The sequence below is a fragment of the Streptomyces sp. NPDC031049 genome, assembly GCF_055571015.1.
In genome coordinates, this window is sequence record NZ_JBVIGC010000010.1 from 1 (window position 1) to 113,719 (window position 113,719).

The window sequence follows — 113,719 nt, forward strand, 5'->3', positions numbered from 1 at the left end:
TTTCAAAGGAACCTCGTCCTCCCGGATGGGAGAGACGGGGTATCAACATATCTGGCGTTGACTTTTGGCACGCTGTTGAGTTCTCAAGGAACGGAGGCTTCCTTCGTACTCACCCGAGAGACTCTCTCGCGGCTTTCCTCCGGGCGCTTCCCTTCGGTGTTTCCGACTCTATCAGGATTTCCAGGTCCTTCTGACCACCCTCCCGCAGGCATGCGGAAGGGGATCCGAAGAGTAGGATCCGATGAGTTGGATGCTGCCGGGCTGGGGCGCTTGCTCACGCCGCTCACCCCCGAGCAGGATCTACGACTGTACACGGGCCCTCGGAACCGGTGCAAATCGAGGGCGAGCGTGGTCTAGACCTCTTACCGGTACCATCGTGCGGAACCGGTACTTCCTATGACATACGCTGCTGCCCAACGTGCCGTCCGGGACAGGCAGTGGCGGCCCGTACGACTCTCCATCACTGGGAGGCTTCCCATGACCACCGTGACGTCCCCGCTCGCAGGACGCGCCATCGGACTGGCCGCCGTGCCCGATCCGGTCTTCTCCGGGGCCATGGTCGGCCCGGGCACCGCGATCGACCCTGTGCGTGAGCCCTCCGAGGCCGTCTCTCCCATTGACGGGGTCATCGTCTCGCTGCACCCGCACGCCTTCGTCGTGGTCGACGAGAACGGTCACGGTGTGCTGACGCACCTCGGGATCGACACCGTGCAGCTCAACGGCGAGGGGTTCGAGCTGCTCGTCAACAAGGGCGACACCGTCGTGCGCGGACAGGCCGTCGTGCGTTGGAGCCCGGCCGACGTCGAGGCGGCCGGAAAGTCCCCGGTCTGTCCCGTCGTCGCGCTCGAAGCCACCGCCGACGCGCTCTCCGAGCTGCGCGAGAGCGGTGACGTGAAGGCCGGCGAGAGTCTCTTTCTCTGGCAGTGAACGTCCTCTCTGTGACAGTGACGTCTTCTCTGTGACGTCGGTGCCGTCGTACGACGGCTGGCAGGACAACCATCGCGGCGGCGGGACCCGCCGCACTATCGGAGACGGGTGAGATGGAGACAACGCTGCGAGGCGTCGGCGTGAGCCACGGGGTGGCGATCGGCGAGGTTCGGCACATGGGGACGGCGGTGCTCGAGCCGCCGGCCAAGCAGATCCCTGCGGAGGAAGCGGAGCGCGAGCAGGGGCGTGCTCGCAAGGCCGTGGAGGCTGTGGCGGCCGACCTGATGGCGCGCGGCAACCTGGCGGGCGGCGAGGCCCAGGCCGTGCTCGAGGCCCAGGCCATGATGGCGCAGGACCCCGAGCTGATGGCGGACGTGGAGCGACGGATCGCCGTGGGCAGCACGGCCGAGCGCGCGGTGTACGACGCGTTCGCCGCGTACCGGGCCCTGCTGGCCGGTGCCGGGGAGTACCTCGCGGGCCGGGTCGCCGACCTCGACGACGTGCGGAACCGGATCGTCGCCCGGCTGCTCGGTGTGCCGATGCCGGGTGTTCCGGACAGCGACGAGCCGTACGTCCTCATCGCGCGTGACCTGGCGCCGGCCGACACCGCGCTGCTGGACCCGGCTCTCGTGCTCGGTTTCGTGACCGAGGAGGGCGGGCCGACCAGCCACAGCGCGATTCTGGCCCGGGCGCTCGGGGTGCCGGCCGTGGTGGCGCTGCCGGGCGCCGGTGAGCTGCCCGAGGGCACGATGATCGCCGTGGACGGCAGCACGGGCGAGATCTTCGTGAACCCGAGCGCGGAGCGGAAGGCCCGGCTGGAGGCGCAGGCCGCCGAGCGGAAGGCGGCGCTGGCCGCCGCGACCGGCCCGGGGGCGACCTCGGACGGGCACAAGGTGCCGCTGCTGGCCAACATCGGCGGGCCCGCGGACGTGGCCGCCGCCGTGGAGGCCGGTGCGGAGGGCGTGGGTCTGTTCCGTACCGAGTTCCTGTTCCTGGACGACGACAAGAACGCGCCGTCCGAGGAGAAGCAGGTCGCCGCCTACCGGCAGGTGCTGGAGGCGTTCCCCGAGGGCCGCGTCGTGGTCCGGGTCCTGGACGCGGGTGCGGACAAGCCGCTGGACTTCCTGACCCCCGCCGACGAGCCGAACCCGGCGCTCGGCGTGCGTGGGCTGCGGACGCTGCTCGACCACCCGGAGGTGCTGCGCACCCAGCTGTCGGCGCTGGCGAAGGCGTCGGAGGGGCTGCCGGTGTACCTCGAGGTGATGGCCCCGATGGTGGCGGACCGGGCCGATGCCAAGGCCTTCGCGGACGCCTGCCGGGCGGCGGGGCTGCGGGCGAAGTTCGGTGCGATGGTGGAGATTCCGTCGGCCGCGCTGCGGGCCCGCTCGGTGCTCCAGGAGGTCGAGTTCCTGTCGCTGGGCACGAACGACCTGGCGCAGTACACGTTCGCCGCGGACCGGCAGGTGGGTGCGGTGTCCCGGTTGCAGGACCCGTGGCAGCCCGCGCTGCTTGATCTGGTCGCGCTGTCCGCCGAGGCGGCGAAGGCGGAGGGCAAGAGCTGTGGCGTCTGCGGTGAGGCCGCGTCCGACCCACTGCTGGCGTGTGTGCTGACGGGTCTGGGTGTCACCTCCCTCTCGATGGGTGCGGCGTCGATCCCCTACGTGCGGGCGACGCTGGCGAAGTTCACGCTCGCGCAGTGCGAGCGGGCGGCGGCTGCCGCTCGGGCCGCGGACAGCGCCGAGGACGCGCGGAACGCGGCTCAGGCGGTGCTGTCCGGCGAGTAGCCGGACGGGGCCGCTGCCGGTCCGGTCCTGGAGGGGCGCTTCGCCCGCGGTTCGCGGGTGGGGCGCCCCTCCTGCGTTCAGTGCCCGTGCCCCGTATCCGGACGGTCGTCGCCGAGGTCGGGGGGCGTGCAGTAGTCCACGTGGGATTCCGGGGCGATGAGGTCGCCGGTGTCGACGTCGGTGCAGTAGGCGTCGAAGACCTCGCCGGCGGTGAGGGGTTCGAGGCCGTAGCCGCGCAGACGCCAGCCGTAGATGCGGTCGGTGGTGCCCGCGGTGCTGGTGCGCATGACGAGGCCGCCGGGGCTGTGGGTGGCCAGACCGAGGGCCAGGACGCTGGTGAACTCCAGGGCCTCGGCCTCGTCCAGGTCTGCGGTGGCGTCCCGGTCGTCGTCGGCGTGGAGGACGGAGACGAGCGGCTCCGGTGTGCCGGAGACGCTGCACACCAGGTGGCGGTTGCCGGGAGGTGCCGTGTCGAGGATGCGGGTCAGAAGGGCGGAGGCGCGGGTGAAGGCGGCGCGGCCGATGTCCTCGCCGCACAGGGCGCAGTTGCCGAGGCGGGCCAGGAGCGTGGTGGCGTACTCCCAGGTGGCCTGGCGGACGGCTTCGTCGATGAGGGTGGGGAGGAGGGCGGCCAGGGGCCGGCCGTCGTAGGGGACGGTGGGGCCGGTGGCGGCCAGTTCCGCGGTGAAGCGGGCGCGGCTGGAGGGGTTGTCGGGGTCGATGCCCGTGGCCGAGCAGTAAGCGGCGTACTCCTCGGGGTCGAAGAGGGCGATCGTGGTGTGGGTGCCCTGGGCGGCGCGGGTCCTCAGGAGCGCTTCCACCTGCCGCAGATAGGCCGGGTGGTCGTCGAAGGTGAAGCTGCGGTAGCGCCGCATGGCGCGGAAGTCGTGCTCGTCGGTGAGGAGGCCGAGGGTGCCGGCGATTTCGCGGCGCAGGACGCGTCGCATGGTCTGGTCGGTGTGCGCCATGTGTCTTTTCCCCCTGTGCGCGGTGATCGATGCTCACTCACAGTAATCGGCGGCACTGACAACGGCCCGGCCGACGGTGCGTCGGCCGGGCCGTGCGGGGCAGGTGGGTCAGGCGCGTTTGCGGGCGAGGTCCTCGTAGAAGTACAGGAGGTCGAGGTCGTCGATGGAGCCGGGGTTGACGGCCTTCTCCAGCGGGGTGCCCTGGAGGAGGCGTTTGACCGGGACCTCGATGCGCTTGCCGGTGAGGGTGTGCGGGACGCCGGGGACCTGGATGATCTCGTCGGGGACGTGGCGTGGTGAGAGCTGTTCGCGGATGGCCTGCTTGATGGCGGTCCTGAGGGTGTCGTCCAGGACGGCGCCGGGGACGAGGTGGACGAACAGGGGCATCCAGTAGCCGCCGTCGGGCTGTTCGACGCCGATGACGAGTGATTCCTTGATCTCGGGGAGCCGTTCGACGGCCTCGTAGATGTCGGCCGAGCCCATGCGGACGCCCTGGCGGTTCAGGGTGGAGTCGGAGCGGCCGTGGATGACGACGGAGCCGCGGGAGGTGACGGTGATCCAGTCGCCGTGCCGCCAGACGCCGGGGTAGGTGTCGAAGTAGCTGTCGTGGTAGCGGCTGCCGTCGGGGTCGTTCCAGAAGCGGATCGGCATCGACGGCATGGGGTTGGTGACGACCAGCTCGCCGACCTCGTCGGTCAGGGGCTTGCCGGCCGGGTCCCAGGACTGCAGGTCGGTGCCGAGGCAGGGGGCCTGGAGTTCGCCGATGTACACGGGGAGGGTGGGGACGGCCCCGGCGAAGCAGGAGCACACGTCCGTGCCGCCGCTGACGGAGGCGATCCACAGGTCGTCGCGGACCTCGTCGTGCAGCCAGCGGAAGCCGTCGGGCGGGAGCGGCGAGCCCGTGGTGGCGACGCACCGGACCCGGGAGAGGTCGAAGTCGCGGCCGGGGTGGACCTCGGCCTTGCGGCAGGCCATGACGTAGGCGGCGGAGGTGCCGAAGAGGGTGGCGCCGGTGCGCTCGGCGACGCGCCACTGCGCCGCGGTGTCGGGGTGGCCGGGGCTGCCGTCGTAGAGGACGATCGTGGTGCCGGTGAGCAGGCCGGAGACGAGGAAGTTCCACATCATCCAGCCGGTCGAGGTGTACCAGAAGAAGCGGTCCTCGGGGCCGAGGTCGCAGTGCAGGCCGAGCTGCTTGAGGTGTTCGACGAGGATGCCGCCCTGGGACTGGACGATCGCCTTGGGCAGGCCGGTGGTGCCGGAGGAGTAGAGCACCCACAGGGGGTGGTCGAAGGGGACCTGCTCGAAGACGGGATCTGTGTCGGAGGCCGTCAGCGTGTCCCAGTCGAGCGCGCCCTCGGGGGTGTCGGTGCCGAGGAGCGGGATGTGGACGACGGCGCGCAGGGTGGGCAGCTCGCGGCGGAGTTCGGCGACGGTGTCGCGGCGGTCGTGTTCCTTGCCGCCGTAGCGGTAGCCGTCGACGGTGAACAGGACGACGGGTTCGACCTGCTGGAAGCGGTCCAGGACGCTGCGGGCGCCGAAGTCGGGGGCGCAGGAGGTCCAGACGGCGCCGACGGCGGCGGTGGCGAGGAGGGCGGTCACGGCCTGCGGGATGTTCGGGAGGTAGCCGCTGACGCGGTCTCCGGGGCGTACGCCGAGGTTGCGCAGTTCCGCGGCGAGCGAGCCGACCTGGCGGTGCAGCTCGGCCCAGGTGACGGGGCTCGGTTCGTGGGTCTCGTCGACGTACAGCAGGGCCGGTTCGCCGGCGCGGGTGGCCGCCGCGCGCAGGGCGTGCTCGGCGTAGTTCAGGGTGGCGCCGGGGAACCACTGCGCGCCGGGCATGGCTCGTTCGCCGAGCACGCGCGTGTACGGGGCGGAGAAGCGGACGTCGAACCACTCGGTGACCGCTGCCCAGAAGGTGTCCAGGTCGTCGACGGACCAGCGGTGGAGCGCCGGGTATCCGCCGTCGGCGGGGGCGCCGTGGTGTTCGGCGGCCCAGGACTGGAAGGCGGTGATCCGGGCTCGCGCGATGCGGTGCGGATCCGGCTGCCAGAGCGGCTGGGGGTTCACGGTCGACATGGGCGGCTCCCGGACTGTGCGCGTCGTGTGCGTCCTCCGCGCACGGGCTGGGGTGTGCGCGTGACGCGGCTGACACGGACGATGCCATGTGATCGACTTGTACACCAGGGTGCACCGCACATAGTCCGTGTCGTGAAGATGTGGCCCCGGCACGGGTGAACGGCAGTTGAACGAGGCCCGCGCGGATGCTGGTCGGTGGCAGGCTGAGCTGCATGGACGGTCGTGACCTGGTGCGTTCGGTGAAGGCGGTCGGTTCGGTGGGGGCGTCGCAGGGGTTGCGTACCGTGCGGGCGGCGTGGCGTCGGCGGCGTGCCGATGCCGTGGCGCTGCCGGCGCGGGGGGCGGAGCGGGCCCGGGTGCCGGGGGCGGTCCGGGAGGTGGAGTACGGGCCCGGTGGGGGCGTCATCCGGTTCGACCGCTCCGCGCTGCGGGTGCTGGTCGCGGTGAACGGGGCCGTCTTCTGGGGGTGGGACGGTGCGGAACCGGAGCCGTCGTACGCGCTGGCGGGGCGGTGTCCGGAGCCGGACCCGCGGGCGGTGCTGGAGCCGGACAAGGAGGGCGGCTGGCGGGTGGTGGCCGAGCGGGTCACGGTGGCCGTCTCGCGGCACGGCGCGATCGAGGTGCGCACTCCGGGCGGGGTGACGCTGCGCCGGGATCTGCCGCCCCGCTGGTGGGCGCCGGCCGGGGGTGGTCCGGCGCGGTGGATGGTGCGCTCGGAGGTGGCGGCGGACGCGCGGTTCTTCGGGCTCGGGGGGCGGGCGTCGGGGCCGCGGCTGCGGGACGGCGCGTACCGGCTGTGGAACACCGATCCGGGGCGGGCCTTCGCTCCGGGCGACGATCCGCTGTACATCACGATGCCGGTGCAGATGGTGGTGGCCGACGCCGGAACGCACCTGGCGTTCCACGACAGCTCGTGGGACGGCACGGTGACGGTGCGGGAGGGTGAGGAGGGCGCCGGGTCGGGGCACGACCGGCCGGGGACGAGTGCGCTGCGGATGGACGGGGGGCCGCTGCGGTGCTGGGTGATGGTGGGCACTCCCGCGCGGGTGCTGCTTGCCTGGGTGTCGCTGACCGGGGCGCCGGCGCTGCCGCCCGCGTGGGCGCTGGGTCACCAGCACGCCCGGTGGGGGTTCGGCGGCGAGGAGGAGGTCCGGCGGATCGTCGCGGGCTACCAGGAGCGCGGGCTGCCGCTGGACGCCGTGCACCTGGACATCGACCACTACGACGCTCACCAGGTGTTCACGGTGGACGAGGAGCGGTTCCCGAAGCTGCCGCAGCTGGCCGAGGAGCTGCGGCGGGACGGGACGCGGCTGGTGTCGATCGTCGATCCGGCGGTGCCCGCCGTTCCCGGCAACGCGGTGTTCGACGGCGGGAGGGCCGAGGACGCGTTCGTGCGGGACGCGGCGGGGCGGGTGGTGCGCGGGGTGGTGTGGCCGGGGGACGCGGTCTTCCCGGATTTCACGCACGCGCGTGTGCGTGAGTGGTGGGGCGGGCTCTACGAGGAGCGGCTGGCGCGGGGGTTCGCGGGGTTCTGGCACGACATGAACGAGCCGACGTCGTTCGCCGCGTTCGGCGAGACGACGTTGCCGCGGTCGGCCCGGCACGCGCTGGAGGGACGCGGCGGCGACCATCGCGAGGCGCACAACGTGTACGCGCTGTGCATGGCCAGGGCGGGGTACGAGGGGCTGCGGAAACTGGTTCCGCAGGAGCGGCCGTTTCTGTTCTCGCGCTCGGGATGGGCGGGGATGCAGCGCTACGGCGGTACCTGGTCGGGGGACGTGGCCACGGGCTGGCCGGGGCTGCGGGCGTCGCTGGCGCTGGTGCTGGGCCTGGGGTTGTGCGGGGTGCCGTACTCGGGGCCGGACGTGGGGGGCTTCGACGGCAGTCCGTCGCCGGAGCTGTACCTGCGGTGGTTCCAGCTCGGCGCGTATCTGCCGCTGTTCCGCACGCACGCGAGTGAGCGGGCGGGGCGCCGGGAGCCGTGGGAGTTCGGTGAGGAGGTGCTGCGGCACGCGCGCGTGGCGCTGCTGGAGCGTCGCCGGCTGCTGCCGTACTTCGTGACGCTGGCGCACCTGGCGCGGCGGACCGGGGCGCCCTATGTGCGTCCGCTGTGGTGGTCGGCTCCGGAGGACCGGGCGCTGCGGGACTGCGAGGACGCGTTCCTGCTGGGTGACGCGCTGCTGGTGGCGCCGGTCCTGGGTCCCGGGGCGGACCGGCGGGCGGTGCAGCTGCCGCGGGGGCGGTGGTACGACACGGCGACGGGTGCGGCGTACCAGGGGCCGGGGCAGGTGCTGGTCGAGGCTCCCCTGTCGCGGATTCCGGTGTTCGCGCGCGCGGGCGCGGTGCTGCCGGTGCTCGGCACCGACGGTGGTGTGGAGCTGGAGGTGTGGGCGCCCGCCCGCGGGCGGACCGGGGGCGGGCTGGTGGTGCCGGACGGGGGCGACGGCTGGGAGGAGCCGCCGATCGAGCGGTACGTGGCCCGTTGGGCGGGCCGGCGGGTGGTGGTGGAGCGGGAGGACGCGGACGCGGCGAGCGAGCCGCCGTATCCGGTGCGGGTGCGGGGGGCGGCGGACACGGGGCCGGTCTAGCCGACGCAGGGCCGCCTTAGAGGTACCGGCCCTCGAACCAGGCCCGTACCGCGAGGGTGTGCAGGGGGAAGGCGAGTTCCATGGGCCGGCGCAGGAGGTGCCGGCCCTCGGTCTCGTCCGTGGCGGCCGGGGGCGGGAGGCTCTCGGCCGGCCGTTCGGGGAGCAGGCCGAACAGCAGCAGGTGCCCGTCGGGTGAGCTCATGGCGTCCACGAGCCGTACGTCGCGGGCCGCCGCGTCGATGCCCGTCTCCTCCTTCAGCTCGCGGACGACGGCCTTCCGCCAGTCCTCGCGGTTGTCGATGTAGCCGCCGGGCAGGGCCGTGCCGCCGCGCGCGGGGGCGATCGCCCGGGTGATGACGACCAGGGCGGTGCCCTGTGTGTCGTACGCGGGCTGGAGGGCCACCGCGACCGGCAGCGGGTTGCGGTAGGCGACGGTGCCGCATGCCGGGCAGGTGCGGGGCCAGCCGACGACGCCCGCTCCGTAGGGCGTGCCGCAGCTCGAACAGTGGCTGCCCGGCGCGGAGTCGGGGACTGGGGTTCGGGAATCGGACACGCGGCGGACTGTATCCGATCACCGGGTCGGTGGTGTCGTGCGATCACCGGCCCGTGGTGTCGTGCGATCACCGGCCCGGGGACGGCGACCGATCACCGGGTCAGCGACCTGGCGGACACCGGGAAGTCGAAGTAGGTGTCCGGGTACGGCTCGGGCTTGTAGGTGAAGTGCCACCATTCCTCGGGGAGGTTGACGAAACCGACGGCTTCCAGGGTGCTCTTGAGCAGCAGCCGGTTGGCGCGCTGTGCGCCCTGGATGCGCGGGTCGAGGGTGTGGGACAGGGTGTCGAAGCAGTCGAAGCCTGTTCCCATGTCGAGGGAGTTGTCGGGGAAGCGCTCGTCCTGGGGCGCGGTGCAGGGCACGAGGGCCTGGCCGGGGGTGTACGGGCGGGTGGGCTTCGCCGGGAGCCGGACGATGGTCAGGTCCACGGTGGAGCCGCGGCTGTGGCCGGACTTCTCGGCGATGTAACCGTCGGCGAACAGGCGGGTCTTGTCGACGTTCGGGTAGAACTCGGCCTTCATCGCCTGGTCGTCGAGGTCCTCGGCCCAGCGGACGAAGTGGTCGACGGCGCGCTGCGGCCGGTAGCAGTCGTACACCTTGAGGGAGTAGCCCTGGCGCAGCAGCCGGTGTTGGGCCGTGCGGAGGGCCTCGGCGGCGGGGCGGGTGAGGATGCACAGGGGCTGGCGGTAGCCGTCGATGCGTTCGCCCACGAAGTTGTGGCGGGTGGTGTAGCGCATCTCCTGGATGATCGTCGGGGCGAGGCGGCCGAGGGCCACGAAGTCCTCGGGTGCCCGGGGGTCGGTCTTCGCCTGGGCGGTGGCGGGGGCGGTGGTCACGGCGAGCAGGGCGGCGAGTGCGGTGACCAGTCCGCGGACCGCGATGGAGAGACGTGTCATGTCTCCTGCATCTATCAGGTGCGGGTGTTCCCGGGGAAGCGGGCGTGGCCGGTGTGGCAGGCCGGAGTGCCTACGTACCGTGATCGAGCGGGAATCCTGCGTGAACGTCGCGTGAACTGGGCCAGGGCGGGTCCCCGCGGCGCCATCATGCTCCCGTGCGCTCCTGGACGGATGATCTCCGCTTCGCCTTCCAACCGGTGGTCGGCCTGACGACCGGCGGGGTCGTCGCGCTGGAGATACTCGCCCGCCCGGAGACCGGCGACATCCTCGCCGAGGCGCGTCGCGACGCCGAACTCGACGGCAGGCTGGCGGTGTCGGCGGTCCGCGCGGCGGCGCGCAAGGAGACGCTGCTGCCGCTGCACCTGAACGTCTTCGCGGGCACCCTCGCCGACTCCGGCGGGCTCCCGTCGCTGCACGACGCGGTCCGCGAGGCGGGGCGGCTGCCCTGGGAGGTGACGCTGGACGTCTGCCCGCCCTACACCCACGTGCCGCAGCAGGCGCTGCTGGACGCGGTGGCCGCGCTGCGCGAGCAGGGCTTCAGGATCTGCGCGGACGGCGTCGGCGACGGGGACGCACCACTGCGGCTGCTGACGGACCTGGCGCCGGAACTGGTGAAGCTCGACGCGTCGCTGCTGGCGCGGCCGGCCGCCGTGCGGGCGATGCGGGCGCTGTGCGACGGGCTCGGGGCGTTGCTGGCCGTGGAGGGCGTGGAGACCGAGTCGCAGTGCGCGGCGGCGCGGTCGGCGGGGGCGCAGCTGGCGCAGGGCGAGCTGTTCGCGCCGCCGGCCCGGCTGCCCGCGGCGGACGTGTACGTTCCGCCCCGCTCCCCCGGCCCGGTTCCGGCGCCGCGGTCGGGGCCGACGGTACGGGAGTTCGTACGGCCGGCCGCTCTGTTGCCCGCGACGGCTTCCGCGGGTCAGGTGCGGGCGCTGCTGACCGGGGCGCCGGAGGTCTCCGGAGTGCTGCTCGTGGACCGGGCCGGGGTGCCGGTGCGGTCGGTGCACCGGTCCCGCTTCCTGCTGTCGATGTCCGGGCGGTACGGGCACGCGCTGTACGCCGACCGGCCCGCCGCGCGGCTCGGGGACCCGCCGCGGACGGTGGGCGTCGACGCGACGGCGTGGCAGGTGCTGGACGTGGTGGCGGTCGGCGGCCGGGAGCGGACCTCGGACGACGTCGCGGTGGTGGACGCCTACGGGCGCTGCGTGGGGGTCGTACGGCTGGCGGACCTGGTGCGGGCGCTGGCCGAGACGCGGGTGGAGGAGGCGGCGGGGCTCAACCCGCTGACCCGGCTGCCCGGTTCGGACGCGATCACCGCGGAGGTGGACCGGCGGATCGCGGACGGCCGCGGCTTCGCGCTGAGCTGGCTGGACGTCGATCACTTCAAACAGGTCAACGACGGGGCCGGGTTCGCCGCGGGCGACGAGCTGATCCGGGCGGTGGGGCGGGCGCTCCAGCAGGCGGCGGCGTCCGGGGATGCGCGGGTCGGGCACATCGGCGGTGACGACTTCCTGGTGTTCGCCGATCCCGAGGGGCTCGACGCGTTGGCCGCCGCCGTGCTGGACGCGCCCTGGTCGGCGGGCGGGCGGCCGGTGACGCTGTCCCTGGCTACGGTGGTGTGCGCGCCGGGGAGCGTCTCGGACCACCGGCAGGCCGCGGCCTGTCTGGCGCCGCTGAAGAAGGCCGCGAAGGCGTTGGCGGGGACGAGTTGGGTGCTCGGCCGGGCGGGGGTGCCGGGGCACGAGGTGCGGCGGGGGGCGGCGCGGACTCCGGCGCAGGCGTCCGCGGCGGCCGGCGGCTCGGCGTCCGGGGTCGGCTCGGGGTGGGGCTCGCGGTGAGCGGGACCGGCGTTCCCGGCCGCCCGTCCGGGGGTGCGCCGTCGCCGGAGGCGGTCCCCGCTTCGGGACGGGGCGTGGCGTAGGGCCTGGCCGTGCCGGGGCTGAGCTTCGGGGCGGGGGACGGCGTTGTGGTCGGGCCCCGGGCACCGGGGCAGGGAGCAGCGTTGTCGTTGGGCCCCGGGTGCCGGAGCAGGGAGCGGCGTCGTAGTCGGGAGCGGCGTCGGAGTCGGGCGCCGGGGTCGTGGGAAACGTTGCCGTCGGCGACCTTGACGGTGCCTGAGCGCGGGGGAACACTTCCGGTGTCAGTCGACATCGCCGTACATCTCGGTGCATTGCGGCACTGCGCCGCGCGGGCTCTCCCGTGTCACGGCACTCTCCCCCACGGGCGGTTCGGCTGCGACGGCACGCTCGTCACGGACGCCGGGCGGGGCGCGGCACCTCCCTGCCTCCGGTGGAAGTCGCCATGGGAAACGCACCCCGCACGTGGGCCTAGGAGCCGCCATGAGCAACGGAGACATCTTCGTCGGCGAGATCATCGGTACAGCGATCCTCATTCTGTTCGGCGCGGGCGTCTGCGCCGCCGTCACCCTCAGGTACAGCAAGGCCCGGGCCGCGGGATGGGTGGTGATCGCGTTCGGCTGGGGGCTCGGAGTGATGGCCGGCGCGTACACGGCCGCGCCGCTGTCCGGCGGACATCTCAACCCCGCGGTCACCCTCGGCATCGCCGTGGACACCGGTGAGTGGGGGCAGGTCTGGGTGTACGTGCTGGGCCAGATGGTCGGCGCCATGCTCGGTGCCGTCCTGTGCTACCTCACCTACTTCGCGCAGTTCCAGGCCAACGTGCGCAGGACGGGCACCACGGAGGGCACCGCGGAGGAACCGGTTCCGACGCTGGGCGTCTTCTCCACCGTCCCGGAGATCCGGAACCCGGTCGCCAACCTGGTCACGGAGATCATCGCCACCGTCGGGCTGGTGCTGCCGATCCTGGCCTTCGGTCTGACCGAGGGGCTCGGCGAGTCCGGGACCCTGGTGCTGGTCGTCGCCCTGCTGGTGGTCGGCATCGGCCTCTCCCTCGGCGGGCCGACCGGCTACGCCATCAACCCGGCGCGCGACCTCGGCCCGCGCATCGTGCACACCTTCCTGCCGATCCCGAACAAGGGCACCTCCGACTGGGGTTACGCCTGGGTCCCGGTCGTCGGGCCGCTGATCGGCGGCGGGCTCGCCGGCCTGATCTACAACGCGGCCTTCTGACCACGTCCACGCACACCAGTCCAAGGGGTAGCCATGACGGACCACGCAGCGAAGTACGTCGCCGCCATCGACCAGGGCACCACCTCCAGCCGCTGCATCATCTTCGACCACGACGGCGCGATGGTCGCCGTCGACCAGCGCGAGCACCGCCAGATCTTCCCCAAGCCCGGCTGGGTGGAGCACGACGCCACCGAGATCTGGTCCAAGGTGCAGGCCGTGGTCGCCGGTGCGCTCGCGAAGGCCGGGCTGCGGGCGGGCCAGCTCAGCGCGCTCGGCATCACCAACCAGCGCGAGACGACGGTCCTGTGGGACCGGGCGACCGGCAAGCCGGTGCACAACGCGATCGTCTGGCAGGACACCCGGACGGCGGCGCTCTGCCGCCAACTGGGCGGCAGCGACGGGCAGGACCGGTTCCGCGAGGCGACCGGGCTGCCGCTGGCCAGCTACTTCTCCGGGCCCAAGGCGGCCTGGCTGCTGGACAACGTGCCCGGCCTCCGGGACCGCGCCGAGCGCGGCGAGATCGCCTTCGGAACCATCGACTCCTGGCTCATCTGGAACCTCACCGGCGGCACCGACGGCGGACGGCACGTCACCGACGTGACCAACGCCGGGCGCACCATGCTGATGAACCTCCAGACCCTCCAGTGGGACCCGGCGATCCTGTCGGCGATGAACGTCCCCGAGGCCGTGCTGCCGGAGATCAGGTCCTCCGCCGAGGTCTACGGCACGGCCGTGGGCCAGCTCGCCGGAGTGCCCGTGGCCTCGGCTCTGGGCGACCAGCAGGCGGCGGTCTTCGGACAGGCCTGCTACGACGTGGGCTCGGCCAAGAACACGTACGGCACCGGCAGCTTCCTGCTGCTCAACACCGGGAACCGGCCGGTGGCGTCCAAGAACGGCCTGCTGACGACGATGGGCTACCGGATCGGTGACGAGGCTCCGGTGTACTGCCTGGAGGGGTCGATCGCCATCACGGGCGCCCTGGTGCAGTGGTTCCGCGACCAGCTCGGCATCATCCGTACCGCCGACGAGATCGAGCCGCTCGCGGCGAGCGTGGCGGACAACGGCGGCGCGTACGTCGTCCCCGCGTTCTCGGGGCTGTTCGCCCCCTACTGGCGGTCGGACGCGCGCGGCGTCGTCACCGGACTCACCCGGTACGTGACGAAGGCGCACCTCGCCCGCGCCGTGCTGGAGGCGACGAGCTGGCAGACGCGCGAAGTCGTGGACGCCATGTACCAGGACTCGGGGGTGCGGATCACGTCCCTGAAGGTGGACGGCGGCATGACGAAGAACCACCTGCTGATGCAGCACCAGGCGGACGTGCTCGGCGTGCCCGTGATCCGGCCGAAGGTGTCGGAGACGACGTGCCTGGGCGCGGCCTACGCCGCCGGGCTGGCCACGGGGGTGTGGAACGACCTCGACGAGCTGAAGGCGCACTGGCGGCGGGACGTCGAGTGGGTGCCCGCCATGGACGCCGCGGCGCGCGAGCGCGAGTACGCCAACTGGCGCCGGGCCGTGGAGAAGAGCTTCGGATGGGTGGTGGACGAGGAGGACTAGCCCGCGCGCGTGCCGGCGGTCCCGGACCGCGGCCCGTACCCCGGTCGGCGGGGGTGCGGGCCGTGTGCGTGCGGCAGGTGGCCGGAGGGGGCGGCGCGGCGGACGGGTCAGGTGGGGACGGCGCGGCGGTGCTCCGCGGCGTCCATCGCGTGCTGGACGACGCCGATGAGGATCTCCTTGACCGACTCGCGGTCGCGGGCGTCGCACATCAGCAGGGGTACGTCCGGGTCGAGGTCGAGGGCCTGCCGGACGGTCTCGGCCGGGTAACGGGCCGCGCCCTCGAAGCAGTTGACGCCGACGAGGAACGGGATGGCGCGGCGTTCGAAGTAGTCGACGGCGGCGAAGCAGTCCTCCAGCCGGCGGGTGTCGGCCAGGACGACGGCGCCCAGCGCGCCCTCGGACAGCTCGTCCCACATGAACCAGAACCGCTCCTGGCCGGGCGTGCCGAACAGGTAGAGCACCAGGTCCTCGCGGAGCGTGATGCGGCCGAAGTCCATGGCCACGGTGGTGGTGTGCTTGCCCTCGACCCCGCTGACGTCGTCGACCGGCCGCCCGGCCTCGGTGAGCAGTTCCTCGGTGCGCAGCGGCCGGATCTCGCTGACCGCGCCGACGAGGGTGGTCTTGCCCACCCCGAAGCCGCCGGCCACCAGGATCTTGAGCGTGACGGGCTCGACCGGGGGCTTGCCGCGCTGGGAGCGCCCGAAGATCATCGGTCTCTTCTCCTGCTTGCTGTTGGTTGGTGGTTCCCCCGTGCCCGCCGTCGGCGCGTCCCGGCGGTGCGTCGGCCCCGGTCGCTCACAGCGCCCGGAGGCCGTTGATCACGTCGCGCAGAATGCTCTCGTCCGGCAGTTCGGCCGGCGGGACGGGCCGGTTGACGTGGACCAGTTCCGCGTCGACCAGGTCGCCGACGAGCACCCGCACCACGCCGACCGGCAGGTCGAGTTCCGCGGCGAGTTCGGCGACCGACTGCGGGGTGTCGCGGCACAGCCCGACGATGTCGACGTGTTCCGGGGACAGCGAGGCGTCGGCCTCCGGATCGTCCGCCCCGGGCTCCGTGACGACCACCGCGATCAGGTCGAGACGGTGCTGGGCCGCACTGGTGGTGCGGCCCCGCGTCATGGCGTACGGGCGGACGACGGGGCCCGCCTCGTCGTCGAACCAGTGGTTTCTTCCCTGACCGTCTGGGCTCATGTCATCCCACTACCCGCCCGAGGGCAGATCGGTGCGCGGCGCGGTGCCCAGGTGCACACCGACCCGCTTGACGAGGAGGGTCATCTCGTAGGCGACCTGGCCGACGTCCGAGTCGGCGTCCGAGAGGACGGCGAGGCAGCTGCCGTCCCCGGCGGCGGTCACGAACAGGAACGCGTCGTCGAGTTCGACGACCGTCTGCCGGACATTGCCCGCCTCGAAGTGGCGGCCCACGCCCTTGGCGAGGCTGTGGAACCCGGAGGCGACGGCGGCCAGGTGCTCGCTGTCCTCCCGGGTCAGGTCCTTCGAGGCCCCCGTGGCCAGGCCGTCGCCGGAGAGGACGACGGCCTTGCGGATGCTCGCGACCCGGGCCACCAGGTCGTCGAGGAGCCAGTTGAGTTCCCCGTCGTTGCTCGCGGTGTGACCGGTCGCCTTCGGTGCGGTCATCGACCGTCCCCCTTAGTCGTTCCTTGTGGTGCGTGTGGTGCGTGTGGTCGAGGTGCGGAGCGTGTCCCCGGTTCCGTGTCGGATGCCGTGGTGCCGGGGGCGTCGTCCGTCGTGGCGTTCTCCCGGCGGCCCCGCTGCCAGCCCCGCTGGAGCGAGGCCATGCGGCTGCGCACCTCCTCGGCGTCGCGGTCGGCGAGGCCGGCCGGTTCCTCGCCGCCGCGCCCGCGCTCCGGTGCCCGCTTGAGCTGGGGGGCCAGGTTGGCCTGGCGCACGCGGCGGGGCAGGGGGCCGCTTCCGGTGCCCGTCGTGGGAGGACCGGGCTCGTCCGGTCCGGTGGGGTCGGCGGCCCCCGCGGGATCGGCGGGTCCGGTGGAGCCGGCGGGTCCGGTGGGGTCGGCGGGTCCGGTGGGGTCGGCCGTTGCGGTGGGATCGGACGGTCCGCTCGGCGCCGGCGGGGTCGGTCGGGTGCGCCTGGGGAGGGCCGGCAGCGCGTCCGGTGACTGTTCCGCGTCCCGCGAGGCGGCATCCGGTGACGCCGGACCCGTCCCGTCCGCCGACGACCGCTCCGCGGACTTCGCGCGGCGGTCCGCCGGGTGGTGCCGGTCGCGGTCGGCGACGGGACGCCCGTGCGAGCTGACCAGCTTGGGCGTACGGCGACGGGGCAGCGGCACCGGGGCGGCCGGATCGTCGGCGCCGCCGGGGCCGCCGAGGGTCTCCTCGCGCTCGTCGGGCGTCTGGTGGCGCGGTCCGCCCCGGCCCGCCGGCCGGCGATGGGTGGGGCCGCGGCGGGACGGCTCGCCCTCCGCCGGCGCGAGGGTGCGGCGCGGGTGGAACAGCCCGCCGTGTCCACCGTCCTCGTCCCTGAGCGCACCCGGGAGGTCGTCCAGGTCGTCCAACGCGTCCAGGTCCACCGGGGGTTCCAGTTCCACCGGCCCGTCGAGCACCGGGGCGGACAGTCCCGGAAGCTGTACGGGAACCTGCGCGAGGGCGGAGCCGCGGCTCTCCTCCCGCTCGTTGTCCCGCGGCCGCTGGGGGCGGTCGAGCCGGAACCCGACGCCGTTGGTGTCCGGGGCGTCCTCCGTGAGCAGCGCGTCCGGGATGAAGACGACCGCGGTGGTGCCGCCGTACGGGGAGGGCTGGAGCGAGACACGGACGTTCTGGCGCTGGGCGAGCCGGCTGACGACGAACAGGCCGAGCCGGTCGGTGTCGGAGAGCTCGAACTCCGGTGTCTCGGCGAGGCGCAGGTTCGCGTCCAGCAGGGCGTCGGCGGTCATGCCCAGGCCCCGGTCGTGGATCTCCAGGGTGAAGCCGTTGGCGACCCGCTCGCCCAGGACCTGGACGGCGGTGTGCGGCGGGGAGAACACCGTGGCGTTCTCCAGCAGTTCGGCCACGAGGTGGGTGAGGTCGGCGACGGCGGGCCCGGTGACGGCGAGCCGGGGCAGGCGGCGCACCTCGATCCGCTCGTAGTCCTCGACCTCGGCGACGGCGGCCCGCACCACGTCCATCAGCTGGACGGGCTTGCGCCACTGCCGGGAGGGCGCCGCGCCGGAGAGGATCACCAGGCCCTCGGCGTGCCGGCGCATACGGGTCGTCAGGTGGTCCAGGCGGAACAGGTCGGCGAGTTCCTCGGTGTCCTCGGTGCGGCGCTCCATGGTGTCGAGCAGCGTCAGCTGCTTGTGCAGGAGCACCTGGCTGCGGCGGGCGAGGTTGACGAAGACCTCGGAGACGCCGGAGCGGAGTTCGGCCTGTTTGACGGCTGCCTCGACGGCGGCGCGCTGGAGGGTGTTGAGCGCCTGCCCGACCTCGCCGATCTCGTTCTTGTCGTACTCCAGACGCGGCACCTCGGTCTCGACGTCGACCTGTTCGCCCGCCGAGAGACGGCGCATCACGCTGGGCAGGCGCACACCGGACGCCTCGTGCGCCTCCAGGCGGAGCTGGCGCAGGTCGCGGATGAGGCCGCGGCCGATGCGCACGGACAGGAACAGCGAGAGGAGCAGGGCGATCAGGCCGAGGACGCCGGCGACGACCGCCTTGGCGATGACGCCCACGGCGACCGGGCGGACGCGGTCCTGGTAGCGGTCGGCGGCCTGGTCGTCGAGGGTGGCGAGTTCGTCGAGGACGTCTCCGGCGGCGGTGTCCCAGCTCTTGGCGGTGACGCCGTCGGGGGTGCCCGCCCCGGAGGACACGGCGGCCTCCTCGGCCACGCGCAGCGGAGCGGAGGAGGCGTTCTTCCAGAAGCGCGCGTAGCGGCCGCGCTCGGACGCGGGCAGGGCCGGCAGGTTGATGTCGTACATCAGGGTGCGCTGCGCCGCGAGGTCGGAGACCTTCCGCACCTCGGCGGCGCTGAGCCGGCCCGTGACCAGGGCGGAGCCGAGCAGGGCGTCCTCGCGGGCGAGCAGTTCGCGCGCGCGGGAGAGGTTGACGAGGGCCCGGTACTGCTTGTCGAGGGCCACGTCGTCCACGACGTGGAGGCCGGCGAGCAGCACGTGGCAGGGGTCGATCAGGCGGTTGTACAGGGTGAGCGCCTGGGCCCGGTCGACGGTGCCGTCGTCGACGCTGCGGCGCAGGGACGCGATGCCGTCGAAGGCGTCCAGGACGGCGGCGAGACGTTCGTCCTCGCCGCGGTCGAGCGCGTCACGGACGTCGGCGTTCCCGGCGTTCCGGCGGATCTCGGCGACGGCCTCGTCGGTGGCGGCCCGGCTGCGCCCCAGGTTGGCCAGGCCGTCGGAGGCGCGCGGGTCGGCCAGGTGGACGAGGGTCTGGCGGCGCTCCTGCTGGAGGACGCGGACGGTGTCCTCCACGGGGTAGCCGACCTTCTCCACGACGGACGAGACGTCGACCATGCGGACGGCTTCGCGTCCGGTGAGCGCCGTGGCGAAGGCCCAGATCGCCGTCAGGGACAGCAGCGGCACGAGCAGCAGCGCCACGATCTTCCGGCGGATGGACTTCCCGCGAAAGCGCATGGCCTCCCCCAGCTCGCCCCCACCATCAGGGGGTACACATGTCCGTCAACAAACGGCGCGAGCCTACTACCGACGCGCGGGGAACTCGAAGACGTGTCCGGAGCCTGAACCTCCGTACAGGCCGTGCGGGGATGGGCAGTTGTCCGGCCATTGCGGGAGATTGCTCCCCGGGCCGGCGGGTGGTGGCGGTCCGGTCCGGCGCTCCGAAGCAATGCGGTTGGCCGGAATTATTCGCTTGTCCGGGGTACTTGGGAATCTTGAGGGCACGCCGTTCGTCCTTCATACGGGATTTGGAGGGGGAATCGCCCCCAGGAGCCGCATCTTGTATTCAGGCGGCGTAAAACAGCGCAAGCCGGGCAGCCACAGGGGAGCCGGTTCTCGGAACCGACGACGGTCGTCCGGCGGTGGGGAGGGACAGGTTGATGGGCACGGTGGAGCGGCGCGAGGCGCCCGGAGACGGCGGGACCGCTCGGCTGCGGAAGCGGCCGGACCCCGAAGCGCCGGAGCGCGAGGGGCCCGCGGGGTACCGGCCGTTGTGGACCGAGGAGCCGGCCCGTCGGCGCCGGTTGCCCGACCCCGTGCGCACGGCCGCCGTCCGCGCGGTCCTCATCGCCTCCCTGACACTGATCCAGGCCATGGTGGCGTTCCTGTGCACGATGGCCGGGTCCTGGCTGGCGTTCCCCATGGTGATCAGCAGTGTGGCCAGCACCGTGGTGGCGACCTGGGGCGTGCTGGACGTCTGGGTCACACGCCAGGTGTGGAACCAGCGGAACGGCGTGGTGTCGGTGCCCAGCAGCACCGCCCGCGCCCTGCGCCGGGAGCGGCGCCGCGCCCGGCGGCAGGCCCGGTCCGCCGAGCGCGGGCAGGACCGGATACGGCGCCGCGGCGGCACGGGACAGCTGTCGCACCCGTGAGAGTTGCCCCCGCCCGGAGGCCGGCGGCGCGGGGGCGGCCGAGTGGCCGGCGTGCGGTCGGGCGACGTAGCGGAAGCCAGGTCAGGACAAGTCGCGGAGGCCCGGCCGGGCCGGAGACCGCCGACCCGGGCGACGTCCCCGGCGGGGTCGCCGGGCGTCCGCCGCCTACGGGGCGCTGGGCGCCGGGCGCTTGAACATCCGTGTCGCCGTGATCTCGCTGTGCGCCGTCTCCCCCTCCCCGGCCGGGGCCTGCTTCGGCAGTCCCGGCCGCAGGTGCTCCTCCACGCTGATGTACTTCAGGCCCGCCCTCAGGTCGGCGTCGTTGCGCAACCGGATGACCAGCGGGAACTCGGCCAGTGCCGTGGTGTCGAACAGGCCGGTGGTGTAGAGCAGCTGCACACCGAGCGCGTCCGCGACGGCCCGCTGGAGCTCCAGCAGATAGGTGGCGTTGGCGCGGCCGATGGGGTTGTCGAGGAACAGCGTGCCGGCGTGCCGGTGCCGGTCGCGGCCCCGGTCGTTGCTGCGCAGCGCGGCCATCGTGCAGTACAGGGCGATGGCGGCGGTGAGCAGCTGGCCGCCGGAGAAGACGTCGCCCATCTGCCCCACGGGGACGCGCTCGGCACGCAGGACGGCGTCCGGCTTGAGGATCTCCACCGCGACGCCCTTGGGCTGGAGGGCCGCGGCGACACCGCGCAGCAGCAGGGACATGCCGTCGCGGCGCAGGTCGGAGTTCTTCTTGACGGCCGCGCGGGTCGCCTCGTCGATGACCTCGCCGAGCCGCTCGGTGAGCGTGGCCTGGTCCGGTTCGTCGAAGCGGATGCGCAGGAACTCCTGCCCGGACCACTCGCCGAGCCCCTCGGGGAGGCGGGAGAGCCGCTGGGCGGAACGGAGCGTGGCGAGGGCCGACTCGACCAGTCCGCGCAGCCGGTCGACGATCGAGTCCCGGTTGCGCTCCAGCTGGGCCAGCTCGTCGGTGAGGACGCGCAGCCGGGGCGCGAAGGCGTCCGCCCACTTGGCGGCGTGCTCGGGCAGCGCGGCGGCGGGCAGTTCGCGGATCTGCTGGCGGGCCGGGGTACGGACCTGCTCGTAGCGGCTGGAGTTGGCGTGCCGGACGAGGACGTCGCAGGCCTCGCGGACGGCGGCCTCGGCGGCGGACAGATCGGCGGCGCAGCCGCGCAGCGAGCGGCGGGCCTCGGCGGCGGAGTGCCGGGCCTCCTCCAGGCTGCCGGGGTAGGGCTCGGGCTCCTCGGGCTCCTCCTCGGCCGCCTGCTCCCGCAGCAGGTCGCGGAGCATGGCGGCGATCTCGTCGAAGCCGCCGGCCGCGTCCTCGGCGGCGCGGTGCGCGTCGAGGAGTCCGGCGTGCGCCTCGCGGGCCTGGGCGAGTTCCTCGGTGCGGGAGGCGAGTTCGGCGGTGGCGGTGCGCAGCAGGGCCTGGGCGTGCTCGGCGTCGCGGGGCAGGAGGTCCTCGGGCAGCTCGGTGTGGGCGTCACCGTCCTCGGGTGCGAGCCGTTCGGCCTCGCCGCGCAGCCGGCCGAGCTGCTCGCTCGCGCCGGTCATCCGGGTCTCCAACAGCTGTACCAGTTCCTCGGCGCGGGCGGCGGCGGCCTGCCGGGACGGCCCGTCGGAGCCGTCGGGGGACTGCAGGAGCTGTTCCGCGCGGGTGCGGACCTTGTTGCTGAGCCGGTCCAGCTCGGCGCGGGCCGCGCTCTCGTCGCTCTCCGCGCGGGCCTGCTCGGCCCGCAGGTCGGCGCCGACGCCGACCTTCTCGTACACCTGGGAGGCGGCCCGGTAGGCCTCGCGGAGTGCGGGCAGGGACGCCTTGGGGGGTTCGCTCCGGGCGCCGTCGCCGCTGCCGTCCTCCGGTACGTCGTCGGGGGCGCCGGCGATCTCGGAGCGCTCGGCGCGCAGCGCGCGGGCGGTGCGGCGGGCGTCGTCGGCGGCCCGCTGTGCGGCGCGCCGGTCCTCGTCGGCGGCGCGGGCCCGCTCCAGGCAGGCCTGAGCGCGGGCCTCGGCCTCGGCGGCCTCGTCGGTCAGTTCGCGGACCTTGGCCTGCCAGCCGGCGCGTTCGCGCAGGCGGAAGGCGAGGCCGGCCAGGGCGTCGGCGGCACGGCGGGCCCTCTGGGCGGCCTCCTGCCGTTCGTCGCGCACCCGGACGGCCTCGGCGGCGGCCTCCTCCACCTCCGCCCGCACCGTGCGGGCCTCGGCCAGCTCGGCCTCGGCCTCCTCAGCGAAGGCGCGGGCCTCCTCGGCGGCCCGGGCCAGCTCGGCGAGCCGGCCGGCCGGGCAGCCCGTGCGCCAGGAGGCGAGGCGGGCGGCCAGCTCACGGTCCTTGCCGAGCCGGGCGGCGAGCGTACGGATCTCCTCGTCCCGCTCGGCGGCCCGCGCGCGCAGCGCCTGCCGCTCCTCGTCGGCGGCGTGCTCGTCGTGCATGGCCGGGTTCGGCGGTACGAGGAAGACGGCGCCGTCGTCCGTGCCGGACGCCGGGGTCGGGGCGAGCAGCGCCGCGGCGGTGCCGACGGCGACGGCCGAGCGCGGGAGCAGGGCGGCGTCGCCGAGGGCCTCGCGGGCGCGGGCGTGCGAGTCGGGGTCGGTGATGATCACGCCGTCGACCAGTTCCGGCCGGGCGGCGAGCACGCGGGCGTGGTCGGCGGGGTCGACGGCCTGGGCGAGATAGCGCCAGCCGGGCAGCGCCGGGATGCCGTGCTCGCCGAGGAATTCGACGGTGGCCAGCACGTCGGGGCCGGGCGGCAGCAGGCCGCCGTCGCCGAGCGCGCCGAGGATGCGGGCGTCGTCGGCGGCGGCGGTGCGCAGGTCGAACAGCTGGCGTTCGGCCGAGGACACGGCGTCGTCCAGGAGCCGACGCAGCTCGTCGGCGATCCGGTCGAGTTCCTCGGCCGTGAGGCCGGGATCGCCGGTCCTCGGGGTGTCGCCGTCCTGGCGGGGCTGCGGGATGCCGGGGCGGGCGCCGGGGGCGAGACCGAGCAGCTCGCCGAGCCGCTCCTCGGCGGCCAGGGCCTCCGCGGTGCGGCGTTCGCCCTCGTGGGCGCGGGTCGCGGCGCCGGCCGCGTCCGCCGCGCGGGCCGCGGTCAGCTCGGCGCGGGTCTCGGCCGCCGCCGCCTCGCGGGCGTGCTCGGTGGCCCGGCGGGCCGCTTCGCGGGCGGTGTCCCAGGCCTCGACCGCGCTCTTCTCGGCGTCGCTGGCGGCCAGGGCGGCGCGGGCCGGGTCGGCGTCGGGTGCGCTGTCGTCGAGCCAGCCGGCGCGGACGGCCTCGGTGGTCTCCTGCTCGACCTCGGTGAGCCGCTGCCGCAGGTGGCCGGCCTCGCTGCGGGCGCGCTGCGCCTCGGTGGCGGCGGCGGTGGAGTCCCGGTAGGCGGTGTCGCTGACCTCTTGGAGTGCGGCGGACCGCTCCTCCTCCTCGTTTGCGTGGTTCTCGGCGCCCGCCGCCGCCGCGTGCAGGGCGCGGACGAGGTCGACGGCGGCCTTGGCGCGGGCGGCCAGCGCGGGGGCGGCGTCCCGCTCGGCCTCGCGGATCGCGGCGGACACGCGGGCGACGCGGTCGGCGGCGGCGCGGTGGCGCAGGACGGCCTCGGCGGCCTGCCAGGCGGAGTGCAGGGTGCGCGCGTCGGCCAGTTCGCGTTTCTGCGCGGCGGCCGATTTCTCGGCGGCGGCCAGTGCCAGGGAGGCGTGCCGGTAGGCGAGTTCGGCGGCGATGAGGGAGCTGCGCTCCCGGGCCGACTCGGCGTGCGTGACGGCGTAGGCGGCGGCGGTGACGCGCTGGGCCAGGTCGGCGGCGCGGGCCCGCTCCCGGACGCCGCGGGCGGTCAGTCTGCGGGCCAGGGTCCTGGTCCGGCGTTCGGCGCCGGTGTGGATGTCGCGGGCGCGGGCCCGGGCCTCGGTGGCCTCGACGATCCGGCCGAGCAGGTCCACGGAACCGGCGGTGAAGTCGCGTTCGGCGATCAGTTCCGCCCGCCGGCCCAGCTTGTTGCCGAAGCCGCTGACCAGGTCGGCGAGTCCGTCGGTGTCACGGGTGTCGGTGACGGCGCGCAGCAGCAGGTCGGTGAAGTCGGCGTCCTTCTTGACGGCGAACAGGCCGGCCGCCTCGCCCTCGTCGGCGTTCATCTCCCGCTGGTAGCGGAAGAGTTCGGGGTCGAGGCCGAGGTCGCCGAGGTGCTCGGTCCAGCGTTCGTGGATCTCCTCCCAGTGCACCTCCAGGTGCGGGTACGCCTTCCCGGCCTCGGTCAGCGCGTCCCGGAAGCCCTTCATGGTGCGTCGCCGTCCCTGCGCCCCGGAGGCGCCCTCGACGGGCGGGCGTACGGCGGTGGACTCGGCGACCGGCAGGTTGTCCAGGGTCAGTCCGGGGCCGGGCCGGAACGAGTACCAGGCCTCGGCGAACTTCCGCGGGTCGTTGGAGACCTGGCGTCCGCGCCACTCGCTGACCTTGCCGACGACGACGCACTCGCCGGTCTGCACGTGCTGCCACTCCAGCGCGACGTGTCCGCAGTCGTCGGCGAGCAGGAACTTGCGCAGGACACCGGAGCTGGCGCCGCCGAGGGTGTTGCGGTGGCCCGGCAGCATCACCGAGAAGATCAGCTTGAGCAGGACGGACTTGCCGCCGCCGTTCTCCAGGAAGAGCACGCCGGCCGGTGCGGGGCGGCGCGGCGGGCCGACGGGCTCCTCCTCGAAGAACTCCGCCTGCGTGGGCGCGGGGTCGGGCACGGGCTCGCCCACGCCGCGCAGGTCAAGCACGGTGTCGGCGTAGCGCGCACCGGCGGGCCCGATGGAGTAGAGGCGGACCCGGGACAGCTCGTACATGGCGGACTCTCGTAAGGCTTCGTCAGACGGGGGGATTCGGCGGGGCCGGGGACCGGCTCAGGAGGAGTGGAACGGCAGTCCGGCGTCGGCGACCAGTTCCAGGTCGTCGGTGTCCTCGGCGGGCAGCAGGGTCGCCGTGCCGTCGGTGACCGGGACGACGCCCAGTTCCAGCAGCTCGGCCATGGCGGCGCTGCCCGCCATGTCGCGCACCTGGAGCTGGTAGCGGGCGGTGGTGCGGTAGGTGCCGCCGTGGTCGTCGCCGGTGCGCTGGAGGAACCCGGAGTCGGTGAGGAACGCGAGGGCCTTGCCGACGATGCCGGTGGTCGAGCCGGGCAGGCGGCGGGCGTCCTTGGTGGCGCCGGTCGCGCTGCGTCTGGCCCAGATCCGCCAGGCGGCCTCCAGGCCCGGCGCGTCGGTGGCGGGGTCGGTGTTCTCGCCCTGCTCGGCGGCGCGCTCCTCCAGGCGGTGGCAGGCCTGGCGGACGAAGGCGTCGACGCCGTTGACCGTGACGCGGCCGATGTATCCGTCGTCGGCGAGGTCCTCGGGGCGCGGGAACGCCATCGCGGCGGCGGCGAGGTGGGCGAGGCCGTGCAGGAACCGGTCGCCGGAGTCGGCGGACGCGCGGCGCGCGTAGTCGCCCATCCGCACGGCGAAGACCGAGTCCTCGGCCGCGGCGACGGCCATGCCCGCGCGCGGCGACACCTCCAGGACGACCAGGCCCAGTCCGGCGGCCACGGCGTCGGCGAGGCGGGCGAACGGGGGGTTCTCGCGGTAGCGGCGCAGCAGGTCGGCGTACTCCTGGTCGCGGGCGGGCAGCAGCTTGGGCTGGAGGCCGAAGGCGACGAGCCGGGCCGCGTCGGCGGCGTCGGCGGGCGTGACGGCCGCGCCGGCCGGTACGGGATCGCCGGTCTCCGGTTCGCTCCGGTCGACGTGCTCGGTCACGGTCGGTGCTCCTTGGTGCGTGCGCGCTTGCTGAGGGTGCCGCGGGGGCGGTCGCCGGTGCCGGCGGGCCGACGGGCCCCGGGTTCGGGGCACCGGCGTGCGCCGGGCCCTGCGGGGCGGCGGCCGGGTTCGGTCTGCCGGCGCGGGCCGGGTCCGGCGGAGTGGCGTGCGCCGGGTTCGGTGGGCGGGCGTCGGATGGCGTCGCCGGCTGGGCGCTGTCCGGGGGTCATGCGGCCTCCGTCCGGTCGGCGGCCATGCCGGCCGCGTCCAGCAGGGCCGTGCCCACGATGAGGTCGGCGCCGCCGAACTCGGGGTCGTCCAGTTCGGTTCCGTCGTCGACGGCGAAGAGCAGCTTCTGCTCGCCCTGCCGGTAGGCGGTGCCGACCGGGGGGCTTGCCGCGTGGACGGCCAGCAGGGCGACGAGGTACGGCAGGTCGGGGTCCCGGCGGCGGGCCTCGGCCAGCAGCCCGGAGAGCCGGCGCGGCGCGTCGTGCGGCAGGTCGAGCAGTTCCATGGCGGCGGCCAGCTGCTCCTCGCTGAAGCGGCTGTCGTCCGGCGTGGCGATGAGGTCGGGCTCGGGCATCTCGGCCCCGAGGTGCTCGCGCTCCACGGGCGGCGTCAGCAAGATGTCGACCAGGTCGCCGACCCGGACGGACACCGGGGTGCGCAGTCCGGTGCCGTGGGCGAAGAAGGCGTCGGTGATCCGGAGCGCCTGCTCCACGGGCAGCGGCAGGACAGGCGCGACGAGGTGGCCGTAGAGGTCTATGCCGGCCCTGGCCAGGGGCGTGGCGAAGGCCTGGCGGTCCTGCTCGGCGCGGAAGAGCGGGCCGGCCTCCAGCAGCCGGGACTGGAGCTGGGTGTGCCGGCGGATGCAGTCCTTGACGATGTCGACGAGCTCGGCCGCGCGGCGCTTGTGCTCCGGGTCCTCGGACTCGTCGCGGGCCTTGCGGATGTTGGTGAGGATCGCGTTCTCGTGGCGGTACCGGTCGGCGACGTGGTCGAGGGCCTCGGCGATCATGTCGGGCACGGCGCTCAGCCAGTCGACCGCGCGGACGTTGCGCCGGGTGGCGTCGAGGGCTTTGCGGAGGGTCTCCGAGTACTGCACGGTGCGGTACCGGGCCTGCTCGGCGGCGAGCTGGGCGTCGGCGAGCCGGCCTCGGCTGATCAGCACCTCCAGCTTGACCTCGGCGGCGATCTGGGCGCTGGTGACGTCGGTGTCGAGGGCGCCGACGAGGACGTTGACCGCCTCGTCCGTCGTACGGAGGTAGACCGTGCCGCCGGGGCCGGGGACCTCCTCGATCAGCTTGAAGTCGTAGTCGCGGCGCACATAGGTGCCGTCCGGCCCGAACGTGCCGTACACCGCGCGGAAACCGCGGTCGACGCTGCCGACGTTGATCAGGTTCTCCAGGACCCAGCGGGCCACGCGCTCGTGCTCGGCGGCGGGCCTTCGCGGGGCCTGTGCGGCGATGCGCGGGATGAGGCGGGCCACGATCTGGTCGTGGTCGGCGCCCGTGTCGAAGTCCATGTTCAGCGTGACGAGGTCGATGGCGGCGAGGGCGACCTCCGCCATGCCGTACACCGAGTACTCGCCCGCGAGGTTGGCCTTGCGCGTGTCGAGGTCGTGCAGCGGCGCCGTGCAGGCGAGCGCGCGCAGCCGCCGCGCCAGCCCCTCGTCGGCGGCCGGGCCCATGGCAGGCCGCGGCCCCGCGCTGAGCTGGGGCGGAACGCTGTCCGTCGATGCAGGCGAAGTCACGGTGCACAGATTAGGTCCTAGGTCTGACAACGACCCAAACGACGCAGACGCCTCCCCCACCACGGACGCGAGCCCCTCGACGCGCCCGGCCCTCCCCGCGGACGCGAGCCCGTTTCCCGGGCCTGCCGCACCCCGCTCCCCGCAGCCTGCCGCACCCCGCTCCCCGCAGCCTGCCGCACCCCGCTCCCCGCGGCCTGCCGCACCCCGGCCCGGTGTCGGTCAGCTCTCCTCGCCGACCCGTCTCCGGTAGACCTCCACCACCCGCTCGAGCGAGTTCTCCAGGTACACCGCGAGCAGCCGCCCGGCCGTCTCCCGGTCCCCGGCCCGAAGGGCCGTGAGGATCTCGCGGTTGCGGGCGATGTACGGCTCGTGCAGGGCGCGCGGGTCGTCCACCACGTGGAAGGCGAGGCGGAGTTCGGCGAAGACGCTGCGCATCAGCTCGTCGGTGCGTTCGCTGCCGGCGAGGGCGACCAGCTCCCGGTGGAAGTGGATGTTGGCCGTCCCCACACCTTTCCAGTCGTCCTCGCCGGCCGCCCGGAGCCCCTCCTCGACGGCTCCGGCGAGTCCGTCCACGGCGTACGGCGGCTCGCCGAGGCCGCGGACGACCGCGCACTCGACCAGGGCGCGGGTGCGGTAGATGTCCTCGACGTCCTCGACCGTCAGGACCCGGACGAAGACGCCCCGGTTCAGCTCGTGGACGAGCAGCCGTTCGTGCGTGAGCAGCCGGAACGCCTCGCGGAGCGTGTTGCGGGAGACGCCGAGGGCGCCGCCGATGCTGTCCTCCGACAGCCGGGTGCCGGGCGGGAAGAAGCCCTCGGCGATGCGGCTCCTGAGGATGTCCGCGACGCGCTCCGCGGTGCTGGTGCGCCCCAGGAGGGCGCGGTCGTCGGCGAGTTGCGCCAGCTGCTCTGCCATGCCCGGAATTCAACCGCAGTCGTCAGAACGAAACAACATGGGTATTGAGGGATCGTTGAACGATCCTCTACGGTGCTCGACATGACGGCGGTTCTCCGTCCGCTCAGCGGCGGTTCTCCGTTCCCTCCGCGGCCGTTCTCCGACCGCTCCGCCGCCCGCACGTCCGACCGGCTCACTCCGCACGCACCCTCCGTCCTCCCACTGCGAGGTGCCCATGAGCTCGACCCCTCCACCGCAGGCCCTGGCCGAGGATCTCGGCCGCCCCGGCAAGGGTGAACCCACCGGCGACGACGGCGCGTTCGGCTGGCTGCGCGCGCTGGGACCGCGGGGCCGCCGTGCCTTCGGCGGCGCGTTCGGCGGCTACGCCCTCGACTCGTACGACTACTTCACGCTGCCGCTGAGCATGGTGGCGCTGGCCGCGTACTTCGGCCTGGACAGCGGCCAGACCGGTCTGCTGACCACCGTCACTCTGGTGGTCTCCGCGATCGGCGGCGCCCTCGCGGGCGTTCTCGCGGACCGCATCGGCCGGGTCAAGGCACTGCTGCTCACGGTGATCACGTACGCCGTGTTCACGGTGGCCTGCGGCTTCGCGCCCAACTACGAGACGCTGCTGGTGTTCCGGGCGTTGCAGGGCCTCGGCTTCGGCGGCGAGTGGGCGGTCGGCGCGATCCTGGTCGCCGAGTACGCGAGCGCCAGGCACCGGGGCCGCACGCTCGGCGCCGTCCAGAGCAGCTGGGCCGTGGGCTGGGCGCTGGCGGCGGTGGTCTACACGCTGGTCTTCTCGATGGCCGGCGACGACCTGGCCTGGCGGATCATGTTCTGGACCGGTGCGCTGCCCGCGCTGCTGGTGGTGTGGGTGCGGCGCAGCGTCCACGACGCCCCCGAGGCGGCCGCCGCCCGCGAGAAGAGCGCCGAGAAGGGCTCGTTCGCGGCGATCTTCCGGCCCGGTACGGGCACGCGGCCCGGACTGCTGCGCGTCACGCTGTTCGCCGTACTGCTGTCGACCGGTGTCCAGGGCGGCTACTACACCCTCGCCACGTGGGTGCCGACGTACCTGAAGACGGAGCGCGACCTGTCGGTGGTCGGCACCGGCGGCTATCTGACCTTCCTGATCTCCGGCGCCTTCATCGGCTACCTGACCGGCGGCCACCTCACCGACCGGCTGGGCCGCCGACGCAACATCTGGCTCTTCGCCCTGCTGTCGGGGATCTGCATCCTGGCGTACGCGAACATCCCCGCCGGCGCCAACTCACTGCTCCTGGTGCTGGGTTTCCCGCTCGGGTTCTGCATGTCGGCGATCTTCAGCGGCTTCGGCTCCTACCTGGCCGAGCTGTACCCGACCGCGGTGCGCGGCACCGGTCAGGGCTTCACGTACAACACCGGGCGCGCCATCGGCGCCGTCTTCCCCACGACGGTCGGGTTCCTGGCCGACGGCTGGGGCGTGGGCGGCGCGCTGGTCTTCGGCGCGGTCGGCTACGGCATCGCGGCCCTGGCTCTGCTGGGGCTGCCGGAGACCCGCGGGAGGGAACTGGCATGAACCACGAGCACGCCATGACCGAGGACCGTCCGATCGCCCTGGTCGACCAGCACGCGCACGCGTGGCGCCCGGCCGCGGCCCGCGCCCGCTTCCGGGCGGGCCTGACCGGCCCGACGGCGGGGGTCGCGGCGGGTCACACCCAGGCCAACCTGATCGCGGTGCCCGCCGACTGGGCGTACGACATGCTGCTGTTCTGCACGCGCAATCCCAAGCCCTGCCCGGTGCTCGACGTGACGGACGCCGGATCGTGGACCACGGCGCTGGCCGAGGGTGCGGACCTGCGCACCGACCTGCCGCGCTACCGGGTGTGGCGGGACGGTGAGCTGGTGGACGAGCCGACGGACGTGCGCGCCCACTGGCGGGACGACCTGGTGTCGTTCCTCATCGGGTGCAGCTTCACCTTCGAGTGGGCGCTGACCGCGGCGGGCGTGCCGATCCGCCACGTCGAGCAGGGCCGCAACGTCCCGATGTACGTGACCGGCCGGCAGTGCCGTCCGGCGGGGCGGCTGCACGGCCCGATGGTGGTGTCCATGCGCCCGGTGCCGCCCCGGCACCTGTCGACGGCGCTGCGCGAGACGGCTCTGCTGCCGGCGGTGCACGGCGGCCCCGTGCACTGCGGCGACCCCTCGGCGCTCGGCATCGCCGACCTGGCCCGGCCCGACTTCGGCGATCCGGTCGACGCCGAGCCGGACGACATCCCGGTGTTCTGGGCCTGCGGGGTCACTCCGCAGGCCGCGGTGATGGCCTCACGGCCGCCGTTCGCCCTCACGCACGCCCCGGGGCAGATGTTCGTCACCGACGCGCGCGACGAGCAGTACCGGGTGGTCTGACCCCTTGCGTGCGGCACCCGCCGGGCGAGTCCACCGCGAGCACGGACCGGAGACACTGGAGACATGACCCCGATCGATCTGAACGCCGATCTCGGCGAAGGCTTTGGCCGCTGGCGGCTCACCGACGACGCGGGCCTGCTGTCGGTCGTCACCAGCGCCAACGTGGCCTGCGGCTTCCACGCCGGGGACCCGGCCACGATGCGCAGGGTGTGCGAGCTGGCCACCGAGCGGGGGGTGACGGTCGGGGCCCAGGTCTCCTACCGGGACCTGGCCGGGTTCGGGCGGCGCGCGATGGAGGTGCCGCCCGCCGAGCTGGCGGCCGAGGTGGCCTACCAGATCGGCGCCCTGGACGTCTTCGCCCGCGCGGCCGGCACGCGCGTGGCGTACGTGAAACCGCACGGCGCGCTGTACAACCGGGTCGTGCACGACGCGGAGCAGGCGGCGGCGGTCGTCGAGGGCGTGCTCCTCGCGGGCGGTGCGCTGCCCGTGCTCGGGCTGCCGGGCTCACGGGTGCTGGAGCGGGCCGCCGGGGCCGGGCTCCCGGTGGTCACGGAGGCGTTCGCCGACCGGGCGTACACCGACCGGGGCACGCTCGTACCGCGCGGCGAGGAGGGCGCCGTGGTCGCCGACCCCGAGGCGGTGGTGGAACGCTCGGTCGGCCTGGCCCGCTCGGGCACGGTCACGGCCCGTTCGGGGGCGCGCATCGAGGTACGCGCGCGTTCCCTGTGCGTGCACGGTGACACGCCGGGCGCGGTGGAGCTGGCCCGCCGGGTCCGGCAGCGGCTGGAGGCGGCGGGGGTACGGGTGGAGGCCTTCGCATGAGGGTCCTGCCGGTCGGCGACGAAGCGCTGCTCGTCGAGGTGTCCTCGGGCGAGGAGGCGCAGGCCCTGCACGCGGAGCTGCTGCGCCGCCGCGCGGAGGGCTCGCTGACCGCGCGCGAGATCGTCCCGGCGGCCCGTACGATCCTCCTCGACGGTGTCTCCGACCGCGCCCGGCTGGCGTCCGAGCTGACCGCGGCCGACGTCCCGCCCGCTCCCCCGCCCTCGGGTGAGGTCGTGCGCCTCCCGGTCCGCTACGACGGGCCCGACCTGGCCGACGTCGCCGCGCACTGGGGTGTGCCCGAGCGGGAGGTGGCCCGCATCCACGCGGACACGGAGTTCCGGGTCGCCTTCTGCGGGTTCGCGCCGGGCTTCGGGTACCTGACCGGACTGCCGGAGCAGTGCCACGTGCCGCGCCGGGCCACGCCGCGGACGGCCGTCCCGGCCGGGTCGGTGGCCCTGGCGGGCCCGTACACCGGTGTCTACCCGCGCTCGTCGCCGGGCGGCTGGCAGCTGATCGGCAGCACGGACGCCGTGCTGTGGGACCACACGCGCGTACCGGCGGCGCTGCTGTCGCCGGGCACGCGCGTGCGGTTCGTTCCGGTGGGCCGTGACGGGCGGGAGAAGCCTCCGGGCCCCGACGGGCGGGAGGAGGCGCCATGAGCGACCGTGCGCTGGCCGTCGTCCGGGCGGGGGCCCTGACCACCGTGCAGGACCGGGGCCGGCCCGGCAACGCCCACCTGGGCGTGCCCCGCTCCGGCGCGCTCGACGGGCCCGCGGCGGCGCTGGCCAACCGTCTGGTCGGCAACCCGCCCGAGGCGGCGCTGCTGGAGACCACCCTCGACGGCTGCGCCCTGCGCCCCCGCTCGGCGGTCACCGCGGCGGTCGCCGGTGCGCCCTGCACGGTCACCGTGGACGGGCGCCCGGCTCCCTGGGGCGCGCCGGTCCGGGTCCCGGCGGGGGCGCTGCTGGAAGTCGGCCGGGCCGTCACCGGCGTGCGCTCCTACGTCGCCGTCTGCGGTGGCGTCGCCGTCGAGCCGGTGCTCGGCAGCCGCTCCACCGACCTGCTGTCCGGGCTCGGTCCGCCGCCCCTCACGGACGGCGCCGTGCTGCCCCTGGGGCGCCCGGGTGCCCCGCACCCGCGCGTGGACGCGGCCCCGCAGCCGGCGCCTCCGGCCGAACTGGTCCTGCGGGTGACGCCCGGCCCCCGGGAGGACTGGTTCACCTCCGAGGCACTACGGACGTTCACCACGCGCGCGTACCGGGTCTCGCCCGCGAGCAACCGGATCGGCCTGCGCATGGAGGGACCCGCCCTGGAGCGCTCGCGGGTGGGGGAACTGCCCAGCGAGGGCATGGTGCTCGGCGCCGTCCAGGTGCCGCCGGACGGCAGGCCGGTGGTGTTCCTGGCGGACCATCCGACCACCGGGGGCTACCCGGTGATCGGAGTGGTGCGCGGCGCCGACCTCCCGGCCGCGGCCCAGGCCGTGCCGGGCACGCCCGTGCGCTTCGTGGGCGTGCGCCGGCGCTGAGCGGGACGGCCGGTGCCACGCGTTCACGCGGCGTCCGCGGGCTCCGTCGCCGGCAGGGCGGCGAGCGCGGCGGAGACCGCGGCGGACGCGCGCAGGTCGAGCCGGGCGCTCGTGCCGCGCGCGCGGTGGCGCAGTTCGTCGGCGGCCAGCGTCAGCAGTTGCGGCAGCAGGTCGGTGCAGCGCCGGGCCACCCAGCCGGTGCCCGCGGTGGCCAGCCACCACAGCCCGGCCGCCCGGGTGGGCTCCGGGGACTCGGGCTCGGGCGAGGGCGCGGGGCCGGTGGCGAGGCCGCGCTCGGCGAGCAGGGCGTGGAACCGGGCGGCCAGCTGCCGGTGGCCGCGCTCCCCCGGGTGCAGCCGGTCCGCGCTCCACAGGGCGCGGTCGGTGACCCAGTCGCCGTCGCACGCGTGCAGGTGCACCGCCTCATAGCGGTCGGACAGCGCGTGGACCACGGTGTTGACCGCCCGCTGCCGCCGGGCCAGCGGGTGGCCCAGCGCGCCCGGCAGTCCGAGCATGGCGCCGGGGTCGGGCAGACAGGCCGTGAGCAGGACCGCGCCCTGCGCGTGGAGCGCCCCGTACACCCGGTCCAGGCGGGCGGCGACGGCGTGGATGTCGAAGGTGCACCGCAAGGTGTCGTTGACACCGACGATCACGGAGGCGAGATCGGGCCGCAGCGCCAGCGCGGCGGGCAGCTGCGTCTCCAGCACGTCCCGCGTCTGGGCCCCGCTGACGGCGAGATTGGCGAACCCGACGGGCCCCACCGGGCTCGCGGGCACCCGGGCCGCCCCGGCTGCCCCGGCCGCCCTCTCCTCCCTCGCCTCCACGGGGCCGGACGAACCCGCGTCCCCCGGACCAGTCGCCCCCGCCCCCACGCGGCCCGGTGCTTCCCAGGGCCCGGCCGCCAGTCCGGCGGCCAGGAGCGCCGCCCAGCCGCGCCAGACGTCTCCCACGCGGTCGCCCACGCCCTCGGTCAGCGAGTCGCCGAGTGCCACGAAGCGCGGCGGCCGTCTCATGCCACGCCCTCCGGTACGACGGGCCGGGGCCGCGGACGCGCCGGAGGCGTCGCGTCGTGGGCGTCGAGGAACGCCGTGACGGCCGTGTCCCAGCCGAAGCACTCGGCACGCGCGCGTGCCCTCTCCCGCCGGTCGCGTTCCGGGCGGTCGAGGAGCCGCTCCACGGCGTCCGCGAACGCCTCCCCGTGATCGGCGGCGACGGCCCCGGCGGCACCGATCACCTCGGGCAGCGCGGACGACGCACTGGCCACCACGGGCGTGCCGCACGCCATCGCCTCCAGCGCGGCGAGCCCGAAGGTCTCGGCGGGACCCGGCGCCAGGCACACGTCGGCGGACGCCTGCAACGCGCCCAGCGCGCCCCGGTCGGCGACGTGCCCGAGGAAGGCGACCGGCAGCCCCGCCTCCCGTGCCCGCTGTTCGAGCCGGGGGCGCAGCGGCCCGTCCCCGGCCACCACCAGGACCGCCCGCCGTCCGCGGCGTCGCAGTGCCCCAAGGGCGTCCAGCGCCGTCCCGGGACGCTTCTCCACCGACAGCCGGGAGCACATCACCAGCAGCGCGTCCTCCACGCGCGCGTGCCGTTCACGCACCGCCGGGTCCCGCAGCGCCGGGTGCCGCACCGTCAGATCGACGCCGAGCGGTGCCCGTACGACGTTGCGCGCGCCGATCCGTACGAACTCCCGCTCGGCGAACTCGGTCGTGCACACCACGCGCGCGTACGTGTGGGCGGTACGGGTGTTGAGGGCGTCGGCCGTGCGCCGGGCCGTCTTCTCGGGCAGGCCCCAGGTGCGCAGGACGCCGTCGGCGCTCTCGTGGGAGACCATCACGGCGGGGACCCTGGCCCGCCGGGCCCACTTGCCGGTCCAGCGCAGCGTCGTCCGGTCGGACACCTCCAGCCGGTCGGGGGCCAGGTCCTCCAGCAGGGCGGCCACGCGCCGCCGGTCGGTCAGGACGCGGTAGCCGCCGGTCCCGGGCAGCGGCGGTCCGGGGAGCGTGATCACCCGGCCCTGCTCCGTCTCGCGGTCGTCCGCGCGCTCGCCCGGCACGATCAGGACGGGCTCGTGACCGGCCTCCCGGTATCCCTTGCCCAGTTCGCGCAGCGCGGTGCGCAGTCCGCCCGAGGCGGGGGCGACGAAGTTGGCGAGCCGGACGATCCTGAGCGCGCTCATGCCGCCAGCACCGCCTTCCGTGCGGCGAGGACATCGGCGTAGTGGTCGATCAGCCGGTCGCCGACGGCCGTCCAGGTGCGCCCCTGGACGGCCGCCCGCCCGGCGGCGCCGCAGGCCGTGCGCAGTGCGGGGTCGGCGGCCAGCGCCCGCACCGCGTCCCGCAGGGCGTCCGCGTCGTCCGGCGGCACCAGCAGCCCGGTGCGGCCGTGGTCGACCAGGTCCAGCGGGCCGCCGGCGGCCGGGGCGACGACGGGCACACCGGCGGCCATGGCCTCCTGCACGGTCTGGCAGAACGTCTCGAAGGGGCCCGTGTGCGCGAAGACGTCCAGGGAGGCGAAGACGCGGGCCAGGTCCTCGCCGGTGCGGCGGCCCAGGAAGAGGGCGCCGGGCAGGGCCTGTTCCAGGTGCGGCCGGCTGGGCCCGTCGCCGACGACGACGACGCGCACACCGTCCAGTCCGCAGACCCCGGCCAGCAGCTCGACCCGCTTCTCCGGTGCGAGCCGCCCGACGTAGCCGACGATCAGCTCGCCGCGGGGGGCGAGTTCCCGGCGCAGCGCGGCGTCGCGCAGCTCGGGCCGGAAGCGGACGGTGTCCACGCCGCGCGGCCACAGTTCGACCCTGGGCACTCCGTGCGCCTCGAGGTCGCGCCGGGACGCGCTGGACGGGGCGAGGGTGAGGTCGGCGGCGGAGTGCACGGCACGGATGCGCCGCCAGGCCGCCGCCTCGCCCGCGCCCATGTAGGTGCGTGCGTATCCGGCGAGGTCGGTCTGGTAGACGGCCACGGCGGGCACGCCGAGCCGGGCCGCGGCGGCCATGCCGCGGACGCCGAGGACGAAGGGGCTGGCCAGGTGGACGATGTCGGCCCGGTGTTCGGTGATCGTGGCGGCGAGGCGCCGGCTGGGGAGGGCGACGCGGACCTGGGGGTAGCCGGGGAGCGGGAGGGAGGGGACGTGGACGACCGGGGCGCCGGGGACGAGCCGGCCCGGGTCGGGGTCGTCAGGGCGGTTGCCGGGCGCCGGTGCCGGGGCGACGACGACGGGAGTGTGACCGCGGTCGACGAGGTGCCGGGCGGTCTGGAGCGCGCAGTGGGCCACGCCGTTCACATCGGGGGGAAAGGATTCGGTCACGATGACGACACGCATACCGGTGTTGTCGCCGGGCTGGACGTGCTCGCGTCAACGTGGATCTTTCGCACCGAGGAACGGCCCATGAGCGTTGCGCTGTGCCCCCGGGCGGGCCGGCCCGCGTCCACACCGGGCTGATCCGCGGGTCATCCCCCGTTCACGCGGACCGGGCGCCCGGCCGCCCATGGCCACCCCCTCCTCACGTCCGGGGCCGTCGGCGGTCGTCCGACGCCTGCCGACCCCGTCGTCGCCGGCCACCTGCCGCCTCCCGTCGCCGGCCACCTGCCGCCTCCCGTCGCCGGCCGCCTGCCGACCCTGTCGCCGACCGCAATGCCGGCGCCGACGCTTCTCCGCCTCCCCGGCCGCACGCGCGTGTGCACCGGCCACCACCCGGAAGCGGTGGTCTTCTGCTGCCGCCCCTCTTGCCGGCCGCATCGGCGACGCTCGCCCCGACGACCCCACGCCCGCGAACCACCCGCCCCGCGGACCACCACCCGCCCCGCGGGCCGCCCGCCCGTCACACCGCCGGCGCGTCCGGCCCGATCCGGCTCCGTACGGCCGTCTGGACCTCGGCTTCCTCCGCGGGGTCGGCGGCGAGCCTGCGCAGGCGTTCGACGACGCGGTTGTCGCCGGTCTCGGCGTGCCGCGCGGCGAGTTCACGGGTGGACTCCTCGCAGTCCCACAGGCACTCGACGGCGAAGCCGGTGGCGAAGGAGGAATCGGTGGCGGCCAGTGCCCGGGCGGCACGGCCGCGCAGATGGGAGGAGGCGGTCTCCCGGTAGACGTGCCGCAGCACGGGCGCGGCGCAGGCGATGCCGAGCCGTCCGGCTCCGTCGACGAGGGTCCACAGGGTCGGGGCGTCCGGGCCGTCGCCGCGGACCGCCTCGCGCAGCGCGGCGAGGACGAGGTCCCGGTCGTGCACCCCGCCCCGGCAGGCGAGGACGCGTCCGGCGGCGGCGCCGAGCGCGTCGGGCCGGTGGACCCAGGCACGCGCCCGTTCGACCGCGGCGGTGGTGCGCATCCGTTCGAAGGCGTCGACGGCGGCCTCCACGACGACCGTCGAGCCGGTGGACACGGCGCCCTCGATCAGGTCGAGGGCGTCGGGATCGTGGCCGCCGGCGAGATAGCGCAGGGCGGTGCAGCGGGCGCCGTCGCCGCCCGACCTGGCGGCCTCGATGATCTCGGGCCGGTCGTCGGGTCCCGCGACGGCGGTGAGACATCGGGCGGCCGGCACATGGAGGGCGGCGCCGCGGTCCAGGCCCTGCTGGGCCCATTCGAAGACGGCCTGCACGCTCCAGCCGGGGCGCGGCCCGGTCGGGCTCAGCTGCCGCTGCCAGCGGTCGAAGCAGCCGGCCTCGTGGGCGGCACGCACCCGCGTGGCGATCGATTCGCGGGGGTCCTCGGCCCACAGCCGCCAGGGCCTCGGCTCGAAGGCGTCCCGGACGGCGGCGGCCAGCTCGGCCTCGCCCTCCGCGTCGCGGGGAAAGCGCGCCAGGACGGGCGCGGCGAGGGCGCGCAGTCCGGCGTCGTCGTCGCGCAGCGCCAGCTCGTCGAGGGCCCAGGCCCAGTTGCTGCCCTGGGCGGCGTACCGGCGCAGCAGTTCGAGGGCGTCGCGCCTGCCGTAGGAGGCCAGGTGGCCGAGAACGGCGAGGGCGAGCCCGGTGCGTGACTCCTCGGTGTCGAGGGCGTCCTCGGGGTCGAAGAGGTGCGCTTCGACGGCGTCCAGTTCACCGTCGAGGTCGAGGTACAGGCGGGCGTAGTAGAGGGAGCGGTTCTCCACCTGCCAGTCGTGGCGGGGGTCGCGCAGCACGCAGTGGTTGAGGGCGGCGAGCGCCTCCGCGCGGGGCGCGGTGAGCGCGTGCAGCGTGCCGTCGCCGCGGCCCCGCTGAAGCAGGCCGAGCAGGGTGCCGCTGGGCGCTATGACCGGATCGAACATGGGAAACACAGCCTCACATCAAGCGTCGACGCAACCGGGGAACGCGTTACCTGGCCGCGTGACAACACGTCGGAGCGCCCGCCGTCTCTTGCTTGCCGAAGACCATCTTCCTCTGCCTCTCGTCGGTGGCCCTTGCGGACCGCGTCACGGTCCGCGCGGTGCGGCAACACCTGCCCAGCCATCACGTCCGTGAACCACGTCGTCATGATGGCCCGGCGGTCACAGCTGCCGCGACCGATATTTCGGCGGCCTCGTACCGCCTCCCCCGTTTTCCGTGATTTCCCCGGTCAGAGCGCCGGGTTCACCCCGGCGTCGCCACTGGTCCGGCTGCGCGTCACTGCGCGCCGAACAGCTCCAGCAGCTCGGTCCGGCCGAACATCCGGGCCGTGTCGACCGCCGACGGGGTGCCGGCGGAGGGGTCGGCTCCGCCCTCCAGGAGGGCCTTGACGACCTCGGTCTCGCCCTTGAAGACGGCCCCGGCGAGCGGGGTCTGGCCCCGGTCGTTGATCCGGTCGGCCTCCGCGCCGCGGGCCAGCAGGGCGCGCACCGCGTCGGCGTGGCCGTGGTAGGCGGCGAGCATGACGAGGGAGTCGCCGCGGTCGTTGGTGAGGTCGGCCGGGACGCCGGCGTCGACGTACGCCACCAGCGCTTCGGTCTGCCCCTGCCGGGCCAGATCGAAGATCTTGGTCGCCAGCTCCACGACCTCGGGGTCGGGGGCATCAGTCATCGGCCGGACCGCCTCTCACTACGAACGTACGAACGTTGGGGAACCGTGTGCGCACGGCCGCGAGCGGTGCGGCCGTACGAGTGAATCGCCAGGGTACTGGCTCGTGCGGCACATGACCGGATGCGCCGGAGGTAAAGATCACCACAGACCCGGCCGGACGCAACCCCGCGATCCTGCCGACCTGCCGAGCACTGCGCCACGCGGGCGAAATGTACGAATTTTCACCCGCTTGCACCTTTTATCGTATGGATTCATCCTGTGATCCTGGAAGTACTCATGGTGACTGTCCCCGCGAACCAGGAGAACTCACATGATCCTCTCGATCTCAGGCGTGGTCCTGCTCGGCATCGTCGTCTTCATCTTCTTCCGCAAGGACGGACTGAAGGCCTCGCACGCCGTGGTGGCGATGCTGTTCGGCTTCTACCTGGCGAGCACGGCCATCGCACCGAGCATCAAGGCGGGCGGCGAGAGCCTGGCGAGCCTCCTCGGCGGAATCAAGTTCTGACCGACCCCTCTCCCGTACGCACTCCCAGGAGGCAGCAGTGGCCCGGCGCCCCCTCCCCCGCATTCTGAGCAACGGCGGCGCACAGCTCGCCCGGAGCCGGGAGCTGGCCAGGACGGCGGCCGACAGCGCCACCGACGTCCTCCAGCCGCTGATCACGATCGCGCGCGGCCTGCGCCGGCTGGCGTCGGCCGCGCGGCGCCGCTGGGCCGACACCCCCAAGGACCGGCGCGGCGCGCTGCTGTTCCTGGTGGCCTCGGTGGTCCTGGTCGTGGCGCTGATGCCGTACGGCCCGCTGCTCGCCGTCATCACCCTGATGGCGGCGGCGGCCTGGCAGGGCCGGGACGGCACCCCGCCCGCCCCCGAGGGGCCGGACGAGCCGCGCACCCAGCGCCTGTCCTCCCTGTACGAGGCGCTGGTGCCCTACTTCTCGATCCCCGAGGACCCCGACCCGCTCTACTCGCACGGCGGCGCCTGGGAGAAGGCGTTCCCGGCCTACGAGTTCGACGACACCGGCCGCTTCTCCCACCTGGTGATCCGCTACCCGGCGTACTTCACCGACGGCGAGCCCGAGGCGCGTGCCCGGATCGAGCACCTGCTCACGGCGAAGGCCGGCCGGGGCCGTGAGTACCACTACGCCTGGGACGAGGAGGCCAACCACCTCACGGTGACCGTCCTCGCACCGCTGCCCACCGACATCGCCGCCCAGCGCTTCGTCACCGCGCCGGGCGAGGCGGTCCTCGGGTTCACCGACCCCACGCGTGTGCAGCGTACGCTCCCGCTCACCCACGGCGAGGAGCAGCGGGACGTACCGCCGGTCGTCTGGCGCACCGGTGTCCGCTCCACCGAGCCCCACCTGCTGGTCCTGGGACAGCCGGGCACCGGCACCTCCACTCTGCTGCGCTCCCTGGCCCTCCAGGCCCTGCACCACGGCGGCGACCTGGTGATCGTCGACGGCGGCGGCACCGGCGAGTACGCCTGTCTGACCGGGCGCGACGGCGTCCTGGCCGTCGAGTGCGGCCTCGCCGGGGCGCTGGCCAGCCTGGAGTGGGCCGCACAGGAGACGGAGCGCCGGCTGATCTCCCTGAACCGGGCCCGCCAGGAGGGCCACCCGCCGCCGGACGACACCAAGCGGCCCCTGTGGGTCCTGCTGGACCGGCCCGGCGCCTTCGCGCACCTGGCCGCCGCCGAGGGCCGCCGGGACCCGCAGTCCCTGCTCCAGGTCCCGCTGCGGCACGGCCGGGCGGCGCACGTCACGGTGGTCGTGGCGGACCAGTTGGACGCGTTCGACACCCTCGGCGACGCCGTACGACAGCACACACGCGCGCGTGTCGTTCTCGGCCCCGCCACCACCGAGCAGCTGACGACCGTGCTGGGCGCTCCCCCGCACACCACGCCCGTCGACCAGGTCCCGCCCGGCCGCGGTTATGCCCGGCTGGGAACGGGGCCGGTCCACCGCATCCAGGTCCCGGCGACCCCGGACCCGTACGACGACGCGACGAGCGACGCCCACCGCAAGGCGGTCATGGCGCTGCTGCCGCCGCGCACCACCCCGGCCGACGGCGAGCACGTCCCGGAGGACGCGATGGGCGATCCGGCACCGGCCGACGGGGCGGACCCGGACCACCCCGGGCCGGAGCCGGTACCCGCCGGCGCGCTCACGGAGCCGGACGGGCAGGAGGCGCCGTCACCGGAACCGGCGCCCGCCTCCACCACCGACGCCGACTCCGCACCGAAGCGACCGGTCCCGGTCCTCACCAAGCCGGAGTCCCCGGCGAAGGAGCCGACACCGGTCCTCACCGAGCCGGAGCCCGCACCGGACGCGGAGGCAGCCCCCACCGACCCCGGCCCGGAGCCCGCGCCGAGGAAGCCGGTACCGGTCCTCACCAAGCCGGAGCCCGCGTCCAGGAAGCCGGTCCCGACACTCACGAAGCAGTGACCCGGACCGCCCCCGGCCCGGACTCCGTATAAGCGCAGGGACCGACGACGGCGCCCCCGCGACCCGCGGGGGCGCCACCCGTATGTCCGGGTCAGGCCACGAAAGCCCGGCTCAGGCCACGAAGGTCCGCGGCGCCTCCGACGGCCCCGCTCCCCCGTTCTCCACCAGCCGGGCCGCCGCCGCCAGCCGCACCGCCGCCTCCTCCGCGACCGCTCCGCCGACCGTGAACGGCAGCCGCACATACCCCTCGAAGGCACCGTCGACCCCGAACCGGGGCCCGGACGGCACCCGCACGCCCACGCGCTCCCCGGCCTCGGCGAGCCGGGAGCCCGACAGGCCTCCGCTGCGCACCCACAGGGTGAGCCCGCCGCGCGGCACCTCGAACTCCCAGGCGGGCAGCTCCCGGCGTACGGCGGCCACGAGCGCGTCCCGGTTCTCCCGGGCCTGGTCGCGCCGGACCTGCACGGCCTGCTCCCAGCCGCCGGTGCCGAACAGCCAGTTCACGGCGAGCTGCTCCAGCACCGGCGTGCCGAGGTCGGCGTACGCGCGCGCGGCGACCAGGCTGCGGATCACGTCGGGTGCGGCGCGCACCCAGCCGATGCGCATACCGGCCCAGAAGGCCTTGCTGGCGGAACCGACCGTGACGACCGTGGAGCCGGCCGGGTCGAAGGCGCACACCGGCCGCGGCATGCTGACGTCCTCGTCCAGCCACAGCTCGCTCATCGTCTCGTCGGCGACGAGCACGGTCCCCGCCGACCGGGCCGCGTCCACCAGCCGCCGCCGCTGGTCCTCGCCGGCGAGCGCGCCGGTCGGGTTGTGGAAGTCGGCGACGACATAGGCGAGGCGGGGCGCGGCCTCGCGCAGCACCTGGCGCCAGCGGTCCATGTCCCAGCCGGTCAGGCCCTCGGCCATGGCGACGGGCACCAGCCGGGCCCCGGCCTCCCGCATCAGCTGGAGGATGTTGGCGTACGACGGGGACTCGACGGCGATGCGCTCGCCGCGGCCCGCGAAGAGGTGGCAGATGGCGTCGATGGCGCCCATGGCCCCGGTCGTCACCATGATCTGCTCCGGCATGGTGGGGATGCCCCGCGCGGTGTAGCGGTCGGCGATCATCGCGCGCAGTGCGGGCAGCCCGGCCGGATAGTCGCCGTGGGTGTGCGCGTAGGGCGGCAGTTCCTCCAGGGCGCCCTGGACGGCCCGGGTCAGCCAGGGCTCGGGGGCGGGCAGCGCCGCGCAGCCCAGGTCGATCATCGAGCCGAGGGCCTCGGGCGGGAGCGGCTCCAGGCCCCGGGCCGGCAACGGGTTGCCCGCCGGAACGGCGGTCCAGCTGCCCGCCCCGCGCCGGGACTCCAGGAAGCCCTCGGTCCGCAGGGCCTCGTAGGCGGCGGCGACGGTGGTGCGGCTCACGGACAGGGCGAGCGCCAGCTCCCGCTCGGCGGGCAGCCGCGCGGCGACCGGCACCCGCCCCTCCAGCACCAGCAGCCGGATGCCGTCGGCGAGGGCCCGGTAGGCGGGCGGGCGCCGGGTGCCGGGGCCGGCCGGACGGTCCTGCTGGGAGCCGAGCAGCCGGGCCAGCTGCGCGGCCCCCACGGCAGAGGTCCACTGGGCCATCTGAATCAGTCCACCTTCCCCGGATTGGCCATGGATGGCGAGTCCTTCCACGCCACAGGGTGTCATGCATCAGGCCACTACCACCACAGGGGGGCACATGTTGTCCGAGGAGTCGAGCGAACGGCGTGGCACGGGGCATCTCCCCCGCCGACTGACCCAGCTCTACGGCGGTCTCGTGCTGTACGGCGCCAGCTCGGCGCTCCTGGTCCGCTCCGGGCTCGGTCTGGAGCCGTGGAACGTGCTGCACCAGGGCCTCGCGGAGCGGACGGGCCTGTCGATGGGGCTGGTCCTGACCCTCGTCGGTGCGGCGGTGCTGCTGCTGTGGGTTCCGCTGCGCCAGCGGCCCGGCCTCGGCACGGTGTCCAACGTCCTGGTGATCGGTGCGGCGATGGACGCGGCCCTGGCCGTGACGCCGGACGTCCACGGGCTGCCCACGCGCATCGCGCTGCTGGCCGCGGGGATCGTCCTCAACGGCGCGGCCACCGGCCTGTACATCGCGGCGCGGTTCGGCCCGGGTCCGCGGGACGGGCTGATGACGGGGCTGCACCAGCGCACGGGGCTGTCGGTGCGCCTGGTGCGTACGGCCATCGAGATCACGGTCGTGGCCACCGGGTTCGTCCTCGGCGGCACGGTCGGCGCCGGCACCCTGCTGTACGCGGTGAGCATCGGTCCGCTCGCCCAGGTGTTCCTGCGCGTGTTCGCCGTCCCCCCGGCACCGGGCGGCAGCACGGTGGTTGCCGCGGGGCAACCCCGGCGCGCGATACTGCGACGGTGACCACGCCGATACGCCACCCCTACCTGGACCATCCCGGCCCGATCGCCTTCGCTCACCGGGGCGGGGCCGCGGACGGCCTGGAGAACACACTCCGTCAGTTCCGGCGGGCGGTGGAGGCGGGCTACCGGTACATCGAGACCGACGTCCACGCCACGCGGGACGGCCGGCTCGTCGCCTTCCACGACGCGACACTGGACCGGATGACGGACGGCACGGGCCGCATCGCCGACCTGCGCTGGGCCGACGTGCGGCAGGCGCGGGTGGCGGGCGAGGAACCCGTTCCCCTGTTCGAGGAGCTGCTGGAGACCTTCCCCGAGGTCCGCTGGAACATCGACGTCAAGGCGGAACCGGCCCTGCTGCCCCTGCTGGAGCTGATCGAGCGCACCGACGCCTGGGACCGGATCTGCGTCGGCTCGTTCTCCGAGGCGCGCGTGGTCCGAGCCCAGCGGCTGGCCGGCCCCCGGCTCGCCACCTCCTACGGGACCCGGGGCGTGCTCAACCTGCGGCTGCGCTCCTGGGGTGTCCCGGCCGCGCTGCGCCGCTCGGCGGTGGCCGCGCAGGTGCCCGAGACGCAGTCGGGCATCCAGGTCGTGGACCACCGCTTCGTCCGCGCCGCCCACGCGCGCGGGCTCCAGGTGCACGTGTGGACCGTCAACGACGCGGACCGGATGCACCGGCTCCTGGACCTGGGCGTGGATGGCATCATGACCGATCACATCGACACACTGCGCAAGGTCATGGAGGACCGCGGCGTCTGGGTCTGACCCGGGCCGGGGACCGGGGCGACGCGCGTTCACGGGGAAGTGAGGGCACGGGTGGGCATCGACACCGTGCGGAAGGACGCGGGCGACGGATCCGCCGCCGAGCGCCGGCGCGAGCAACTCGGCTGGTACTTCTACGACTGGGCGTGCTCGGTCTACTCCACCAGCGTCCTCACCGTGTTCCTGGGCCCCTATCTGACCTCGGTCGCCGAGGCGGCGGCGGACGCGGACGGCTTCGTCCATCCGCTGGGCATACCGGTGCGCGCCGGGTCGTTCTTCGCGTACTCGGTCTCCCTGTCGGTGATCGTGGCCGTGCTGGCGATGCCGCTCGCGGGTGCCGCAGCCGACCGCTCGGGCCGCAAGAAGCCGCTGCTCGCGGCCGCCGCGTACACCGGGGCCGCCGCGACGACCGGCATGTTCTTCCTGGACGGCGACCGCTATCTGCTCGGCGGTGTGCTCCTGATCGTCGCGAACGCCGCGCAGTCGGTGGCGATGATGCTCTACAACTCGTACCTGCCGCAGATCGCCGGGCCGGAGGAGCGCGACGCGGTCTCGTCGCGGGGCTGGGCCTTCGGCTACGCGGCCGGCGCCCTGGTGCTGGTGATCAACCTGGTGCTGTACACGGGACACGACTCGTTCGGGCTGAGCGAGAGCGCCGCGGTCCGCATCTGCCTGGCCTCGGCCGGTCTGTGGTGGGGCGGCTTCGCGCTCGTACCGCTGCGCCGGCTGCGCGACCGCCGGGCCTCCGCCGCGGAGCCGGGCGCCCCCGGGCGTCAGGCGGCCCTGCCCGGCTGGCGGCAGCTCGCCGCGACCGTCCGCGACATGCGCCGCCACCCGCTGACGCTGGCCTTCCTGCTGGCGTACCTGGTCTACAACGACGGCATCCAGACGGTGATCTCTCAGGCCTCGGTGTACGGCTCCAAGGAGTTGGGCCTCGGGCAGTCGACGCTGATCGTGGCGGTGCTGCTGGTGCAGGTCCTCGCGGTGGCGGGCGCGCTGCTGCTCGGCAGGCTGGCCCGGCGCCACGGCGCCAAGCGCACGATCCTGGGTTCCCTGGTCGCCTGGACGGTGACGCTGGCGGCCGGGTACTTCCTGCCGGCCGGGGCGCCGGTGTGGTTCTTCGTGCTGGCGGCCGGGATCGGACTCGTCCTCGGCGGCAGCCAGGCGCTGTCCCGCTCGCTGTTCTCCCAGCTGGTGCCGCCGGGCAAGGAGGCCGAGTACTTCTCCGCGTACGAGCTGAGCGACCGCGGCATGAGCTGGCTGGGGCCGCTGCTGTTCGGGCTGACCTACCAGCTGACCGGGAGCTACCGGGACGCGATCATCTCGCTGGTGGCGTTCTTCGTGCTCGGTTTCCTCCTGCTCGCCCGGGTACCGGTACGGCGGGCGATCGCCGACGCGGGCAACCCCGTACCCGAAAGGATTTAGCACTCGGCACGAAAGGGCTGTAGTGTACGCGTTTGGCCTGCCAGGCGTACCGTTACTGCGCGTCAAAGGTGCCGAAACGCTGGGTGACATCTCCTAGCAGATGTGACAAACCGGACGCCTGTGGGTACTGCACTGGTTGACAAGGCTGCGGCTACGACGGCGACACATGACCCTGAACGGGACTCGGGACGGGAATCTTTACCGCCGACCGGACGTTGACCGGATGACGACGACAGCGACACCTGTCCTGTGGGCGACAAGCCCGGGAGGCACGATTCATGAGTGAGCGAGCTCTTCGCGGCACGCGCCTCGTGGTGACCAGCTACGAGACGGACCGCGGCATCGACCTGGCTCCGCGCCAGGCCGTGGAGTACGCATGCGAGAAGGGGCACCGATTCGAGATGCCCTTCTCGGTGGAGGCGGAGATCCCGCCGGAGTGGGAGTGCAAGGTCTGCGGGGCCCAGGCACTCCTGGTGGACGGCGACGGTCCGGAGGAGAAGAAGGCCAAGCCTGCGCGCACACACTGGGACATGCTGATGGAGCGGCGCACCCGTGAGGAGCTCGAAGAGGTCCTCGAGGAGCGGCTGGCCGTTCTGCGCTCCGGGGCGATGAACATCGCGGTCCATCCGCGGGACAGCCGCAAGAGTGCGTGAGCCCTGCGGGGCTCCGGCGCGTTTCAGCGCACCTGAGTGAATGACCGCGGGCGCCGTACATGACTGTACGGCGCCCGCGGTCTTTGCCGTGCCCCGCGGTCCGTGCCGTGGAGTGCGGTCTCTGCCATGCCCAGCGGTGCGTGCCATGGGGTCCGGCGTTCGCCGCGCGGTGCGGCGGCGATGCGCCCGAGCCGGCCGGGCCCCCGCCCGGCTCAGTGGGTCAGTGGCGGGCGCGGGTCGCGCGGGGTGTCGTCGGTGTGGTCGTCGCGGACGACCTCGCCCGGGACGACCTTGCCGTCGGGGCGGTGCATACGGGCCTGGCGGAAGGCGTCGCCCAGGGCGCCGGAGCCGGCCTCGCGGAGCTTGCGCTCGAAGGTGCGCTCGGCGCGGCGGCTCACCGCCTTCTGGACCGGCGGCAGCAGGAGCAGCAGCCCCAGGGCGTCCGAGATCAGCCCGGGGAGGATCAGCAGCAGGCCGCCCAGCATCGTCAGGCCGTTGCCCTCGCTGTTGGGCCGGGCCGCGTCCGGCATCACGCCCGCCTGCTGCTGTTGCAGCGTCTCGGTCAGGTTGCGGAAGGCCCGGCGCCCGGCCGCCTTGATGACCACGGAGCCCAGGACCAGCCCGGCCACGAGGAGCAGGAAGACCACGAAGCCGTTGGACGCCCCCGCGACCACCGTCAGCAGCCAGATCTCCAGCACGAGCCACGCGGCGACACCGAGCGGCAGGAACGTGCGCAGTCGCGAGCGCCGGGGCCGGGCCGGGTACCTGGGGGTCTGAGCGCCAGTCGTCATACTCCCCAGTGTGCCTGGCGCCGGCTCAGGGCGGGATAAGCGGGGATCAGGGATTGCGGTCGCGGTCGCGGATCTTGCCGACCCGCTCCCCCACGCCCCACACCGTGACCCGCCACAGCGCCTCGACCAGGATGTCCCGGCTCATCTTGGAGTCGCCCAGCTCCCGCTCCACGAAGGTGATGGGCACCTCGACGACGTGGTAGCCGGCCTTGACCGCGCGGCGGGCCAGGTCGACCTGGAAGCAGTAGCCCTGGGAGGCGACCTCGGTGAGGCCCAGGCCCTCCAGGGTCTCCCGGCGGAAGGCGCGGTAGCCGCCCGTGATGTCACGCAGCGGCAGGTCCAGGGCGAGGCGCGAGTACAGGCTGCCGCCGCGGGAGATGAACTCCCGGGACTTCGGCCAGTTCACCACCCGGCCGCCGGGCACCCAGCGGGAGCCGAGGACCAGATCGGCGCCCTTGAGGGCGGTCAGCAGCCGGGGCAGTTCCTCGGGCTGGTGGGAGCCGTCGGCGTCCATCTCGATCAGCACGCCGTAGTCCCGCTCCAGGCCCCAGCGGAAGCCGGCCAGGTAGGCGGCGCCCAGGCCCTCCTTGCCCTTGCGGTGCAGGACGTGGACGTGATCGTCCCCGGCGGCCAGTTCGTCGGCGAGCTTGCCGGTGCCGTCGGGGCTGTTGTCGTCGGCGACGAGCACATGGGCGTCGGGGACGGCCTCGCGCACCCGGCCGACGATCGCCTTGATGTTCTCCGCCTCGTTGTAGGTCGGGATGATCACCAGGGCCGTGCCGAGCGGACCGAACCGTCGTTCCCGGCCCGATGCCTCGCGCGTCCCGTCGCCGTCGTTCACTGCTGCCCCTTCACGTCCACCAGCGCAGAGAACCACCATAGTGGCCGCGGCCTGCGATGACGCGTCGGGACGTGCGAAAGGGAGTGTGATCCGGCGAGATCCGGGTAGGAATGCGGTCTTCGACACGCCGCAGCGCTGCGGATGGGGGCCCGGCGCCCTTCGGGCCGACCTGGGACCCGCTGGCTGCGGGTCGACCGAAAGCCGTTGTCTACTGAGCGCCCGGGCCCCACCCGGGTCACACCTCCCGACCGGCCGGAACGTTCCCTCGTAGCGGCGTGAGCGCTGAGCCTGGCTCCCAGTGGCGGTGCCCCGGTGCGGCACACCGTCCCTGACCCAGCGGCGCCGCGACGGTGCGCGGAGGTTCCCCGGTCGGGCGTCCGGTGGTGGACTCGGCCGAACCTATCGGCCTTCGGCCATCGCCTGTCAACAGCCGTGCGACCTGCGGCTTTTGCATCAAAGCGCTGGTCAGCGGGGAGGACGCCCAGGTGAGGCGACACAGCCACGGGCCAAAGATCGTCGCCCCGTCGGAGGTGTGGATCACTCGCCCGGCCGTACGAAGATCGTCCGTCCGCCCACGACGGTCCGCAGACAGACCGGCAGTTCCCTGCCGGGGCCGAGATCGGGCAGGCCGGGGGTGCCGGAGCGGGGGTCGGTGGACCAGCGGGCGACGCGGTCGTCCGGGGCCTGCACGACCAGTTCGCCGGTACGCCAGACGGCGTAGTCCGCGGGTGCGCCCGGCACCAGGACGCCGGCGTCGTCCCGGCCGACCGCCCGCCAGCCGCCGCGGGTGTGCGCGGTGAACGCGGCGCGCACGGAGATCCGGTGCTCCGGCGTGCGGTGGAAGGCGGCGGCGCGGACGGTGCCCCACGGGTCGAACGGGGTGACCGGGCTGTCCGAGCCGAAGGCGAGCGGGACGCCGGCCCGCAGCAGCGCGGCGTAGGGGTTGAGGGTGCGGGCGCGTTCGGCGCCCAGACGCCGGGCGTACATGCCCTCCGCACCGCCCCACAGGGCGTCGAAGGCCGGCTGCACGGAGGCGGTGAGGCCGAGGTCGGCGAAGGCGGCGACGGCGTCGGGGGTGAGCATCTCGGCGTGCTCGACGCGGTGGCGGGCGGCGCGGACGCGGGCGAGGCCGGCCTTGTCGGCGGCGGCCCGCACTCCCTCCACGACGGCGGTGACGGCGGCGTCCCCGATGGCGTGGAAGCCCGCCTGGAGGCCGGCCTCCGTGCAGGCCACGACGTGGGCGGCGACGTCGTCGGCGGTCAGGTAGGCGGTGCCGGTGTGGTCGGCGTCGGCGTAGGGCCGGTGCAGGCAGGCGGTGTGCGAGCCGAGGGCGCCGTCGACGAACAGGTCGCCTGCCGCGCCGATCGCGCCCAGTTCCCGGGCCCGTTCGACGTTCCGCTCGGCCCAGTAGCCGATGACGCGCGGACCGGGTTCGTCGGCGGCCAGCCGCAGCAGGCCGGTGAGGTCGTCCTCGGAGGAGATCTCCGGGCCCGCGCACTCGTGCAGGGTGCCGATGCCGAGGGAGGCGGCGTGCGCGCGGGCGGCGCGCTGCGCCTCGGTACGCTGGGCGGGGGTGACCGCGGCGAGCGCGGCGGCCCGCACGGCGTGGTGGGCGTCGGCGGTGAGCGGGCCGTCCACGGGGCCGAGGTCCGACGGGACCAGGTCGAGCAGGGCCGTGGTGACGACGGCCGAGTGGACGTCGATCCGGCTCAGGTACAGCGGCCGGCCGCCGGTGGCCTCGTCGAGTTCGGCGCGCGTGGGCGGGCGGCCGTCGGCCCAGCGGGCGGCGTCCCAGCCGTGGCCGAGCAGCACCCGGTCCTCCGGCCGGGCGGCGGCGAAGTCCCGTACCAGGGCGAGCGCGTCCTCGCGGGAGCCGGCGCCGGTCAGGTCCAGCCCGGTCAGGGCCAGACCGGTGGAGGTGGTGTGCACGTGGGCGTCGGTGAACGCGGGGGTGACCAGGGCGCCGCCCAGGTCGACGACCTCGTCCACGCCGTCCGCGAAGGCGTCGGCGGCGCCCTCGGAGCCGACCCAGGCGACCTGGCCGCGTTCGACGACCATGGCCGTCGCGAACGGGTCGGCGGGGCTGTGGACCTCTCCACGGCGCAGCAGGACGGTCTCGGGCGGGGCGGTGGACTCACTCATGGGGACCAGTCTCACCCCTGGGCCCGGTCGTCCCGCACGCAGGTCGCCCGAGAGCGGACGGGTCCCTCAGATCCGGGGCGGACGGGCCTCGTAGGGCGTGGACAGCACCACCGTGGTCCGGGTCGACACCCCGGCGAGGGAGCGCACCCGGGCCAGCAGCTCCTCCAGCTCGTGCGGTGTGGAGACGCGCACCTTGAGGATGTAGTTCTCGTCGCCCGCCACGCTGTGGCACGCCTCGATCTCGGGGACGCCCGCCAGGCGCTCCGCGATGTCGTCGGGGGCGCTGGGGTCGAACGGCTTCACCGAGATGAAGGCGGTCATCGGCAGCCCGACGGCCTCCGGGTCGACGACGGCGGCGTAGCCGCGGATGACGCCGCGCTGCTCCAGCCGGCGCACCCGCTGGTGCACGGCCGACGTGGACAGGCCCGTGGCCTTGCCCAGGTCGGTGTAGCTCATCCGCCCGTCCTTGACGAGCAGCTGCACGATCTGTCGGTCCAGCTCCTCCATGGCGCAAGAACCTACAGTGCGGTTGATCTCCCCGGATACCTCAAAGGCCCCGCACGACCCGTGGCGGGGCACCTGCGAGCGGCATGTGACGAACGCCACATCCCTCGAACGGCCTCCGTGATGTTCTCGTGATTACCGCCGATGGGCGAAGGGAAGTGCTTGCTGTGGTCGAGGCCGCAGCGCCTTCACGGCCCAGCCCGAGGGGGAGAGTCCCATGCAGAGTCTTAAGCGCCCTGGTCGTTCCGCAGCCAAGCGGCAGCAGCCGATCGTCGAACCCGAGCCGGAGGGCGTCGAACCCGACGCCCTCGACGACGAGGAACTCGACGCGTACGACACCTTCGAGATGTACCGGGTGATCTGCCCGGACTGCGCGCAGCCCATCGCCCTGCTGGCGGACGAGGAGGTCCTGCCGGAGCACGCGCTGTGCGCCTCTCCGTGGAACCCGTTCGGCCTCACGGTCTGCGCCGGCACCGGCCGCCGGGCCACGGACGCCCGTCCCGCGGACGAGTCCTTCAAGCCCCAGGAGCAGGACACGGCCCTGCTGTTGACGCTCCCTCAGGGGCTCGACTGGCGGACGCAGCCCTTCTCGCACGTCGGCGGCCCGGGCTCGCGCCCGATGCGCGTGCCGGTGATGCGGCGCGACGCCGCCTGAGCGACCGCCGTCCGGGCGGCACCGCCCATTTCGACGACGAGCAGAACCGCACCCTCCCGGCCCGCAGGCCGCCGTGGTGCGGTTCGGCGTGACGTCTGCGGCCGGCCGCGCGATCACGTCGTGCGGGACGCGCGCAGGTACCCCCGCGAACTCACGCTCGATTCCGCGCGCCGGTGACCTGCCCGCAGTCCGCCGCGTTGCCCTGGTATGACCCCCACGTACTCGGCGACCGGGCGTCGGCGGCGCGTGTTCGTCCCGGTGCCCGCGGGAGTGGCCCCCCTGGCGCCCCCGCAGCCTCCGGACCCGCCGATCTACCGCGAGATGATGCGGACCTGGGCCGATCGCGGCCGCACGCTGCCGGGCCGGCACGACCCCGAGTGGGTCCGGCTCGCGGCGCCCCCGCGCGGGCTCGACGACCTGTGCCTCCCCCGGGACACGCTGGACGACGCGTTCGGCACGCCCGGGGAGCCGCGCGGTGACGGCTTCGGCGGGGTCCGGGACCCGCGAGGTGACGGCTTCGGCGGGATCCGGGACCCGCGCGGTGACGGCCTCAGCGGGACTCGGGACCCGCGAGGTGACGGGCGATGACCATCCGCTGGATCTGATTGGTCCCCTCGACGATCTGGAGCACCTTGGCCTCGCGCATGTACCGCTCGGCCGGGAAGTCGGCGGTGTAGCCGTAGCCGCCGAGGACCTGCACCGCGTCGGTGGTGACCCGCATCGCGGCGTCGGTGCAGTGCAGCTTGGCCATGGCGGCCTGCTTGGCGAACGGCCGGCCCGCATCCCGCAGCCGGGCCGCCGCCAGGTACAGCGCCCGGCCGGCCTCGATCTGGGTGGCCATGTCGGCGAGCATGAAGCGCAGGCCCTGGAAGTCCGCGATCGGCCTGCCGAACTGCCGCCGCTCCGTGGCGTAGCCGACGGCCGCGTCCAGCGCGGCCTGGGCGACGCCGACCGCGCAGGCGGCGATGCCGAGCCGCCCGGAGTCCAGCGCGGACAGGGCGATCGCGAAGCCCTGGCCCTCGTCGCCGAGGCGGCGGGCGTCGGGAACCCGGACGCCGTCGAAGTGCACCTGGGCGGTGGGCGAGCCCTTCATGCCCATCTTCTTCTCGGGAGCCGCCGCGCTGAGCCCCTCGGCGTCGCCGGGGACCAGGAAGGCGCTGATCCCGCGGGCGCCCTCCCCGCCCGTGCGGGCCATGACGGTGTAGAAGTCGGCGACGCCGCCGTGCGTGATCCACGCCTTGGTGCCGGTGATCACCCAGTCGTCACCGTCGCGCACCGCCTTGGTGCGCAGGGAGGCGGCGTCCGATCCGGAGGCGGGCTCGGAGAGGCAGTAGGCGCCGAGCAGACCGCCGCCGAGAACCGCGGGCAGGTGCTCGACCTGCTGCTCCTTGGTGCCGTGGGCGGCGAGCGCGTAGGAGGCCAGGGTGTGCACGCTGACACCGAGGCCGACGGTGAGCCGGGCGGCGGCCAGCTCTTCCAGGACCTGGAGGTACACCTCGTAGGGCTGGTCGCCACCGCCGTACTCCGAGTCGTAGGGCAGTCCGAGCAGGCCGGACTCGGAGAGCAGGGTGAAGACCTCGCGCGGGAAGTGGCCGGCGTCCTCCTCCTCGGCCGCCCGGGGCGCGATCTCGCGCTGCGCGATGTCACGGACGAGCGAGATCAGATCCCGTGCCTCGTCCGTGGGCAATTGGCGGTCCACCGGCTGCGGGGCGCGGTCGGGCATGGCGACGCTCTCCTCCCTGTCGGGCGCATCGGCGGACGTGCGCCTTGGGTGGGCGGCTCCGCCGGGTCGTTCTGAGGCTTGGCCGAAGCCCGCACTTCCGGGTCGCGGAAGCTGCTGACCAGCGGCTGTGCGCTGTGAGTATGCCCGATCCGGGGCATCGAGTCACCAGTTAACGACCGCTTACTTCAGGAAACCTCGACGCGCTCTCCGGCGCCCGGAAGGGCCGTGCCGTGGGCCGGGTGGCCCAGCCCCACGACGGTGCCGGGAGGCGGGCCTCAGCCGTCCCGGCGGGCGGGCGCGGGGGCCGGGTGGGCGGGGTCCAGCTCCTCGACGGCGCGCAGGGCACCGCCCAGCGTCTTCACGAGCAGTCCGCACAGGGTCGCCCGGGGCAGCTCCGGACGGCCGATCCAGTCGAGGGTGGCGCCCTCCACGCTGCACACCCACGCCAGCAGCCCCGTGCGGGCCACCGGTGAGATGTCGCCGTGTCCGTACGCGCCCTCGGCGATGGCGGCGATGATCGCCTCGCGCACGCCGTCCCGGATGGCGTGCACCTCGGCGTCGAAGCCGACGCCGCCGCTGACGATCGTGCGGTACGCGGCCTGGTTCTGCTCGGCGTAGCGCAGATAGCGGTCGATGGTGCGGTGCACCCGCTCCGCCGGCGGCCGGTCCGGGCCGCCGGCGGCCGAGGTGAGCAGCTCGTCGACGGCGTCCTGGATGATCGCCAGGTAGTAGCCGCGCTTGGACCGGAAGTAGTAGTAGATGAGCCCCTTGGCGACGCGCGCCTGGCGGGCGATGTCGTCCATCGACAGCGCGTCGTAGGAGGTGTCCGCGAACAACCGGCGCCCGATCGCGATGAGTTCGGCGCGGCGCGCCAGCGAGCGCTCGGTACCGCGCGCCCGGGGGCGGACGGGCGGCGGGGGTTGCTGACTGATACGCAATTCGACCCTGGTCTCCTGCGGGCGGCGGGACATCCGCAGTATGGCAGGTCGTCCGGTGAGTCAGGTCACAGCAGCCCGAGCTGGGCCACGAGCATCGCGAGCACCACGACGAGAGCCCACCCGGCGACATGTTCGGCGATCTTCGGACCGTCGTCCCGGGGGCCGCCGGTACGGGCACGGACTGCGGTGGCGGTGTGTGCGCTCATGGATTCTCGCTGCTCTCGGACGGGCAGGGTGGACATCGGTCCGTCCACCCTGCCACCGAAATGAGCCGTTGCGGCGGAGATGTCCGTCACAGGCGACGGCTCAGCGCACGCCCACCGCGGCGAGCGCCTTGCGCTGGCGCGGGGTCGGGTGCGCCGGGAAGTACAGGTAGCAGACGCCGCCCGTGCCGGAGACGACCCTGCCGGAGGCGTTGTACCGCTTGGTCCGCAGCCAGATGTTCTCCCATTCGCGCCGCTTGTAGACGCGCCGCACCGCCTCGTTGCTGTCCGAGGCCGGGTCGTTGGCGATCACGTCGCCGTCCGCCGTGAAGCCGATCACGGTCATCAGATGGCCTGCGGTGCCGTACCCGGCCCCGGTCAGCTCCTCCTGGAGGAACGACTGGGAGGTGATGGCCGGGATGCCGGCCGCGATCAGCGTCTCCAGGTCGGTGAGCGAGCCGAGGCGGGTGACGACGCCCTGGAGGCCGTCGAAGGTGGCCGCGTAGGCGGCGTTGAAGGGCCAGTTGCCGCAGCCGGCGTACTGGTAGTCGTAGGTGTACCGGGCCGCGTGGCACACCTGCGGGTCGGCGTAGGACGGGTCCACCCAGGAGAGCTGCTCCTCGGTGAGCCGTCCACCCCAGTACTCGATGATCATCTGCGAGGAGGTGGGGCTGCACCAGGCCTCGCCGCCGTTGTCGTACTCGGGGTACTGGCCCTTGTGGATCTCCTGCGAGTAGCGGGGGACGATCAGCTCCCGGGCCAGGCCGGGGGTGGAGGCCGGGACGGTGAAACGGTCGGGGACGTCCGAGCCCATCGCACCGAGCCGCCAGACCGTGGGGGTGGCCCGGCTGCCGGGCCGGCGGTACAGGGTCAGGCGCAGCCGGTAGGCGGTCAGGCGCAGGCCGGTGGAGGCGTCGTCGATGGCGAAGGTGTCCGTCCAGACACTGCTCCTGCCGTCGCCCTGGTCGTCGACCGAGGTCCGCCGGATGTCCTGGTCGCCGGCGGCCCAGCGGCCCATCACGTACCAGGGTGTGGCCGTGCCGTCGGAGTACGTGCCCTTCAGCTCGACCTGGAGCCAGGTCCCGGCCGGTGTGTCGGCGTTCCAGGAGGCGATCACCTCCGTGGCGGGTACGGCGAGCCGGTGGACGGGCGAGGTCCAGGTCGCGTACGCCCACTCCTGCGTGCGGCCGGTGTGCGGGTCGGTGTAGTCCATCGTGCCCGCCGGGGTGCCGATCACGACGCCGGGCCGGCGGCCCGCGACGGCCCGGGTGCCCTGTGCGCCGCCGGCGCGCCAGTCGCGGAAGGAGGTCCAGGCCCGGTAGTCGACCTGGCGGTCACGGGCACGGTCGGCGTTCCCGTCGGCGGCCGTGCCGCCGGGGGCGGCGACGGCCGGGGCCGCGGTCCCCGCCATGGCGGCGACGGCCACGGCGGCCAGGACGGTTCTGCGGGACGGCTGTTCGGCTCTGCTCATGGGCGGAAGGCTCCCGGGTGTCCGAGTCGGGGCAGGTCCGTTGCACGGTGGTGCGCCAACTATGGCCGCAGGCGCCTGCTCCTGCCAGCACTTCAGCGCATGCCACGCCCGGCAATATTGGTGTGGTCCACTGAAGGAACCCGGGCCGCGACCCGGCCCACGGGCCCCGGCCCGCGGCCCGCCTCACAGGGGCGCCCGCCTCACGCCCCGGACGGAGTCGCGCCTCCCGGATAGAGTGCTGGGCGTCCGCCGTCCCCCCCTTCCGCACCAGGACCCGTGATCCGTCACCTCGCCTCCCGGCTCCGCCGGCTCCCCCCGTCCTGCGGCCCCGTCCGCCTCGTCGGCGTCGACGGGCACGCCGGCTCGGGGAAGTCCACCTTCGCCGGGCGGCTGGCCGGGGAACTGGGCGGTGCCCCGGTCCTGCGCCTGGACGACATCGCCAGCCACGCCGAGCTGTTCGACTGGACCGGCCGGCTGCTGGCGCAGGTGATCGAGCCGCTGAGCCGCGGCGAGAGCGCCCGCTACTCCTCCTACGACTGGCGGGCCCGCCGCTTCGGACCGCCCCGCCCGCTGCCGCCCGCCCCGGTGGTCCTGGTGGAGGGCGTCGGAGCGGGCCGCCGGGCACTGCGCCCGCACCTGGCCGCGCTGCTGTGGATGGAGCTGCCCGCCGAGGAGGCGTGGGCCCGCGGACGGGCGCGGGACGGGGAGGAGCAGCGGGAGTTCTGGAACCGGTGGGTACCGGCGGAGCGCGAGCACTTCGCGGACGATCCCTCGCGCCCCTTTGCCGATCTGCTGGTACTTCAGCGGGAGGAGTGGCCGGAGGGGTACGAGGTGCTGGAGGGACCCGCCGGGAGGCCCTTGGACCGGACCTGAAATTCACGGAGAGTGACGAGACGGCGGCGATGTGCCGACCTTGTGAAGATCTCCTCAGGCAACTTCCCGGAGTGCCTCAACTCCGCTTGACCCAAAGGCCGTACAGGTCTTACGTTCTCAATGTGCGGCCCATCGAGAGCCGCCGGCAGACGCGAAGCCCCCGGTTGTTCCCCCGTGATCGGGGGCTTCGTTCTGCCCACGTCACTTTTTCCGCCGCCGCGCGACGCCGATCGCTCACCCTCGGTCACCGGCCGCCTGCGCCTCGCCCGCCCCCGCCGTGCCGGACGGCCTCTCGCGGCCCCCTTCGGAGGGAACACCCCCGCAGGTACGATGCCCTCGGTGCGATCTACGGACGACTGCTGCGCGCACCTGCAACTCCGGGCTGTGGCACGACGGTTCGGCGGTTCGGCGTTCGGCCGGGACGGCCGGAGGGCGACGGCTCGGCGGCATACCGACGGGGGCACCGGTTTGTGGGGGACGTGATGGACTTCGGCACGCAGAGCCCGCCCGCCCCGGCCGATCTCGCCTGGCTGCGCGGCGTGGACGCCTACACCATGGGCTCCTATCCGCAGGCGGAGGAGGAGTTCCGGGCCGCGGTGCGCATCGATCCCGGGATGGCCGACGGCTGGCTCGGGCTGCACGCGCTGCGGGTGGACACGACGACCGCGCTGCTCAGGATGTTCCGGCACCGCGACCGGTTCGGCGAGCAGCGCGCCCGCCACCGTCGCACGCTCAACTCCTGGTACTGGCTGGGCTGGTGGGTGCAGCCCGAGCTGGAGAGCCCGCGCGACCTGCTCCTCGCCCACGCCTCGCACTGGCTGGACGGCCGCCACGTCCCGGAGCTGGACCGGGCCCTGGCCGGGCTGCCGCCCGTCGACACCGACCCGCAGGTCCGCTTTCTGCACGCGTGCCGCGCCTACCTCGTCAAGGACTGGGAGCAGCTGGTCCGGCACACCGACCCGCTGCTCGGCGATCCCATGCTGGGCATCGAGGCGGGGCTGTTCGGTGGCATGGCCCGGGTCCGGCTGGAGATGTACGGGCAGGCCGCGCCGCTGCTGTCGGCGGCGCTGATGCGGTGCCGCAGCGAGCAGCCGCAGCGCAAGGAGCTGCGCTACTGGCTGGCCCGGGCCCACGAGGGCACCGGCCGCAGCGCCGCCGCGCTGCCGCTGTACCGCGCCGTGCACCGGGTCGACCCCGGCTTCATGGACACCTCGGCCCGGCTCGCGGCGATCGCCGAGGGCGACGGGTACGACGACTCGGCCGACCTCACGGCGCTCACCCTGACGGGTGCCGGGCAGGACGGCGTGGACGGCACGCCGGACGGGCTCGACCCGCTGTTCGGCACCGAGGAGAGGGACCTGAAGCTGTCCTACCCCCAGCCGCCGGCCCCCGCCTCCCTGGTGTCGGTGACCGGACCGCCCGTGCGGGAGCGGACCGGGGGCCCGGAGCCGTCGCTGCCCACCGGCCCGACCGACCCGGCGTTATTGGAGGAGGCGCTCGCCGAGCTGGAGCGCATGGTGGGCCTGGAGCCGGTGAAGCGCCAGGTCAAGGCCTTGTCGGCGCAGCTGAACATGGCCCGGCTGCGGGCCGGGCAGGGGCTGCCGGTGCAGCCGCCCAAACGGCACTTCGTCTTCTCCGGCCCCTCCGGCACCGGCAAGACCACGGTGGCCCGCATCCTGGGCCGGGTCTTCTACGCGCTCGGGCTGCTGGGCGGGGACCACCTCGTGGAGGCGCAGCGGGCGGACCTGGTCGGCGAGTACCTCGGGCAGACCGCCGTGAAGGCGAACGAGCTGATCGACTCGGCGCTCGGCGGCGTGCTCTTCGTCGACGAGGCCTACTCCCTGTCGAACTCCGGGTACGGCAAGGGGGACGCGTACGGGGACGAGGCCCTCCAGGTGCTGCTGAAGCGGGCGGAGGACAACCGGGACCACCTGGTGGTGATCCTCGCCGGCTACCCGGAGGGCATGGACCGGCTGCTGGCCGCCAACCCCGGGCTGTCCTCCCGGTTCACCACGCGCGTCGACTTCCCCTCGTACCGGCCGCTGGAGCTGACGGCGATCGGTGAGGTGCTGGCCGCCGAGAACGGCGACGTGTGGGACGAGGAGGCCCTCGACGAGCTTCGGTCGATCGCCGGGCACGTGGTGGACCAGGGCTGGATCGACGAGCTGGGCAACGGGCGGTTCCTGCGGACGCTGTACGAGAAGAGCTGTGCCTACCGCGACCTGCGGTTGTCCGTGTATCCCGGGGAGCTGACGCGGGAGGACCTGGCGACGCTGCGGCTGCCGGACCTGATGCAGGCGTACGGGGAGGTCCTCTCGGGGCGCGGGCCGCAGGACCCGCCGGGGACGTGAGCGCCCCGGGCAGCCCCGGCGACACAGGCCGCCCCGACGACACAGGCCGCCCCGGCGGCACGGACCGCCCCGGCGACAGGGGCCGCCCGCGACCACCGCACCCTTCGGGGGTGGCCGCGGGCAGGGCGCGGGTCACGTCGCCAGCGTCACCTCCCCGACCTCCCGGTGGGCCGGGTCGCGCACCTCGCCCACCAGGAGTTCCAGCACGTCCTCCAGCGCCACCAGCCCCAGCACCTTCCCCGGGCCGTCCGCCACCTGGGCCAGGTGGGTGGCCGCCCGGCGCATCACGGTGAGCGCGTCGTCCAGCGGGAGGTCGGGGCGCAGGGTCGTCATGGGGCGCCAGTAGCGCTGGGGCACCGCCCGGTCCGGGTCCTCCAGATCCAGGACGTCCTTGACGTGCAGATAGCCCAGGAAGGCGTCGCCCGGCGCGGCGACCGGGAAGCGGGAGTAGCCCGTACGGGCGGTCAGCTCGACGATCTGGCCGGGGGTGACCGCGGGGCCGACCGTCACCAGCGACCGGCGGGGCAGCAGGACGTCGGCCACCGTGCGGGAGCCCAGCTCCAGGGCGTCGCCCAGCCGCTCCCGCTCCTCGGGGTCCAGCAGTCCGGCCTGGCCGGCGTCCTCGACCAGCCGGTTGAGCTGTTCGCTGGTGAAGACCGCCTCCACCTCGTCCTTGGGCTCGACGCGGAACAGCCGCAGGACGCCCCGGGCGCAGGCGCCGAGGGCGACGGTGAGCGGCCGGCACAGCCGGGCGAAGGCGACCAGGCCGGGGCTCAGCCAGAGCGCGGCCTTCTCCGGGGCGGCCATCGCCAGGTTCTTCGGGACCATCTCGCCGATGACGAGGTGGCAGAAGACGACGACGGCCAGAGCGATGACGTAGCCGAGCGGATGGATCACGCCGTGCGGCAGGTGCAGCCAGGTGAAGACCGGCTCCAGCAGCCGGGCGACCGTCGGCTCGGCCACCGCCCCGAGCGTCAGCGAGCAGACGGTGATGCCGAACTGGGCCGCCGCCATCATCTGCGGCAGGTGCTCCAGGCCGTACAGGACCCGGCGGGCGCGCGCGGTGCCCAGCGGTTCGATCTGGCTGCGGCGCACGGAGACGAGGGCGAACTCGGCGCCGACGAAGAAGCCGTTGGCGAGCACGAGCAGCGCCGCGAGCAGGAGCTGGAGGGCGCTCATCGGGCTCCCTCCGGCGCCGGCGCGGGTGCCGTGCGCACCAGCCGCACCCGCTCGGCGCGATAGCGGCCGACCCGGCGGACGGACAGCCGCCAGCCGGGCAGTTCGGCCCGGTCGCCGACGGCCGGGATGCGCCCGAGCAGATCGGCCACCAGACCGGCGACGGTCTCGTACGGCCCGTCGGGCACGTCGAGCCCGATGCGCCGCAGGGCGTCGACGCGGCAGCCGCCGTCGGCGTCCCACGTGGGCCGGCCGTCCTCCGGCGCGGCCGGGGCGAGGTCGGGGAGGTCGTGTCCGTCGTGCTCGTCACGGACCTCGCCGACGAGTTCTTCGACGATGTCCTCCAGGGTGACCACGCCGGCCGTGCCGCCGTACTCGTCGACGACCACGGCGATCGGCTGCTCGCTGCGCAGCCGGGCGAGCAGCGGTCGTACCGGCAGGGTCTCGGGCACCAGCAGCGCGGGCCGGGCGATCCGGCCGACCGGGGTGCGCAGCCGCTCGTGGGCGGGCACCGCCAGGGCGTCCTTGAGGTGGACCATGCCGGTGATCTCGTCGATCCGGTCCCGGTAGACGGGGAAGCGGGACAGGCCGGTGGCGCGGGTCAGGTTGACCACGTCCTCGGCGGTCGCGGACGCCTGGAGGGCGCCGACCTTCACCCGCGGGGTCATGACGTGCTGCGCGGTCAGCTCGCCGAGGGACAGGGTGCGGACGAAGAGGTCGGCGGTGTCCTGCTCCAGGGCGCCGGCCCGGGCGGAGTGCCGGGCCAGGGACACCAGTTCGCCGGGGGTGCGGGCGGAGGCCAGTTCCTCGGCCGGTTCCAGGCCGAGGGCGCGCACGAGCCGGTTGGCGACGGCGTTGAGCGCGGCGATCACCGGGCGGAACAGGCGGGCGAAGACGTACTGCGGGCCGGCCACGAAGCGGGCTACCTGGAGGGGCCGGGACACCGCCCAGTTCTTGGGCACCAGTTCGCCGATCACCATCTGCACGGCCGAGGCCAGCAGCATGCCGACGGCCACCGCGACGCCCGGGACCGCGCCTTCGGGGATGCCGGCCGCGGTGACCGGGCCGTCCAGCAGCCGGGCCAGCGCGGGCTGGGCGAGCATGCCGACGACCAGCGAGGTGAGGGTGATGCCGAGCTGGGTGCCGGAGAGCTGGAAGGACAGTTCCTTCAGAGCCTCGACGACCCGGCGGGCGCGGCGGTCGCCGTCCGCGGCGGCCCGCTCGGCGTCGGCGCGTTCCACGGTCACCAGGCCGAACTCGGCGGCGACGAAGAAGCCGTTGGCGAGGATCAGCAGGAAGGCGGCTGCCAGGAGCAGCAGGGGGAGGGTCATGATGCCGCCGCCTTCGCACCGGATCGGGCGGGGGCGGCGCAGGTACTGCAGGACGATCCGTCCATCGCCGGAGGGAGTCACTCCTCGGATAGCAGGAACCCCCGGCTCCGGGCGGAGCGGCAGGGGCGCAGCCGCGACGGCCGTGGCTGCGCACCCAGATTAAGGGCGAGCGGGCCGGCCGCGGCAGGGTGGACGGCCCCGATCGGCCCCCGGCGTTCCCCCGTCACGGTCCGAACGGAGCATCCGTCACGGTGGGGATCGGGCTCCCGTCACCGTCCGGGCCGGGCAATCGTGGCGGTCCGGGCCGGGCACCCGGCACCGTCCGGACCGGGCTTTCGTGACGGTCCGGACCTGGCTCCCAAGGCGGTCCGGGCAGGGTGCCCGATCAGCCCTGCCCCTGCTGGGGCCCCGCGGCGGAGCGGGCCTCGGCGAGGGCGCGCAGGGCCCGGGCGTCGGCGATGGCACGGGCCTTGGCGATGCCGGGCTGGATGCCCAGCGCGGGCAGGCTGGTGCCGTCGCTGAGGTCGAGGAAGACCCAGGGGTCGCCGGGCCGCAGGTTCACCCGGATGATCTCCGCCCACTCCAGCCGGCGCTTGCTGGTGAGGTTGACGACGGTCACCCCGGACTCCTCGGCGACGACCTTGGGCCGGGCCAGCAGGACCAGGACGGCGCCCAGCAGGAGGGCGGTCAGCACGAAGCTGAGCCGCTCCCCCGGTCCGAGCCGGTCCAGCAGCACCGCGACCGCCGTGATCGCGGCGAAGCAGGCGACGGCCGCCGTGTACAGGACGGCGCGGGTGCGGCCCGGCCGGAAGGTGACCGGGAGCGTGGGCAGGGCGGACGGGTCGGACATCGTCGCGGTCTCTCGAATCGTCATGCGCGGCTGTGCTCGTCCTGAACGGATCGCGCGCTCAGAGCCGGCAGGCGTGGATGGCCGTGGTCAGGATGGCGCGGGCACCGATCTGGTACAGGTCGTCCATGATCCGCTGGGCGTCCTTGGAGGGGACCATGGCGCGGACGGCGACCCAGCCCTCGTTGTGCAGCGGGGAGACGGTCGGGGACTCCAGACCGGGGGTGAGCGCCACGGCCTTCTCCAGCTGCTCGACGCGGCAGTCGTAGTCCATCATCACGTACGTCCGGGCCACCAGGACGCCCTGGAGGCGGCGCAGGAACTGCTGCACCTTGGCCTCTTCGGGGTCGGCGCCCGTACGGCGGATGACGACCGCCTCGGACTTCATGATCGGCTCGCCGAAGACCTCCAGGCCCGCGTTGCGCAGCGAGGTGCCGGTCTCCACGACGTCGGCGATGACCTCGGCGACGCCCAGCTCGATCGCGGTCTCCACGGCTCCGTCGAGGTGGACGACGGAGGCGTCGATGCCGTTGTCGGCCAGGTGCTTGGCGACGATGCCCTCGTAGGAGGTGGCCACCGTCCGGCCCTTGAGGTCCGCGACGCCGGTCGCCGTGCCCGGCTTGGCGGCGTAGCGGAAGGTGGAGCGGGCGAAGCCCAGCGGGAGGATCTCCTCGGCGTCGGCGCCGGAGTCGACCAGCAGGTCGCGGCCGGTGATGCCGATGTCGAGCATGCCGGAGGAGACGTAGATCGCGATGTCGCGGGGGCGGAGGTAGAAGAACTCGACCTCGTTGACCGGGTCGACGATGCGCAGTTCCTTGGACTCGCGGCGCTGCTGGTAGCCGGCCTCATGCAGCATCTCCGCCGCAGGGCCGGACAGTGAACCCTTGTTGGGGACGGCGATGCGCAGCATGAGGTCGGCTTCCTTTGTGTGAAGGGTGTTTCTACGGGCTGGTTCGGGACTGCGGCGGAGCGTGGTCCTACAGGTGGGCGTAGACGTCGTCGAGGCTGATCCCGCGGGCGACCATCATCACCTGGACGTGGTACAGCAGCTGCGAGATCTCCTCGGCGGCCGCCTCCTTGCCCTCGTACTCGGCGGCCATCCAGACCTCGGCGGCCTCCTCGACGACCTTCTTGCCGATGGCATGGACGCCCTTGTCCACCAGCTCGGCGGTGCGGGAGGTGGCGGGGTCGCCGTGGGCGGCCTTGTGCTGGAGCTCGGTGAACAGCTCCTCGAACGTCTTCTTGGACATGGTGGTCCTTACCCTACGCGCTCCGGCCGACTGCTCAGCGCCAGGGTTCGGATACTGAACGCAGGGTGGCCGCCGTGGCGACCGCCGCCGTCACCGCCTCGTGGCCCTTGTCCTCGCTGGAGCCCTCCAGGCCGGCCCGGTCCAGGGCCTGCTCCTCGGTGTCGCAGGTCAGGACGCCGAAGCCGACGGGCACGCCGGTGTCGACGGAGACCTGGGTGAGGCCCTGGGTGACGCCCTGGCACACGTAGTCGAAGTGGGGGGTGCCGCCGCGGATGACGACGCCGAGGGCGACGATCGCGTCGTAGCCCCGGCCGGCGAGGACCTTGGCGACGACGGGCAGCTCCCAGCTGCCGGGGACCCTGAGCAGGGTCGGCTCGTCGATACCGAGGTCGTGCAGGGCGCGCAGGGCGCCGTCCACCAGTCCGTCCATCACCTTCTCGTGCCACTGCGCCGCGATCACGGCGACCCTGAGGTCGCCCACATTGCGTACGGACAGTTCCGGTGCGCCCTTGCCGCTCACGTCTCTCCTCGTGTGCCTTGGTGTGCCTTGCTGGTGTGGCTCTACTGGTTGCCGCAGGTGGACACGGCGGTGGTGTCCAGCCAGGGCAGGTCGTGGCCCATCCGGTCGCGCTTGGTGCGCAGGTAGCGCAGGTTGTGCTCGCCGGCCTGGACGGGCATCGGCTCGCGCCTGACGACGTCGATGCCGTGCCGGGCGAGGGCCTCGGACTTCTCGGGGTTGTTGGTCATCAGCCGGACGGTGCGCACCCCGAGGTCGGTGAGGATCTGCGCGCCGGCGCCGTAGTCGCGGGCGTCGGCGGGCAGGCCCAGTTCCAGGTTGGCGTCCAGGGTGTCCCGGCCGCGCTCCTGGAGTTCGTAGGCGCGCAGCTTGGACATCAGGCCGATGCCGCGTCCCTCGTGTCCGCGCAGGTAGACGACCACGCCCCGGCCCTCGGACTGGATACGGGCGAGGGAGGCGTCCAGCTGGGGGCCGCAGTCGCAGCGCTGGGAGCCGAAGACGTCGCCGGTGAGGCACTCGGAGTGGACGCGGACCAGGACGTCCCGGCCGTCGCCGAGGTCGCCGTGGACGAGCGCGACGTGCTCGACGCCGTCGACGGTGGAGCGGTAGCCGTACGCCGTGAAGGTGCCGTGGGCGGTGGGCAGGTGGACCTCGGCCTCGCGGCGGACGGTCGGCTCGGCGCTGCGGCGGTAGGCGATCAGGTCCTCGATGGAGATGATCGTCAGGCCGTGCTTGCGGGCGAACGGGATCAGCTCGGGCAGCCGCAGCATGCGGCCGTCCTCCCCGGCGATCTCGACGATGGCGCCGGCCGGGCGCAGTCCGGCGAGGCGGGCGAGGTCGACGGCGGCCTCGGTGTGGCCGTTGCGGACGAGGACGCCGCCGGAGCGGGCGCGCAACGGGAAGATGTGGCCGGGGCGGACCAGGTCGGTGGGCTCGGCGGTGCCGCTCGCGAGCAGCTGGAGGGTGGTGGCGCGGTCGGAGGCCGAGATGCCGGTGGTCACGCCGTGCGCGGCGGAGGCGTCCACGGAGACGGTGAAGGCGGTCTTCATCGACTCGGTGTTGTCCTGGACCATCTGGGGCAGCTTCAGCCGGTCCAGTTCCTCGCCCTCCATGGGGGCGCAGATCAGGCCGCGGCACTCGGACATCATGAAGGCGACGATCTCCTCGGTCGCCTTCTCGGCGGCGATGACGAGGTCGCCCTCGTTCTCGCGGTTCTCGTCGTCGACGACCACGACCGGGCGGCCCGCGGCGATGTCGGCGATGGCCTGTTCGACGGGGTCGAGCGTGAGGTCCTCGACGCCGTCGGTGCTGTAGAGGATGGGGGCCGTGCTCATGCGGGGGCTCCTTCCAGGACGGGCTGCGCGGCCCGGCGGGAGCGCAGCCACCAGTCGCGCATGCCCCACAGGACGAGCGCGCCGTAGAGGATGTAGACGAAGCCGGAGAAGGCGAAGCCGTTGGCGAAGTTCAGGGGTACGCCGACCAGGTCGACGAGCAGCCAGGCGAACCAGAACTCGACCATGCCGCGCGCCTGGGCGTACATGGCGACGACGGTGCCGACGAAGATGTAGGCGTCCGGCCAGGGGTCCCAGGACAGCGTGGGGAAGGCGGTGAACAGACCGCCGACCGCGAGGGTGCCGAGGGCGGCGCCGCCGGCGAGGACGGCGCGCTCGCGCCAGGTGGCGAAGCGGACGGCGATGGAGCCGTCCTGCGCCTGCTGCCGGCCGCGGTTCCACTGCCAGAAGCCGTAGCCGGCGACCGCCATGACGACGATCTGCTTGCCCGCGCTGCCGGAGAGGTGGGCGGTGGCGAAGGCCGCGAAGAGGATGAGGCCGGAGACGAACTGGGCCGGCCAGGTCCAGATCGAGCGGCGCCAGCCGAGGGCGAGGGCCAGCAGACCGATCACGTTGCCGATCATGTCCGACCACTTGATGTGCTGGTCGAAGAGGGTGAACGCCTCGGAGTTCAGCCAGTTCACCGGGCGTCTCCCTCTCCGACGCGGTCGCCGAGCATCCGCTCGACGTATTTGGCGATGACGTCCGCCTCGAGGTTGACCGGGTCGCCGGGCTGCTTGATGCCGAGCGTGGTCAGGGCGAGCGTCGTCGGGATGAGGCTGACGGTGAAGAAGTCGGGGCCGGCGTCGACGACGGTGAGGCTGATGCCGTCGACGGTGATGGAGCCCTTCTCGACGACGTAGCGGGCGAGGGCGGCGGGCAGGGAGATCTTGACGATCTCCCAGTGCTCGGACGGCTTGCGCTCGAGGATCTCGCCGGTGCCGTCCACGTGGCCCTGCACGATGTGCCCGCCGAGCCGGGCGCCCACGGCGGTGGGCCGCTCGAGGTTGACGCGGGAGCCGACGGCGAGGGCGCCGAGGCTGGAGCGGTTCAGGGTCTCGGCCATCACGTCGGCGGTGAACTCGTCGCCCTCGTGGTCGACGACGGTGAGGCAGACGCCGTTGACGGCGATGGAGTCGCCGTGTTTCGCGCCCTCGGTGACGACAGGGCCGCGCAGGCGGAAGCGACAGGCGTCGTCGAGGGTCTCGACGGCGGTGACCTCGCCCAGCTCTTCGACGATTCCGGTGAACACTTCCCGGGTCCTCCTGCCTCTTCGGGCACGGACTCCGGGGCTGTCGATGACGACAGAAGGAGCGGGGAGGACTCACGGGGACGACGACGCCGGATGCCGGCCGTCCTGGGGGCTGCCCCATGGACGTACGGGTACGGCGGCGCGCACGTGTGCCCGCCCGCCGCGCACTGCCTCCCATCCGGACTTTAACCGTCGGTCCAGGAATTTCACCTGGTCAACCGGCCGCTGGAGGCGACCGGGTCGCGGACTGTAACCGCCGGTTCGGACTTTCACCGACCCCGGAGTGCGCTGCTTCTGGTACAGGGCCAGTGTGCCACGCCTGATCGACGCCCATACGGGTGAGCGGTGTGGAGTGGCTCACACTCCGTCCCGCGGGCTTCACAGCGTGTGTCCCGCCCCCGCCAACTCGCCCGGCTCCAGGCGGCCTTGCGATTGGTCCATACCTATTGACTCACTGGTCTAGTCCTCTCTAGGGTCTGCGCAACTTCCGTGGAGAGGAACCGACTGTGCCTTCCCCCTCGCGCCCCTCAGTCCTCCGAAGAGCCAGACCCGCCCTGTTCGCGGCGGCCGCGGCGGTGGCCGGCCTGGTGCTCGCCGGTCTCCCGGCGACCGTCTCGCACGCGGCCGACCAGGAGTCGTGCCGGCCGGACGGCCTGTACAAGACCCCCGGCGTCGACGTCCCCTACTGCTCGGTCTACGACTCGGCGGGCCGGGAGAAGATGGGCGCCGACCACCAGCGCCGGGTGATCGGCTACTTCACCGGCTGGCGCACCGGCAAGGACGGCAAGCCCGCCTACCTGGCCTCCGACATCCCGTGGGACAAGATCACCCACATCAACTACGCCTTCGCGCACGTCGACTCCGGCAACCGGCTCTCCGTCGGAAAGGAGAGCGCGGCCAATCCGGCGACCGGGATGACCTGGCCGGGGGTCCCCGGCGCCGAGATGGACCCGGGGCTGCCCTACAAGGGCCACTTCAACCTGCTGAACAAGTTCAAGAAGCAGTACCCGGACGTGAAGACGCTGATCTCGGTGGGCGGCTGGGCCGAGACGGGCGGCTACTTCGCCGAGGACGGCTCGCGCGTCGACTCGGGCGGCTTCTACTCGATGGCCACCAACGCCGACGGCTCGGTCAACCAGGCCGGCATCGACACCTTCGCGGACTCGGCGGTCGACTTCATCCGGAAGTACGGCTTCAACGGCGTCGACATCGACTACGAGTACCCGACCACCATGAAGGACGCGGGCAACCCGCTCGACTGGTCGATCGCCAACGGCCGCCGCGCCGGGCTGGTCAAGGGCTACGCGGCGCTGATGAAGACGCTGCGCGTGAAGCTGGACCGCGCGGGCGCCGCCGACGGCAGGCACTACCTGCTGACGGTGGCCGCCCCCTCCTCCGGCTATCTGCTGCGCGGCATGGAGACCTTCCAGGTCCAGAAGTACCTGGACTACGTCAACATCATGTCGTACGACCTGCACGGCGCCTGGAACGAGTACGTCGGCCCCAACGCCTCCCTCTTCGACGACGGCAAGGACGCCGAGCTGGCCGCCGCGGGCGTGTACACCACCTCCCAGTACGGCGGCATCGGCTATCTGAACACCGACTGGGCCTACCACTACTTCCGCGGTTCGATGCCGGCCGGCCGCATCAACATCGGCCTGCCCTACTACACGCGGGGCCACAAGAACGTCACCGGCGGCACCAACGGGCTCTGGGGCAGGGCTCCCTCCTCCACCTGCCCGGCCGGGTCCGGGCTGACCAAGTGCGGCGACGGCGCCACGGGCATCGACAACCTGTGGCACGACCTGGACACCGCCGGCAAGGAGTCGCCCGCGGGTTCGAACCCGATGTGGCACGCCAAGAACCTGGAGAAGGGCATCGTCGGCGACTACGTCACCGACTACGGCTTCCCGGCCGGCACCGAGCTGACCGGGACCTACCAGCGCCACTACGACGCCACCCTGGTCGCGCCCTGGCTGTGGAACGCCGAGAAGAAGGTGTTCCTGTCCACCGAGGACGAGCAGTCGGTGAAGGCCAAGGCGGACTACGTCGTCGACCGGGGCATCGGCGGCACGATGGTGTGGGAACTGGCCGGCGACTACGCCTGGGACGCGGCCGAGGGCCAGTACGGGCCGGGGTCGACGCTGACGACGGCGATGTACGAGAGGTTCAAGAACGCCTCCCCGTACGGCGCCACGCGCGCGACCATCGACATGCCCGCCGAGGCGCTCGACATCGACGTGGAGTTCGGGGAGTTCCCGCTCGGGGACTCCAACTACCCGATCAGCCCCAAGCTGAAGATCACGAACAACACGGGAACCACGCTGCCCGGCGGCTCGGAGTTCCGGTTCGACTACGCCACCTCCGCGCCCGGCAACGCCAAGGACCAGTCCGGCTGGGGAACGTCGGTGATCCGCAGCGACCACACCGGGAGCAACGTCGGCGGGCTGAAGGGCGACCACCACCGCGTCTCGCTGAAACTGCCCTCCTGGCAGTCGCTGGCGCCGGGCGCCTCCACCACCGTGGACTTCGTCTACTACCTGCCGGTGTCGACGCCGTCGAACTGGACGGTGACCTTCGGCGGGAAGACGTACGCCCTGAAGGGTGACCTGGCCCGGGGCACGACCGTGGTGGACCCGGGCACGGGCACCCCGACGCCCGATCCCACGCCCACCCCCACTCCGACGCCGACCCCGACGGACGGTCCCGGGGAGTGCGCCGCCCCGGCCTGGGCCGCGGGCACGGCGTACGGCGGCGGCAGCACCGTGTCCCACGAGGGGCACACCTGGAAGGCCAAGTGGTGGACGCGGGGCGAGGAGCCCGGCACCACCGGGGAATGGGGGGTCTGGCAGGACCTCGGCGCCTGCTGACCATCCGCACGAGACCGGCCCGGCGGCGGTGACGACGGCCCTTGCCCGCCGCCGGGCCTCCCAGCAGCCCTCGCCGGGTCCGGCGGAACAGGACAAGCTGGACTTCGTACGCCGTCGGCGCGGGCGGTCCGGACCTTCCCTCGCGGGTCATGTCACGTTCGGCACCCGCCGGTCCGTCCGAGCCGACGAGGGGCGTTCCGTCCGGGAGCGTCCGCCGTGACGAAGGGCTGAACAGCATGAGCACGATCCTGGTGACCGGCGGTACCGGAACCCTCGGCCGGCTCGTCGCCGAACGGCTGCGGGCGGACGGGCACGAAGTGCGGGTGCTCAGCCGGCACTCCCCGCCCCACGCGGTCGACCTCCGGGAGGGCGGGCCCGCGCTGGACACGGCGGTCGCCGGCGTGGACACGGTGGTGCACTGCGCCACCTCCCCGCGGGGCGACGAGCGGGCGGCCACGAACCTGATCGCGGCGGCACGGCGGGCCGGGGTGCGGCACCTGGTCTACATCTCGATCGTCGGGGTGGACCGGGTGCCGTTCGGCTATTACCGGACCAAGCACACCGTCGAGCGGCTCGTCGAGGAGTCGGGGCTGGGCTGGACCGTGCTGCGGGCGACGCAGTTCCACGATCTGCTGGCGTCGCTGTTCCGGGTGCTCGCCAAGCCGCCGGTCATGCTGTTGCCGGCCGGGGTGCGGGACCAGCCGGTGGAGGTGGCCGAGGTCGCGGACCGGCTCGCCGAGCTGGCGGCCGGTGAGCCCGCCGGGCGGGTGGCGGACATGGCCGGCCCCGAGGTGCGCACCCTGGAATCGCTGGCCCGCGCCCATCTGGCGGCGACGGGGCGCCGGCGGGCGGTGCTGAACGTGCCGCTCGCGGGCAAGACCTACCGGGCGTTCCGCTCCGGCGGCCACCTCGCGCCGCAGCGGGCGGTCGGCAAGGGGACCTTCGAGGAATACCTGACGCGCCGGCCCGGCGACCGGCCGGGGGAGGAGCGGCGTGGCTGAGCCGGCGGCACCCGCCCCTCGCGGGGGCTGAGGCGGCGCGGGTCCCGCCCCGGGGGTGGGCGGGGCTGAGGCGGTGGCTTGCCGGCGCGGGTCCCCTGCCGGGGGGCGCGTCCCCCCGGCGCGGGTCCCCTGCCGGGGGGACGGGCCTGAGGCACCGACGCGGGACTGTCATCCGGACCGCGCGGCAGCGAGCCGCGGCCGGTCGCGGTCGTGAGCCCGCGTCCGCGGCCGGTACGAGGCGCCGGCGCGGGCCGGTCACCCCGACCCCGCGGCAGCCAGCCGCGACCGGTCGTGAGCCCGCGTCCGCGGCCGGTACGAGGCGCCGGCGGCGAGCCCTGCCCCGCCGGGCCGTCGTGCCACGAGCCGGCGTCCCGTCACCACACCTGCGCCGCCGGTCACCCCGACCCCGCGGCAGCGAGCCACGGCCGGTCGTGAGCCCGCGTGCACGGCCGGGCGGCGCTATCCGGCCTGGTTGCGAGCCCAGCCCTGGTCCGGGCGTCCGGCCCTGTACGGGCATCCGGCCCCGTCCAGGCATCCGGCCCTCTCCGGGCGTCCGATCCTGGCCCGGGCGTCCAGTCCGGGCCCGCGCGCACTGGCCTGTTCCGCCCCGGTCCTGTTCCGCTCGCCCCGCCCTATCTCGCCGGCGGGGCGAAGAGTTCGTCCTGGGCCGTGTCCCGGGCCGTCAGCAGTGCTCCGCGCAGGACGGCGCCGCCGCCCAGGACGCCGGCCCGCACCTCGGTGGCGAGCGGGGACATCCGGGCGAGGCAGGCCTCCACGCGGCCCGCGAGCGCGTCGCCGCCCGCGAGGCCGACCTCGCCGGCCAGCACCACGCAGCCGGGGTCCAGCACCGAGACGACGGCCGCGGTCCCCAGGGCGACCCGGTCAGCGAGGGCGGCGACGAAGCGCTCGGCGGCCGGATCGGCGTCGAGGACCCGCACCGCCTCCCGGACCAGCCCGGCGGCGTGCGGCAGGCCGGCGGCGGGAGGTGCCGTCAGTCCGTGCTCCGCCGCGAGCGCCGCGACCGCCGCGGCACCGGCGAGGGAGTGGAAGCCGCCGTCGCAGTCGGTGGCCGACGGCGGCCCCGACGTGCCCGGCACCGGCAGGAAGCCGACCTCGCCCGCACCGCCGGACGCCCCGCGCCGCAGGGTGCCGTCGAGCACGACGGCGGCGCCGACGCCCAGGCCCAGCCAGAGCAGCACGAACGTGTCGCGGTCCCGGGCGGCACCGTCCCGCTGTTCGGCGAGGGCGGCGAGGTTGGTCTCGTTCTCCACGCTGACCCGCGCCCCCGGGAACCGCTTCTCCAGTGCCGCCGCCAGGCGCCGGTGCCAGGCCGGCAGCCCGGTGGTGTCGCGCAGCTCACCGCTGACCGGGTCGATGAGGCCGGGCGCGCCGATGCCGACGGTGTGCAGCCGGTCGGCCCCCGCCTCCCCGGCGACCCGCTCGACCAGCGTCACCGCCTGCTCGAGCGCCGCACCCGTACCCAGATCGCCGCCGATCGGCACCGACGCCTCGGCGAGCACCCGGCCGACCAGATCGGAGACGAGGACGGAGACGCCCTCGGTGCGGACGTCGAGGGCGGCGAGATGGGCCCGGTCGGCCACGATGCCGTACAACCGGGCGTTGGGCCCGCGGCGCTGCTCGCCCGACTCCCCCACCACGGCGATCAGTCCGGCGGCGGTGAGCCGCTCGACCAGGTCGGCCACCGTCGGCCGGGACAGGCCGGTGAGCCGCTTGAGCTGGGCGGCCGTCAGCGGACCCTCCTGCTGGAGCAGACGCAGGGCGAGCCGGTCGTTGATGGCCCGGGCGGTGCTCGGGGATGCGGGCATGCCGGGATCCTTCCAGATCGACGGGCGCGGGGCTCCTCGTGACGGCCGGGGCTCCTCGTGACGGCCTGCCCCCCCCCGCGGCGGCCCCGCCCGTTAATCCCTATCTATCAGGCAGGGTCCCTGATAGTTTACGCCCGCGGCCGGGCAACCGGACGACCGGGAGCGAGGTCTGGGAGGGCCCCGAGAATGAGTGCAGTGACCTATGGGCAGCGCGAGGTGCGGCGCGCACGGTACGCCGTGGCGGCCGTCTTCGCCGCGCACGGCGCCGTCACCGGTTCGTTCGCGACCCGGGTGCCGTGGATCCAGGACCATGCCGGGGTGAGCGCCGGCCAGCTGGGGCTCGCGCTCGCCTTCCCCGCGCTCGGCGCCTCGGTCGCCATGCCGCTGGCCGGGCGCATCAGCCACCGGTTCGGTGCCCGTACCGCCCTGCGCGGTCTGATGGCGCTGTGGACCCTGTCCCTGGTCCTGCCCTCCCTCGCCCCCGGCCTGCTCACCCTCTGCCTGGCGCTGTTCGTCTACGGCGCCACGGCCGGCATGGCCGACGTGGCGATGAACGCGCTCGGCGTCGAGGTGGAGAACCGTCTCGGCAAGTCGATCATGTCGGGACTGCACGGCATGTGGAGCGCCGGCGCGCTGCTCGGCTCGGCCGGCGGCACGCTCGCCGCCCACCTGGGCACCGACGCCCGGCTGCACCACGCGCTGGCCGCCGCGGTGCTGACCGTCCTGGGCGTCGTCGCCTGCGGCTGGGTGCTGGACCTCCAGCCGGCCGAGGACGAGGACCCGCCGCCGAGGTTCGCGCTGCCGCCGAGGTCGGCGCTGCTGATCGGCGCGGTCGGGTTCTGCGCGGTGTTCGCGGAGGGCGCCAGCCTGGACTGGTCGGCGGTCTATCTGCGCGACGAGCTCGGGACCTCGGCCGGGCTGGCGGCGGCGTGCACCACCGGTTTCACGCTGACCATGGCCCTGGCCCGGCTGGCCGGCGACAAGGTGGTGGACCGGTACGGCTCGGTGCGCACGGTCCGGGTGAGCGGTGTGCTGGCCACCCTCGGCGGGCTGCTCATCGTGTTCGGCGGCAACCCGGCGGTGGCGATGACCGGCTTCGCACTGATGGGCCTCGGCATCGCCGTGGTCGTGCCGCTGTGCTTCGCCGCGGCCGGGCGCAGCGGCGCCAACCCCAGCCTGGCCATCGCGGGCGTCGCCACCATCACCTACACCTCGGGGCTGGTGGCGCCGAGCGCGATCGGCGGGCTGGCCCAGCTGACCAGCCTCGTGGTGTCGTTCGGTCTGGTGACCCTGCTGTCCTGCGGGCTGGCCGCGTTCGCGGGCGTGCTGCGCTCCGGGGACCGGGATCGCCCGAAGGTCACCTCTCCGGGCGCAGCAGTTCCCGACCCGCGGCCCTGAAGGCCTCGCTCCACGGCGCCGGGCGCAGCGTGGCAGCGTCCAGCCGGACCAGCACCCGGCTGCCGTGGGCGTAGGTGAGGGTGCCGTCCGCCGAGCAGAAGCGGAAGCCGTACGTCAGCCCGGTCCTGCCGAGCCGCTCCAGCCACAGGTGGACGGCGTACGTACCGGGGGCGGTGACCGGCGCCTCGTAGGTGATCCGCAGTTCCTTCACCGCGTTGCAGGCGTCGCCGGCCGCGGCCCAGTCGCCCTCGAACCGGAAGCCGTGCTCCTGCCACAGCTCGGCCCAGGCCCGCTCGACCATCAGCGGGTAGCGGGCGTTGTGCAGCAGGCCGAGCGCGTCCAGGTCGTCGAAGTGGACGGTGACGGGGACGAGCCGGCCGTGGGCGATGGCGGGGGCGGCCGGGGCTTCGGCGGTCATGGGTGGTGCTCCTGGGACGTACGAGTGCGATGTGCGGCACGGCAGGGCGCCGGCAATGAGTGCCGCCTACAAGGACCGGCGGCGCGGCCCTCATCCTAAGCGGTCGCTTTGGGTGGGCGGCCGGGTGTCCGGAGCATCCCCGGCGAGCCCCGACAATGGACCCCGGCATCTGCACAGACGAGGAAAGCGACACCCCATGGATCTCGGCGTCCGCTGGAAACTGCACGGCGACGGGCGGACGCCCGCACCCGGTGCGGTGGTCCGCCCCGACGAACGGCTGTCCTGGCCGCGCACCGCCGGGCTCGGCGCCCAGCACGTGGTCGCCATGTTCGGTGCCTCGTTCGTCGCGCCGGTGCTCATGGGCCTGGACCCCAACCTGGCGATCATGATGTCGGGCGTGGCGACCGCCGTGTTCCTGCTGGCGACCCGCGGCCGGGTGCCGAGCTACCTCGGCTGTTCGCTCTCCTTCGTCGGCGTCGCCGCGGTGATCCGGGCGCAGGGCGGCACCAGCGCCACCGTGACCGGTGCGGTCTTCGTGGTCGGGGTCGCGCTCTTCCTCGTCGGCCTCGCCGTGCAGCGGTTCGGGGCGCGGATCATCCACGCCGCGATGCCGCCCGTCGTCACGGGAGCGGTGGTCATGCTGATCGGCTTCAACCTGGCGCCGGTGACCGCCTCGACCTACTGGCCGCAGGACCAGTGGACGGCCCTGCTGGTGATGCTGTTCACCGGGCTGGCCGTGGTCTGCCTGCGCGGTTTCTGGTCCCGGATCGCGATCTTCCTGGGGCTGGTCTTCGGATACGTGATCTCGTGGGTCTTCGACCGGATCTTCGGCCGGATCCACTCGATGGACGGCAGCGGCAAGGTCACCGACCACTGGCGGCTGGACCTCTCCGCCGTCGGCCAGGCCGACTGGATCGGCCTGCCGTCCGTCCACGGGCCCAGCTTCGAGTGGTCCGCGATCCTGGTCGCCCTGCCGGTGGTGATCGCCCTCGTCGCCGAGAACGCCGGGCACGTCAAGGCGGTCGGCGAGATGACCGGCGACCCGCTCGACGACAAGCTCGGCACGGCCATCTCCGCGGACGGCGTCGGCTCCATGCTGTCCACCGCGGTCGGCGGCCCGCCCAACACCACGTACTCCGAGAACATCGGCGTGATGGCCGCCACCCGCGTCTACTCCACGGCCGCCTACTGGGCCGCCGCCGGCTTCGCGCTGCTGTTCGGCCTGTGCCCGAAGTTCGGCGCCGTGGTGGCCGCCATCCCCGGCGGCGTCCTCGGCGGCATCACCGTCATCCTGTACGGCATGATCGGCCTGCTCGGCGCCCAGATCTGGCTCAACGCGGGCGTCGACCTGCGCAACCCGCTCAACCTGGTCCCGGCGGCGGCCGGCATCATCATCGGCGTCGGCAACGTCAGCATGGAGATCACCGACAACTTCTCCCTCAGCGGCATCGCGCTGGGCACGCTCGTCGTGATCACCGGCTACCACGCCCTGCGGGCCTTCGCCCCGCCCCACCTCAAGACGCAGCAGCCGCTGCTGGACGAGGGCACCTCCACCTACGACACGCAGGGCGAGGACGGCCAGGAGGGCGACGGGCCTCAGCGGGCCAGGTCGTAGGCGTACGACGGCGTGAACGTGCCCGGCCTGCCCCGGCAGCCGTCCGACTCCCCGGGCAGCTTCACCCACAGGTAGGCGTCGATGCGGGCCTCGCCCGTGCGCAGCGTCGGTGTCCGGCCGAGCGCGCGGCCCGCCGGGTCGCACCACTCGCCGTCGGCAGGGGCGCCGTTGCCGTTGCGGCTGGTGTCGACGACGGCGCCCAGGCTCTCCGGACCGCCGAGGGCGGCGAGGACCGCCCGGTCGTAGGCGATCTCGTCGGCCGTGGTGTGGAAGTTGGAGACGTTGCTGAACACGCCGTCGGAGGAGGCGGCCGAGGCGGCGCCGGCCTGCCGCAGCCAGTCCGCCTGCCGGGCGGGCGCGTGCCAGCCGGAGTGGCCGGCGTCGTAGTAGACCCGGGCGCGCGGGTTGGCCTCCTTCATCACGCGCCCGGCGCGGGCGAGGGAGGCGAAGCGGTCGGCGCGGGCACCGGCGGGCAGGCACTCGGCCTGGGAGACGGAATCGGGTTCCAGGATCACGACGACCTCTTCGGAGCCGAGTCCGGCGGCGAACCGGTCGATCCAGTCGTCGTAGGCGTCGAGGCCGGGCGCTCCGCCCTGGGAGTGCCCGCCGCAGTCCCGGTCGGGGATCGTGTACGGCACGACGACGGGCACCCGGCCTTCGGCGGCGCCGCCGGAGGTCACCGCCCGCACCCGCGCGGTGATGGTGGCCGGCGTGAAGTCGGCGAACCACACGGCGGCCGGGTGGGCCGCGATGCGGGACTCGATGACGGGCCGCATCGGGTCGCCGGGGTGGGCGCGGACCCAGGCGAGTACCTGGGACTCGGGGTGCCGGTACAGCCCGGTGACGGGGGCGCGCTCGGCGGCCCGGGTCCGCTTCGGCTCCGGACGGGGGCTCGCCTGCGTCGCCGCGGGCGACGGCGAGGCGGGCCGGGACGACGAAGGGGACGGGGTCGCCGTCGGTGGGGGCGGCGACGGCGCGATCTCGGGCGGGGAGGCCAGGCGTGGCGAGCGGGTCCCCTCCGGGCGGGCCTCGTCGGTGCGGCCGTCGCCGTCGAGCGCGGACAGCATCCCGGTGACGGTGCCGACGGCGACCACGACGGACGCCACCACGGCCATGGCGCCCCGGCGGGCGGCGCGTCTGCGCTCGGCCCTGCGGTCGGCCAGGCGCCGGGCACGAAGGCCTGACACGTACGTTCCCCCTCCCCCACGCGGCGGGCGCGTTACCCCGTTCCGGGGAAGCACCGGGCCCGCCGGCACTCCCGCCAGCCTAAAGCTGCGACCCTGCCGCCATGGCGCACTGCGAGCAACTCACCACGGACCCGGGCACGGTGGACGCCGTCCTGTCCCGGATGCGCGCCCTCGACGCCGGCCTGCCGGCCCGGGACGGGATCGCGGTGTTCAACCGCGTCTACCTGACCGTCACCGAGGCGGTGGCCCGGCACATCGGCACCGGACGGTTCGCGGACGCGCGGGCCGCGATCGCGCTGGACGTGCGGTTCGCCGAGCGGTATCTGGCCGCCGTCGACGCGGTGGCCGCCGACCGCCGGCCACCGGCCTGCTGGCGGCCGCTGTTCCAGTTCCGCCGCCACCCCGGTGTACGCCCGTTGCAGTTCGCCCTCGCGGGCATCAACGCGCACATCGGCCACGATCTGGCGCTCGCCGTCGTGGACACCTGTCGTACGCTCGGCTGCGAACCCGCCGACCTGGAGGACGAGTTCGACCGGGTGGGCGATCTCCTCGTGTCGCTGGAGGAGCGGATCCGCGAGGATCTGATGCCGGGCCCCGATCTGCTCCAGATCGCCGACCCGCTCACGCACCTTCTGGGCTCCTGGAGCCTGGAGCGCGCCCGGGACGCCACCTGGGCGGCGGCCCGCGCGCTGTGGGCGCTGCGCCGGACGCCGGAGGTGGCCGGGGAGTTCACCGAGCGGCTGGACGCGGCCGTCGGCTTCGCGGGCCGCATGCTTCTCACGCCGTTGCCGCACTGATCCGGCCATCCGCGGTCGGCCGCGCCCTGCCGCGCCCGGTGTTCCGGTTACGTTGGCGATTCGGGTACTTCGACGGCGAAGGAGCACAGGCATGGCGATCCGGCTCGGACTCGGCCTCCCCCAGATGCGTCAGTACGACCTCGGCAGGGACGTCCCCGACGTCGCCGGCGCCGCCGAGCGCACCGGATACGACAGCCTGTGGGTGTTCGAGCGTGCCCTGTTCCCGGAGCCCGCGACCGAGGGGCTGTACGGCGTCGAGGGCCTGCCCTGGCCCGACTCCTACCGGGCCGTGGCCGAGCCGCTGGTCACGCTGACCCTGGCGGCGGCCGTCACCGAGCGGGCCCGGCTGGGCACCAGCGTGCTCGTCGCCCCGCTGCACGGGCCGTTCCAGCTCGCCAAGGCGCTGGCGACGCTGGACGCGGCGAGCGGCGGCCGGGTGGTCGCGGGCTTCGGCACGGGCTGGTCGCGCCACGAGTACGCGGCGGCGTCGGCGCGCCCGTTCGAGGAGCGCGGGCAGGCGCTGGACGAGCTGATCGAGGTGTGCCGTGCGGTGTGGGGCCCGGACCCGGTGGCGTACGAGGGGCACCTGGCGAGGATCGCGCCCGCCGTCGTCGGGCCCAAGCCCGCCCGGCCCATCCCCATCCTGCTGGCCGCGGGCAGCGCGCGGGCCCGGCGCCGGCTGGTCGACCACGCCGACGGCTGGCTGCCGGTGGGCATGGGGGCCGAGGCGGTGGCCGAGGAGTGGCGGCGGCTGCGCGACCTGGCCGCCGAGCGCGGGCGGACGGCGCCGATCCGGACGGTGCTGCGGGTCAACACCCAGTACCGGAAGGCGGCGTACGACGGTGCCGGGCGCCGCCCGTTCCAGGGCAGCGTCGACCAGATCGTCACGGACCTGGCCGCCCACGCCGAGATCGGCCTCGACGAGATCCTGCTCGACCTCCAGAGCGACGTCCGGGACGCCGAGGAGCTCAAGGACCTCGCCGCCGAGGTCTACGAGAAGGCGCGGGCGGCCGGGATCTGAGACCGGTTCAGTCCTCGGGGAGTTCGACCGGCGCGATCTCGTCGTAGACGTCGCCGGGGCCGGGGTTGGCCGGGTCGGTCGTCCCGCCGAAGTGGTGCATCACGCCCCAGACCGCGTTCAGCGCGGTCTGGACGGCTCCCTCGGCCCAGCCGGCCGTCCAGGAGATGTCGTCGCCGGCGAGGAAGATGCCCCGCTTGTCCTCGGGCAGCCGGTCCTGCATGAAGTGGGTGAACAGGCGCCGCTGGTAGCGGTAGTGGCCGGGCAGGTTGGCCTTGAACGCGCCCATGAAGTAGGGCTCGTTCTCCCAGGAGACGGTCACCGGGTTGCCGATGATGTGCTTCCTGATGTCGACCTTCGGGTAGATCTCGCCGAGCGACTTCAGCATGACCTCCATCCGCTCGTTCGCGGACAGCGGCAACCACTTCAGGCTGTCGTCGCACCAGGTGTACGACAGGCAGATCACGGCCGGCTTGTCGGGGCCGTCGTCCAGCAGGTAGGTGCCGCGGGTCATGCGGTCGGTGAGCGTCATCGACATGACGTCCCGGCCGGTCTCCTCGTCCTTGTCGAGCCAGAAGGGCCGGTCGACGGGCACGAAGAGCTTCGAGGACTCCATGTAGTGCGTGCGCTCGATGGCGGTCCAGTGGTCGATCGGGAAGAGCGAGTCGTCGCAGGCGATCTTGGAGAGCAGCATCCAGGACTGGGCGGTGAAGATCGCCGCCCGGTAGGTGCGGATGTCGCCGTTCGCGTCGGTCACCGTGATGTGGTTGCCGGCGGTGCGGTGCAGCCGGGTCACGGCGGGGCGCGGCTCGCCGTCCACGTGCAGGGACTTCAGCGAGGTGCCGTGCGGCCAGTGGACGATCTTCTCGGGCTCGCGCTCCCAGAGCCGCAGCGGCAACTGCTGTGAGCCGCCGACGATGCCGCGGTGGTGGTCGTCGGCCTCGGTGTAGACGACGCGCAGGATCTCCAGGATGGAGTTGGGGAAGTCGGTGTCCCAGCCGCCCGTGCCGAAGCCGACCTGGCCGAAGATCTCGCGGTGCCGGAAGGACTTGAAGGCCTCGGAGTCGCAGAGGAAGCCGTAGAAGGTCTGGTTGTCGAGCTTCTCGACCAGCTTCGCCCAGATCTCGCGGATGCGCGGGACGTCGCGCTCGCGCAGGGCGCGGTTCATGTCGGAGAAGTCGGCGCCCTCCTCCAGGCACCGGTTCCACGCCTCGGCGACGTCCCGGTACACCTGGGGCAGGTCGTCGATGGTCTCGGCGTAGTGCGACTCGCCCTTGAGGTCGACCACCGTCGAGGGGGTGGCCTCGGCCAGCGGGTTGGGGAAGGGCTTGGTCTTCAGGTCGACCAGGTCGATGTAGTGCTGGAGCGCGGTGGAGGACGGCGGGAAGCGCATCGCGCCCATCTCGGCGGTCAGCCCGTCCGTGCGGTCGCCGGCGCCGTCGAAGCCGACGGTGCGCAGCCGGCCACCGATCCGGTCGGCCTCGTACACGACCGGCTTCAGGCCCATCTTCATCAGCTCGTACGCGGCCACGATGCCGGACAGACCGCCGCCGATGACGGCGACCTCGGTGCCGTGCTCGGTCGCGGGTATCTGCCCGAGGCCGGCCGGGTGGGCGAGGAAGTCGTCGTACGCGTACGGGAAGTCCGGGCCGAACATCGTGATCGGCGGCAGCTGCTCGTCGGCGTGCTCGACGGCGTTGGGCACGGTGGACGTCATGGGGTGCGGACTCCTTGCACGGGTGAAGCGGGGGTGGGGTTCGTGGCGCGGCTCAGAGCTCCGGGCGCGGCTCAGAGCAGGGACCCGTAGAGGCCCGGGCGGCGGTCCTTCAGATACGGGTTCGCCTCCCGGGAGGCGGCGAGGAACGCCGGGTCGGCGTCGGCGAGGAGGAGTTCCTCCGCCCGGCCGCCCCGGGTGCGGGCCACTCCGTCGGGGCCGGCGAGCGTGGAGAGCCCGACGAACTCGAACTCGCCCTCCTGGCCGACCCGGTTGACGTACGCGACGTACATCTGGTTCTCGAAGGCCCGCACGGGGACCATGTGCTCGGCGACGAACTGGAACGGGTGCATCTGCGCGGTCGGCACGAGCAGCAGGTCGGTGCCGGCGAGGGCGTGGGCGCGGACGTTCTCCGGGAACTCCACGTCGTAGCAGATCATCAGGCCGACGGTGAGGCCGCCCAGCTCGGCCTGGACCACCGGCTGCTCGCCGGGCGTGAAGTGCTCCTGCTCGAAGCAGCCGAAGAGGTGGGTCTTGCGGTAGTTGGCCTGCCGGGTGCCGTCGGCGGAGATCAGCTGGAGCGCGTTGTACACCGCCTGGCCGTCCCGCTCGGGGTAACCGTAGGCCACGGCGAGACCGTGCCGGGCGGCCGTCTCGGCGACCGCGTCGGCCGCGTCGCCGTCGGCGGGCTCGGCCAGCCGGGCGATGTCGTCGCCGATCGCGTAACCGGTCAGGAACATCTCCGACGTCACCAGCAGCCCGGCGCCCGCGGCGGCGGCCCGGCCCGCGGCCTCGTCGAGGACCTTGAGGTTCTCGGCGGTGGAGCCGGGGCGGCCGGAGCTCTGGAGCAGGGCGGTGCGCATGCGTGTTCCTCACCGGTGGGCGGGGGGTTCTGGGGCCAGATAGACCGTACGGTCGGTGGTCCGGGCCGGACAAGGAGAAGCCGTTGCGCGCCCGTGAGCGGATCATTGCGTTCGGCCGGGCGCCCGCGGCGATTCGTTGCGCCCGCGGTGCGCCCCGGCTCCTCCCCGGGACGCGGACCGGGTGCCCTCTCCCCCGCCGCGCGGCGGAGGCGGCCCCGGTGCCGAGGGCCGGCGGGTCGGCGTCACGGTGCACGACGTCGGCCGGCACGACCGGCTGGGTTACGGCCGGGCCGCCACGGGCAGCCCCGCGGAGGGCGGGGACCTGCCCCGATGCGTGAGCTCGGCGCCGTCCGAGACGGTCAGGAAGGGGACCGGCGACTTCACGGTCGTGCCCTGGCAGCCGCGGCTGCAGTCCGGGCCGCCGCCGCCAGCGCCAGCGCCGTCAGCAGGTACGGCACCGCGGACCAGGCGAACGCGGTGCCGTGCCCGGTCGCCGTGGCCGTCGCCGCGTAGAGGCCGTAGGTGGCGAGCGTGCCCAGTTCGGTGCCCAGGCCCGCGAGGGAGGTCAGCGTCGCCCGTCCGGTGTCCTCGATCCGCTCCTGGAGGCGGGCGTCGGCCAGGACGGTGGCCAGCTGGAACCCGCCGAAGGCCACCGCCACGAGCACCACGGCGGCCGGGGTGCCCGCCACGGCACCGACCGCCAGGGCGAGCGCGGAGCCGGTGAGCAGGGCGGCGAACCCGCCGGTGGTGAGCCGCTCGGCGACGCCGGCCAGCAGGCCGCCGGCCGTGGCGCCGGCCCAGATCACCAGCAGCAGCCAGGGGACGGTCTCGTGCGCCACACCGGTGTCGTGCACCAGCAGCGGGGTGTACTCGTCGAGCGCTCCCCACACGGCGGTCACGGCCGGCACCAGCAGCAGGGCACCGAGCACCGAGCGGTCGGCGCGGGCCTCGGCGAGCCCGGTGCGCAGGGTCGCCGTCCAGCGCTCGCCGCCGGGGGCGGGCACCCGGTGCTCCGGGAAGCGGGTCGCCACCACCGCTCCCAGCAGGCAGACCAGCACGCTCGCCGCGCCCACGGCACCGTAGCCGCCCCGGTCGAACACCGGGCCCGCCAGGCCCATCGCGGTCATCGTGGCGGCGATGCCGACGGCGCGGGCCCGGCCCATGACGCGCGCGTAGCGGCGTGCCTCGCCGAGCCGGTCCAGCTCGTCGTAGACCAGTGCCTCCAGCGCGCCGGAGCCGAGCGCGCCGCCCGCGCCCCACAGCACGAAGCCGAGGGCGAAGGCGCCGTAGGACGGCACCAGCACCCACAGGGCGAAGCCGGCGGCGGTGAGCAGCGGACCGAGGATCAGCAGCAGCCGGCGGGAGACCGCGTCGGCCCAGGCACCGGAGGGCACCTCCAGCAGCACGCCGGTCAGTGACCACAGCGCGAACAGGGAGGAGATCTGCCAGACGGACAGCCCGGCGTCGCTGAAGAGCAGCGCGTACACCGGGTAGAGCAGGACGAACTCGTCGCAGAACGCGGAGGCGTAGAGCGTGCGCGTCAGCCGCCGGGCGTCGGCGGCGGTGCGGGCACGCTCGGGTGAGAGAGTCATGAGGCCTTCCCGAGGAAGCGGATCGGACACCGTCAGGGGCGGTGTCCGAGGCGGTCCTCGGGAGGCACGGCGGGTGGATCAATGTCGCCAGGTCATGCCACCGATGTTACGGGCCGCGGGGCCCGCTGGGGATCAGGTGGGCGATCCCGACGAAAATCGCCGCAGCAGCGGCGACAGCACGAGCACGGACTTGGTCCGCTCCACGAACGGCTCCCCGGCGATCCGCTCCAGGACCCGTTCGAAGTGCCGCATGTCGGAGGCGAAGACCTGGGCGACCGCGTCCGCGTCCCCCGTGACGGTGGACGCGGCCACGACCTCCTGGTAGCGCTCCAGGCCCCGCTGGATGGTCTCCGGCGAGGTGTTGCGGCGGCAGAAGATCTCGACGAACCCCTCGGTCTCCCAGCCGAGCGCGGCCGGGTCGACCCGAACGGTGAAACCGGTGATGGCGCCGGTGGCGCGCAGCCGGTCCACGCGCCGCTTGACGGCGGGCGCGGAGAGGCCGACCAGCTGCCCGATGTCCGCGTAGGAGCGGCGGGCGTCCTCGGCGAGGGCGTGCACGATGCGTTCGTCGAGATCGTTCAGCACTGGGGGTGGTTCACTTCACTTCTGATGCGTCCGGTGCGCCCGCGGTGGCGAGGCGCGAACGGCGATAGCCGTAGAGGAAGTAGAACACGAGACCGGCGGCCATCCAGAATCCGAAGACGACCCAGGTGACGGTGTCGAGGCTGAGCATGTTGTAGGCGCAGAACAGGAAGCCCAGCACCGGCAGCAGCGGCCCGAACGGCACCTTGAAGGTGCGCTCCAGCTCCGGCCGCTTCTGGCGGAGCACGATCACCGCGACGTTGACCAGGGCGAAGGCGAACAGCGTGCCGATGCTGGTGGCGTCGACGAGCTTGCCCAGCGGGATGAGGGCGGCGAGGACTCCGCAGAAGAGGGACACGATCACCGTGTTGAGGCGGGGCGCGCCCGTCTTCGGGTTGATCTTGCCGAGCGCCTTGGGCACCAGGCCGTCGCGGGACATCGCGAAGAGGATGCGGGTCTGGCCGTAGAGCACGGTGAGGACGACGCTCGCGATGGAGATGACCGCGCCGAGGGCGAGCAGCGTGCCCCAGAAGGACTGGCCGCTGACGTCGTTCATGATCGCGGCGAGGGAGGCGTTGGAGCCCTCGAACTTCGTCCAGTGCCAGGCGCCGACGGCGACGCCCGCGACGAGCACGTACAGCGCGGTGACGATGATCAGCGAGAGCATGATCGCCCGGGGCAGGTCCCGCTTGGGGTCCTTGGCCTCCTCACCGGCGGTGGAGGCGGCGTCGAAGCCGATGTAGGAGAAGAAGAGCGTGGCCCCGGCGGCGCTCACGCCCGCCATGCCGAGCGGCATGAAGTCGGCGTAGTTGCCGGACTTGAAGCCCATGAAGCCGACGGCGCAGAACAGCACCAGCGCGGCTATCTTCACGGCGACCATGACGGTGTTGGCGCGGGCCGACTCCCGGACGCCGCCGAGCAGGAACACCATCGCCAGCAGGACGACGAGCAGGGCGGGCAGGTTGATGACACCGCCCTCGCCGGGGGCGGAGGACAGCACGGACGGGATGGTCACCCCGATGGTCCCGTCGAGCAGCTCGTTGAGGTACTCGCCCCAGCCGACGGCGACGGCGGCCACCGACACGCCGTACTCCAGCACCAGGCACCAGCCGCAGACCCAGGCGACCAGCTCGCCCATCGTTGCGTACGCATACGAGTACGAGGAGCCCGCGACCGGGATGCTGCCCGCCAGCTCGGCGTAGGACAGGGCCGAGAACAGCGCGGTCAGGCCGGCGATCACGAAGGAGACGGTGACCGCGGGACCGGCCTCCGGAACGGCGTCGCCGAGGACCACGAAGATGCCGGTGCCGAGGGTGGCACCGATGCTGATCATGGTCAGCTGCCACAGGCCGAGGGACCGGCGCAGGGAGCCGCCCTCCCCCTGGCCGCCCTCCGCGACCAGGCGTTCCACCGGTTTGCGGCGCATCAGGCGGGCGGCGGGACCCGGGGACGGTGAGGCGGCGGGTGCGCCCTGCTTCGAGGGTGCGCCTTGGTCGAGCACGCGTGGACTCCTTCGTCGCTGCCGGTGTCGGGCGACGGAGACCTGGAGGAACCCCGCGCAAGCGAGGACCCACCGAGCGGGGTCTCCGCCGCGCCACGTACAGCGCAGAACTCTAGAAGCAGGCGGTTGCCCGTGTAATGCAGCAACCTTGCGCACCGCCGCAAGATCGTTGCGTTGGCCGGGGCCGGACGTCCGTTCGTTGCGCGAGGGTGCTCGGACCGTTGCATCCGGGGTCGTCCGGGCCGCCGCGGGCCCGGGAACGCCGACGGCCCCCGCCCTCCCGGTCGAGAGGAGGCGGGGGCCGTACGGGGTGCCGGGGCGGGGCGCCGGGCGGGGTGGCTCAGCTCCAGCTGGCGTGCAGCGGCTTGCCCTCGGCGTAGCCGGCGGCGCTCTGGACGCCGACCACGGCCTTCTCGGCGAACTCCTCCAGGGAGCCGGCGCCGGCGTAGGTGCAGGAGGAGCGGACGCCCGCGATGATCGAGTCGATCAGGTCCTCGACGCCGGGGCGGGCGGGGTCGAGGAACATCCGCGAGGTGGAGATGCCCTCCTCGAACAGCGCCTTGCGGGCGCGGTCGTACGCCGACTCCTCCGAGGTGCGGTTGCGCACGGCACGCGCGGAGGCCATGCCGAACGACTCCTTGTAGGCACGGCCGTTGGCGTCGTGCTGGAGGTCGCCCGGGGACTCGTAGGTGCCGGCGAACCAGGAGCCGATCATCACGTTGGAGGCGCCCGCCGCGAGCGCCATCGCCACGTCGCGCGGGTGCCGGACGCCGCCGTCGGCCCACACGTGCTTGCCGTACTTCTTCGCCTCGGCGGCGCACTCCAGGACTGCGGAGAACTGCGGCCGGCCGACGCCGGTCATCATCCGGGTGGTGCACATGGCACCGGGGCCGACGCCGACCTTGACGATGTCCGCGCCGGCCTCGATCAGGTCGCGCACGCCCGCGGCGGCGACGACGTTGCCGGCGACGATCGGGACCTGCGGGTCGAGGGCGCGCACCGTCTTCAGGGCGCTGATCATCGATTCCTGGTGGCCGTGCGCGGTGTCGATGACGAGGGTGTCCACGCCCGCGTCCAGCAGTTGCTTGGCCTTGCCCGCCACGTCGCCGTTGATGCCGACGGCGGCGGCGATGCGCAGCCGGCCCCGGGCGTCGAGGGCCGGGGTGTACAGCGTGGCGCGCAGGGCGCCCTTGCGGGTGAGGATGCCGGCCAGCCTGCCGTCCCGGTCGACGGCGGGGGCGTAGCGGCGGTTGGCGTGGTCGAGGGTGTGGAACGCCTCGCGCGGGTCCAGGTCGGCGTCGATCAGCAGCAGGTCCTTGGACATGACCTCTTCGAGCTGGGTGAAGCGGTCCACGCCGGTCAGGTCGGTGTCGGTGACGACGCCGATCGGCTTGTGGTCCTCGTCCACGACGACACCGGCGTTGTGCGCCCGCTTGGGCAGCAGGGACAGCGCGTCGGCGACGGTCTGGTGCGGGGCGAGCATGATGGGGGTGTCCAGCACGTGGTGGCGGCCCTTGACCCAGGAGACCACCTCGGTGACGACCTCGATCGGGATGTCCTGCGGGATGACCACCAGGCCGCCGCGGCGGGCCACGGTCTCGGCCATCCGGCGGCCGGCGATGGCGGTCATGTTGGCCACGACGAGCGGGATGGTGGTGCCCGTGCCGTCCGGGGAGCTGAGGTCCACGCCCTGCCGCGAGCCGACGGCGGAGCGGCTGGGGACCATGAAGACGTCGTCGTACGTCAGGTCGTACGAGGGCTGGATGTCGTTGAGGAAACGCACGTGCTGCACATCCCAGTCGATCAGAGGTGGCCCCCGGACAGGTCAGCCAGGGGGAAAGAGCACGTACTTCATTCTCCCATGACCGGGGACGCATCATGCCCCGGCAGATCGTCCAGGCTGGTCAGAGGGGCTCTTGGAGGATCATCCAGGCCCGAGCGTGACGAACAGTCCGGGGCCCCGGTCGGTCGCCTCGGCGAACACCTCCTCGGCGACCCGCCACTCGTCGGGCCGGGCCCGCGCGTAGGCCCCCCAGCCGCGCACGACCACCAGCAGTCCCCGGTCCTCGGAGCCCTCGGGCCACAGGGAGGGGTCGGACAGGCAGTCGGCGAGGGCGTCCCAGTTGCGGCCGAACCACTCCGGCAGCCCCAGGTCACGGGCGCAGCGGTCCATCAGCCCCGCCTTGTCGATGGCCCCGTCCAGATCCACCGTGACCACGATCCGGCCCGCCGGGTCATCCGTCGTCATCTCTCAGCACCGCCTGAACGTTCGGTAGGGGTTCCTGGGTGGAGGGCGTCTCCCCGGCGAGGCCCCGCAGGCCGTGCCGCGGCAACACGCCTCCGGCGCTGCCACGGCCGTGCGCGGGCGACCCGCGGTCGGGGGCCGTCCGAGGCCGGGCGCCCCGCGGTCAGGGGCCGTCCGGGTCGGCGCGGTCGAGCGCCAGGCGCGGCGCGGGACCGGCGGCCATCAGGTGGTCCGCGGCGGACGTGTCCGTCACCAGGCTGGTGACGAGCCCGGAGCGCAGCACGGCGTCGATGGCCGCCGCCTTGCGCTGCCCGCCCGCGATCGCGACGACCTCGGGGATACGGCGGAGCTGGTCGGCCTTGACCGTGATGCACCGCTCCCCCAGGTCCCGGCCGACCCGCCGCCCCTCGGCGTCGAAGAGGTGCGCGGACATCTCGGCGGCGACGCCGAGCGAGGCGTAGTGCGCCCGCTCCTCGTCGCTGAGCATGTCGTGCACCGTCGAGATGCCCGGCTCCCAGGAGCCGATGGAGACACAGGCGACCGTGACCTTGTCGAAGTACTCGAAGGCCCTTGCGATGCCCGTCTGGTGTCGGAGCGCTCCCGCGGTGGCCGCGTCCGGCAGCAGCATCGGCGCGTAGATCGGGTGGGCGTCGCCGCCCGACACCTGGGCGGCGCGGCGCACCGCCTCCACGGAGCCGCGCTCGGCGGTCCCGGCGTCGTACACACCCGTCAGCTGCACCACCGTGCAGGGCGGCAGCCGGTCCAGCGCCGCCGCCATGTGGATGGTGGACCGGCCCCAGGCCAGGCCCAGCACGTCCCCTTCGTTGACCAGCTCGCCGAGCAGGTCGGCGGCCACCTCTCCCAGGTTCTCGGGGTCGGGGGTCTCCTCGGCGTCCGCCGGCGACTCCACGACGACCGCGTGCCTGAGGCCGTAGCGGGCACGCAGCGCGTCCGAGCGCTCGGCGTCCAGCTCGGCCGGCACCCGGATCTCGATCCGTACGAGATCCCGTTCGAGAGCGGTCTCCAGGACCCGTGCCACCTTGAAGCGGCTGACGCCGAACTCCTCCGCGATCTGGATCTTGGACTTGCCCTCGAGGTAGAAGCGGCGGGCCATGGCCGCCGCCTGCACCAGCTCAGCGGGTCCCATCCGCATGGCTGACCGGCCCGCCGACATACCCGACACGGCGTTCTCCTCACTGCTGTTCACATACTGGGCTGTTCACTCACTGGATTCGCCGTTCATCCTTGCAGATCCTGCGCGTGTGATCAGCCCTGATGGGCGCCGTTCACTTGTCGTTCTTCAGTGGGCGCAGGCCCAGGAGGCGTCGGCGGTCGCGGCCTCGGCCTGTGTGCGCAGTGCACGTACCGCCTCGGCCGGGTCGGACGCGCCGTACACGGCCGAACCCGCGACGAAGACATCGGCGCCGGCGTCCGCGCACCGCTCGATCGTGGACGCCGACACCCCGCCGTCGACCTGGAGCCACAGCTGAAGACCGTGCTTGTCGATCAGCTCCCTGGTGCGGCGGATCTTGGGCAGCATGATGTCGAGGAACGCCTGCCCACCGAAGCCCGGTTCAACCGTCATGATCAGCAGCATGTCCAGTTCGGGCAGCAGGTCCTCGTACGGCTCGATCGGCGTCGCCGGCTTGAGCGCCATGGAGGCGCGCGCGCCCTTGGCCCGGATCTCGCGGGCGAGGCGCACCGGGGCGGCGGCGGCCTCGACATGGAAGGTGACGGACCCGGCGCCCGCCTCCACGTACTGGGGCGCCCACCGGTCGGGGGCCTCGATCATCAGGTGGCAGTCCAGCGGGGTGTCCGTGGCGCGGGCCAGGGACTCCACGACCGGCACGCCGAGCGTGAGGTTGGGGACGAAATGGTTGTCCATCACGTCGACGTGGAGCCAGTCGGCTCCGTCGACCGCCTTGGCCTCGTCCGCGAGGCGGGCGAAGTCGGCGGACAGGATGCTGGGGTTGATCTGCACGGCCATGACCCAAGCCTGCCATGCCCTCCGGGGGTTGTTCGCATCGGTCTCGGGTGGGGGCGGTACTCGTACGGGTGCGGGTACGTTGTGGCTGGTCGCGCCCACGCGGCGGAGCCGCATACGGACACGGCCCCGCGCCCCTTCCGGGGCGGAGAGGCGTCCGGCGTCATGCTGTACGGCGCATCAGGGCCAGGTACATGGCGTCGGTGCCGTGGAGGTGGGGCCAGAGCTGGACGTCGGGGCCCTCGCCGAGGTCGGCGACGCCGGGCAGGAGGGGGCGGGCGTCGATCAGGTCGGTGCCGGGGTACTGCTTGAGCACGTCCGCGACGACGGCCCGGGTCTCCGCGAGGTGGGGCGAGCAGGTGGCGTAGCCGACCACGCCGCCGACCCGGACGGACTCCAGGGCGCTGCTCAGCAGGCCGCGCTGCAGGGGGGCGAAGCCGTCCAGGTCCTCCGGGCGGCGCCGCCAGCGCGCCTCGGGGCGGCGGCGCAGGGCGCCGAGGCCGGTGCAGGGCACGTCGACGAGCACCCGGTCGAAGGCGCCGGCCCGCCAGGCCGGACGGGTGCCGTCGGCGGCGATCACCTGGTAGGGCCCGGGGTTGCCGGCCAGTGCCTTCGCCACCAGGCCGGCCCGGTGCGGCTGCTTCTCGGAGGCGACCAGGGCGGCACCCCGCTCGGCGGCCAGGGCACCGAGCAGCGCGGCCTTGCCGCCGGGGCCGGCGCACCCGTCCAGCCACAGCCGGTCGGGGCCGTCCAGCGGGGCGTTGGCCAGTGCCACGGCGACGAGCTGGCTGCCCTCGTCCTGCACACCGGCGCGGCCCTCGCGCACCGCCTCTACGGCGCCGGGCTCGCCGCCCTCGGTCAGCCGCACGGCGTACGGCGACCAGCGGCCCGGCACGGCGGCGTCCTCGCCGAGGAGTTCGCCGGTGGTGGCCCGGCCGGGCCGGGCGACCAGCGTCACCTCGGGCCGTTCGTTGTCGGCCGCCAGCAGCGCCTCGATGCCGGCCCGGCCCCCGCCGAGGGAGTCCCACAGGGCGGAGACGACCCAGCGCGGGTGGGAGTGGACGACGGCGAGGTGGTCCTCCGGGTCCTCGTCGTAGGGCGGCGCGACCCGTGCCAGCCATCCGTCCAGGTCGTCCTGGGCGATCTTCCGCAGCACGGCGTTGACGAACTTGGCCCGCCCGTCGCCGAGGACGACGCGGGCCAGCTCGACGGTCGCGGAGACCGCGGCGTGCGTCGGGATGCGGGTGCCGAGCAACTGGTGGGCGCCGAGGGCGAGCACGTCCAGCACGGGCGGGTCGACCTCGCGCAGCGGCCGGTCCACGCAGGCCGCGATGACCGCGTCGTAGGTCCCCTGGCGGCGCAGCGTCCCGTACACCAGTTCCGTCGCCAGGGCCGCGTCCCGCGCGTCGAACTTCTCGGGCCCCTCCTTCTCCCGTGCCTTGCGCAGCAGCGGGGGCAGGACGAGGTTGGCGTACGCGTCCCGCTCGTCCACGGCCCGCAGCGCCTCGAAGGCGAGGATGCGGACGGGGTCCTTCTGGGGCCGGCGGTAGGGCTTGCCGGGTTTGCGGGGACGACGGGACTGGTCGCTCACGAAAAGGTGCTCCGGAGGGTGAGAAGGCGTGCCCCACCAGCGTACGCGCGGCGGGGGCGCGGGCGGACCGGGAGGTCGCGCCGGGTCAGCCGCCGACCTGCTCCCCGTCGGCGATCCGCACCCCGCGGGCCCAGTCCGCCGCCCGCATCGGCTTCTTGCCCTGGGCCTGCACCCACAGCAGCTCCACGGCGTACGAGCCGGTGCCGACGTAGACGTTGTTCTTGCCGGCGGCGAGCTGTCCGGGGGCCAGGTCGGTCCGGTCGGGGACGGCCACGGCCTGGACGATCTTGAGCCGCTCACCGCGGAAGGTGGTCCAGGCGCCGGGTGCCGGGGTGCAGCCGCGCACCAGCCGGTCGACGCGCAGTGCCGGGGCGTTCCAGTCGACGTGCGCGTCCTCGACGGACACCTTGGGGGCGAGGCTGACCCCGTCCGCCGGCTGCGGTACGGCCTTCAGGGTGCCGTCCTCGATGCCGTCCATGGTCGCGGCGAGCAGCCCGGCGCCGGCGAAGGCGAGCCGGGTCAGCAGGTCGCCGCTGGTGTCGGTGGGCCGGACGGTCTCGGTGACCGTGCCGTAGACGGGGCCGGAGTCGAGTCCCTCCTCGATGAGGAAGGTGGAGGCTCCGGTGATCTCGTCGCCGGCCATGATGGCGTGCTGCACGGGAGCCGCGCCGCGCCAGGCCGGCAGCAGCGAGAAGTGCAGATTGACCCAGCCGTGCGCGGGGACGTCCAGGGCGACCCGGGGCAGCAGCGCGCCGTACGCGACGACGGGACAGCAGTCGGGCCCGATCTCCCGCAGCCGCTCGAGGAACTCCGGGTCCCTCGGCTTCGCCGGCTTCAGCACCTCGATCCCGGCCTCCTCGGCCCGCTCGGCCACGGGAGAGGTGACCAGCCGGCGACCGCGTCCGGCGGGCGCGTCCGGCCGCGTGACGACGGCCGCCACCTCGTGCCGCTCGGAGGCGATCAGGGCGTCCAGGGAGGGAACGGCGACCTCGGGGGTACCGGCGAAGACGAGCTTCATGGGCAGGAGAAGCCTCTCGAGCGGGAACGACGGGGCAACGCCCCAGTCTATGTGCGCACCCCCGACAACAGACACGCCACGGCCCCTCCCCGACGCCCGTTCCCGCCCCGGCTCCCCCACCCTCCCGCTGACTCCTCGCCGGCCCCTCCCGACTCAGACGCCCCCCTGACTCCTCGCCCGCCCCTCCACCTCCGCCACCTCCGAAGCTCCTCCACGACTCCCGACTGAACTCCCCCGCCGCCGATGACTCTTCACCGAGCTCACTCGACTCAGCTCCCCACCCCCAACGCCTCCTCGCCGATCCCTCCCGACTCAGCTCCCCACCCCCAATGCCTCCTCGCCACCCCCTCCCGACTCAGCTCCCCACCCCCAATGCCTCCTCGCCGACCCCTTCCTCCCTCGCTCGCCGAGGTGGCCCCGCACGACTCCACCGCTCCCCAGGCTCCCCGACGACGGAAAGCCGCCGACGGCGCTCCGCCCCCACGGGAGACGCCCACCTCTCGGCCGACTGGAAACGGGTGGTGCGCGGGCGGGGAACCGCCCCCCGAGGCCGAAGGCCGAGGGGGCGTACGCATATGCCGCCACGCCCCCACCCCGTGACCCGCGAAGCCCTCCCGCGTTGGTCAAGAAAGAGTTGACCAACGGGCCGCCCCAGCGGCCCGATTCCTTTCAACGCCGGTTCGAGAGGCTTGTTCATGGCCGACCACGCAACCCACGACGCCCAGGCTCGGGCCAGCCTGCACCTGCTGGTGCGGGACATCGAGCGGGTCCGCCGGCAGGTGGACGCTTTGCGCACGCTCACCGCCCAGCTCGGCAACGTCTACCGCCCCCGCCGCTCCGGCCCCTCCACGGGCTTCGTCGTCTACGGACGCGCCCCCGCCCCGACCGTCCGCCTCGCCCAGGAGCTGCGGGACAGCGTCGAGACCCTGGTCACGGCCGCCGTGGACTTCGACCGCTCGCTCGGCTTCTCGTGGGACGCGGTCGGCTCCGCCCTCGGCGTCACCAAGCAGGCCGTCCACCGCCGCTACGGCGCCCGCCGCGCCGCCGCCCAGGCGGCAGCCACCGCCGACACGGCCGAGCGCCCCGCCGAGCCGTCGGGCACCCGCACGGTCAACGTGGGCACCGGCGTCCCCACGGTCCCGACGGTCCCCGCCGCCCGCTCCATGCCGACCCAGCCGACGGCGGGCAGCCCGTCCCTGCGCGACGAGGCACGCCCCACGGCCTTCCCCGGCCCGCGCAACGGCTGACCCGGCCGACCCCGCACTGCCCTCCCGGACAGCCCCGGGAGGGCAGCCGTACGTCACCCGATGTCCGGCGGATCGATCCGCACCCGCACCGGAGCCGCAGCCGCAGCCGCAGCCGCAGCCGCCCCAGACGAACCCGGCACCCCCGACGCTCCGGACGTCCCCGGTACTCGAGACGTGCCCGACTCCCCGGACGTCCCTGATCCCCCGAACATCCCCGACGCTCCGGATGCCCCAGAAGCTCCGGTCGCCCGGGAAGACCCGGGCACCCCCGCGCCGCCACCGGCACCCCCGCGTCCCGCGCCCCCCGCACGCGCCATCCGTGCCGCCTGCGCGGCCTTCAGCGCACCGGCCAGCGCCGCCCCGCGCCCCGGCGGCACCCGCACCAGTGCCCGCTCCCAGTGCTCCCCCGGCGGCGGCGCCCCGGGCCTGCGCGCCCGCCCGGCCGCCGTGACCGGCATCGGCACCGGCCCCAGCACCTCGGCCTGAGGGGGCAGCTCCACCGTGCGCAGGAAGTCGGCCACCGCCTCCCCGGGCCCGGACACGGCCGCCATCCGCGACACCGGCGGGAACCCCAGCTCGGCCCGCTCGGCCAGCTCCCGTACGGCATGCCCGACCGGGTCCCACCGCACCAGCGCCTGCACCGGCCGTAGCGTCGGCTCGGCCACGACGACCACCGTCCCCCCGGCCCCCTGCGGCCGGACCAGCGCACCGGCCGCGAGCCAGCGCCGCAGGGCGTCCTCACCGGCCCGCAGATCGGGCCGGCCGAGCATGGCCCAGCCGTCCAGCAGCAGCGCCGCCGCGTAGCCGCCCTCGGCGACGGGTTCGGCGCCCGGCGTGCTCACCACCAGCGCGGGCGTGCCCGGCACGGTGTCCAGCACGTGCTCGCGCCCCGAGGTGCGCACCGGCACGGCGGGGAAGGCCCGGCCCAGCTCCTCCGCGGTGCGCCGGGCCCCCACCACCTGGGCCCGCAGCCGGAACGCCCCGCACTCCGGGCAGTGCCAGCCGCCCTCCTCGCGTCCGCACCACCCGCACCGCAGCGCCGCCTGGGACTCCTGCCCCTCCAGCGGACCGGAACAGTGCCGGCAGCGCGCCGGCGCCCGGCAGGCCGCACACGCCATCCGCGGCACATAGCCGCGCCGGGGGACCTGCACCAGCACCGGACCCTGCCGCAGCCCGTCCCGGACCGCCTGCCAGGCGAGCGTCGGCAGCCGGGCGGCCCGGGCGGCCTCGTCCCGGGCCAGATCGGCGTCCCCGACCGTACGGACCAGCGGCGCCGCGGCCCGCACCTGCTCCCGGGAGGCGACCAGCGGCCGGGCCCAGCCGCTCTCCACGAGCTGGGCGGCCTCCACCGTGCAGCCGAAGCCGCCCAGCAGGAAGCCGCACCCGTCCTGGGCCGCCCGCAGCAGCAGCACCTCGCGCGCGTGCGGCTGCGGCGCGTGCTGCTCGCTGTGGCTGTCGTCGCCGTCGTCCCACAGCGCGACCAGGCCGAGGTCGTGCACCGGGGCGAACATGGCGGCACGGGTGCCGATCACCGCCCGCATCGCGCCCCGCCGGACCGCGAGCCACTGCGCGTACCGCTTCTCGGGCCCGGCGTCGGCGGTGAGCACCGCGTGCCGCCCCTCCCCCAGCACCGACGTCAGCGCCGCGTCGACCCGGGCCACCGCCCGCCCGTCCGGCAGGACGACGACCGCACCTCGCCCGGAGGCCAGCGTGGCGGCGACGGCCCGCGCCAGTTCCTCGCTCCAGGCCGGGCCGGGCAACGCGTTCCACACGGCGCGCGGCGAGCCTCCCGAGGCCAGGGCCTGAAGGAACGCCGGCCCGTGCTCGTACCGGCCCCAGGGGCCCGGCGCCGGGGGCGGCGGGGGCGGCAGCGGGGCGGGCGAGGGGCGCCGCTCGGCGCGGGCGCTGCGCGGCGGAACCGCCAGTTGCAGCACGTCGGCCAGGCTGCCCGCGTACCGGTCGGCGACGGCCCGGGCGAGTCCGAGCAGTTCCTCGCTGAGCACGGGCTCCGGCGAGACGACCTGGGCCAGCGCGGCGAGCGGACCGGAGTAGTCGGAGGCGGCGAGCCGCTCGATCAGGAAGCCGTCGACGAGCCCGCCGCCCTCCCGGCGCCCGTCCCTGACCCGGTGCCGCCCGGCCCCGAACCGCACCCGCACCCGCACGCCCGGCTGGGCGTCGGCGTCCAGTTCCTCGGGCACCGCGTAGTCGAAGTACCGGTCGAGATGGAGCACCCCCTTGTCGACCAGGACCCGGGCGACGGGCAGCTCCTTGGCGAGGGCGGCGCCCCGCCAGGTCCGCGGCTTGGCCCGCGGCACCGGGGCCTTGCGCACGCTCTCCCGGATGAGCGCGAGCTGCTCGGGCGGCGCCCCCTCGGCGCCACCGCCCGTCCGCCCGTCGTCGCTGCTCACGCCTGCATTCTTACCAAAACCCACTGACAACCGTCGGCGCCCCCGACCCCGGACCGACGGAACGCCCCCTGCCTCGGACCACGGCACCGCACACGTCCGGCCGCCCCGGACGCCACCCACCCGGGCCGATCCCCGCCCCATCGACGCCGGGCCGATCACACCCCATAGAGCCAGGCCGGTCCACACCCTGTCGGCGCCAGGGCGATCCACGCGCCCACCCACGCCGGACCGGACCCCGCGCCGCGCGCGCCACTGCCGGTCCGGCCGCCGTCACGCACCGGGGCCCGGCCCCCCGAAGGGAAGCCGGGCCCCGGTGGACGACCGTTCGCGGGCTACTACAGCCCCGCCGCCCGGCGCAGCGCGTCCACGCGGTCGGTGCGCTCCCAGGTGAAGTCGGGCAGCTCGCGGCCGAAGTGACCGTACGCGGCGGTCTGGGCGTAGATCGGGCGGAGCAGGTCGAGATCGCGGATGATCGCGGCCGGGCGCAGGTCGAAGACCTCGTCGATCGCCTTCTCGATCTTCTCCACGTCGACCTTCGCGGTGCCGAACGTCTCGACGAACAGACCGACCGGCTCGGCCTTGCCGATGGCGTACGCCACCTGGACCTCGCAGCGGGAGGCCAGACCCGCGGCGACGACGTTCTTGGCGACCCAGCGCATCGCGTACGCGGCCGAGCGGTCCACCTTGGACGGGTCCTTGCCGGAGAAGGCGCCGCCGCCGTGGCGGGCCATGCCGCCGTAGGTGTCGATGATGATCTTGCGGCCGGTGAGGCCCGCGTCGCCCATCGGGCCGCCGATCTCGAAGCGGCCGGTGGGGTTGACGAGCAGCCGGTAGTTCTCGGTGTCCAGCTTGATGCCGTCGTCCAGCAGCGCCTTCAGCTCCGGCTCCACGACGAACTCGCGGATGTCGGGCGCCAGCAGCGAGTCCAGGTCGATGTCGGACGCGTGCTGGGAGGAGACCACCACGGTGTCGAGGCGGACGGCCTTGTCGCCGTCGTACTCGATGGTGACCTGGGTCTTTCCGTCCGGGCGCAGGTAGGGGATCGTGCCGTTCTTGCGCACGTCGGACAGGCGCTTGGACAGCCGGTGCGCGAGGAAGATCGGCAGCGGCATCAGCGTCGGCGTCTCGTCGGACGCGTAGCCGAACATCAGGCCCTGGTCGCCGGCGCCCTGCCGGTCCAGCTCGTCCTCGTCGCCCTCGACGCGGGTCTCGTAGGCGGTGTCGACGCCCTGCGCGATGTCCGGGGACTGTGCGCCGATGGAGACGGACACGCCGCAGGAGGCGCCGTCGAAGCCCTTCTTGGAGGAGTCGTAGCCGATCTCCAGGACCTTGCCGCGGACCAGGGTCGCGATGTCCGCGTAGGCCTTGGTGGTGACCTCGCCGGCCACGTGCACCAGACCGGTGGTGATCAGGGTCTCGACCGCGACCCGGGAGGTCGGGTCCTCCCGCAGAAGCGCGTCGAGGATGGTGTCGCTGATCTGGTCAGCGATCTTGTCGGGGTGACCTTCGGTCACGGACTCCGAGGTGAACAGGCGACGGGACACAACGCTCCCTGGGGTTGCAGCGGCTGCTGGCTGATCATTGGCGGACGGCGCGGGGAGCTGCACCCGGCGCGTCCTGGGACAGTTTATCGGTCGCATTCGGCCGTGGCCCCACCCGTCTCGCCTCTCGGGAACGCTGTGACCTGCGGCACGGGCATTCTGCCCAACGCGAGCGCCCTTGGCCAGGGGCGCCACGCTCGAATGTGTCAGGTACGGATCGGCGGCGGCCCGGCAGGCGGGCGGTCAGCCCAGCCGGTCCGCCACGAGGTCCCAGACGGTGTCGGCGAGGGCCTCCTTGGGGCCGTGCGGGACGGGGGTCTCGCTGCCGTCGGCGCCGAGCACCACGGCCTCGTTCTCCTCGGCGCCGAAGGTCTTGCTCTCGCCCACCTCGTTCACCACGAGGAGGTCGCAGCCCTTGCGCTTGAGTTTCGCCCGGCCGTTGGCCAGGACGTCGTCCGTCTCGGCGGCGAACCCGACGACGACCTGCCCGGGGCGGGCGCGGCCGGCGGAGATCTCCGCGAGGATGTCCGGGTTGCGGACCAGGGTGATGGGCTCGGGCTCCCGGTCGTCCTTCTTCTTGATCTTCCCGGAGGCGTAGACGGCCGGGCGGAAGTCCGCGACCGCGGCGGCCATGACGACCGCGTCCGCGTCCGCCGCGGCCCGCAGCACGGCCTCGCGGAGCTCCACGGCGGTGCCCACCGGCACCACGTCCACGCCGGCCGGGTCCGGCAGCGAGGTGTTGGCCGCGACCAGGGTGACGCGGGCACCCCGGGCGGCGGCGGTGCGGGCGAGGGCGTAGCCCTGCTTGCCGGAGGAGCGGTTGCCGAGGAAGCGGACGGGGTCGAGGGGCTCGCGGGTGCCTCCGGCGCTGACGACGACGTGCCGCCCGGCCAGGTCCGGCCCGGCCTGGCCGCGGGCCAGCACCCGCCGGCAGGCCTCGAAGATCTCGGCGGGGTCGGGCAGCCGGCCCTTGCCGGTGTCGACGCCGGTGAGGCGGCCGACGGCGGGTTCGACGACGACGGCGCCCCGGCGGCGCAGCGTCGCCACGTTGTCCTGGGTGGCGGGGTGCTCCCACATCTCGGTGTGCATGGCGGGCGCGAAGACCACGGGGCAGCGGGCGGTGAGCAGGGTGTTGGTCAGCAGGTCGTCGGCGAGGCCGTGGGCGGCCTTGGCGAGCAGGTCGGCCGTGGCCGGGGCGACCACGACCAGGTCGGCGTGCTGGCCGATGCGGACGTGCGGGACCTCGTGGACGTCGTCCCACACCTCGGTCGAGACCGGGTTGCCGGACAGGGCGGACCAGGTCGGGGCGCCGACGAAGTGGAGCGCGGAGGCGGTGGGCACGACCCGGACGTCGTGTCCGGACTCCGTGAATCTGCGCAGCAGCTCACAGGCCTTGTACGCGGCGATGCCGCCGCTGACCCCCAGAACGACCTTCGGCTTGTCCACCGTCTCTCCCCGGACCTCGGAAAACGTACACCCCCATCACACACCACAGGCCTGGCAGAAGGGCTGCCAGGCCTGTGGAAAAGTCAGCGTGAGGCTGAAAATACTACTGCGCGGGGCCTTCGACGGCCTCGGACGTCAGCAGTCCCGCGTTGATCTCGCGGAGCGCGATCGAGAGCGGCTTCTCGTGGACGTGGGTGTCGACGAGGGGACCGACGTACTCGAGGAGGCCCTCGCCGAGCTGCGAGTAGTACGCGTTGATCTGGCGGGCCCGCTTGGCCGCGTAGATCACGAGGCTGTACTTCGAGTCGGTGGCCTCGAGGAGCTCGTCGATCGGCGGGTTGATGATGCCCTCGGGCGCGGAGATGGAAGAGGACACGCTCTACCTTCCGATGGATGGGAAAGAATCAGTCCGGACGGCCGGCCGCCGGTCTCGGGGACCGGCGACGATCACAGGACGTTCATCAAGGCTAGCAGCTCTCGCGCCACGTCCTGGACGGAGGTGTTGACCAGGGTCGTGTCGAACTCCGGCTCGGCCGCCAGCTCGGTCTTCGCCGCCGCCAGCCGGCGCTCGATCACCTCCGGCGGCTCGGTGCCGCGGCCGGTGAGCCTGCGCACCAGCTCCTCCCAGGAGGGCGGAGCCAGGAACACCAGCTGGGCCTCCGGCATGGACTCGCGGACCTGCCGCGCGCCCTGGAGGTCGATCTCCAGCAGCACCGGCTCACCCTTCTCCAGGCGCTCCAGTACGGCCGTACGCGGCGTGCCGTAGCGGTTGCCGGCGAACTCCGCCCACTCCAGCAGCTCGCCGTTGGCGATCAGCTTGTCCATCTCCTCGTCGGTGACGAAGAAGTAGTGGACTCCGTGCTGCTCGCCGGGACGGGGCCTGCGGGTCGTCGCCGACACCGAGAGCCATACCTCGGGGTGTTCCTTGCGCATATGGGCGACGACCGTGCTCTTGCCGACCCCCGAGGGGCCGGAGAGCACGGTCAGCCGCGGACGTTCACTCATGCAGCGATTATTCCAGTTGAACCGGAGTGGTCCGGACTCAGTTGCCGGTGCTGCCGAACTCACGCTCCAGGGAAGCGATCTGGTTGGAACCGAGGCCACGCACGCGGCGGCTCTCGGAGATGCCGAGTCGCTCCATGATCTGCTTGGCGCGGACCTTGCCCACGCCCGGCAGGGACTCAAGGAGGGCGGAGACCTTCATCTTGCCGATGACGTCGTTCTCCTGGCCCTGCTTGATGACCTCGTGGAGGGAGGCGCCGGAGTGCTTGAGTCGATTCTTGACCTCGGCCCGCTCCCGGCGAGCCGCGGCGGCCTTTTCGAGCGCGGCTGCGCGCTGTTCAGGGGTAAGGGGCGGAAGAGCCACGCCTACGTCACCTCGGATGTCGAACTGTCGGATACGGACCGGTGAGGAACCTAGTCGCCCCACACCTGGGGAGCCACGAGCAACACGCTTGCCCGCTGTCCCCCACTGCCTGGAGGGCGTGGGAGGCGCCCCCACTCGACGGAGACTAGCGGTCAAGGCCGCCAGAGTCAGCGAGAACAGCGGAAAAGTCCTGGTCAGCCTCCGTCAGGGCGGACATTTAGGACATATTGCCTCGGATTTGTGACGGTATCCAGACTCAGGAGGAGACCAGGGCGGCCCGGATCTCCTCCGCGAACCGGTCCGCGGACGCGCGCAGCGCCCCGGCGTCGGGTCCGTGCCGCAGCACGCCCCGGCTGACGTTCGGCACCACGTCGCGCACCGCCGCTCCGAAGACCCGCGGCAGGTCCGCCGGGGTGGCACCCTGGGCGCCGATGCCCGGAGCGAGCAGCGGACCGTTGATCGCCAGGTCGTACGAGGACAGGTCGCCCAGGGTGGCGCCCACCACGGCGCCGAAGGAGCCGAGGGTCTCCTCCCCCGCGTTCTCCGCCGCCAGGTGCGCCAGCATCGTCGCCCCGACGCTCCGTCCGTCCGGCCGGACGGCGTGCTGGACCTCGCCGCCCTCGGGGTTGGAGGTCAGCGCCAGCACGAACAGCCCGGCGCCGTTCTCCCGCGCCAGCTCCACGGCCGGCTTCAGCGAGCCGTAGCCGAGGTACGGCGAGACGGTCAGGGCGTCCGAGAACAGCGGGGCGTCCTTGTGCAGGAACGACTCGGCGTAGGCGGCCATGGTGGAGCCGATGTCGCCGCGCTTGGCGTCCATGACGACCAGTGCGCCGGCCGCCCGCGCCTCCTGAACCGACTTCTCCAGGACGGCGACGCCGCGGGAGCCGAAGCGCTCGAAGAAGGCGCTCTGGGGCTTCAGGACGGCGACCCGGTCGGCCATCGCCTCGACGACCGTGCGGCTGAACCGCTCCAGGCCCGCCACGTCGTCGTTCAGGCCCCAGTCGGCGAGCAGGGAGGCGTGCGGGTCGATGCCCACGCAGAGCGGACCGCGCTCGTCCATGGCACGGCGCAGCCGTGCGCCGAAGGACTCAGCCATGTGTCGTCTTCCTCACGTCGGCGCCGACCGCGTCGGCGAGGGTGGCGTACGGGCTCTGCCGCAGTCGCGCGGCGAGGCCCTTGTGGACGGCGCGGGCCCAGAAGGGGCCCTCGTAGATGAACGCGCTGTAGCCCTGGACCAGCGTGGCCCCGGCCAGGATGCGCTGCCAGGCGTCCTCGGCGCTCTCCACGCCGCCGACGCCGACGAGGGTGATCCGGTCCCCCACGCGCGCGTACAGGCGGCGCAGCACCTCCAGGGAGCGGGCCTTGAGCGGCGCGCCCGACAGGCCGCCGGTCTCCTGGACCAGCGCGGGCGCGGAGGTCAGGCCGAGTCCCTCGCGCGCGATGGTGGTGTTGGTGGCGATGATGCCGTCCAGGCCCAGTTCGACGGCGAGGTCCGCGACCGCGTCGACGTCCTCGTCGGCGAGGTCGGGAGCGATCTTGACCAGGAGCGGCACGCGTCGCGTGGTGACCACCCGGTCGGCGGCCTCGCGCACGGCGGTCAGCAGGGGGCGCAGGGCCTCGGTGGCCTGGAGGTCGCGCAGGCCGGGGGTGTTCGGGGACGAGACGTTGACGACCAGGTAGTCGGCGTGGGGCGCCAGCCGCTCGGCGGACTTCACGTAGTCGCCGACGGCCTCCTCCTCCGGGACGGCCTTCGTCTTGCCGATGTTGACGCCCACGACGGTCCTGAAGACGGGCGTACGGGAGGCGAGGCGGGCGGCGACGGCGAGGGAGCCGTCGTTGTTGAAGCCCATGCGGTTGATCAGCGCCCGGTCGGGGACCAGGCGGAACAGCCGCTTCTTGGGGTTGCCGGGCTGGGGCTCCCCGGTGACGGTGCCGATCTCGACGTGGTCGAAGCCGAGCATCGCCATGCCGTCGATGGCGACGGCGTTCTTGTCGAAGCCGGCGGCGAGCCCGAAGGGGCCGTGCATCCGCAGGCCGAGGGCCTCGGTGCGCAGCTCCTTGTGGCGCGGGGCGAGCAGGGCCGCCAGGAAGGTGCGCAGGACGGGGATGCGCACGGCCAGGCGGATCCAGCGGAAGGCGAGGTGGTGGGCCCGCTCCGGGTCCATGCCGGAGAAGCAGAGCCGGAAGAAGATCTTGTACATGTGTCCTCGTGGAGCCTCGTCGAGAGCCCCGCTCCGGGAGCGGCGCTCATGAAGAGGGGGACACCGTTTCCGGTGTCCCCCTCCTGGGCCGCTAGTCGCGGGCCGCGGTCAGGAACTCGGCGTGTTCCTGGAGGGAGCGCACCCCCACGTCGCCGTGGTTGAGGGCGTCGATGCCCTGGACCGCCGCCGCGAGCGCCTGCACCGTGGTCAGGCACGGCACGGAGCGCGCCACGGCCGCCGTACGGATGTCGTAGCCGTCGAGGCGGCCGCCGGTGCCGTACGGGGTGTTGACGATGAGGTCGACCTCACCGTCGTGGATGAGCTGGACGATGGTCTTCTCGCCGTTCGGGCCGGTGCCCTCGGACTGCTTGCGCACCACCGTGGCGTGGATGCCGTTGCGCTTGAGCACCTCGGCCGTGCCGGAGGTGGCGAGCAGTTCGAAGCCGTGGGCGACCAGCTCACGGGCCGGGAAGATCATCGAGCGCTTGTCGCGGTTGGCGACCGAGATGAACGCCCGTCCCTTGGTGGGCAGGGGTCCGTAGGCGCCCGCCTGCGACTTGGCGTAGGCCGTGCCGAAGACGGAGTCGATGCCCATGACCTCACCGGTGGAGCGCATCTCCGGGCCGAGGACCGTGTCGACGCCGCGGCCGTGGATGTCCCGGAAGCGGGACCACGGCATGACGGCCTCCTTCACGGAGATCGGCGCGTCCAGCGGCAGCTCGCCGCCGTCGCCCTGCGCCGGGAGCAGGCCCTCGGCGCGCAGTTCGGCGATGGTCGCGCCCAGCGAGATGCGCGCGGCGGCCTTGGCCAGCGGCACGGCCGTCGCCTTGGAGGTGAACGGCACGGTCCGCGAGGCGCGCGGGTTGGCCTCCAGGACGTACAGGATGTCGCCGGCCAGCGCGAACTGGATGTTGATCAGGCCGCGGACGCCGACGCCCGCCGCGATGGCCTCCGTGGAGGCGCGCAGCCGCTTGATGTCGAAGCCGCCCAGCGTGATCGGGGGCAGCGCGCACGCCGAGTCGCCGGAGTGGATGCCGGCCTCCTCGATGTGCTCCATGACGCCGCCGAGGTACAGCTCCTCGCCGTCGTAGAGCGCGTCGACGTCGATCTCGATGGCGTCGTCGAGGAACCGGTCGACCAGGACCGGCCGCGAGGGGCTGATCTCCGTCGACTCGGCGATGTACGCCTCCAGGCGGGTCTCGTCGTAGACGATCTCCATGCCGCGTCCGCCGAGGACGTAGGAGGGCCGGACGAGGACCGGGTAGCCGATCTCGTCGGCGATGGCCTTGGCCTCGGCGAAGGTGGTGGCGGTGCCGTGCTTGGGGGCGGGCAGGCCGGCCTCCTTGAGGACCCGGCCGAAGGCGCCGCGGTCCTCGGCGGCGTGGATGGCCTCGGGCGAGGTGCCGACGATCGGCACGCCGTTGTCCTTCAGCGCCTGCGACAGGCCCAGCGGGGTCTGCCCGCCGAGCTGGACGACCACGCCCGCGACCGGGCCGGCCTGCTGCTCGGCGTGGACGATCTCCAGGACGTCCTCCAGGGTGAGCGGCTCGAAGTACAGCCGGTCGGAGGTGTCGTAGTCGGTGGAGACCGTCTCCGGGTTGCAGTTGACCATCACGGTCTCGTACCCGGCGTCGCTCAGCGCGAAGGAGGCGTGGACGCAGGAGTAGTCGAACTCGATGCCCTGGCCGATGCGGTTCGGGCCGGAGCCCAGAATGATCACCGCGGGCTTCTCGCGCGGCGCGACCTCGCTCTCCTCGTCGTAGGAGGAGTAGAAGTACGGCGTCTTGGCGGCGAACTCGGCGGCGCAGGTGTCGACGGTCTTGTAGACCGGGCGGACGCCGAGCGCGTGGCGGACCTCGCGGACCACGTCCTCGCGCAGGCCGCGGATCTCGGCGACCTGCTGGTCGGAGAAGCCGTGCCGCTTGGCCTCGGCCAGCAGCTCGCGGGTCAGCTCGGGCGCCTCGGCCAGCTCGTCGGCGATCTCCTTGATGAGGAAGAGCTGGTCGACGAACCAGGGGTCGATCTTCGTGTAGGCGAAGACCTCCTCGGGCGTGGCACCCGCGCGGATGGCCTGCATGAGCGTGTTGATGCGGCCGTCGGTCGGGCGGACGGACGCCTCGAGCAGGTCCTTCTTGTCGCCGGGCTCGCCGGTGAAGGTGAACTGGCTGCCCTTCTTCTCCAGCGAGCGCAGCGCCTTCTGGAAGGCCTCGGTGAAGTTGCGGCCGATGGCCATGGCCTCGCCGACGGACTTCATCGTGGTCGTCAGCGTGGAGTCCGCCGACGGGAACTTCTCGAACGCGAACCGCGGCGCCTTGACGACCACGTAGTCGAGCGTCGGCTCGAAGGAGGCCGGGGTCTCCTGCGTGATGTCGTTGGGGATCTCGTCCAGCGTGTAGCCGACGGCCAGCTTGGCGGCGATCTTCGCGATCGGGAAGCCGGTCGCCTTGGAGGCCAGGGCGGACGAACGCGACACGCGCGGGTTCATCTCGATCACGATGACGCGGCCGTCGGCCGGGTTCACCGCGAACTGGATGTTGCAGCCGCCGGTGTCCACGCCGACCTCGCGGATGATGGCGATGCCCATGTCCCGCATGATCTGGTACTCGCGGTCGGTCAGGGTCATCGCGGGCGCGACGGTGATCGAGTCGCCGGTGTGCACGCCCATGGGGTCGAAGTTCTCGATGGAGCAGACGACCACGACGTTGTCGTGCTTGTCGCGCATCAGCTCCAGCTCGTACTCCTTCCAGCCGAGGATGGACTCCTCCAGGAGCACCTCGGTGGTCGGCGAGAGGGTGAGGCCCTGCCCGGCGATGCGGCGCAGCTCCTCCTCGTCGTGGGCGAAGCCGGAGCCGGCGCCGCCCATGGTGAAGGAGGGGCGCACGACGACCGGGTAGCCGCCGAGTTCCTCGACGCCCTTGAGGACGTCGTCCATGGAGTGGCAGATGTAGGAGCGGGCGGACTCGCCGTGCCCGATCTTCTTGCGGACCTCCTCCACGACCTCCTTGAACTGGTCGCGGTCCTCGCCCTTGTGGATGGCCTCGACATTGGCGCCGATCAGCTCGACGCCGTACTTGTCCAGGACGCCGTTGTCGTGCAGGGAGATCGCGGTGTTCAGGGCCGTCTGGCCGCCCAGGGTGGGCAGCAGGGCGTCGGGACGCTCCTTGGCGATGATCTTCTCGACGAACTCGGGGGTGATCGGCTCGACGTAGGTCGCGTCGGCGATCTCCGGGTCGGTCATGATCGTCGCCGGGTTGGAGTTGACCAGGATGACGCGCAGGCCCTCGGCCTTGAGCACGCGGCACGCCTGGGTGCCGGAGTAGTCGAACTCGGCGGCCTGGCCGATGACGATCGGGCCGGAGCCGATGACCAGGACGGACTGGATATCGGTGCGCTTAGGCACGCTGGCCCTCCATCAGGGAGACGAAGCGGTCGAACAGGTAGGCGGCGTCGTGCGGGCCGGCCGCCGCTTCGGGGTGGTACTGGACGCTGAAGGCCGGCTTGTCGAGCAGCCGGAGGCCCTCCACCACGTTGTCGTTGAGGCAGACGTGGGAGACCTCGGCGCGGCCGTAGGGGGTCTCGGAGACCTTGTCGAGCGGGGCGTCGACGGCGAAGCCGTGGTTGTGCGCGGTGACCTCGACCTTGCCGGTCGTACGGTCCTGCACCGGCTGGTTGATGCCGCGGTGGCCGTACTTCAGCTTGAAGGTGCCGAAGCCGAGGGCGCGGCCGAGGATCTGGTTGCCGAAGCAGATGCCGAACAGCGGGGTGCCCCGCTCCAGCACGGCCCGCATCACGGAGACCGGGTGGTCGGCGGTGGACGGGTCGCCCGGGCCATTGGAGAAGAAGACACCGTCCGGGTTGACGGCGTAGACGTCCTCGACGGTCGCGGTCGCCGGCAGGACGTGCACCTCGATACCGCGCTCGGCCATGCGGTGCGGGGTCATGCCCTTGATGCCGAGGTCGACGGCGGCGACGGTGAACTTCTTCTCGCCGATCGCGGGCACGACGTACGGCTCGGTGGTGGCGACCTCGGCGGAGAGGTCGGCGCCGGTCATCTCGGGGGCCTGGCGGACCTCGGCGAGCATGGTGCCCTCGTCGGGCAGCGCGTTGCCGGAGAAGATGCCGACCCGCATGGCGCCGCGCTCGCGCAGGTGCCGGGTGAGGGCGCGGGTGTCGACGCCGGAGATGCCGACGACGCCCTGGGCGGCCAGCTCCTCGTCGAGGGTGCGCCGCGAGCGCCAGCTGGAGGGGACGCGCGCGGGGTCGCGCACGACGTAGCCGGAGACCCAGATCCTCCTGGACTCCATGTCCTCGTCGTTGACGCCGGTGTTCCCGATGTGCGGGGCGGTCATCACGACGACCTGCCGGTGGTACGACGGGTCGGTGAGGGTCTCCTGGTAGCCGGTCATGCCCGTGGAGAACACGGCTTCGCCGAAGGTGGCCCCCACGGCCCCGTAGGCACGGCCGCGGAAGATCCGGCCGTCCTCCAGGACGAGTACGGCGGGAGTTTTGGCTCCCCTGGTGGAGGTCGTCATCGTGCGCCTTCCGTTTCCGTCTTGTTGATCATGTCGTTCAGGGTGTCGACCCACTCGGTGTGCTCGGCCGCGTGGTCGGAGCGGAATCCGGAGTCGATCAGTTTGTCGCCGTGTTCCCAGGTCAGCACCAGCAGGCCGCCCTCGGTGAGGACCTTGCCGGCGATGCCCTTGTCGAGCCGGGCCTCGCGCAGCGCGGTGAGGGGGATGAAGAAGTCGTGCGCGCCGGGGCGTACGACGTCCACTCCCGCGTCCGTCAGCGTCAGCTCGGCCCGGCTGCGGGTGCCCAGGCCGTGCGCCACGATGCGGTCCAGCCACTGCCCGGCGGTGGTGGAGCCGTGGTAGCGGCCGCTCATGCTCAGTTTCGCCGGGCCGGGGGCGTCCGGCGCGCTGGGCAGCTCGGGCAGGTCGCCCTGGAGGGTGCCGCGCCACTTCCAGCCCTCGCGCATCAGCCAGTAGACGAGCGCGACGAACAGGCCGAGGCCGACGACCCAGCCGATGCGGGCGGCCCAGTCGGTCACTTGCGCCGATTCCTTCTCGGCGGCCAGCAGGATTACAGGTGTCACGTGAGCTTCCCGTCGACGAGCGTGGCCTTGCCCCGCAGCCACGTGTGCGTCACACGGCCCGGCAGCTCGCGGCCCTCGTAGGGCGTGTTGCGGCTGCGCGAGGCGAAGCCCGCGGGGTCCACCCGGCCACGGTATGCCGTGTCGACGAGGGTGAGGTTGGCGGGCTCACCTGCCGAGACGGGACGGCCCTGGCCGGTGGCCTGTCCGATCTGCGCGGGCCTCGCGGACATCCGGTCGGCGACGCCGGCCCAGTCCAGCAGGCCCGTGTCCACCATGGTCTCCTGGACCACCGACAGCGCGGTCTCCAGGCCGACCATGCCCATGGCGGCGGCGGCCCACTCGCAGTCCTTGTCCTCCTGCGGGTGCGGGGCGTGGTCGGTGGCGACGATGTCGATCGTGCCGTCGGCGAGCGCCTCGCGCAGCGCCATCACGTCGCGCTCGGTGCGCAGCGGCGGGTTGACCTTGTAGACCGGGTTGTAGGTGCGCACCAGCTCGTCGGTGAGCAGCAGGTGGTGCGGGGTGACCTCGGCGGTGACCTGGATGCCGCGGGACTTGGCCCAGCGGACGATCTCGACGCTGCCGGCGGTCGAGAGGTGGCAGATGTGGACGCGGGAGCCGACGTGCTCGGCGAGGAGCACGTCCCGGGCGATGACCGACTCCTCGGCGACGGCCGGCCAGCCCCCGAGCCCCAGCTCGGCGGAGACGACGCCCTCGTTCATCTGGGCGCCCTCGGTCAGCCGCGGCTCCTGCGCGTGCTGGGCGATCACGCCGCCGAAGGCCTTCACGTACTCCAGCGCCCGGCGCATGATCACCGCGTCGTGCACGCACTTGCCGTCGTCGGAGAAGACGGTGACGCCGGCCGCGGACTCGTGCATGGCGCCCAGCTCGGCGAGCTTGGCGCCCTCCAGGCCGACGGTGACGGCGCCGATGGGCTGGACGTCGCAGTAGCCGGACTCCTTGCCGAGCCGCCAGACCTGCTCGACCACACCGGCGGTGTCGGCGACGGGGAAGGTGTTGGCCATGGCGAACACGGTGGTGTAGCCACCGGTGGCCGCAGCGCGGGTGCCGGTCAGCACGGTCTCGGAGTCCTCGCGGCCGGGCTCGCGCAGATGGGTGTGCAGGTCGACCAGGCCGGGCAGCAGCACCTTGCCGTCGGCCTCGACGACCTCGGCGCCCTCGGCGGACAGGCCCGGGCCGACGGCCTCGATGACCGAGCCGTCGATCAGCACGTCCTGCGGCTCGCCGCCGAGCACCTTGGCACCGCGGATCAGGGTCTTGCTCATCTGTCTTACTTCTCCTCAGTGCGGGTCTGGGCGGGCTCGTTGCCGCCGAGCAGCAGGTACAGGACGGCCATCCGGATGGAGACGCCGTTGGTGACCTGCTCGACGACGGTGCAGCGGTCGGAGTCGGCGACCTCGGCGGTGATCTCCATGCCGCGCACCATCGGGCCGGGGTGCATCACGACGGCGTGCTCGGGCATCCGCGCCATGCGGTCGCCGTCCAGGCCGTAGCGGCGGGAGTACTCGCGCTCGGTCGGGAAGAACGCGGCGTTCATCCGCTCCCGCTGGACGCGGAGCATCATCACCGCGTCGGACTTGGTGAGCGTGGAGTCGAGGTCGTAGGAGACCTCGCAGGGCCAGGTCCCGACGCCGACCGGCAGCAGGGTCGGCGGGGCGACGAGGGTGACCTCGGCGCCGAGGGTGTGGAGCAGGTCGACGTTGGAGCGGGCGACCCGGCTGTGCAGGACGTCGCCGACGATCGTGATGCGCCGGCCGTCGAGGTCCTTGCCGAGACCGGCGTCCGGGCCGATCAGCCGGCGGCGCATGGTGAAGGCGTCCAGCAGGGCCTGGGTGGGGTGCTGGTGGGTGCCGTCGCCGGCGTTGATGACGTGGGCGTCGATCCAGCCGGAGGTGGCCAGCCGGTAGGGGGCGCCGGAGGCGCCGTGCCGGATCACCACGGCGTCGACGCCCATGGCCTCCAGGGTCTGCGCGGTGTCCTTCAGGGACTCGCCCTTGGAGACGCTGGAGCCCTTGGCGGTGAAGTTGATGACGTCGGCGGAGAGGCGCTTCTCGGCGGCCTCGAAGGAGATCCGGGTCCGCGTGGAGTCCTCGAAGAAGAGGTTGACGACGGTGCGGCCGCGCAGGGTCGGCAGCTTCTTGATCGGCCGGTCGGCGACCCGGGCCATCTCCTCGGCGGTGTCGAGGATCAGGACGGCGTCGTCGCGGGTGAGGTCGGCGGCCGAGATGAGATGACGCTGCATCTGTCAGGCTCCGTAAGGCAGTTCATTCAGGAGGATTCGGGCATGCGGGGGCATGCGAGGCAGACGTACGGCGGTGGGGTGCGCCCCGTGGCGGGGTACGTCCCGTGCGTGCCCTACTGCTGCGCGCCCGCGGCGGCCGGCTTGGCGCCGAGCAGCACGGTGTCGCGACCGTCCTCCTCGGCGAGCTGCACCCTGACCGTCTCCCGCAGCGACGTGGGGAGGTTCTTGCCGACGTAGTCGGCGCGGATGGGCAGTTCGCGGTGGCCGCGGTCGACGAGGACCGCGAGCTGCACCGCGCGGGGGCGTCCGATGTCGTTCAGGGCGTCGAGGGCGGCCCGGATGGTGCGGCCGGAGAACAGGACGTCGTCGACGAGGACGACCAGGCGGCCGTCGATGCCGTCACCGGGGATCTCGGTGCGGGCGAGCGCGCGCGGCGGGTGCATGCGCAGGTCGTCGCGGTACATGGTGATGTCGAGCGAGCCGACGGGCACCTTGCGCTCGGTGATCTGTTCCAGTTTGGCGGCGAGCCGGCGGGCGAGGAAGACGCCCCGGGTCGGGATGCCGAGGAGCACCACGTCGTCGGCGCCCTTGGCACGCTCGACGATCTCGTGGGCGATGCGGGTCAGTACCCGCGCGATGTCAGGGCCTTCGAGAACGGGCCTAGCATCGGACTGCGTGTCCTGCTTGTCCATACGAAACGGACCTCCTTCTCCGCCTCACGGGACGGACCTTAAAGGACGTCGGAATTGCACCACCCACCGTAGCAGGTGCCGGTGACGCACCCCGCCGCGCCCCCGTCACCCGTTCGGCGCACGCGTATCACTCCCCTGGCGGAACCGCGTGCGGATACCACGGAAGCGTCGGTGCGGACCATTCGGCTTGACGCAGGAGAGTAACGCTGCGTAACCTCACAGTGAGTTACCAACCGCGCGGCATGGTCCCAGCCAGTCGCGTCGATCCAGTGTCCGGGGAGCCATATGTCCAGCGAATACGCCAAACAGCTCGGGGCCAAGCTCCGGGCGATCCGCACCCAGCAGGGCCTTTCCCTCCACGGTGTCGAGGAGAAGTCCCAGGGACGCTGGAAGGCCGTGGTGGTCGGTTCGTACGAGCGCGGCGACCGCGCGGTGACCGTGCAGCGCCTCGCCGAGCTGGCGGATTTCTACGGCGTTCCCGTGCAGGAGCTCCTTCCGGGCACCACCCCCGGCGGCGCCGCCGAGCCGCCGCCGAAGCTGGTCCTGGACCTGGAGCGGCTGGCCACGGTGCCGGCCGAGAAGGCGGGCCCCCTCCAGCGCTACGCGGCCACGATCCAGTCGCAGCGCGGTGACTACAACGGCAAGGTGCTCTCGATCCGCCAGGACGACCTGCGCACGCTCGCCGTCATCTACGACCAGTCGCCCTCGGTCCTGACCGAGCAGCTGATCAGCTGGGGCGTGCTCGACGCGGACGCACGCCGCGCGGTGGCGTCCCACGAAGAGGCCTGATCGTCCCACCGGCCTCAGCAGAAACGTGCCGCCGTCCCCCGCCGGGGACGGACGAGAACGCCCGAGGGCCCGCAGCGAGCGCGCTGCGGGCCCTCGGGCGTCTGTGTGTCGTGCGCCTGTGCCTTCCGGCGTCCCTCAGACCTCGTCCCTGCGGAGCGACGGCTTGAGGTCCTTCAGCCGGCCGAGCAGTCCGTTGACGAACGAGGGCGACTCGTCCGTGGAGAACTCCTTGGCCAGCTGCACCATCTCGTCGAGCACGACGGCGTCCGGCGTCTCGTCGACCCAGATCAGCTCGTAGACGCCGAGGCGCAGGATGTTGCGGTCGACGACCGGCATACGGTCGAGCGTCCAGCCGACGGAGTACTGGGCGATCAGCTCGTCGATGCGGGTCGCGTGCGCCCCGTACCCCTCGACCAGCTGCATCGTGTACTCGCTCACCGGCGGCTGCCGGGTGTCGGTCCGGGAGTGCCGGATCCAGTCCGCGAGGACCGTCAGGACGTCGGCGCCGCGCTGGTCGCCCTCGAAGAGGATCTGGAAGGCGCGTTTGCGGGCCGTGTTGCGGGCAGCCACGGTTAGCTGTTCACCCGGCCGAGGTAGTCGCTCGTACGGGTGTCGACCTTGATCTTCTCACCGGTGGTGATGAAGAGCGGGACCTGGATCTGGTGGCCGGTCTCCAGGGTGGCGGGCTTGGTGCCGCCGGTGGAGCGGTCGCCCTGGACGCCCGGCTCGGTCTCCTGGATGGTCAGCTCGACGGCGGCGGGCAGCTCGACGAAGAGCACCTCGCCCTCGTGCTGCGCGACGGTGGCCTCGAAGCCCTCGACCAGGAAGTTGGCGGCGTCGCCGACGACCTTGCGGTCGATGTGCAGCTGGTCGTAGGTCTCCATGTCCATGAAGACGAAGTAGTCGCCGTCCATGTAGGAGAACTGCATGTCGCGCTTGTCGACGGTGGCCGTTTCGACCTTGACGCCGGCGTTGAAGGTCTTGTCGACGACCTTGCCGGAGAGCACGTTCTTGAGCTTGGTGCGCACGAAGGCCGGGCCCTTGCCGGGCTTGACGTGCTGGAACTCGACGACGGACCAGAGCTGGCCGCCTTCGAGCTTGAGCACCATGCCGTTCTTGAGGTCGTTCGTGGAAGCCACGGTTGAGGAATCTCCTGGACTGGACTGACGTGGACGACCCCGGGGCAGGCACGGCGCACAGCGCGAGGGCTAGAGCGCGAGCAGCTCCTTGGTCGTGATGGTGAGTAGCTCGGGTCCGCCGTCCGCCTCGGGGCGTACGACGAGCGTGTCATCGATCCGGACACCACCCCGGCCAGGGAGGTGGACCCCCGGTTCGACGGTGACCGGCACGCAAGCGTCCAGTTTACCCATGGCCGACGGGGCCAACTGAGGGTCCTCGTCGATTTCCAGTCCGACACCGTGACCGGTGAGCGCCGGAAGGTGCTCGGCGTACCCGGCGCTGTCCAGTACCTGGCGGGCGGCGCGGTCCACGTCGCGGCAGGCCGCGCCGGGGGCGAGGGCCTCCCGGCCGGCCCGCTGGGCGGCGAAGACCAGGTCGTACAGTTCGATCTGCCAGTCGGCGGGCGAGGTGCCGATGACGAACGTGCGGCCGATCTCGCAGCGGTAGCCGCGGTAGGTCGCGCCGAGGCAGACGGTGAGGAAGTCGCCCTCCTCCACCCGCCGGTCGGTGGGCCGGTGCCCGGGCCGTCCGGCATGGGGACCGGTGCCGACGGAGGTCGGGAAGGCGGGGCCGTCGGCGCCGTGGTCGACCAGGCGGCGTTCCAGCTCCAGTGCCAGATGCCGCTCGGTGCGGCCGACCAGGATGGATTCCAGCAGCTCGCCCAGGGCCTGGTCGGCGATCTCGGCGCCGATGCGCAGGCAGGAGATCTCCTCCTCGTCCTTGACCACCCGGAGCTGTTCGACCGCGCAGCCGAGGTCGGTCAAGCGGAGGTCCGGGGCGACGGAGCGGAGCGCACGGTGGCGGGTGACGGTCAGGTGGTGCTCCTCCACGGCGAGGGAGTCGGCGCCCTCGCCCGCGGCCATGCCGGCTGCGGCCACGGCCGGGTCGCCGGTGGCGCCGGAGAGGGTGCGTACGCGCAGGGCCTCGTCGGGGCGGCCCTGAGCGGGGCGGTCCTCCAGGGGCTCCACGCAGAGCAGCAGGTCCTGGTCGTCGCTCCTGCCGAGCAGCAGGACGGCGCCGTGCGGGGCGGCGCCCGCGAGATAGCGCACGTTGGCGGGGCGGGAGACCAGCGCCGCCGCGCTGCCGCCCGCGGTGCAGCGTTCGCGTAGGCGGGTTCGGCGGGCCGCGTACACCTCTGACATGTGCCGAGCGTATGCGCTCCGCTCGGGTCACGCCGGTCGGGAGAGGCCGAGTGGGCGGCGGCCGGGCGTATGGGCGGCTGTGGGGCGCTTACGGGGGTGTGGGGGTGTGGTGCCCGCGGCTGCGGGCGGTGCGGGAAGCCGTGGTGCGCGGCTGCGGGCGGTGTGCGGCTCGGCGCGCGGTTCCCCGCGCCCCTTCAGGTCGGCTCAGTCCCCTGCGTCACCAGC

At 73.5% G+C, this 113,719-nt stretch carries 94 protein-coding genes, 3 pseudogenes and 1 riboswitch (1 of these 98 cut by a window edge); of the genes and pseudogenes, 30 read left to right on the forward strand and 67 right to left on the reverse strand.

The genetic code is table 11. From position 1 onward, the window contains the following. Positions 1-477 precede the first annotated feature (477 nt). Both ACZ45Q_RS18015 and ptsP read left to right on the forward strand, forming a co-directional pair. Positions 478-927, forward strand: coding sequence for a PTS sugar transporter subunit IIA (locus ACZ45Q_RS18015; RefSeq protein ID WP_468261839.1), 450 nt, complete (start codon positions 478-480; stop codon positions 925-927). A gap of 113 nt (positions 928-1,040) precedes the next feature. After that, the gene (ptsP, locus tag ACZ45Q_RS18020; RefSeq protein WP_468261842.1) at positions 1,041-2,711 is read left to right on the forward strand and encodes a phosphoenolpyruvate--protein phosphotransferase; all 1,671 of its coding nucleotides are present in this window, start codon (positions 1,041-1,043) and stop codon (positions 2,709-2,711) included. Positions 2,712-2,788: 77 nt separating this feature from the next. Here ptsP and ACZ45Q_RS18025 read toward each other — a convergent pair whose 3' ends face one another. Further along, positions 2,789-3,679 carry a hypothetical protein gene (locus ACZ45Q_RS18025; protein WP_468261845.1) on the reverse strand — a complete coding sequence of 297 codons (891 nt, stop codon included), beginning with the start codon at positions 3,677-3,679 and terminating at the stop codon, positions 2,789-2,791. A 108-nt stretch (positions 3,680-3,787) separates the two neighbouring features. Next, positions 3,788-5,755, reverse strand: coding sequence for an acetoacetate--CoA ligase (locus tag ACZ45Q_RS18030; RefSeq protein ID WP_468261847.1), 1,968 nt, complete (start codon positions 5,753-5,755; stop codon positions 3,788-3,790). Positions 5,756-5,967: 212 nt separating this feature from the next. Between ACZ45Q_RS18030 and ACZ45Q_RS18035 the strand changes: the two genes are divergently transcribed. Continuing rightward, positions 5,968-8,343, forward strand: a complete 2,376-nt coding sequence (locus ACZ45Q_RS18035; protein WP_468261850.1) for a glycoside hydrolase family 31 protein — start codon at positions 5,968-5,970, stop codon at positions 8,341-8,343. A 16-nt stretch (positions 8,344-8,359) separates the two neighbouring features. Here ACZ45Q_RS18035 and ACZ45Q_RS18040 read toward each other — a convergent pair whose 3' ends face one another. Continuing rightward, entirely contained in the window at positions 8,360-8,896 is a 537-nt protein-coding gene (locus tag ACZ45Q_RS18040) for an NUDIX domain-containing protein (protein WP_468261853.1), read from the reverse strand. 92 nt (positions 8,897-8,988) lie between these two features. After that, entirely contained in the window at positions 8,989-9,792 is an 804-nt protein-coding gene (locus ACZ45Q_RS18045; RefSeq protein ID WP_468261856.1) for a M15 family metallopeptidase, read from the reverse strand. 155 nt (positions 9,793-9,947) lie between these two features. Between ACZ45Q_RS18045 and ACZ45Q_RS18050 the strand changes: the two genes are divergently transcribed. From ACZ45Q_RS18050 to glpK, 3 genes are all read left to right on the forward strand, one after another. Then, the gene (locus tag ACZ45Q_RS18050) at positions 9,948-11,627 is read left to right on the forward strand and encodes an EAL domain-containing protein (protein WP_468261858.1); all 1,680 of its coding nucleotides are present in this window, start codon (positions 9,948-9,950) and stop codon (positions 11,625-11,627) included. Positions 11,628-12,128: 501 nt separating this feature from the next. Next, positions 12,129-12,878: an MIP/aquaporin family protein gene (locus ACZ45Q_RS18055; protein ID WP_468261861.1), complete on the forward strand. Its 750-nt coding sequence runs from the start codon at positions 12,129-12,131 to the stop codon at positions 12,876-12,878. Positions 12,879-12,911: 33 nt separating this feature from the next. Then, entirely contained in the window at positions 12,912-14,432 is a 1,521-nt protein-coding gene (glpK, locus tag ACZ45Q_RS18060) for a glycerol kinase GlpK (protein ID WP_468261863.1), read from the forward strand. A 107-nt stretch (positions 14,433-14,539) separates the two neighbouring features. On the opposite strand, the gene ACZ45Q_RS18065 is transcribed toward glpK, so the two are convergent. The 4 genes from ACZ45Q_RS18065 to ACZ45Q_RS18080 all read right to left on the reverse strand — a co-directional run bounded on the left by ACZ45Q_RS18065 (position 14,540) and on the right by ACZ45Q_RS18080 (position 19,030). Beyond that, complete coding sequence (locus tag ACZ45Q_RS18065) at positions 14,540-15,142, reverse strand: GTP-binding protein (RefSeq protein WP_468261865.1); 603 nt, start codon at positions 15,140-15,142, stop codon at positions 14,540-14,542. A gap of 85 nt (positions 15,143-15,227) precedes the next feature. Beyond that, positions 15,228-15,623 (reverse strand): DUF742 domain-containing protein, encoded by a 396-nt coding sequence (locus ACZ45Q_RS18070; RefSeq protein WP_468261868.1) that lies wholly within the window; start codon positions 15,621-15,623, stop codon positions 15,228-15,230. Positions 15,624-15,632: 9 nt separating this feature from the next. Next, entirely contained in the window at positions 15,633-16,067 is a 435-nt protein-coding gene (locus tag ACZ45Q_RS18075) for a roadblock/LC7 domain-containing protein (protein WP_468261870.1), read from the reverse strand. After that, positions 16,064-19,030, reverse strand: a complete 2,967-nt coding sequence (locus ACZ45Q_RS18080; protein WP_468261873.1) for a nitrate- and nitrite sensing domain-containing protein — start codon at positions 19,028-19,030, stop codon at positions 16,064-16,066. Before ACZ45Q_RS18080 ends, ACZ45Q_RS18075 begins: the two co-directional genes overlap by 4 nt. 422 nt (positions 19,031-19,452) lie before the next feature. On the opposite strand from ACZ45Q_RS18080, the gene ACZ45Q_RS18085 reads away from it, so the two are divergent. Beyond that, on the forward strand, positions 19,453-19,944 hold the full coding sequence (locus tag ACZ45Q_RS18085; protein ID WP_468261876.1) for a hypothetical protein: 492 nt from the start codon (positions 19,453-19,455) through the stop codon (positions 19,942-19,944). 165 nt (positions 19,945-20,109) lie between these two features. On the opposite strand, the gene ACZ45Q_RS18090 is transcribed toward ACZ45Q_RS18085, so the two are convergent. From ACZ45Q_RS18090 to ACZ45Q_RS18105, 4 genes are all read right to left on the reverse strand, one after another. Next, a complete protein-coding gene (locus tag ACZ45Q_RS18090; protein WP_468261879.1) occupies positions 20,110-24,756 on the reverse strand; it encodes a hypothetical protein in 4,647 nt (1,548 codons plus the stop codon). A gap of 57 nt (positions 24,757-24,813) precedes the next feature. Further along, the gene (locus ACZ45Q_RS18095; protein WP_468261881.1) at positions 24,814-25,698 is read right to left on the reverse strand and encodes a hypothetical protein; all 885 of its coding nucleotides are present in this window, start codon (positions 25,696-25,698) and stop codon (positions 24,814-24,816) included. Between the two features lie 226 nt (positions 25,699-25,924). Continuing rightward, entirely contained in the window at positions 25,925-27,451 is a 1,527-nt protein-coding gene (locus tag ACZ45Q_RS18100) for a hypothetical protein (RefSeq protein ID WP_468261883.1), read from the reverse strand. Between the two features lie 219 nt (positions 27,452-27,670). After that, positions 27,671-28,366: a GntR family transcriptional regulator gene (locus ACZ45Q_RS18105; protein WP_468261886.1), complete on the reverse strand. Its 696-nt coding sequence runs from the start codon at positions 28,364-28,366 to the stop codon at positions 27,671-27,673. A gap of 214 nt (positions 28,367-28,580) precedes the next feature. On the opposite strand from ACZ45Q_RS18105, the gene ACZ45Q_RS18110 reads away from it, so the two are divergent. The 5 genes from ACZ45Q_RS18110 to ACZ45Q_RS18130 all read left to right on the forward strand — a co-directional run bounded on the left by ACZ45Q_RS18110 (position 28,581) and on the right by ACZ45Q_RS18130 (position 33,080). Then, entirely contained in the window at positions 28,581-29,903 is a 1,323-nt protein-coding gene (locus tag ACZ45Q_RS18110; RefSeq protein ID WP_468261888.1) for an MFS transporter, read from the forward strand. Next, positions 29,900-30,733 (forward strand): putative hydro-lyase, encoded by an 834-nt coding sequence (locus ACZ45Q_RS18115; RefSeq protein WP_468261891.1) that lies wholly within the window; start codon positions 29,900-29,902, stop codon positions 30,731-30,733. Before ACZ45Q_RS18110 ends, ACZ45Q_RS18115 begins: the two co-directional genes overlap by 4 nt. A gap of 63 nt (positions 30,734-30,796) precedes the next feature. Continuing rightward, a complete protein-coding gene (locus ACZ45Q_RS18120) occupies positions 30,797-31,555 on the forward strand; it encodes a LamB/YcsF family protein (RefSeq protein ID WP_468261894.1) in 759 nt (252 codons plus the stop codon). Further along, positions 31,552-32,214 carry a 5-oxoprolinase subunit PxpB gene (gene pxpB, locus ACZ45Q_RS18125; protein ID WP_468261896.1) on the forward strand — a complete coding sequence of 221 codons (663 nt, stop codon included), beginning with the start codon at positions 31,552-31,554 and terminating at the stop codon, positions 32,212-32,214. The genes ACZ45Q_RS18120 and pxpB overlap by 4 nt, the downstream gene beginning before the upstream one ends. Next, complete coding sequence (locus ACZ45Q_RS18130; protein WP_468261898.1) at positions 32,211-33,080, forward strand: 5-oxoprolinase subunit C family protein; 870 nt, start codon at positions 32,211-32,213, stop codon at positions 33,078-33,080. The genes pxpB and ACZ45Q_RS18130 overlap by 4 nt, the downstream gene beginning before the upstream one ends. Positions 33,081-33,103: 23 nt before the next feature. Here ACZ45Q_RS18130 and ACZ45Q_RS18135 read toward each other — a convergent pair whose 3' ends face one another. The 5 genes from ACZ45Q_RS18135 to ACZ45Q_RS18155 all read right to left on the reverse strand — a co-directional run bounded on the left by ACZ45Q_RS18135 (position 33,104) and on the right by ACZ45Q_RS18155 (position 39,046). Further along, positions 33,104-34,093 (reverse strand): SGNH/GDSL hydrolase family protein, encoded by a 990-nt coding sequence (locus tag ACZ45Q_RS18135; RefSeq protein ID WP_468261901.1) that lies wholly within the window; start codon positions 34,091-34,093, stop codon positions 33,104-33,106. Further along, positions 34,090-35,259, reverse strand: coding sequence for a glycosyltransferase (locus tag ACZ45Q_RS18140; RefSeq protein WP_468261904.1), 1,170 nt, complete (start codon positions 35,257-35,259; stop codon positions 34,090-34,092). Before ACZ45Q_RS18140 ends, ACZ45Q_RS18135 begins: the two co-directional genes overlap by 4 nt. After that, on the reverse strand, positions 35,256-36,401 hold the full coding sequence (locus tag ACZ45Q_RS18145) for a glycosyltransferase family 4 protein (protein WP_468261907.1): 1,146 nt from the start codon (positions 36,399-36,401) through the stop codon (positions 35,256-35,258). The genes ACZ45Q_RS18140 and ACZ45Q_RS18145 overlap by 4 nt, the downstream gene beginning before the upstream one ends. 499 nt (positions 36,402-36,900) lie before the next feature. Beyond that, positions 36,901-38,319: a HEAT repeat domain-containing protein gene (locus ACZ45Q_RS18150; protein WP_468261909.1), complete on the reverse strand. Its 1,419-nt coding sequence runs from the start codon at positions 38,317-38,319 to the stop codon at positions 36,901-36,903. Between the two features lie 334 nt (positions 38,320-38,653). Further along, positions 38,654-39,046 carry an ankyrin repeat domain-containing protein gene (locus ACZ45Q_RS18155; RefSeq protein WP_468261912.1) on the reverse strand — a complete coding sequence of 131 codons (393 nt, stop codon included), beginning with the start codon at positions 39,044-39,046 and terminating at the stop codon, positions 38,654-38,656. Positions 39,047-39,356: 310 nt separating this feature from the next. Between ACZ45Q_RS18155 and ACZ45Q_RS18160 the strand changes: the two genes are divergently transcribed. Both ACZ45Q_RS18160 and ACZ45Q_RS18165 read left to right on the forward strand, forming a co-directional pair. Beyond that, on the forward strand, positions 39,357-39,551 hold the full coding sequence (locus ACZ45Q_RS18160; RefSeq protein WP_030843336.1) for a hypothetical protein: 195 nt from the start codon (positions 39,357-39,359) through the stop codon (positions 39,549-39,551). 37 nt (positions 39,552-39,588) lie between these two features. Next, complete coding sequence (locus tag ACZ45Q_RS18165) at positions 39,589-41,487, forward strand: type IV secretory system conjugative DNA transfer family protein (protein WP_468261915.1); 1,899 nt, start codon at positions 39,589-39,591, stop codon at positions 41,485-41,487. 111 nt (positions 41,488-41,598) lie between these two features. Here the strand turns inward: ACZ45Q_RS18165 and ACZ45Q_RS18170 are convergent, their stop codons facing one another. Beyond that, positions 41,599-43,098, reverse strand: coding sequence for an SCO1417 family PLP biosynthesis transcription factor (locus ACZ45Q_RS18170; RefSeq protein ID WP_468261918.1), 1,500 nt, complete (start codon positions 43,096-43,098; stop codon positions 41,599-41,601). Positions 43,099-43,195: 97 nt separating this feature from the next. Here ACZ45Q_RS18170 and yczE point away from each other — a divergent pair, with 97 nt between their 5' ends. The 4 genes from yczE to ACZ45Q_RS18190 all read left to right on the forward strand — a co-directional run bounded on the left by yczE (position 43,196) and on the right by ACZ45Q_RS18190 (position 46,712). Next, entirely contained in the window at positions 43,196-43,873 is a 678-nt protein-coding gene (gene yczE / locus ACZ45Q_RS18175; RefSeq protein ID WP_468261921.1) for a membrane protein YczE, read from the forward strand. After that, a complete protein-coding gene (locus ACZ45Q_RS18180; RefSeq protein WP_468261924.1) occupies positions 43,870-44,637 on the forward strand; it encodes a glycerophosphodiester phosphodiesterase in 768 nt (255 codons plus the stop codon). Before yczE ends, ACZ45Q_RS18180 begins: the two co-directional genes overlap by 4 nt. Positions 44,638-44,688: 51 nt before the next feature. Further along, on the forward strand, positions 44,689-46,059 hold the full coding sequence (locus tag ACZ45Q_RS18185) for an MFS transporter (RefSeq protein WP_468261927.1): 1,371 nt from the start codon (positions 44,689-44,691) through the stop codon (positions 46,057-46,059). Positions 46,060-46,337: 278 nt separating this feature from the next. Next, positions 46,338-46,712 (forward strand): RNA polymerase-binding protein RbpA, encoded by a 375-nt coding sequence (locus ACZ45Q_RS18190; RefSeq protein WP_003977404.1) that lies wholly within the window; start codon positions 46,338-46,340, stop codon positions 46,710-46,712. A 212-nt stretch (positions 46,713-46,924) separates the two neighbouring features. Here ACZ45Q_RS18190 and fxsA read toward each other — a convergent pair whose 3' ends face one another. The 4 genes from fxsA to ACZ45Q_RS18210 all read right to left on the reverse strand — a co-directional run bounded on the left by fxsA (position 46,925) and on the right by ACZ45Q_RS18210 (position 50,993). After that, on the reverse strand, positions 46,925-47,503 hold the full coding sequence (gene fxsA, locus ACZ45Q_RS18195) for an FxsA family membrane protein (RefSeq protein WP_468261930.1): 579 nt from the start codon (positions 47,501-47,503) through the stop codon (positions 46,925-46,927). A gap of 46 nt (positions 47,504-47,549) precedes the next feature. Beyond that, positions 47,550-48,344 (reverse strand): polyprenol monophosphomannose synthase, encoded by a 795-nt coding sequence (locus tag ACZ45Q_RS18200; RefSeq protein WP_468261932.1) that lies wholly within the window; start codon positions 48,342-48,344, stop codon positions 47,550-47,552. A 537-nt stretch (positions 48,345-48,881) separates the two neighbouring features. Further along, complete coding sequence (locus ACZ45Q_RS18205) at positions 48,882-50,486, reverse strand: amidohydrolase (protein WP_468261935.1); 1,605 nt, start codon at positions 50,484-50,486, stop codon at positions 48,882-48,884. Between the two features lie 66 nt (positions 50,487-50,552). Then, a complete protein-coding gene (locus tag ACZ45Q_RS18210) occupies positions 50,553-50,993 on the reverse strand; it encodes an Lrp/AsnC family transcriptional regulator (RefSeq protein WP_125508282.1) in 441 nt (146 codons plus the stop codon). Positions 50,994-51,207: 214 nt separating this feature from the next. Here ACZ45Q_RS18210 and ACZ45Q_RS18215 point away from each other — a divergent pair, with 214 nt between their 5' ends. Further along, a complete protein-coding gene (locus tag ACZ45Q_RS18215; protein ID WP_468261939.1) occupies positions 51,208-51,645 on the forward strand; it encodes a hypothetical protein in 438 nt (145 codons plus the stop codon). A gap of 550 nt (positions 51,646-52,195) precedes the next feature. Here ACZ45Q_RS18215 and ACZ45Q_RS18220 read toward each other — a convergent pair. The 4 genes from ACZ45Q_RS18220 to ACZ45Q_RS18235 all read right to left on the reverse strand — a co-directional run bounded on the left by ACZ45Q_RS18220 (position 52,196) and on the right by ACZ45Q_RS18235 (position 55,980). Next, on the reverse strand, positions 52,196-53,368 hold the full coding sequence (locus tag ACZ45Q_RS18220) for an acyl-CoA dehydrogenase family protein (protein ID WP_468261942.1): 1,173 nt from the start codon (positions 53,366-53,368) through the stop codon (positions 52,196-52,198). 275 nt (positions 53,369-53,643) lie between these two features. Next, positions 53,644-54,306: a TetR/AcrR family transcriptional regulator gene (locus tag ACZ45Q_RS18225; RefSeq protein WP_468262502.1), complete on the reverse strand. Its 663-nt coding sequence runs from the start codon at positions 54,304-54,306 to the stop codon at positions 53,644-53,646. Positions 54,307-54,371: 65 nt separating this feature from the next. Further along, positions 54,372-54,512: an SCO1431 family membrane protein gene (locus tag ACZ45Q_RS18230; protein ID WP_468261945.1), complete on the reverse strand. Its 141-nt coding sequence runs from the start codon at positions 54,510-54,512 to the stop codon at positions 54,372-54,374. A gap of 100 nt (positions 54,513-54,612) precedes the next feature. After that, positions 54,613-55,980 (reverse strand): peptidase C39 family protein, encoded by a 1,368-nt coding sequence (locus ACZ45Q_RS18235; RefSeq protein ID WP_468261947.1) that lies wholly within the window; start codon positions 55,978-55,980, stop codon positions 54,613-54,615. A gap of 276 nt (positions 55,981-56,256) precedes the next feature. On the opposite strand from ACZ45Q_RS18235, the pseudogene ACZ45Q_RS18240 reads away from it, so the two are divergent. Further along, positions 56,257-56,888 (forward strand): annotated as a pseudogene (locus ACZ45Q_RS18240) (uridine kinase family protein); the annotation flags it as partial. A gap of 447 nt (positions 56,889-57,335) precedes the next feature. Beyond that, positions 57,336-59,204: an AAA family ATPase gene (locus ACZ45Q_RS18245; protein ID WP_468262504.1), complete on the forward strand. Its 1,869-nt coding sequence runs from the start codon at positions 57,336-57,338 to the stop codon at positions 59,202-59,204. Positions 59,205-59,336: 132 nt separating this feature from the next. On the opposite strand, the gene ACZ45Q_RS18250 is transcribed toward ACZ45Q_RS18245, so the two are convergent. From ACZ45Q_RS18250 to ACZ45Q_RS18290, 9 genes are all read right to left on the reverse strand, one after another. After that, on the reverse strand, positions 59,337-60,383 hold the full coding sequence (locus tag ACZ45Q_RS18250) for a hemolysin family protein (protein ID WP_468261950.1): 1,047 nt from the start codon (positions 60,381-60,383) through the stop codon (positions 59,337-59,339). Next, positions 60,380-61,711, reverse strand: a complete 1,332-nt coding sequence (locus ACZ45Q_RS18255) for a hemolysin family protein (protein ID WP_468261953.1) — start codon at positions 61,709-61,711, stop codon at positions 60,380-60,382. Before ACZ45Q_RS18255 ends, ACZ45Q_RS18250 begins: the two co-directional genes overlap by 4 nt. A gap of 385 nt (positions 61,712-62,096) precedes the next feature. Continuing rightward, positions 62,097-62,585, reverse strand: a complete 489-nt coding sequence (locus tag ACZ45Q_RS18260) for a PH domain-containing protein (RefSeq protein ID WP_468261956.1) — start codon at positions 62,583-62,585, stop codon at positions 62,097-62,099. Positions 62,586-62,619: 34 nt separating this feature from the next. Beyond that, positions 62,620-63,468, reverse strand: coding sequence for an ATP phosphoribosyltransferase (gene hisG / locus ACZ45Q_RS18265; protein WP_468261959.1), 849 nt, complete (start codon positions 63,466-63,468; stop codon positions 62,620-62,622). Positions 63,469-63,535: 67 nt separating this feature from the next. Continuing rightward, positions 63,536-63,808: a phosphoribosyl-ATP diphosphatase gene (locus ACZ45Q_RS18270; protein ID WP_004990764.1), complete on the reverse strand. Its 273-nt coding sequence runs from the start codon at positions 63,806-63,808 to the stop codon at positions 63,536-63,538. A gap of 34 nt (positions 63,809-63,842) precedes the next feature. After that, the gene (gene ribH, locus ACZ45Q_RS18275; protein ID WP_165996607.1) at positions 63,843-64,328 is read right to left on the reverse strand and encodes a 6,7-dimethyl-8-ribityllumazine synthase; all 486 of its coding nucleotides are present in this window, start codon (positions 64,326-64,328) and stop codon (positions 63,843-63,845) included. 41 nt (positions 64,329-64,369) lie between these two features. Continuing rightward, positions 64,370-65,659 carry a bifunctional 3,4-dihydroxy-2-butanone-4-phosphate synthase/GTP cyclohydrolase II gene (locus tag ACZ45Q_RS18280; protein WP_468261964.1) on the reverse strand — a complete coding sequence of 430 codons (1,290 nt, stop codon included), beginning with the start codon at positions 65,657-65,659 and terminating at the stop codon, positions 64,370-64,372. After that, positions 65,656-66,300, reverse strand: coding sequence for a nicotinamide mononucleotide transporter family protein (locus tag ACZ45Q_RS18285; RefSeq protein ID WP_468261966.1), 645 nt, complete (start codon positions 66,298-66,300; stop codon positions 65,656-65,658). The genes ACZ45Q_RS18280 and ACZ45Q_RS18285 overlap by 4 nt, the downstream gene beginning before the upstream one ends. After that, positions 66,297-66,908, reverse strand: a complete 612-nt coding sequence (locus tag ACZ45Q_RS18290; protein ID WP_468261968.1) for a riboflavin synthase — start codon at positions 66,906-66,908, stop codon at positions 66,297-66,299. Before ACZ45Q_RS18290 ends, ACZ45Q_RS18285 begins: the two co-directional genes overlap by 4 nt. A 160-nt stretch (positions 66,909-67,068) precedes the next feature. Beyond that, positions 67,069-67,199: riboswitch (FMN riboswitch) on the reverse strand. A 215-nt stretch (positions 67,200-67,414) separates the two neighbouring features. Between ACZ45Q_RS18290 and ACZ45Q_RS18295 the strand changes: the two genes are divergently transcribed. Both ACZ45Q_RS18295 and ACZ45Q_RS18300 read left to right on the forward strand, forming a co-directional pair. Continuing rightward, positions 67,415-69,778 carry a chitinase C-terminal domain-containing protein gene (locus ACZ45Q_RS18295; RefSeq protein WP_468261971.1) on the forward strand — a complete coding sequence of 788 codons (2,364 nt, stop codon included), beginning with the start codon at positions 67,415-67,417 and terminating at the stop codon, positions 69,776-69,778. Positions 69,779-70,014: 236 nt separating this feature from the next. Continuing rightward, positions 70,015-70,779 carry an SDR family oxidoreductase gene (locus ACZ45Q_RS18300; protein ID WP_468261974.1) on the forward strand — a complete coding sequence of 255 codons (765 nt, stop codon included), beginning with the start codon at positions 70,015-70,017 and terminating at the stop codon, positions 70,777-70,779. Between the two features lie 632 nt (positions 70,780-71,411). Here the strand turns inward: ACZ45Q_RS18300 and ACZ45Q_RS18305 are convergent. Next, complete coding sequence (locus ACZ45Q_RS18305; RefSeq protein ID WP_468261977.1) at positions 71,412-72,605, reverse strand: ROK family transcriptional regulator; 1,194 nt, start codon at positions 72,603-72,605, stop codon at positions 71,412-71,414. A gap of 186 nt (positions 72,606-72,791) precedes the next feature. Here ACZ45Q_RS18305 and ACZ45Q_RS18310 point away from each other — a divergent pair, with 186 nt between their 5' ends. Beyond that, positions 72,792-74,003 carry an MFS transporter gene (locus ACZ45Q_RS18310; protein WP_468261980.1) on the forward strand — a complete coding sequence of 404 codons (1,212 nt, stop codon included), beginning with the start codon at positions 72,792-72,794 and terminating at the stop codon, positions 74,001-74,003. Here ACZ45Q_RS18310 and ACZ45Q_RS18315 read toward each other — a convergent pair. Further along, positions 73,963-74,421: an acyl-CoA thioesterase gene (locus ACZ45Q_RS18315; RefSeq protein WP_468261983.1), complete on the reverse strand. Its 459-nt coding sequence runs from the start codon at positions 74,419-74,421 to the stop codon at positions 73,963-73,965. The two genes, ACZ45Q_RS18310 and ACZ45Q_RS18315, sit on opposite strands and share 41 nt — an antisense overlap. Before the next feature lie 196 nt (positions 74,422-74,617). On the opposite strand from ACZ45Q_RS18315, the gene ACZ45Q_RS18320 reads away from it, so the two are divergent. After that, entirely contained in the window at positions 74,618-76,036 is a 1,419-nt protein-coding gene (locus ACZ45Q_RS18320; RefSeq protein WP_468261986.1) for a uracil-xanthine permease family protein, read from the forward strand. On the opposite strand, the gene ACZ45Q_RS18325 is transcribed toward ACZ45Q_RS18320, so the two are convergent. After that, positions 76,018-77,151 carry a glycoside hydrolase family 6 protein gene (locus tag ACZ45Q_RS18325; RefSeq protein WP_468262507.1) on the reverse strand — a complete coding sequence of 378 codons (1,134 nt, stop codon included), beginning with the start codon at positions 77,149-77,151 and terminating at the stop codon, positions 76,018-76,020. The genes ACZ45Q_RS18320 and ACZ45Q_RS18325 overlap by 19 nt on opposite strands. Before the next feature lie 173 nt (positions 77,152-77,324). Between ACZ45Q_RS18325 and ACZ45Q_RS18330 the strand changes: the two genes are divergently transcribed. Then, a complete protein-coding gene (locus ACZ45Q_RS18330; RefSeq protein ID WP_468261989.1) occupies positions 77,325-78,020 on the forward strand; it encodes a DUF5995 family protein in 696 nt (231 codons plus the stop codon). A 91-nt stretch (positions 78,021-78,111) separates the two neighbouring features. Next, a complete protein-coding gene (locus ACZ45Q_RS18335; RefSeq protein WP_468261992.1) occupies positions 78,112-79,041 on the forward strand; it encodes an LLM class F420-dependent oxidoreductase in 930 nt (309 codons plus the stop codon). 7 nt (positions 79,042-79,048) lie between these two features. Here the strand turns inward: ACZ45Q_RS18335 and ACZ45Q_RS18340 are convergent, their stop codons facing one another. Both ACZ45Q_RS18340 and ACZ45Q_RS18345 read right to left on the reverse strand, forming a co-directional pair. Next, on the reverse strand, positions 79,049-80,755 hold the full coding sequence (locus tag ACZ45Q_RS18340) for a flavin monoamine oxidase family protein (RefSeq protein ID WP_468261994.1): 1,707 nt from the start codon (positions 80,753-80,755) through the stop codon (positions 79,049-79,051). 71 nt (positions 80,756-80,826) lie between these two features. Continuing rightward, positions 80,827-81,615, reverse strand: a complete 789-nt coding sequence (locus ACZ45Q_RS18345; RefSeq protein ID WP_468261997.1) for a carbon-nitrogen hydrolase family protein — start codon at positions 81,613-81,615, stop codon at positions 80,827-80,829. A gap of 214 nt (positions 81,616-81,829) precedes the next feature. Between ACZ45Q_RS18345 and ACZ45Q_RS18350 the strand changes: the two are divergent. Beyond that, a pseudogene (locus ACZ45Q_RS18350) lies at positions 81,830-82,024 on the forward strand (Repetin); the annotation flags it as partial. Here ACZ45Q_RS18350 and ACZ45Q_RS18355 read toward each other — a convergent pair. From ACZ45Q_RS18355 to fmt, 9 genes are all read right to left on the reverse strand, one after another. Continuing rightward, positions 81,996-83,207: an MFS transporter gene (locus tag ACZ45Q_RS18355; protein WP_468261999.1), complete on the reverse strand. Its 1,212-nt coding sequence runs from the start codon at positions 83,205-83,207 to the stop codon at positions 81,996-81,998. The pseudogene ACZ45Q_RS18350 and the gene ACZ45Q_RS18355 sit on opposite strands and share 29 nt — an antisense overlap. Before the next feature lie 132 nt (positions 83,208-83,339). Beyond that, the gene (locus ACZ45Q_RS18360) at positions 83,340-83,792 is read right to left on the reverse strand and encodes an Lrp/AsnC family transcriptional regulator (RefSeq protein WP_468262002.1); all 453 of its coding nucleotides are present in this window, start codon (positions 83,790-83,792) and stop codon (positions 83,340-83,342) included. A gap of 10 nt (positions 83,793-83,802) precedes the next feature. Continuing rightward, entirely contained in the window at positions 83,803-85,290 is a 1,488-nt protein-coding gene (locus ACZ45Q_RS18365; protein WP_468262005.1) for an amino acid permease, read from the reverse strand. A 340-nt stretch (positions 85,291-85,630) separates the two neighbouring features. Beyond that, positions 85,631-87,073 carry a GuaB1 family IMP dehydrogenase-related protein gene (locus ACZ45Q_RS18370; protein WP_468262509.1) on the reverse strand — a complete coding sequence of 481 codons (1,443 nt, stop codon included), beginning with the start codon at positions 87,071-87,073 and terminating at the stop codon, positions 85,631-85,633. Between the two features lie 141 nt (positions 87,074-87,214). Continuing rightward, a complete protein-coding gene (locus ACZ45Q_RS18375) occupies positions 87,215-87,538 on the reverse strand; it encodes a barstar family protein (protein ID WP_468262007.1) in 324 nt (107 codons plus the stop codon). 160 nt (positions 87,539-87,698) lie between these two features. Then, the gene (locus ACZ45Q_RS18380) at positions 87,699-88,742 is read right to left on the reverse strand and encodes a sugar-binding transcriptional regulator (RefSeq protein WP_468262011.1); all 1,044 of its coding nucleotides are present in this window, start codon (positions 88,740-88,742) and stop codon (positions 87,699-87,701) included. A gap of 93 nt (positions 88,743-88,835) precedes the next feature. Further along, positions 88,836-89,522: a ribulose-phosphate 3-epimerase gene (rpe, locus tag ACZ45Q_RS18385; RefSeq protein WP_468262014.1), complete on the reverse strand. Its 687-nt coding sequence runs from the start codon at positions 89,520-89,522 to the stop codon at positions 88,836-88,838. A 160-nt stretch (positions 89,523-89,682) separates the two neighbouring features. Then, positions 89,683-91,110, reverse strand: a complete 1,428-nt coding sequence (locus ACZ45Q_RS18390; protein WP_468262017.1) for an RsmB/NOP family class I SAM-dependent RNA methyltransferase — start codon at positions 91,108-91,110, stop codon at positions 89,683-89,685. A gap of 85 nt (positions 91,111-91,195) precedes the next feature. Further along, positions 91,196-92,128, reverse strand: a complete 933-nt coding sequence (fmt, locus tag ACZ45Q_RS18395) for a methionyl-tRNA formyltransferase (RefSeq protein WP_468262019.1) — start codon at positions 92,126-92,128, stop codon at positions 91,196-91,198. A gap of 695 nt (positions 92,129-92,823) precedes the next feature. Here fmt and ACZ45Q_RS18400 point away from each other — a divergent pair. Beyond that, the gene (locus ACZ45Q_RS18400; protein WP_468262022.1) at positions 92,824-93,375 is read left to right on the forward strand and encodes a hypothetical protein; all 552 of its coding nucleotides are present in this window, start codon (positions 92,824-92,826) and stop codon (positions 93,373-93,375) included. 299 nt (positions 93,376-93,674) lie between these two features. On the opposite strand, the pseudogene ACZ45Q_RS18405 reads toward ACZ45Q_RS18400, so the two are convergent. The 14 genes and pseudogenes from ACZ45Q_RS18405 to pyrR all read right to left on the reverse strand — a co-directional run. Continuing rightward, positions 93,675-95,783: pseudogene (locus tag ACZ45Q_RS18405) on the reverse strand (primosomal protein N'); the annotation flags it as partial. Between the two features lie 335 nt (positions 95,784-96,118). After that, entirely contained in the window at positions 96,119-97,327 is a 1,209-nt protein-coding gene (gene metK, locus ACZ45Q_RS18410; RefSeq protein WP_468262025.1) for a methionine adenosyltransferase, read from the reverse strand. Between the two features lie 240 nt (positions 97,328-97,567). After that, the gene (gene coaBC, locus ACZ45Q_RS18415; RefSeq protein WP_468262027.1) at positions 97,568-98,770 is read right to left on the reverse strand and encodes a bifunctional phosphopantothenoylcysteine decarboxylase/phosphopantothenate--cysteine ligase CoaBC; all 1,203 of its coding nucleotides are present in this window, start codon (positions 98,768-98,770) and stop codon (positions 97,568-97,570) included. 103 nt (positions 98,771-98,873) lie between these two features. Continuing rightward, positions 98,874-99,146, reverse strand: coding sequence for a DNA-directed RNA polymerase subunit omega (rpoZ, locus tag ACZ45Q_RS18420; RefSeq protein WP_003988945.1), 273 nt, complete (start codon positions 99,144-99,146; stop codon positions 98,874-98,876). Between the two features lie 71 nt (positions 99,147-99,217). Then, entirely contained in the window at positions 99,218-99,775 is a 558-nt protein-coding gene (gmk, locus tag ACZ45Q_RS18425; protein WP_468262030.1) for a guanylate kinase, read from the reverse strand. Between the two features lie 37 nt (positions 99,776-99,812). Then, complete coding sequence (locus tag ACZ45Q_RS18430; RefSeq protein ID WP_190206445.1) at positions 99,813-100,136, reverse strand: integration host factor; 324 nt, start codon at positions 100,134-100,136, stop codon at positions 99,813-99,815. 256 nt (positions 100,137-100,392) lie between these two features. Next, entirely contained in the window at positions 100,393-101,232 is an 840-nt protein-coding gene (pyrF, locus tag ACZ45Q_RS18435; RefSeq protein WP_468262035.1) for an orotidine-5'-phosphate decarboxylase, read from the reverse strand. Then, the gene (locus ACZ45Q_RS18440; RefSeq protein ID WP_468262038.1) at positions 101,225-102,337 is read right to left on the reverse strand and encodes a quinone-dependent dihydroorotate dehydrogenase; all 1,113 of its coding nucleotides are present in this window, start codon (positions 102,335-102,337) and stop codon (positions 101,225-101,227) included. Before ACZ45Q_RS18440 ends, pyrF begins: the two co-directional genes overlap by 8 nt. 91 nt (positions 102,338-102,428) lie before the next feature. Next, positions 102,429-105,737: a carbamoyl-phosphate synthase large subunit gene (carB, locus tag ACZ45Q_RS18445; RefSeq protein WP_468262041.1), complete on the reverse strand. Its 3,309-nt coding sequence runs from the start codon at positions 105,735-105,737 to the stop codon at positions 102,429-102,431. Continuing rightward, positions 105,730-106,869 (reverse strand): glutamine-hydrolyzing carbamoyl-phosphate synthase small subunit, encoded by a 1,140-nt coding sequence (carA, locus tag ACZ45Q_RS18450; RefSeq protein ID WP_468262044.1) that lies wholly within the window; start codon positions 106,867-106,869, stop codon positions 105,730-105,732. Before carA ends, carB begins: the two co-directional genes overlap by 8 nt. Next, the gene (locus ACZ45Q_RS18455) at positions 106,866-107,432 is read right to left on the reverse strand and encodes a PH-like domain-containing protein (protein WP_468262047.1); all 567 of its coding nucleotides are present in this window, start codon (positions 107,430-107,432) and stop codon (positions 106,866-106,868) included. Before ACZ45Q_RS18455 ends, carA begins: the two co-directional genes overlap by 4 nt. Further along, on the reverse strand, positions 107,429-108,715 hold the full coding sequence (locus tag ACZ45Q_RS18460) for a dihydroorotase (RefSeq protein WP_468262050.1): 1,287 nt from the start codon (positions 108,713-108,715) through the stop codon (positions 107,429-107,431). The genes ACZ45Q_RS18455 and ACZ45Q_RS18460 overlap by 4 nt, the downstream gene beginning before the upstream one ends. Before the next feature lie 5 nt (positions 108,716-108,720). Beyond that, on the reverse strand, positions 108,721-109,692 hold the full coding sequence (locus ACZ45Q_RS18465) for an aspartate carbamoyltransferase catalytic subunit (protein ID WP_468262051.1): 972 nt from the start codon (positions 109,690-109,692) through the stop codon (positions 108,721-108,723). Positions 109,693-109,805: 113 nt separating this feature from the next. Beyond that, positions 109,806-110,384: a bifunctional pyr operon transcriptional regulator/uracil phosphoribosyltransferase PyrR gene (pyrR, locus tag ACZ45Q_RS18470; protein WP_468262054.1), complete on the reverse strand. Its 579-nt coding sequence runs from the start codon at positions 110,382-110,384 to the stop codon at positions 109,806-109,808. Positions 110,385-110,669: 285 nt separating this feature from the next. On the opposite strand from pyrR, the gene bldD reads away from it, so the two are divergent. Then, positions 110,670-111,173, forward strand: coding sequence for a transcriptional regulator BldD (bldD, locus tag ACZ45Q_RS18475; protein ID WP_018570201.1), 504 nt, complete (start codon positions 110,670-110,672; stop codon positions 111,171-111,173). Positions 111,174-111,308: 135 nt separating this feature from the next. Here the strand turns inward: bldD and nusB are convergent, their stop codons facing one another. The 4 genes from nusB to ACZ45Q_RS18495 all read right to left on the reverse strand — a co-directional run. Then, positions 111,309-111,743 carry a transcription antitermination factor NusB gene (gene nusB, locus ACZ45Q_RS18480; protein WP_468262057.1) on the reverse strand — a complete coding sequence of 145 codons (435 nt, stop codon included), beginning with the start codon at positions 111,741-111,743 and terminating at the stop codon, positions 111,309-111,311. A gap of 2 nt (positions 111,744-111,745) precedes the next feature. Then, positions 111,746-112,312: an elongation factor P gene (gene efp / locus ACZ45Q_RS18485; RefSeq protein ID WP_468262059.1), complete on the reverse strand. Its 567-nt coding sequence runs from the start codon at positions 112,310-112,312 to the stop codon at positions 111,746-111,748. Between the two features lie 69 nt (positions 112,313-112,381). Beyond that, the gene (locus ACZ45Q_RS18490; RefSeq protein ID WP_468262062.1) at positions 112,382-113,494 is read right to left on the reverse strand and encodes an aminopeptidase P family protein; all 1,113 of its coding nucleotides are present in this window, start codon (positions 113,492-113,494) and stop codon (positions 112,382-112,384) included. A 217-nt stretch (positions 113,495-113,711) separates the two neighbouring features. Then, on the reverse strand, positions 113,712-113,719 hold the final stretch of the coding sequence (locus ACZ45Q_RS18495) for a Pro-rich N-terminal domain-containing protein (protein ID WP_468262065.1). Its footprint extends 892 nt past the window's final position; the window shows 8 of its 900 coding nt (coding positions 893-900); the start codon falls outside the window, past its right edge — the gene reads right to left on this strand; the stop codon is at positions 113,712-113,714.

Excerpts from the sequence above, each read along its gene's own strand:
- ACZ45Q_RS18015 (WP_468261839.1), top strand. The coding sequence starts at position 478 with ATGACCACCGTGACGTCCCCGCTCGCAGGACGCGCCATCGGACTGGCC.
- ptsP (WP_468261842.1), top strand. The coding sequence starts at position 1,041 with ATGGAGACAACGCTGCGAGGCGTCGGCGTGAGCCACGGGGTGGCGATC.
- ACZ45Q_RS18025 (WP_468261845.1), bottom strand. The coding sequence starts at position 3,679 with ATGGCGCACACCGACCAGACCATGCGACGCGTCCTGCGCCGCGAAATC.
- ACZ45Q_RS18030 (WP_468261847.1), bottom strand. The coding sequence starts at position 5,755 with ATGTCGACCGTGAACCCCCAGCCGCTCTGGCAGCCGGATCCGCACCGC.
- ACZ45Q_RS18035 (WP_468261850.1), top strand. The coding sequence starts at position 5,968 with ATGGACGGTCGTGACCTGGTGCGTTCGGTGAAGGCGGTCGGTTCGGTG.
- ACZ45Q_RS18045 (WP_468261856.1), bottom strand. The coding sequence starts at position 9,792 with ATGACACGTCTCTCCATCGCGGTCCGCGGACTGGTCACCGCACTCGCC.
- ACZ45Q_RS18055 (WP_468261861.1), top strand. The coding sequence starts at position 12,129 with ATGAGCAACGGAGACATCTTCGTCGGCGAGATCATCGGTACAGCGATC.
- glpK (WP_468261863.1), top strand. The coding sequence starts at position 12,912 with ATGACGGACCACGCAGCGAAGTACGTCGCCGCCATCGACCAGGGCACC.
- ACZ45Q_RS18065 (WP_468261865.1), bottom strand. The coding sequence starts at position 15,142 with ATGATCTTCGGGCGCTCCCAGCGCGGCAAGCCCCCGGTCGAGCCCGTC.
- ACZ45Q_RS18070 (WP_468261868.1), bottom strand. The coding sequence starts at position 15,623 with ATGAGCCCAGACGGTCAGGGAAGAAACCACTGGTTCGACGACGAGGCG.
- ACZ45Q_RS18075 (WP_468261870.1), bottom strand. The coding sequence starts at position 16,067 with ATGACCGCACCGAAGGCGACCGGTCACACCGCGAGCAACGACGGGGAA.
- ACZ45Q_RS18080 (WP_468261873.1), bottom strand. The coding sequence starts at position 19,030 with ATGCGCTTTCGCGGGAAGTCCATCCGCCGGAAGATCGTGGCGCTGCTG.
- ACZ45Q_RS18085 (WP_468261876.1), top strand. The coding sequence starts at position 19,453 with ATGGGCACGGTGGAGCGGCGCGAGGCGCCCGGAGACGGCGGGACCGCT.
- ACZ45Q_RS18090 (WP_468261879.1), bottom strand. The coding sequence starts at position 24,756 with ATGTACGAGCTGTCCCGGGTCCGCCTCTACTCCATCGGGCCCGCCGGT.
- ACZ45Q_RS18105 (WP_468261886.1), bottom strand. The coding sequence starts at position 28,366 with ATGGCAGAGCAGCTGGCGCAACTCGCCGACGACCGCGCCCTCCTGGGG.
- ACZ45Q_RS18110 (WP_468261888.1), top strand. The coding sequence starts at position 28,581 with ATGAGCTCGACCCCTCCACCGCAGGCCCTGGCCGAGGATCTCGGCCGC.
- ACZ45Q_RS18115 (WP_468261891.1), top strand. The coding sequence starts at position 29,900 with ATGAACCACGAGCACGCCATGACCGAGGACCGTCCGATCGCCCTGGTC.
- ACZ45Q_RS18120 (WP_468261894.1), top strand. The coding sequence starts at position 30,797 with ATGACCCCGATCGATCTGAACGCCGATCTCGGCGAAGGCTTTGGCCGC.
- pxpB (WP_468261896.1), top strand. The coding sequence starts at position 31,552 with ATGAGGGTCCTGCCGGTCGGCGACGAAGCGCTGCTCGTCGAGGTGTCC.
- ACZ45Q_RS18130 (WP_468261898.1), top strand. The coding sequence starts at position 32,211 with ATGAGCGACCGTGCGCTGGCCGTCGTCCGGGCGGGGGCCCTGACCACC.
- ACZ45Q_RS18135 (WP_468261901.1), bottom strand. The coding sequence starts at position 34,093 with ATGAGACGGCCGCCGCGCTTCGTGGCACTCGGCGACTCGCTGACCGAG.
- ACZ45Q_RS18140 (WP_468261904.1), bottom strand. The coding sequence starts at position 35,259 with ATGAGCGCGCTCAGGATCGTCCGGCTCGCCAACTTCGTCGCCCCCGCC.
- ACZ45Q_RS18145 (WP_468261907.1), bottom strand. The coding sequence starts at position 36,401 with ATGCGTGTCGTCATCGTGACCGAATCCTTTCCCCCCGATGTGAACGGC.
- ACZ45Q_RS18150 (WP_468261909.1), bottom strand. The coding sequence starts at position 38,319 with ATGTTCGATCCGGTCATAGCGCCCAGCGGCACCCTGCTCGGCCTGCTT.
- ACZ45Q_RS18155 (WP_468261912.1), bottom strand. The coding sequence starts at position 39,046 with ATGACTGATGCCCCCGACCCCGAGGTCGTGGAGCTGGCGACCAAGATC.
- ACZ45Q_RS18160 (WP_030843336.1), top strand. The coding sequence starts at position 39,357 with ATGATCCTCTCGATCTCAGGCGTGGTCCTGCTCGGCATCGTCGTCTTC.
- ACZ45Q_RS18170 (WP_468261918.1), bottom strand. The coding sequence starts at position 43,098 with ATGGCCCAGTGGACCTCTGCCGTGGGGGCCGCGCAGCTGGCCCGGCTG.
- yczE (WP_468261921.1), top strand. The coding sequence starts at position 43,196 with ATGTTGTCCGAGGAGTCGAGCGAACGGCGTGGCACGGGGCATCTCCCC.
- ACZ45Q_RS18190 (WP_003977404.1), top strand. The coding sequence starts at position 46,338 with ATGAGTGAGCGAGCTCTTCGCGGCACGCGCCTCGTGGTGACCAGCTAC.
- fxsA (WP_468261930.1), bottom strand. The coding sequence starts at position 47,503 with ATGACGACTGGCGCTCAGACCCCCAGGTACCCGGCCCGGCCCCGGCGC.
- ACZ45Q_RS18205 (WP_468261935.1), bottom strand. The coding sequence starts at position 50,486 with ATGAGTGAGTCCACCGCCCCGCCCGAGACCGTCCTGCTGCGCCGTGGA.
- ACZ45Q_RS18210 (WP_125508282.1), bottom strand. The coding sequence starts at position 50,993 with ATGGAGGAGCTGGACCGACAGATCGTGCAGCTGCTCGTCAAGGACGGG.
- ACZ45Q_RS18215 (WP_468261939.1), top strand. The coding sequence starts at position 51,208 with ATGCAGAGTCTTAAGCGCCCTGGTCGTTCCGCAGCCAAGCGGCAGCAG.
- ACZ45Q_RS18220 (WP_468261942.1), bottom strand. The coding sequence starts at position 53,368 with ATGCCCGACCGCGCCCCGCAGCCGGTGGACCGCCAATTGCCCACGGAC.
- ACZ45Q_RS18230 (WP_468261945.1), bottom strand. The coding sequence starts at position 54,512 with ATGAGCGCACACACCGCCACCGCAGTCCGTGCCCGTACCGGCGGCCCC.
- ACZ45Q_RS18235 (WP_468261947.1), bottom strand. The coding sequence starts at position 55,980 with ATGAGCAGAGCCGAACAGCCGTCCCGCAGAACCGTCCTGGCCGCCGTG.
- ACZ45Q_RS18245 (WP_468262504.1), top strand. The coding sequence starts at position 57,336 with ATGGACTTCGGCACGCAGAGCCCGCCCGCCCCGGCCGATCTCGCCTGG.
- ACZ45Q_RS18250 (WP_468261950.1), bottom strand. The coding sequence starts at position 60,383 with ATGAGCGCCCTCCAGCTCCTGCTCGCGGCGCTGCTCGTGCTCGCCAAC.
- ACZ45Q_RS18255 (WP_468261953.1), bottom strand. The coding sequence starts at position 61,711 with ATGACCCTCCCCCTGCTGCTCCTGGCAGCCGCCTTCCTGCTGATCCTC.
- ACZ45Q_RS18260 (WP_468261956.1), bottom strand. The coding sequence starts at position 62,585 with ATGACGATTCGAGAGACCGCGACGATGTCCGACCCGTCCGCCCTGCCC.
- hisG (WP_468261959.1), bottom strand. The coding sequence starts at position 63,468 with ATGCTGCGCATCGCCGTCCCCAACAAGGGTTCACTGTCCGGCCCTGCG.
- ACZ45Q_RS18270 (WP_004990764.1), bottom strand. The coding sequence starts at position 63,808 with ATGTCCAAGAAGACGTTCGAGGAGCTGTTCACCGAGCTCCAGCACAAG.
- ACZ45Q_RS18280 (WP_468261964.1), bottom strand. The coding sequence starts at position 65,659 with ATGAGCACGGCCCCCATCCTCTACAGCACCGACGGCGTCGAGGACCTC.
- ACZ45Q_RS18300 (WP_468261974.1), top strand. The coding sequence starts at position 70,015 with ATGAGCACGATCCTGGTGACCGGCGGTACCGGAACCCTCGGCCGGCTC.
- ACZ45Q_RS18305 (WP_468261977.1), bottom strand. The coding sequence starts at position 72,605 with ATGCCCGCATCCCCGAGCACCGCCCGGGCCATCAACGACCGGCTCGCC.
- ACZ45Q_RS18310 (WP_468261980.1), top strand. The coding sequence starts at position 72,792 with ATGAGTGCAGTGACCTATGGGCAGCGCGAGGTGCGGCGCGCACGGTAC.
- ACZ45Q_RS18315 (WP_468261983.1), bottom strand. The coding sequence starts at position 74,421 with ATGACCGCCGAAGCCCCGGCCGCCCCCGCCATCGCCCACGGCCGGCTC.
- ACZ45Q_RS18320 (WP_468261986.1), top strand. The coding sequence starts at position 74,618 with ATGGATCTCGGCGTCCGCTGGAAACTGCACGGCGACGGGCGGACGCCC.
- ACZ45Q_RS18325 (WP_468262507.1), bottom strand. The coding sequence starts at position 77,151 with ATGGCCGTGGTGGCGTCCGTCGTGGTCGCCGTCGGCACCGTCACCGGG.
- ACZ45Q_RS18330 (WP_468261989.1), top strand. The coding sequence starts at position 77,325 with ATGGCGCACTGCGAGCAACTCACCACGGACCCGGGCACGGTGGACGCC.
- ACZ45Q_RS18335 (WP_468261992.1), top strand. The coding sequence starts at position 78,112 with ATGGCGATCCGGCTCGGACTCGGCCTCCCCCAGATGCGTCAGTACGAC.
- ACZ45Q_RS18340 (WP_468261994.1), bottom strand. The coding sequence starts at position 80,755 with ATGACGTCCACCGTGCCCAACGCCGTCGAGCACGCCGACGAGCAGCTG.
- ACZ45Q_RS18345 (WP_468261997.1), bottom strand. The coding sequence starts at position 81,615 with ATGCGCACCGCCCTGCTCCAGAGCTCCGGCCGCCCCGGCTCCACCGCC.
- ACZ45Q_RS18355 (WP_468261999.1), bottom strand. The coding sequence starts at position 83,207 with ATGACTCTCTCACCCGAGCGTGCCCGCACCGCCGCCGACGCCCGGCGG.
- ACZ45Q_RS18375 (WP_468262007.1), bottom strand. The coding sequence starts at position 87,538 with ATGACGACGGATGACCCGGCGGGCCGGATCGTGGTCACGGTGGATCTG.
- rpe (WP_468262014.1), bottom strand. The coding sequence starts at position 89,522 with ATGGCCGTGCAGATCAACCCCAGCATCCTGTCCGCCGACTTCGCCCGC.
- fmt (WP_468262019.1), bottom strand. The coding sequence starts at position 92,128 with ATGAAGCTCGTCTTCGCCGGTACCCCCGAGGTCGCCGTTCCCTCCCTG.
- ACZ45Q_RS18400 (WP_468262022.1), top strand. The coding sequence starts at position 92,824 with ATGGCCGACCACGCAACCCACGACGCCCAGGCTCGGGCCAGCCTGCAC.
- gmk (WP_468262030.1), bottom strand. The coding sequence starts at position 99,775 with ATGAGTGAACGTCCGCGGCTGACCGTGCTCTCCGGCCCCTCGGGGGTC.
- pyrF (WP_468262035.1), bottom strand. The coding sequence starts at position 101,232 with ATGGCTGAGTCCTTCGGCGCACGGCTGCGCCGTGCCATGGACGAGCGC.
- ACZ45Q_RS18440 (WP_468262038.1), bottom strand. The coding sequence starts at position 102,337 with ATGTACAAGATCTTCTTCCGGCTCTGCTTCTCCGGCATGGACCCGGAG.
- carA (WP_468262044.1), bottom strand. The coding sequence starts at position 106,869 with ATGACGACCTCCACCAGGGGAGCCAAAACTCCCGCCGTACTCGTCCTG.
- ACZ45Q_RS18460 (WP_468262050.1), bottom strand. The coding sequence starts at position 108,715 with ATGAGCAAGACCCTGATCCGCGGTGCCAAGGTGCTCGGCGGCGAGCCG.
- ACZ45Q_RS18465 (WP_468262051.1), bottom strand. The coding sequence starts at position 109,692 with ATGCAGCGTCATCTCATCTCGGCCGCCGACCTCACCCGCGACGACGCC.
- pyrR (WP_468262054.1), bottom strand. The coding sequence starts at position 110,384 with ATGGACAAGCAGGACACGCAGTCCGATGCTAGGCCCGTTCTCGAAGGC.
- bldD (WP_018570201.1), top strand. The coding sequence starts at position 110,670 with ATGTCCAGCGAATACGCCAAACAGCTCGGGGCCAAGCTCCGGGCGATC.
- ACZ45Q_RS18490 (WP_468262062.1), bottom strand. The coding sequence starts at position 113,494 with ATGTCAGAGGTGTACGCGGCCCGCCGAACCCGCCTACGCGAACGCTGC.